This is a genomic window from Nocardioides sp. Z13_37 (assembly GCF_058355585.1).
Genome location: NZ_JBZGDV010000001.1, coordinates 563,994 through 677,319 on the forward strand (window position 1 = coordinate 563,994; position 113,326 = coordinate 677,319).

General features: G+C 72.7%; 104 protein-coding genes and 1 pseudogene (2 of these 105 only partly in view). 56 read left to right on the forward strand and 49 right to left on the reverse strand.

What is annotated here, in order from left to right; all coding sequences use genetic code 11:
* The 3 genes in view from AC4H2S_RS02695 to AC4H2S_RS02705 are tightly spaced (at most 58 nt apart) and all read right to left on the reverse strand, a layout consistent with a single transcriptional unit that may run on beyond the window.
* A protein-coding gene (locus tag AC4H2S_RS02695; protein ID WP_491495418.1) for a hypothetical protein crosses the window boundary here: on the reverse strand, positions 1-943 show its start. Its footprint begins 1,418 nt before the window's first position; the window shows 943 of its 2,361 coding nt (coding positions 1-943); it begins with the start codon at positions 941-943; its stop codon lies off the left edge, out of view.
* Positions 944-980: 37 nt separating this feature from the next.
* Positions 981-1,628: an ATP-binding cassette domain-containing protein gene (locus AC4H2S_RS02700; protein WP_491495419.1), complete on the reverse strand. Its 648-nt coding sequence runs from the start codon at positions 1,626-1,628 to the stop codon at positions 981-983.
* A 58-nt stretch (positions 1,629-1,686) separates the two neighbouring features.
* Complete coding sequence (locus AC4H2S_RS02705) at positions 1,687-2,574, reverse strand: ABC transporter ATP-binding protein (protein WP_491495420.1); 888 nt, start codon at positions 2,572-2,574, stop codon at positions 1,687-1,689.
* Between the two features lie 62 nt (positions 2,575-2,636).
* Here AC4H2S_RS02705 and AC4H2S_RS02710 point away from each other — a divergent pair, with 62 nt between their 5' ends.
* Together AC4H2S_RS02710 and AC4H2S_RS02715 are read left to right on the forward strand one after the other, a co-directional pair.
* Positions 2,637-3,287 carry a response regulator transcription factor gene (locus tag AC4H2S_RS02710; RefSeq protein ID WP_491495421.1) on the forward strand — a complete coding sequence of 217 codons (651 nt, stop codon included), beginning with the start codon at positions 2,637-2,639 and terminating at the stop codon, positions 3,285-3,287.
* A 72-nt stretch (positions 3,288-3,359) separates the two neighbouring features.
* Complete coding sequence (locus AC4H2S_RS02715) at positions 3,360-4,856, forward strand: SDR family NAD(P)-dependent oxidoreductase (RefSeq protein WP_491495422.1); 1,497 nt, start codon at positions 3,360-3,362, stop codon at positions 4,854-4,856.
* 13 nt (positions 4,857-4,869) lie between these two features.
* Here the strand turns inward: AC4H2S_RS02715 and AC4H2S_RS02720 are convergent, their stop codons facing one another.
* Both AC4H2S_RS02720 and AC4H2S_RS02725 read right to left on the reverse strand, forming a co-directional pair.
* A complete protein-coding gene (locus tag AC4H2S_RS02720) occupies positions 4,870-5,511 on the reverse strand; it encodes a response regulator transcription factor (protein WP_491495423.1) in 642 nt (213 codons plus the stop codon).
* Positions 5,463-6,611 (reverse strand): sensor histidine kinase, encoded by a 1,149-nt coding sequence (locus AC4H2S_RS02725; RefSeq protein ID WP_491495424.1) that lies wholly within the window; start codon positions 6,609-6,611, stop codon positions 5,463-5,465. The genes AC4H2S_RS02720 and AC4H2S_RS02725 overlap by 49 nt, the downstream gene beginning before the upstream one ends.
* Positions 6,612-6,771: 160 nt before the next feature.
* Here AC4H2S_RS02725 and AC4H2S_RS02730 point away from each other — a divergent pair, with 160 nt between their 5' ends.
* Together AC4H2S_RS02730 and AC4H2S_RS02735 are read left to right on the forward strand one after the other, a co-directional pair.
* A complete protein-coding gene (locus tag AC4H2S_RS02730; protein WP_491495425.1) occupies positions 6,772-8,922 on the forward strand; it encodes an MMPL family transporter in 2,151 nt (716 codons plus the stop codon).
* Positions 8,923-9,026: 104 nt separating this feature from the next.
* Positions 9,027-9,662: an HIT family protein gene (locus AC4H2S_RS02735; protein WP_491495426.1), complete on the forward strand. Its 636-nt coding sequence runs from the start codon at positions 9,027-9,029 to the stop codon at positions 9,660-9,662.
* Between the two features lie 7 nt (positions 9,663-9,669).
* Here AC4H2S_RS02735 and AC4H2S_RS02740 read toward each other — a convergent pair whose 3' ends face one another.
* Complete coding sequence (locus AC4H2S_RS02740) at positions 9,670-10,275, reverse strand: hypothetical protein (protein WP_491495427.1); 606 nt, start codon at positions 10,273-10,275, stop codon at positions 9,670-9,672.
* A 141-nt stretch (positions 10,276-10,416) separates the two neighbouring features.
* Here AC4H2S_RS02740 and AC4H2S_RS02745 point away from each other — a divergent pair, with 141 nt between their 5' ends.
* Positions 10,417-11,337 (forward strand): methylenetetrahydrofolate reductase, encoded by a 921-nt coding sequence (locus tag AC4H2S_RS02745; protein ID WP_491495428.1) that lies wholly within the window; start codon positions 10,417-10,419, stop codon positions 11,335-11,337.
* Positions 11,338-11,374: 37 nt separating this feature from the next.
* On the opposite strand, the gene AC4H2S_RS02750 is transcribed toward AC4H2S_RS02745, so the two are convergent.
* From AC4H2S_RS02750 to AC4H2S_RS02760, 3 genes are all read right to left on the reverse strand, one after another.
* Positions 11,375-11,815, reverse strand: a complete 441-nt coding sequence (locus AC4H2S_RS02750) for a PRC-barrel domain-containing protein (protein ID WP_491495429.1) — start codon at positions 11,813-11,815, stop codon at positions 11,375-11,377.
* Between the two features lie 239 nt (positions 11,816-12,054).
* The gene (locus AC4H2S_RS02755; RefSeq protein WP_491495430.1) at positions 12,055-12,717 is read right to left on the reverse strand and encodes a CE1759 family FMN reductase; all 663 of its coding nucleotides are present in this window, start codon (positions 12,715-12,717) and stop codon (positions 12,055-12,057) included.
* Positions 12,714-13,913: an LLM class flavin-dependent oxidoreductase gene (locus AC4H2S_RS02760; protein WP_491495431.1), complete on the reverse strand. Its 1,200-nt coding sequence runs from the start codon at positions 13,911-13,913 to the stop codon at positions 12,714-12,716. The genes AC4H2S_RS02755 and AC4H2S_RS02760 overlap by 4 nt, the downstream gene beginning before the upstream one ends.
* A 135-nt stretch (positions 13,914-14,048) precedes the next feature.
* On the opposite strand from AC4H2S_RS02760, the gene AC4H2S_RS02765 reads away from it, so the two are divergent.
* Positions 14,049-14,435, forward strand: a complete 387-nt coding sequence (locus AC4H2S_RS02765; RefSeq protein WP_491495432.1) for a hypothetical protein — start codon at positions 14,049-14,051, stop codon at positions 14,433-14,435.
* A gap of 8 nt (positions 14,436-14,443) precedes the next feature.
* Here AC4H2S_RS02765 and AC4H2S_RS02770 read toward each other — a convergent pair whose 3' ends face one another.
* A complete protein-coding gene (locus AC4H2S_RS02770; protein WP_491495433.1) occupies positions 14,444-15,061 on the reverse strand; it encodes a helix-turn-helix transcriptional regulator in 618 nt (205 codons plus the stop codon).
* Positions 15,062-15,249: 188 nt separating this feature from the next.
* On the opposite strand from AC4H2S_RS02770, the gene AC4H2S_RS02775 reads away from it, so the two are divergent.
* From AC4H2S_RS02775 to AC4H2S_RS02815, 9 genes are all read left to right on the forward strand, one after another.
* Positions 15,250-15,552 (forward strand): metal-sensitive transcriptional regulator, encoded by a 303-nt coding sequence (locus AC4H2S_RS02775; RefSeq protein ID WP_491495434.1) that lies wholly within the window; start codon positions 15,250-15,252, stop codon positions 15,550-15,552.
* A gap of 46 nt (positions 15,553-15,598) precedes the next feature.
* Positions 15,599-15,802, forward strand: a complete 204-nt coding sequence (locus AC4H2S_RS02780) for a heavy-metal-associated domain-containing protein (protein ID WP_491495435.1) — start codon at positions 15,599-15,601, stop codon at positions 15,800-15,802.
* A 45-nt stretch (positions 15,803-15,847) separates the two neighbouring features.
* A complete protein-coding gene (locus tag AC4H2S_RS02785; protein WP_491495436.1) occupies positions 15,848-16,804 on the forward strand; it encodes a DUF8832 domain-containing protein in 957 nt (318 codons plus the stop codon).
* Positions 16,794-19,028 carry a heavy metal translocating P-type ATPase gene (locus AC4H2S_RS02790; protein ID WP_491495437.1) on the forward strand — a complete coding sequence of 745 codons (2,235 nt, stop codon included), beginning with the start codon at positions 16,794-16,796 and terminating at the stop codon, positions 19,026-19,028. The genes AC4H2S_RS02785 and AC4H2S_RS02790 overlap by 11 nt, the downstream gene beginning before the upstream one ends.
* Positions 19,029-19,073: 45 nt before the next feature.
* The gene (locus AC4H2S_RS02795; RefSeq protein WP_491495438.1) at positions 19,074-19,781 is read left to right on the forward strand and encodes an EcsC family protein; all 708 of its coding nucleotides are present in this window, start codon (positions 19,074-19,076) and stop codon (positions 19,779-19,781) included.
* Positions 19,782-19,830: 49 nt separating this feature from the next.
* A complete protein-coding gene (locus tag AC4H2S_RS02800) occupies positions 19,831-20,190 on the forward strand; it encodes a hypothetical protein (RefSeq protein WP_491495439.1) in 360 nt (119 codons plus the stop codon).
* On the forward strand, positions 20,187-20,588 hold the full coding sequence (locus AC4H2S_RS02805) for a hypothetical protein (RefSeq protein ID WP_491495440.1): 402 nt from the start codon (positions 20,187-20,189) through the stop codon (positions 20,586-20,588). The genes AC4H2S_RS02800 and AC4H2S_RS02805 overlap by 4 nt, the downstream gene beginning before the upstream one ends.
* A 54-nt stretch (positions 20,589-20,642) precedes the next feature.
* Positions 20,643-21,665: a GNAT family N-acetyltransferase gene (locus AC4H2S_RS02810; RefSeq protein ID WP_491495441.1), complete on the forward strand. Its 1,023-nt coding sequence runs from the start codon at positions 20,643-20,645 to the stop codon at positions 21,663-21,665.
* Positions 21,666-21,782: 117 nt separating this feature from the next.
* A complete protein-coding gene (locus AC4H2S_RS02815) occupies positions 21,783-22,331 on the forward strand; it encodes a putative glycolipid-binding domain-containing protein (protein WP_491495442.1) in 549 nt (182 codons plus the stop codon).
* Positions 22,332-22,361: 30 nt separating this feature from the next.
* On the opposite strand, the gene AC4H2S_RS02820 is transcribed toward AC4H2S_RS02815, so the two are convergent.
* A complete protein-coding gene (locus AC4H2S_RS02820; RefSeq protein ID WP_491495443.1) occupies positions 22,362-23,552 on the reverse strand; it encodes a RimK family alpha-L-glutamate ligase in 1,191 nt (396 codons plus the stop codon).
* A gap of 51 nt (positions 23,553-23,603) precedes the next feature.
* On the opposite strand from AC4H2S_RS02820, the gene AC4H2S_RS02825 reads away from it, so the two are divergent.
* Genes AC4H2S_RS02825 through AC4H2S_RS02835 form a run of 3 tightly spaced genes read left to right on the forward strand, consistent with a single transcriptional unit; the run spans position 23,604 to position 26,286 of the window.
* Positions 23,604-24,092 (forward strand): ATP-dependent zinc protease family protein, encoded by a 489-nt coding sequence (locus AC4H2S_RS02825; protein WP_491495444.1) that lies wholly within the window; start codon positions 23,604-23,606, stop codon positions 24,090-24,092.
* Positions 24,092-25,039 carry a succinylglutamate desuccinylase/aspartoacylase family protein gene (locus tag AC4H2S_RS02830; protein ID WP_491495445.1) on the forward strand — a complete coding sequence of 316 codons (948 nt, stop codon included), beginning with the start codon at positions 24,092-24,094 and terminating at the stop codon, positions 25,037-25,039. Before AC4H2S_RS02825 ends, AC4H2S_RS02830 begins: the two co-directional genes overlap by 1 nt.
* Before the next feature lie 35 nt (positions 25,040-25,074).
* Positions 25,075-26,286, forward strand: a complete 1,212-nt coding sequence (locus AC4H2S_RS02835; RefSeq protein ID WP_491495446.1) for a cysteine desulfurase-like protein — start codon at positions 25,075-25,077, stop codon at positions 26,284-26,286.
* Positions 26,287-26,314: 28 nt separating this feature from the next.
* Here AC4H2S_RS02835 and AC4H2S_RS02840 read toward each other — a convergent pair whose 3' ends face one another.
* Positions 26,315-26,560 carry a hypothetical protein gene (locus tag AC4H2S_RS02840; RefSeq protein ID WP_491495447.1) on the reverse strand — a complete coding sequence of 82 codons (246 nt, stop codon included), beginning with the start codon at positions 26,558-26,560 and terminating at the stop codon, positions 26,315-26,317.
* A 196-nt stretch (positions 26,561-26,756) separates the two neighbouring features.
* Here AC4H2S_RS02840 and AC4H2S_RS02845 point away from each other — a divergent pair, with 196 nt between their 5' ends.
* The 3 genes from AC4H2S_RS02845 to AC4H2S_RS02855 all read left to right on the forward strand — a co-directional run bounded on the left by AC4H2S_RS02845 (position 26,757) and on the right by AC4H2S_RS02855 (position 32,754).
* Positions 26,757-28,532 (forward strand): thiamine pyrophosphate-requiring protein, encoded by a 1,776-nt coding sequence (locus tag AC4H2S_RS02845; protein ID WP_491495448.1) that lies wholly within the window; start codon positions 26,757-26,759, stop codon positions 28,530-28,532.
* Positions 28,533-28,666: 134 nt separating this feature from the next.
* Complete coding sequence (locus AC4H2S_RS02850) at positions 28,667-31,615, forward strand: M36 family metallopeptidase (protein WP_491495449.1); 2,949 nt, start codon at positions 28,667-28,669, stop codon at positions 31,613-31,615.
* 95 nt (positions 31,616-31,710) lie between these two features.
* Positions 31,711-32,754: a DNA polymerase IV gene (locus AC4H2S_RS02855; protein WP_491495450.1), complete on the forward strand. Its 1,044-nt coding sequence runs from the start codon at positions 31,711-31,713 to the stop codon at positions 32,752-32,754.
* A 33-nt stretch (positions 32,755-32,787) separates the two neighbouring features.
* Here AC4H2S_RS02855 and AC4H2S_RS02860 read toward each other — a convergent pair.
* The 3 genes and pseudogenes from AC4H2S_RS02860 to AC4H2S_RS02870 form a co-directional block, all read right to left on the reverse strand.
* Positions 32,788-34,262 (reverse strand): annotated as a pseudogene (locus tag AC4H2S_RS02860) (peptide MFS transporter).
* Positions 34,263-34,337: 75 nt separating this feature from the next.
* Positions 34,338-36,881, reverse strand: a complete 2,544-nt coding sequence (locus tag AC4H2S_RS02865) for an ABC transporter permease (RefSeq protein WP_491495451.1) — start codon at positions 36,879-36,881, stop codon at positions 34,338-34,340.
* Positions 36,882-36,883: 2 nt separating this feature from the next.
* Positions 36,884-37,660: an ABC transporter ATP-binding protein gene (locus AC4H2S_RS02870; protein WP_491495452.1), complete on the reverse strand. Its 777-nt coding sequence runs from the start codon at positions 37,658-37,660 to the stop codon at positions 36,884-36,886.
* A gap of 122 nt (positions 37,661-37,782) precedes the next feature.
* On the opposite strand from AC4H2S_RS02870, the gene AC4H2S_RS02875 reads away from it, so the two are divergent.
* A complete protein-coding gene (locus tag AC4H2S_RS02875; RefSeq protein WP_491495453.1) occupies positions 37,783-38,385 on the forward strand; it encodes a LysE/ArgO family amino acid transporter in 603 nt (200 codons plus the stop codon).
* Positions 38,386-38,398: 13 nt separating this feature from the next.
* Here AC4H2S_RS02875 and AC4H2S_RS02880 read toward each other — a convergent pair whose 3' ends face one another.
* Complete coding sequence (locus AC4H2S_RS02880) at positions 38,399-38,584, reverse strand: hypothetical protein (RefSeq protein WP_491495454.1); 186 nt, start codon at positions 38,582-38,584, stop codon at positions 38,399-38,401.
* Positions 38,585-38,623: 39 nt separating this feature from the next.
* Between AC4H2S_RS02880 and AC4H2S_RS02885 the strand changes: the two genes are divergently transcribed.
* Entirely contained in the window at positions 38,624-39,256 is a 633-nt protein-coding gene (locus AC4H2S_RS02885; protein ID WP_491495455.1) for a hypothetical protein, read from the forward strand.
* Here AC4H2S_RS02885 and AC4H2S_RS02890 read toward each other — a convergent pair.
* Positions 39,246-40,202, reverse strand: a complete 957-nt coding sequence (locus AC4H2S_RS02890) for a helix-turn-helix transcriptional regulator (RefSeq protein ID WP_491495456.1) — start codon at positions 40,200-40,202, stop codon at positions 39,246-39,248. The genes AC4H2S_RS02885 and AC4H2S_RS02890 overlap by 11 nt on opposite strands.
* A gap of 93 nt (positions 40,203-40,295) precedes the next feature.
* On the opposite strand from AC4H2S_RS02890, the gene AC4H2S_RS02895 reads away from it, so the two are divergent.
* A complete protein-coding gene (locus AC4H2S_RS02895; RefSeq protein WP_491495457.1) occupies positions 40,296-40,991 on the forward strand; it encodes an alpha/beta fold hydrolase in 696 nt (231 codons plus the stop codon).
* Positions 40,992-41,013: 22 nt separating this feature from the next.
* On the opposite strand, the gene AC4H2S_RS02900 is transcribed toward AC4H2S_RS02895, so the two are convergent.
* Entirely contained in the window at positions 41,014-42,000 is a 987-nt protein-coding gene (locus AC4H2S_RS02900) for a protein kinase domain-containing protein (protein ID WP_491495458.1), read from the reverse strand.
* 153 nt (positions 42,001-42,153) lie between these two features.
* On the opposite strand from AC4H2S_RS02900, the gene AC4H2S_RS02905 reads away from it, so the two are divergent.
* Genes AC4H2S_RS02905 through AC4H2S_RS02925 form a run of 5 tightly spaced genes read left to right on the forward strand, consistent with a single transcriptional unit; the run spans position 42,154 to position 47,240 of the window.
* On the forward strand, positions 42,154-42,531 hold the full coding sequence (locus AC4H2S_RS02905; protein WP_491495459.1) for an ArsR/SmtB family transcription factor: 378 nt from the start codon (positions 42,154-42,156) through the stop codon (positions 42,529-42,531).
* 16 nt (positions 42,532-42,547) lie between these two features.
* A complete protein-coding gene (locus AC4H2S_RS02910; RefSeq protein ID WP_491495460.1) occupies positions 42,548-43,036 on the forward strand; it encodes an SRPBCC family protein in 489 nt (162 codons plus the stop codon).
* Positions 43,037-43,090: 54 nt separating this feature from the next.
* Complete coding sequence (locus AC4H2S_RS02915) at positions 43,091-43,654, forward strand: dihydrofolate reductase family protein (RefSeq protein ID WP_491495461.1); 564 nt, start codon at positions 43,091-43,093, stop codon at positions 43,652-43,654.
* Between the two features lie 39 nt (positions 43,655-43,693).
* Positions 43,694-45,532, forward strand: coding sequence for a Na+/H+ antiporter (locus tag AC4H2S_RS02920; RefSeq protein ID WP_491495462.1), 1,839 nt, complete (start codon positions 43,694-43,696; stop codon positions 45,530-45,532).
* 46 nt (positions 45,533-45,578) lie between these two features.
* Positions 45,579-47,240, forward strand: a complete 1,662-nt coding sequence (locus AC4H2S_RS02925) for an NAD(P)/FAD-dependent oxidoreductase (protein ID WP_491495463.1) — start codon at positions 45,579-45,581, stop codon at positions 47,238-47,240.
* 19 nt (positions 47,241-47,259) lie between these two features.
* On the opposite strand, the gene AC4H2S_RS02930 is transcribed toward AC4H2S_RS02925, so the two are convergent.
* Positions 47,260-47,637 (reverse strand): DUF1304 domain-containing protein, encoded by a 378-nt coding sequence (locus AC4H2S_RS02930; protein ID WP_491495464.1) that lies wholly within the window; start codon positions 47,635-47,637, stop codon positions 47,260-47,262.
* Between the two features lie 108 nt (positions 47,638-47,745).
* On the opposite strand from AC4H2S_RS02930, the gene AC4H2S_RS02935 reads away from it, so the two are divergent.
* Positions 47,746-47,955 carry a hypothetical protein gene (locus AC4H2S_RS02935; protein ID WP_491495465.1) on the forward strand — a complete coding sequence of 70 codons (210 nt, stop codon included), beginning with the start codon at positions 47,746-47,748 and terminating at the stop codon, positions 47,953-47,955.
* A gap of 40 nt (positions 47,956-47,995) precedes the next feature.
* On the opposite strand, the gene AC4H2S_RS02940 is transcribed toward AC4H2S_RS02935, so the two are convergent.
* The 5 genes from AC4H2S_RS02940 to AC4H2S_RS02960 all read right to left on the reverse strand — a co-directional run bounded on the left by AC4H2S_RS02940 (position 47,996) and on the right by AC4H2S_RS02960 (position 51,621).
* The gene (locus AC4H2S_RS02940) at positions 47,996-49,057 is read right to left on the reverse strand and encodes a WD40 repeat domain-containing protein (RefSeq protein WP_491495466.1); all 1,062 of its coding nucleotides are present in this window, start codon (positions 49,055-49,057) and stop codon (positions 47,996-47,998) included.
* A complete protein-coding gene (locus AC4H2S_RS02945) occupies positions 49,054-49,584 on the reverse strand; it encodes a DUF4919 domain-containing protein (RefSeq protein WP_491495467.1) in 531 nt (176 codons plus the stop codon). Before AC4H2S_RS02945 ends, AC4H2S_RS02940 begins: the two co-directional genes overlap by 4 nt.
* On the reverse strand, positions 49,581-50,642 hold the full coding sequence (locus AC4H2S_RS02950; RefSeq protein ID WP_491495468.1) for a hypothetical protein: 1,062 nt from the start codon (positions 50,640-50,642) through the stop codon (positions 49,581-49,583). Before AC4H2S_RS02950 ends, AC4H2S_RS02945 begins: the two co-directional genes overlap by 4 nt.
* Complete coding sequence (locus AC4H2S_RS02955; protein WP_491495469.1) at positions 50,642-50,953, reverse strand: hypothetical protein; 312 nt, start codon at positions 50,951-50,953, stop codon at positions 50,642-50,644. The genes AC4H2S_RS02950 and AC4H2S_RS02955 overlap by 1 nt, the downstream gene beginning before the upstream one ends.
* Before the next feature lie 83 nt (positions 50,954-51,036).
* Positions 51,037-51,621: a mycothiol transferase gene (locus AC4H2S_RS02960; protein WP_491495470.1), complete on the reverse strand. Its 585-nt coding sequence runs from the start codon at positions 51,619-51,621 to the stop codon at positions 51,037-51,039.
* Between the two features lie 96 nt (positions 51,622-51,717).
* Here AC4H2S_RS02960 and AC4H2S_RS02965 point away from each other — a divergent pair, with 96 nt between their 5' ends.
* Both AC4H2S_RS02965 and AC4H2S_RS02970 read left to right on the forward strand, forming a co-directional pair.
* The gene (locus AC4H2S_RS02965) at positions 51,718-52,866 is read left to right on the forward strand and encodes an oxidoreductase (RefSeq protein ID WP_491495471.1); all 1,149 of its coding nucleotides are present in this window, start codon (positions 51,718-51,720) and stop codon (positions 52,864-52,866) included.
* A gap of 47 nt (positions 52,867-52,913) precedes the next feature.
* The gene (locus AC4H2S_RS02970; RefSeq protein WP_491495472.1) at positions 52,914-53,234 is read left to right on the forward strand and encodes a hypothetical protein; all 321 of its coding nucleotides are present in this window, start codon (positions 52,914-52,916) and stop codon (positions 53,232-53,234) included.
* A 90-nt stretch (positions 53,235-53,324) separates the two neighbouring features.
* Here AC4H2S_RS02970 and AC4H2S_RS02975 read toward each other — a convergent pair whose 3' ends face one another.
* Positions 53,325-53,561 carry a hypothetical protein gene (locus tag AC4H2S_RS02975; protein ID WP_491495473.1) on the reverse strand — a complete coding sequence of 79 codons (237 nt, stop codon included), beginning with the start codon at positions 53,559-53,561 and terminating at the stop codon, positions 53,325-53,327.
* A gap of 151 nt (positions 53,562-53,712) precedes the next feature.
* Between AC4H2S_RS02975 and AC4H2S_RS02980 the strand changes: the two genes are divergently transcribed.
* Positions 53,713-55,116, forward strand: a complete 1,404-nt coding sequence (locus AC4H2S_RS02980; protein WP_491495474.1) for an MFS transporter — start codon at positions 53,713-53,715, stop codon at positions 55,114-55,116.
* A gap of 45 nt (positions 55,117-55,161) precedes the next feature.
* Here the strand turns inward: AC4H2S_RS02980 and AC4H2S_RS02985 are convergent, their stop codons facing one another.
* The gene (locus tag AC4H2S_RS02985) at positions 55,162-56,031 is read right to left on the reverse strand and encodes a sigma-70 family RNA polymerase sigma factor (RefSeq protein ID WP_491495475.1); all 870 of its coding nucleotides are present in this window, start codon (positions 56,029-56,031) and stop codon (positions 55,162-55,164) included.
* Between the two features lie 100 nt (positions 56,032-56,131).
* Between AC4H2S_RS02985 and AC4H2S_RS02990 the strand changes: the two genes are divergently transcribed.
* Both AC4H2S_RS02990 and AC4H2S_RS02995 read left to right on the forward strand, forming a co-directional pair.
* The gene (locus AC4H2S_RS02990) at positions 56,132-57,277 is read left to right on the forward strand and encodes an alpha/beta hydrolase family protein (protein WP_491495476.1); all 1,146 of its coding nucleotides are present in this window, start codon (positions 56,132-56,134) and stop codon (positions 57,275-57,277) included.
* Between the two features lie 35 nt (positions 57,278-57,312).
* Entirely contained in the window at positions 57,313-57,738 is a 426-nt protein-coding gene (locus AC4H2S_RS02995; protein ID WP_491495477.1) for a hypothetical protein, read from the forward strand.
* Positions 57,739-57,820: 82 nt separating this feature from the next.
* On the opposite strand, the gene AC4H2S_RS03000 is transcribed toward AC4H2S_RS02995, so the two are convergent.
* The 7 genes from AC4H2S_RS03000 to AC4H2S_RS03030 all read right to left on the reverse strand — a co-directional run bounded on the left by AC4H2S_RS03000 (position 57,821) and on the right by AC4H2S_RS03030 (position 67,429).
* The gene (locus AC4H2S_RS03000; RefSeq protein WP_491495478.1) at positions 57,821-60,286 is read right to left on the reverse strand and encodes an immune inhibitor A domain-containing protein; all 2,466 of its coding nucleotides are present in this window, start codon (positions 60,284-60,286) and stop codon (positions 57,821-57,823) included.
* 125 nt (positions 60,287-60,411) lie between these two features.
* Positions 60,412-61,824: an MFS transporter gene (locus AC4H2S_RS03005; protein WP_491495840.1), complete on the reverse strand. Its 1,413-nt coding sequence runs from the start codon at positions 61,822-61,824 to the stop codon at positions 60,412-60,414.
* Between the two features lie 243 nt (positions 61,825-62,067).
* Complete coding sequence (gene katG / locus AC4H2S_RS03010; RefSeq protein ID WP_491495479.1) at positions 62,068-64,347, reverse strand: catalase/peroxidase HPI; 2,280 nt, start codon at positions 64,345-64,347, stop codon at positions 62,068-62,070.
* Between the two features lie 75 nt (positions 64,348-64,422).
* On the reverse strand, positions 64,423-64,857 hold the full coding sequence (locus AC4H2S_RS03015) for a Fur family transcriptional regulator (RefSeq protein ID WP_491495480.1): 435 nt from the start codon (positions 64,855-64,857) through the stop codon (positions 64,423-64,425).
* A 52-nt stretch (positions 64,858-64,909) separates the two neighbouring features.
* Positions 64,910-65,461 carry a GNAT family N-acetyltransferase gene (locus AC4H2S_RS03020; RefSeq protein WP_491495481.1) on the reverse strand — a complete coding sequence of 184 codons (552 nt, stop codon included), beginning with the start codon at positions 65,459-65,461 and terminating at the stop codon, positions 64,910-64,912.
* A gap of 45 nt (positions 65,462-65,506) precedes the next feature.
* The gene (locus tag AC4H2S_RS03025) at positions 65,507-66,376 is read right to left on the reverse strand and encodes an aldo/keto reductase (protein ID WP_491495482.1); all 870 of its coding nucleotides are present in this window, start codon (positions 66,374-66,376) and stop codon (positions 65,507-65,509) included.
* A gap of 120 nt (positions 66,377-66,496) precedes the next feature.
* Entirely contained in the window at positions 66,497-67,429 is a 933-nt protein-coding gene (locus AC4H2S_RS03030) for an NADP-dependent oxidoreductase (RefSeq protein ID WP_491495483.1), read from the reverse strand.
* Between the two features lie 190 nt (positions 67,430-67,619).
* Between AC4H2S_RS03030 and AC4H2S_RS03035 the strand changes: the two genes are divergently transcribed.
* On the forward strand, positions 67,620-69,785 hold the full coding sequence (locus tag AC4H2S_RS03035) for an acyltransferase family protein (RefSeq protein ID WP_491495484.1): 2,166 nt from the start codon (positions 67,620-67,622) through the stop codon (positions 69,783-69,785).
* Between the two features lie 30 nt (positions 69,786-69,815).
* Here the strand turns inward: AC4H2S_RS03035 and AC4H2S_RS03040 are convergent, their stop codons facing one another.
* Together AC4H2S_RS03040 and AC4H2S_RS03045 are read right to left on the reverse strand one after the other, a co-directional pair.
* On the reverse strand, positions 69,816-70,205 hold the full coding sequence (locus AC4H2S_RS03040) for a DUF6069 family protein (RefSeq protein ID WP_491495485.1): 390 nt from the start codon (positions 70,203-70,205) through the stop codon (positions 69,816-69,818).
* Complete coding sequence (locus tag AC4H2S_RS03045; protein ID WP_491495486.1) at positions 70,202-71,203, reverse strand: RNA polymerase subunit sigma-70; 1,002 nt, start codon at positions 71,201-71,203, stop codon at positions 70,202-70,204. Before AC4H2S_RS03045 ends, AC4H2S_RS03040 begins: the two co-directional genes overlap by 4 nt.
* A 200-nt stretch (positions 71,204-71,403) precedes the next feature.
* Between AC4H2S_RS03045 and AC4H2S_RS03050 the strand changes: the two genes are divergently transcribed.
* Positions 71,404-74,400 (forward strand): reprolysin-like metallopeptidase, encoded by a 2,997-nt coding sequence (locus tag AC4H2S_RS03050; RefSeq protein WP_491495487.1) that lies wholly within the window; start codon positions 71,404-71,406, stop codon positions 74,398-74,400.
* Between the two features lie 68 nt (positions 74,401-74,468).
* Here the strand turns inward: AC4H2S_RS03050 and AC4H2S_RS03055 are convergent, their stop codons facing one another.
* The 3 genes from AC4H2S_RS03055 to AC4H2S_RS03065 all read right to left on the reverse strand — a co-directional run bounded on the left by AC4H2S_RS03055 (position 74,469) and on the right by AC4H2S_RS03065 (position 77,582).
* On the reverse strand, positions 74,469-74,834 hold the full coding sequence (locus tag AC4H2S_RS03055; RefSeq protein WP_491495488.1) for a hypothetical protein: 366 nt from the start codon (positions 74,832-74,834) through the stop codon (positions 74,469-74,471).
* Between the two features lie 100 nt (positions 74,835-74,934).
* Entirely contained in the window at positions 74,935-76,176 is a 1,242-nt protein-coding gene (locus AC4H2S_RS03060) for an AMP-binding protein (protein ID WP_491495489.1), read from the reverse strand.
* A 338-nt stretch (positions 76,177-76,514) separates the two neighbouring features.
* Positions 76,515-77,582 (reverse strand): hypothetical protein, encoded by a 1,068-nt coding sequence (locus tag AC4H2S_RS03065; protein WP_491495490.1) that lies wholly within the window; start codon positions 77,580-77,582, stop codon positions 76,515-76,517.
* A 119-nt stretch (positions 77,583-77,701) separates the two neighbouring features.
* On the opposite strand from AC4H2S_RS03065, the gene AC4H2S_RS03070 reads away from it, so the two are divergent.
* Positions 77,702-78,322, forward strand: a complete 621-nt coding sequence (locus AC4H2S_RS03070; protein WP_491495491.1) for a TetR family transcriptional regulator — start codon at positions 77,702-77,704, stop codon at positions 78,320-78,322.
* Between the two features lie 150 nt (positions 78,323-78,472).
* Here AC4H2S_RS03070 and AC4H2S_RS03075 read toward each other — a convergent pair whose 3' ends face one another.
* Positions 78,473-79,498: a helix-turn-helix transcriptional regulator gene (locus AC4H2S_RS03075; protein WP_491495492.1), complete on the reverse strand. Its 1,026-nt coding sequence runs from the start codon at positions 79,496-79,498 to the stop codon at positions 78,473-78,475.
* A 133-nt stretch (positions 79,499-79,631) separates the two neighbouring features.
* On the opposite strand from AC4H2S_RS03075, the gene AC4H2S_RS03080 reads away from it, so the two are divergent.
* From AC4H2S_RS03080 to AC4H2S_RS03095, 4 genes are all read left to right on the forward strand, one after another.
* The gene (locus tag AC4H2S_RS03080; RefSeq protein WP_491495841.1) at positions 79,632-80,027 is read left to right on the forward strand and encodes a RidA family protein; all 396 of its coding nucleotides are present in this window, start codon (positions 79,632-79,634) and stop codon (positions 80,025-80,027) included.
* 568 nt (positions 80,028-80,595) lie between these two features.
* Positions 80,596-81,393: a class II glutamine amidotransferase gene (locus tag AC4H2S_RS03085; protein WP_491495493.1), complete on the forward strand. Its 798-nt coding sequence runs from the start codon at positions 80,596-80,598 to the stop codon at positions 81,391-81,393.
* 79 nt (positions 81,394-81,472) lie between these two features.
* Complete coding sequence (locus tag AC4H2S_RS03090; protein WP_491495494.1) at positions 81,473-82,348, forward strand: HDOD domain-containing protein; 876 nt, start codon at positions 81,473-81,475, stop codon at positions 82,346-82,348.
* Positions 82,349-83,672: 1,324 nt separating this feature from the next.
* On the forward strand, positions 83,673-84,674 hold the full coding sequence (locus tag AC4H2S_RS03095; protein ID WP_491495495.1) for a DUF4268 domain-containing protein: 1,002 nt from the start codon (positions 83,673-83,675) through the stop codon (positions 84,672-84,674).
* A 293-nt stretch (positions 84,675-84,967) separates the two neighbouring features.
* On the opposite strand, the gene AC4H2S_RS03100 is transcribed toward AC4H2S_RS03095, so the two are convergent.
* Entirely contained in the window at positions 84,968-85,249 is a 282-nt protein-coding gene (locus AC4H2S_RS03100; RefSeq protein WP_491495496.1) for a DUF3892 domain-containing protein, read from the reverse strand.
* Positions 85,250-85,399: 150 nt separating this feature from the next.
* Between AC4H2S_RS03100 and AC4H2S_RS03105 the strand changes: the two genes are divergently transcribed.
* Positions 85,400-86,839, forward strand: coding sequence for an IS30 family transposase (locus AC4H2S_RS03105; protein ID WP_491495497.1), 1,440 nt, complete (start codon positions 85,400-85,402; stop codon positions 86,837-86,839).
* A 226-nt stretch (positions 86,840-87,065) separates the two neighbouring features.
* Here the strand turns inward: AC4H2S_RS03105 and dnaB are convergent, their stop codons facing one another.
* Complete coding sequence (dnaB, locus tag AC4H2S_RS03110) at positions 87,066-88,469, reverse strand: replicative DNA helicase (protein WP_491495498.1); 1,404 nt, start codon at positions 88,467-88,469, stop codon at positions 87,066-87,068.
* A gap of 663 nt (positions 88,470-89,132) precedes the next feature.
* Here dnaB and AC4H2S_RS03115 point away from each other — a divergent pair.
* The 3 genes from AC4H2S_RS03115 to AC4H2S_RS03125 all read left to right on the forward strand — a co-directional run bounded on the left by AC4H2S_RS03115 (position 89,133) and on the right by AC4H2S_RS03125 (position 95,921).
* Entirely contained in the window at positions 89,133-90,437 is a 1,305-nt protein-coding gene (locus AC4H2S_RS03115) for an MATE family efflux transporter (RefSeq protein WP_491495842.1), read from the forward strand.
* A gap of 221 nt (positions 90,438-90,658) precedes the next feature.
* Positions 90,659-95,386, forward strand: coding sequence for a S8 family serine peptidase (locus AC4H2S_RS03120; RefSeq protein ID WP_491495499.1), 4,728 nt, complete (start codon positions 90,659-90,661; stop codon positions 95,384-95,386).
* A gap of 106 nt (positions 95,387-95,492) precedes the next feature.
* Entirely contained in the window at positions 95,493-95,921 is a 429-nt protein-coding gene (locus tag AC4H2S_RS03125) for a DUF8738 domain-containing protein (RefSeq protein WP_491495500.1), read from the forward strand.
* 89 nt (positions 95,922-96,010) lie between these two features.
* Here AC4H2S_RS03125 and rplI read toward each other — a convergent pair whose 3' ends face one another.
* From rplI to rpsF, 4 genes are all read right to left on the reverse strand, one after another.
* Complete coding sequence (gene rplI / locus AC4H2S_RS03130; RefSeq protein ID WP_491495501.1) at positions 96,011-96,457, reverse strand: 50S ribosomal protein L9; 447 nt, start codon at positions 96,455-96,457, stop codon at positions 96,011-96,013.
* Between the two features lie 14 nt (positions 96,458-96,471).
* On the reverse strand, positions 96,472-96,708 hold the full coding sequence (gene rpsR, locus AC4H2S_RS03135) for a 30S ribosomal protein S18 (RefSeq protein WP_304799951.1): 237 nt from the start codon (positions 96,706-96,708) through the stop codon (positions 96,472-96,474).
* Between the two features lie 94 nt (positions 96,709-96,802).
* Complete coding sequence (locus AC4H2S_RS03140) at positions 96,803-97,411, reverse strand: single-stranded DNA-binding protein (RefSeq protein ID WP_491495502.1); 609 nt, start codon at positions 97,409-97,411, stop codon at positions 96,803-96,805.
* Positions 97,412-97,535: 124 nt separating this feature from the next.
* A complete protein-coding gene (gene rpsF / locus AC4H2S_RS03145) occupies positions 97,536-97,826 on the reverse strand; it encodes a 30S ribosomal protein S6 (protein WP_186339658.1) in 291 nt (96 codons plus the stop codon).
* Between the two features lie 208 nt (positions 97,827-98,034).
* Here rpsF and AC4H2S_RS03150 point away from each other — a divergent pair, with 208 nt between their 5' ends.
* Positions 98,035-98,994: a serine/threonine-protein kinase gene (locus tag AC4H2S_RS03150; RefSeq protein WP_491495503.1), complete on the forward strand. Its 960-nt coding sequence runs from the start codon at positions 98,035-98,037 to the stop codon at positions 98,992-98,994.
* Positions 98,991-99,797 (forward strand): deoxyribonuclease IV, encoded by an 807-nt coding sequence (locus tag AC4H2S_RS03155; RefSeq protein ID WP_491495504.1) that lies wholly within the window; start codon positions 98,991-98,993, stop codon positions 99,795-99,797. Before AC4H2S_RS03150 ends, AC4H2S_RS03155 begins: the two co-directional genes overlap by 4 nt.
* On the opposite strand, the gene AC4H2S_RS03160 is transcribed toward AC4H2S_RS03155, so the two are convergent.
* A complete protein-coding gene (locus AC4H2S_RS03160; protein WP_491495505.1) occupies positions 99,798-100,430 on the reverse strand; it encodes a class F sortase in 633 nt (210 codons plus the stop codon).
* A gap of 55 nt (positions 100,431-100,485) precedes the next feature.
* Positions 100,486-101,598, reverse strand: a complete 1,113-nt coding sequence (locus tag AC4H2S_RS03165; RefSeq protein ID WP_491495506.1) for a hypothetical protein — start codon at positions 101,596-101,598, stop codon at positions 100,486-100,488.
* 342 nt (positions 101,599-101,940) lie between these two features.
* Here AC4H2S_RS03165 and AC4H2S_RS03170 point away from each other — a divergent pair, with 342 nt between their 5' ends.
* Positions 101,941-103,077, forward strand: a complete 1,137-nt coding sequence (locus AC4H2S_RS03170; RefSeq protein ID WP_491495507.1) for a lipid II:glycine glycyltransferase FemX — start codon at positions 101,941-101,943, stop codon at positions 103,075-103,077.
* Between the two features lie 7 nt (positions 103,078-103,084).
* Positions 103,085-104,164 carry an alanine racemase gene (locus AC4H2S_RS03175; protein WP_491495508.1) on the forward strand — a complete coding sequence of 360 codons (1,080 nt, stop codon included), beginning with the start codon at positions 103,085-103,087 and terminating at the stop codon, positions 104,162-104,164.
* On the opposite strand, the gene AC4H2S_RS03180 is transcribed toward AC4H2S_RS03175, so the two are convergent.
* Entirely contained in the window at positions 104,075-105,391 is a 1,317-nt protein-coding gene (locus tag AC4H2S_RS03180; protein WP_491495509.1) for a hypothetical protein, read from the reverse strand. The two genes, AC4H2S_RS03175 and AC4H2S_RS03180, sit on opposite strands and share 90 nt — an antisense overlap.
* A gap of 8 nt (positions 105,392-105,399) precedes the next feature.
* The gene (locus tag AC4H2S_RS03185; protein ID WP_491495510.1) at positions 105,400-107,745 is read right to left on the reverse strand and encodes a transglycosylase domain-containing protein; all 2,346 of its coding nucleotides are present in this window, start codon (positions 107,743-107,745) and stop codon (positions 105,400-105,402) included.
* Between the two features lie 72 nt (positions 107,746-107,817).
* Between AC4H2S_RS03185 and AC4H2S_RS03190 the strand changes: the two genes are divergently transcribed.
* From AC4H2S_RS03190 to mgtA, 6 genes are all read left to right on the forward strand, one after another.
* Entirely contained in the window at positions 107,818-108,426 is a 609-nt protein-coding gene (locus AC4H2S_RS03190; protein WP_491495511.1) for a PadR family transcriptional regulator, read from the forward strand.
* Positions 108,427-108,542: 116 nt separating this feature from the next.
* The gene (locus tag AC4H2S_RS03195) at positions 108,543-109,625 is read left to right on the forward strand and encodes an inositol-3-phosphate synthase (protein WP_491495512.1); all 1,083 of its coding nucleotides are present in this window, start codon (positions 108,543-108,545) and stop codon (positions 109,623-109,625) included.
* A 178-nt stretch (positions 109,626-109,803) separates the two neighbouring features.
* Positions 109,804-111,177, forward strand: coding sequence for an extracellular solute-binding protein (locus AC4H2S_RS03200; protein ID WP_491495513.1), 1,374 nt, complete (start codon positions 109,804-109,806; stop codon positions 111,175-111,177).
* Positions 111,174-112,124, forward strand: coding sequence for a carbohydrate ABC transporter permease (locus tag AC4H2S_RS03205; protein ID WP_491495514.1), 951 nt, complete (start codon positions 111,174-111,176; stop codon positions 112,122-112,124). The genes AC4H2S_RS03200 and AC4H2S_RS03205 overlap by 4 nt, the downstream gene beginning before the upstream one ends.
* A complete protein-coding gene (locus tag AC4H2S_RS03210) occupies positions 112,121-113,068 on the forward strand; it encodes a carbohydrate ABC transporter permease (RefSeq protein ID WP_491495515.1) in 948 nt (315 codons plus the stop codon). Before AC4H2S_RS03205 ends, AC4H2S_RS03210 begins: the two co-directional genes overlap by 4 nt.
* A gap of 132 nt (positions 113,069-113,200) precedes the next feature.
* Positions 113,201-113,326: the 5' end (the start) of a magnesium-translocating P-type ATPase gene (gene mgtA, locus AC4H2S_RS03215; RefSeq protein WP_491495516.1), read on the forward strand. It continues 2,466 nt past the right edge of the window; the window shows 126 of its 2,592 coding nt (coding positions 1-126); the start codon lies at positions 113,201-113,203; its stop codon lies off the right edge, out of view.

Sequence of the window (113,326 nt, forward strand, 5' to 3'; positions counted from 1 at the left end):
GGTCGGCCTGCTCGGTGAGGTCGACGGCGCCCATCGCGCCCAGCGCGGTGGCGTCGATCGTGCGCTCGCCCGGCACCTCGACCGCCGCCTGCTCGTCGGTCCAGCCGTTGACCGCCACCGCGCCGCTGAGAGCGAGCGCGCCGACCACGCCGGCGGCCACCACCAGCCGGATCGGGGTGACCAGGTCGTCGGCGCGCGCGAGGCGGCGCGCGGCCAGGAACGCACCCAGGCCGCGCTTCTCGGTCGCCGGGGTCAGCACCCGGGCGGCGATCCGCACCACCCACACCGCGACCTGCCCGAGCGCGAGGCCCACCAGCGCCGGGCCGAGCAGGACGACCAGGTCGGGGTCGCCGTCGGCCGAGCGGCTGCGGTAGGCCGCGACACCGGCGCCCACGAGCACGAGCACGCTGAGGAAGATCGCCAGCGTGGTCGCCCGGCGCGGACGCCGCCGGGTCGAGACCTGGACGGCGAGCGGCTCGCGCAGGGCCGAGCCGGCGGACAGCGCGACGATCAGCAGGCCGACGCCGGCGATGGCGGCCGCCGCGAGGAGCGCCGTACGCCCGAGCGCCGGGGCCGCCTCGCCGAGCCAGGTGGTGCTCGCCCAGACGGCGCCGGCCGCACCGACCGCGAGGCCGAGCAGGGTGCCGAGCACGATCGCCAGCAGCGGCTCGACCAGCAGGAAGCGCCACAGCCGCAGGCCGTGGATGCCCCGCAGCCGGGCCAGGCCGACCTCCTCGCGGCGGGCGACGGCGAGCTCCGCGCCGATGCTCGGAACCGCGACGGCGCCGAGGAGCAGCAGCGGGGCGCTCAGCCAGGGCGAGGTGCCGGCCGCCTCGGCGAACTGCAGCACGGTCACGGCACCGCCGACGACCACCAGCGACATCAGCACCAGCGTGGTCAGGGCACCGCGGCGGCTCCAGGCGCCGCGCAGGACTCTGCTCAACGACCCGGCCTCTCCGGTGCCGCGGACGAACGGGAGGTCACCGCAGGACCCGGCCCTCGTCGAGCGCGATGTGCAGGTCGCAGGCCTCCACGACTGCGGGGTCGTGGGTGGCCACCACGACGACGGCGCCCCGGGCGGCCTCCTCGCGCAGCTCGGCGAGGACGACGCCGCGGTTGCCCTCGTCGAGCTCGGACGTCGGCTCGTCGGCGAGCAGCACGTCGGCGCCGACCACGAAGCCACGGGCGCAGGCGACGCGCTGCATCTGGCCGCCGGACAGCTCCTCGACCTGCCGCTCGCCCAGGTCGGCGATGCCGAACCGGGCCAGCGCGGCCTCGGCCGCCTCGTCGGCGTCGGCGGGCGCCACCCCGCGCGCCCGCAGCGCGATGGAGACGTTCTCGCGGGCCGAGAGGATCGGCACCAGTCCGTAGACCTGGAGGACGAACGCGACCTCGGGCAGCGGGTCGCCGCTGCCGGTCCACATCTCGCGGCCGTCGAGCTCGGCGGAGCCCGAGGTGGGCTGGAGCAGGCCGCCGGCGATGGAGAGCAGGGTGGTCTTGCCGGACCCGCTCGGTCCCGACAGCGCGGTGACCTTGCCCGCGGGGAAGGTGACGCTGACGTCGTCGAGGAGGGTGCGACCGTTGACGTAGGTGATGGAGTCGAGCCGCAGCTCGCGGGGCTCGCTCACCGCGGGGACCGCGCGGGGTGGCTCGCGGGGGCGCGGCGGGCCCGGAGGTGGGGTGCGCTCATGCCTGGGATCCTTCACTGCTCGCGCGGGTGACGATGATGCGGCCCTGCTCGTCGTCCTCGAAGCGGACGAGCGTGCCGGGCGGCCACTCGGTGGCGATGTGGCCGGGGAGGTGGAGGACACCGTCCTCGCCCACCACGGCGTACTCCGAGCCGCCGTGGCCCTCCGCGCCGACGCGCCCGCCCTTCATCGTCACCGTGCGCGGGAAGGTGGCGGCCACCTCGGGCTGGTGGGTGACCACGACGATCGTGGTGCCGAAGTCGTCGCCGAGCGAGTGGATCAGGTGGAGCACGTGGTCGCGGTCGGCGTGGCTGAGCTGGCTGGTCGGCTCGTCGGCCAGGAGCAGGCGCGGCGACGTCGACACGGCGCACGCCAGCGCGAGCCGCTGGCGCTGGCCGCCGGACATCGTGGAGACCACCTGGTCGGCCTGGTCGAGGAGCCCCACGCGGTCGAGCAGCTCGGTGTCGGCCAGCGCGTGGTCGCGGTCGCCGCCCGAGAGCGAGAGCCGGGCGAACGCGATGTTCTGCCGGGCGGTGGCGTACGGCAGCAGGTTGCGCGTGGCGCCCTGCAGCATCGTGGAGACCTGCCGCGAGCGGATCCGGGCGAGGTAGCGCTCGCCCATCCGCGAGACCTCCTCGTCGCCGAGGTAGATCTTGCCGGCGCTGGGCTTCTGGATCCCGCCCAGCAGCGCGAGGAGGGTCGACTTGCCCGAGCCGCTCGGGCCGAGGAAGGCGACCCGCTCGCCGGGCCGGATGGTGAGGTCGACGCCGCGCAGGGCGACGACATCGTGCCCACCGAAGGTCTTGTAGAGGTGGACGACCCCCTCGCAACGGACGCCGAGGCCTCCGGTGCGGGTCTCCTCGACCACGGCCGCGCTGTCCCGCACGATGTCCTCGACTCTCTCCCAAGAAGGGGTTCAACATACATAAAGGGCAGTACGTTGAATGCATGGTGATACGAGTCGCGCTGGTCAACGACGACGAGGTGGTCGTCCGGGGGCTCGACGCGATGATGCGCAGCTACGGCCACCGCGTCGACGTGGTCGAGCTCGCTGCGGGCAGGCCCGTGGCCCATCCGGTCGACGTCGCCCTCTACGACACGTTCGGGATGGGCCAGGGCAACGGGCCCGCCGTGCGCCAGCTCGTCGACAGCCCCCAGGTGCGCTCGGTCGCGGTCTACACCTGGAACTTCCAGCCGTGGCTGACCCGCGACACCCTCGGGCAGGGCGTGCGCGGCTACCTCTCCAAGAGCCTGCCGGCCGCGCGGCTGGTCGAGGCGCTCACCTCGATCGCCGGAGGGCAGCTCGTCGTCTCGCCGTCGCGGGGGCGCTCGCCGCTCGTCGGGGGCGACTGGCCCGGACGCGAGGAGGGCCTGACCGCCCGCGAGGCCGAGGTGCTGTCGCTGATCACGATGGGCCTGAGCAACCAGGAGATCGCCGAGCGCACCCTGCTCTCGCTCAACTCGATCAAGTCCTACATCCGCTCGGCCTACCGCAAGATCGACGTCGACTCCCGCTCCCGGGCGGTGCTCTGGGGCGTCGAGCACGGCATGCGGGCCGACCGGGTGCGGATCAACGGCTCCCCGGCGCGCGAGGTCTGAGGCGGTCACACCCACCGCCCAGGGCCGCCCGCGCTTTGGGGTCCGGGCGCGCGCCGCCCGTACCCTGCTCCGGTGAACGAGCAGCACGACGGCATCGACCCGGCCGACCTGGCGACCACCGTCCGCGTCCTCGAGCAGCTGCACCGGGTGCCGGGCGACCACCCCGACCACATCACCGTCAAGCGCGCGGCGTCGCACATGTACAAGGCGATCAAGGCCGAGCGCAGGCTGCAGAAGCGCGCCGAGGAGCTGGCGCACGACCGTGCGGTCACCGAGCTCACCGCCACCGGCTCGCCGGAGCGCATCGACGACGAGACGTCCGGCATCCCGCTCGTCTCCTCCGCGCCCGGCGCGTTCGCGGGCGAGCTGGTCAACCCGCGCGGCTGCTACATCTGCAAGCAGGACTTCACCCTGGTCGACGCGTTCTACCACTGGCTGTGCCCCACCTGCGCGGCGATGAGCCACGCCAAGCGCGACCAGCGCACCGACCTCACCGGCCGGCGCGCGCTGCTCACCGGCGGCCGCGCCAAGATCGGGATGTACATCGCGCTCCGCCTGCTGCGCGACGGTGCCCACACCACGATCACCACCCGGTTCCCCAAGGACGCGGTGCGCCGCTTCAGCTCGCTCCCCGACAGCGACGAGTGGATCCACCGGCTCAAGGTCGTCGGCATCGACCTGCGCGACCCCACCCAGGTCCTCTCCCTCGCCGACGACGTCGCGGCGGCCGGCCCGCTGGACATCCTCATCAACAACGCGTGCCAGACGGTGCGCCGCACGCCGGGCGCCTATGCACCGCTCGTCGAGGCCGAGTCGCTGCCCCTGCCCGACGACTCCGTGCCGGAGCTGGTGACCTTCGACCGGATCTCCGAGGCGCACCCCGCCGCGATCGCGGGCGCGCTGCGCGACACCGCCGTGGCCCACCACGAGGGCGAGTCGGTCGAGCACGCGATGGCCGTGCACAACGCGGCCACCCTGACCGCGCTGGCGCTCAAGGCGGGGCAGGCCTCCCTCGACGCGCACCTGGCCGGCACGGCCGTCGACGCCGGCGGGCTGCTGCCCGACGTGCAGGTCTCCAACTCCTGGACCCAGACCGTCGGCGAGGTCGACCCGCTCGAGCTGCTCGAGGTGCAGCTGTGCAACTCGATCGCGCCGTTCCTGCTGGTCTCCCGGCTGCGCCCGGCCATGGCGAGCGCCGCGGCGGCCGCGACCTCCGGTCGGGCGTACGTCGTCAACGTCTCCGCGATGGAGGGGCAGTTCTCGCGGCGCTACAAGGGCGCCGGGCACCCCCACACCAACATGGCCAAGGCCGCGCTCAACATGCTCACCCGCACCTCGGCGGGCGAGATGTTCGAGACCGACCGGATCCTGATGACGGCCGTCGACACCGGGTGGATCACCGACGAGCGTCCGCACCACGAGAAGCTCCGGATCGCTGCCGAGGGCTGGCACGCCCCGCTCGACCTCGTCGACGGCGCCGCCCGGGTCTACGACCCGATCGTGCTCGGCGAGGCCGGCACCGACCTCTTCGGCTGCTTCGTCAAGGACTACCAGCCCTCCCCCTGGTGAGCCCGGGGCCGGCTCAGGCCTCGAGCCAGGCGAGCACCGCGAGCACCCGGCGGTTGTCGTCGGGAGCGACGGGCAGGTCGAGCTTGGTGAAGATGCTGTTGGCGTGCTTGTCGACGGCCTTGGGCGTGATGAAGAGCCGGGCCGCGATCGCGGCGTTGGAGCGGCCCTCGGCCATCAGCCCCAGCACCTCCCGCTCGCGCTCGGACAGCCGGTCGACCGCGCGTGCCCGTGGTCGCGCCATGATCGTGGAGACCACCTCGGCGTCGAGCACGGTGCCGCCGGCGGCGACCCGGCGCACCGCGTCGACGAACTCGCCGATGTCGCCGACCCGGTCCTTGAGCAGGTAGCCCACGCCACCCCCGCCACTGGCGAGCAGCTCGCGGGCGTAGAGGTGCTCCACCCACTGCGACAGGACCACCACGGGGAACGCCGGGCGGGCCGCGCGGCAGGCGATCGCGGCGCGCAGGCCCTCGTCGGTGAGCGTGGGCGGCAGGCGTACGTCGAGGATCGCCGCCTCGGCGTCGGGGTCGGCGAGCGCCTCGTCGAGAGCCGGCGCGTTGTCGACCGAGTGGAGGATCGTGAAGCCGTGCGCGGAGAGGATCCGGGTCAGCCCGTCGCGGAGGAGGGCGTTGTCCTCGGCGAGGACGACTCGCACGGCACCTCCAGCGTGACCAGGGTGGGACCACCCGCGGGGCTCGAGACTCTCACGCTGCCGTCGAGGGCCGCCAGCCGCCGCGCCACCCCGCGCAGCCCGGTCCCGCCCGACGGGTCGGCGCCGCCCCGCCCGTCGTCGCCCACGACCACGACCAGCACGTCGTCGCGGCGCTCCAGCTCGACCCAGGCGTGCTGCGCATCGGCATGCTTGGCGACGTTGGCCAGGCACTCCAGCACCGCGAAGTAGGCCGCGGTCTCGACGGGGGCCGAGGGTCGCTCGGGCAGGTCGCCGGTCACCGTGACCGGGACGGCGAGGTCGAGGGCGAGGGCCTGCACGGCGCCGGCGAGGCCCCGGTCGGCGAGCACCGGCGGGTGGATGCCGCGTACGACGTCACGGATGTCGCCCAGCGCCGCCCCGGTGGTGGTCGACGCCTCGGCGAGCAGGTGGCGGGCGGCGACCGGGTCGGTGTCCATCAGCTGTCGGGCCAGCCCGAGGCTCATCTGGAGCGCGACCAGGCGGGCCTGGGCGCCGTCGTGGAGGTCGCGCTCGATGCGCCGCAGCTCCGCGGCGGAGTCCTCGACCGTCTCGGCGCGGGTCTCGGTGAGCACCTGGACCCGCTCCTCGAGGAGCTCGTGGCTGCCCCGGCTCAGCAGGCGGGCGTCGAGGACCGAGCGCAGCCGCATCAGGTGCGGGGTCGCGAACCACCACAGCACCAGCGTCACCACGCAGAGCATGAGCGCCACCACGACCAGGGAGATGACGAGCCCCACGCTGGCCGACACGAACGCCCACACCAGCTCGCGCCAGGTCATCGGGTCGCGGCCCCAGGTGAGCAACCGGGCCGGCAGGGCCAGGTCGTCGTCGGGCAGGCGGTCGGCCGGCACGGGGTGGGCGAGCGTGGCGGCCGCCATCGCGCGGTGCCGGTCGGCGATCCAGCGCAGGAGGGGCAGGCCGACCAGCAGGAGCGGGATCCCGACGACCGCGAGCGCGGTGCCGGCCCCGGCGGCGACGAGCGTGGCGGCGACCAGGGTCGGCACGGCCAGCGCCACCTGCGCGAGTGCGTAGCCGGTGAGCCGGAGGGGGCCGGGTCTGTGCGCCATGTCCCCATCCTCACCGATCGCGAGGCCCCGGTCGGTGGGGTTTTCCCCACCTCGCGCCGGGAGGTGCCACCCCTGCCGGACGAGGCGATCGCCGGAAGCGTGGAGCCCGACCGATCCACGGGCCCCACCCGCCCGAACGCACACGGAATGGAGCACGGCGATGGCAGCCGACCTGATCACCCGGATCCCCCAGCGGGCCGCGCGCTGGAGCGCCGAGCACCCGTGGCGCGCGATCCTCACCTGGCTGGCGCTGGTGGCGGCGGCCACCAGCCTCGCCGTCCTCGTGCCGACGCACGAGGCGGAGCCGGCCGACTACCGCATCGGCGAGTCCGGACGCGCGGACGCCATGGCCGAGCGCGCGGGACTGGCCGCACCCGACTCCGAGGTCGTCCTCGTCAGCGGCGACCCCGCGCAGGTGCCCGACGCCGCTCGCGAGCTCGCCCGGGGGATGACCCGTGCCGAGGGGGTCAGCGGCGTCGCTCCACCGGTGTGGAACGACGACCGCTCCGCGATGCTGGTGTCGGTCTCGCTGGCCGAGGGCGTCGACGACGCCGGGCCGCTCGAGGCGGTGACCGACGAGGTGGCCGCCGCCCATCCGGACCTGACGCTGCGCCAGACCGGCGGCCCGAGCCTCGACGCGGGGATCAACGACCAGGTCGCCGACGACCTCGCCTCGGCCGAGGGGATCAGCATCCCGGTGACGCTGGTGCTGATGCTGCTGGCCTTCGGAGCCCTGATCGCGGCCGGCATCCCGGTGCTGCTGGCGCTGGGCAGCGTCGCGGCGACGATGGGCATCTCCGCGGCGGTGTCCCACCTCGTCCCGGCGGAGCCGACCGTCGGCTCGATGATCGTGCTGATCGGCATGGCCGTCGGGGTCGACTACTCGCTGTTCTACCTCAAGCGTGAGCGCGAGGAGCGGGCCCGCGGCCGCAGCACGCTCGACGCGGTCGAGATCGCGGCGCAGACCTCCGGCCACTCCATCCTCGTCTCGGGCTTCGCGGTGGCGGCGTCCATGTCGGGGCTCTTCCTCGTCGGCTTCGTCACCTTCACCTCGCTCGCGCTCGGCGCGATCATCGTCGTCGCCGTCGCCGTGGTCGGCTCGATCACCGTGCTGCCGGCGCTGCTGGTGAAGCTCGGACGCTGGGTCGACCGCCCCCGCGTGCCGCTGCTGTGGCGCCTCAACCGCCGCATCGGCGCCGGTGGGATCAGCCGCCGCATCCTGGCCCCGGTCCTGCGCCGTCCCGCGCTGGCGCTCGTCGGATCGCTCGCGGCGTGCACCGCACTCGCCGTACCGGCGCTCGGCATGACGATGCACGCCGCCACCCTGGAGACGCTGCCGAGCGAGATCCCGGCGGTGCAGACCATGCGCGACGTGGCAGCGGCGTTCCCCGGCGAGGGCACCACCGTGAGGGTGCTGGCCGAGGGTCCGGGGTCGGCGGCGGCGCTGGGCGACCTGGCGTCGCGGGCGACCGGAGCCGGCGCGTTCACCGAGGTGCCCGACGGGCTCGCCACCTCCGACGACGGCGGCGCCTCCTCCCTCACGCTGGCGCTGCCGTGGCCCGACTCCGACGAGCGGACCACGGAGGCCATCACCGACCTGCGCGAGGAGATCGCGCCGGCGGCCCTCGACACCGACGGCCTGGAGTGGGCGGTGGGCGGGGACGCCGCGTCCAACCTGGACTTCGACGAGCACCTCACGACGTGGATGCCCGTGGTGATCGGGTTCGTCCTGCTGCTGACCCTGGTGATGATGGGGGTCGCCTTCCGCAGCGTGCCGCTGGCGCTGGTCTCGACCGGGCTCAACCTCATCTCGGTCGGCGTGGCCTTCGGCGTGCTGACCCTCGTGTTCCAGCACGGCTGGCTCGAGGGGCTGCTCGGCTTCACCAGCCCGGGCTTCGTGATCGACTGGATCCCGCTCTTCGTGCTCGTCGTGCTGGTGGGGCTCTCGATGGACTACCACGTGTTCGTCACCGGGAGGATCCGCGAGCTGGTGGGACGCGGGCTGCCCACCCGGCTGGCCGTCGAGCGGGGCATCCGCGACAGCGCGTCCGTCGTCACCAGCGCGGCGGCGGTCATGGTCTCGGTGTTCGCCATCTTCGCGACGCTGAGCATGCTCGAGATGAAGATGATGGGCGTCGCGCTGGCCGTGGCGATCCTGCTCGACGCGACGCTGATCCGGCTGGTGATGCTGCCCGCCGCGCTGGTGCTGCTGGGCGAGCGCGTCTGGTGGCCCCGGCGCCCGGCCCGGCCCGCCGGTGACCTGGTCGAGGCGGGACCCGAGTCCGAGCCGGAGCTCACCCCCGCCGCCTGACGGTGCACCACCACCCCGGCGCGCCGGGTCGGCAGCCGGTTGCTGCCGACCCGGCGCGTTTCGGGGCCTGCCGTCCGGACGGCCCGGCTGGTTGACTTCGCGGCATGAGCCTGGAGACCGCCGAGCAGTTCCACGCCCGCGTCGCCGCGGCCACCGACGCCGAGGGGAGGCTCCCGGTCGCCATCGAGGCGATGCCGGGATGGGACGTCTTCCCCTTCGAGCTCGACGGGCTGCGGATCAAGCCCCTCGAGGCGCTCCAGGACGCCGAGCCGCCGCGGGAGGGCGAGGACCCCGCCGACTGCTTCTGCCGCCAGCCGTTGCCGCCCGAGCGCGCGGCGCGGGTGGCGTGGCGCAACGAGCGCTGGCTGCTCGTCACCCTCGACATGCGGCTGCCGGTCTCCTTCATCCTGCGGCCGGTGGAGCACCACGACCTGGCCGACCTGCCCGACGAGCTGGCCGCGGAGATGGGCGTGCTGATGGCACGGATCTGCGCCGCGGTCGAGGAGCTGCCGAGCGTCGGCCGCTGCCACATCGGCCGCTACGGCGACGGCGGCGCCCACGCCCACCCCTTCTTCTTCGGCCGCCCGGCCCGGATGGCGCAGCTGCGCGGGTCGTGCCTGCTGGACTGGGAGGAGAACCTCCCGGAGCTCCCCGACGACGTACGCCTGGCCAACGCCGGTCACGTCGGGCGGCGGCTGGTCGAGCGCCTGGGCGGCGACGGACCGGCGTGGAAGCGGTGAGGAGCGCTCAGCCGGAGCGCGCCCGGGCGGCGTCCCAGCGCCTCCGGCACTCGCGGACGTCCTCGCCGTAGACCCCGACCAGCTCGGGGGGCACGCCGCGCGGGTGGGCCGCCAGGAAGTCCTCGAGCGCGGCGTAGGACTCGAGGAACGCCGCGGTGTCGGGGTCGGCGACGTCGGTCGCCGCCTCCGGGGCGAGCGAGGCGAGCGGGTCGGTGAGGGCGCGGGTCCACTCCTCGCGGATCGCCTCGTGCCGCTCGCGCGAGACCGCGAGCAGCCCGGCCAGCGACGGGTCGCGGGTGGCCCCGTCGCGCTCGCTGTCGCCGTACGACGACGCGAGCCGGCCGACGTCGCGGCGAGCCCGCTCGCGCAGCAGCCACAGCGCGCCGAAGCCCAGCGCGTCGAGCGCCAGCAGGGCTGGCACGGCGACCGCGGTCATGTCGAGCTGCCAGAAGAGCGGGACGAGGAACACCGCCTGCAGCACCAGCAGCACGAGCGCGACACCGGTGACCGGGTAGTCGGCGCGGACCCGCAGCCGGTCGGCGCGCACGGTGCCGGCGTGGACGCGCGGCGCCACCGGCTCGGCGCGCCACGGGACGAGGTCGGTCTCCGGCACGGCGGCTCCCTGGGTGGTGGGACGGGTGCGAACACCCTAGGAGCACGGTCCCGGCGCGGCCGACTCGCGCGCGGGCCGACCCGAGCGCGACCGCGAGCCGGGCTCTCGGAGGTGCGGTGGCGCCCCCGCTACCGTGGCGGCGTGGAGATCACCACCCGCATCGGATCCGGCCACGGTGACTTCGTCCTCTTCGCGATCACCCCGCCGCGGCAGTCGACGCCCGCGGAGCGGCTCCCCGAGATCGCGCGCGCCACCATCGAGCGGCTGGACCACCTCGACCTCGACGGACTGGTCCTCTACGACATCGACGACGAGACGTCGCGCAACCCGGAGCAGCGCCCGTTCCCCTTCAGCCCGACCGTCGACCCGTCCGACTACCGCTCCGAGCACCTCCGGGCCTGGCGGACGCCGACGATCGTCTACCGCGCGGTCGGCAAGTACCAGCGCGACGAGCTGCGGACGTGGCTCAGCGAGCAGGATCCCCGGCGGACGCTGACCGTGCTGGTCGGCGCCGCCTCCAGCGGCCTGGCCGCGCCCGTGTCGCTCGCCGATGCGCAGGCCCTGCGCGGCGAGCTCAACCCGGACCTGCTGTGCGGAGGAGTGGCGATCCCCGAGCGGCACAGCCGGCGCGACAACGAGCACCTGCGCCTGATCGCCAAGCAGGAGGCCGGCTGCCGGTTCTTCGTGTCCCAGGTCGTCTACGACCTCAACGCCGCCAAGAACCTCGTGTCCGACTACCGCTACGAGTGCGAGGCCCGCGGCCTGGCCCCGGTCCCGATCGTGTTCACGTTCTCCGTGTGCGGCTCGATGAAGACCCTCGAGTTCCTCCGCTGGCTCGGCGTCGACGTCCCCCGGTGGATCGAGAACGACCTCCGGCACTCGACGGACCCGCTGGCGGCGTCCCTCGACCAGGCGCAGGCGACGGCTTTCGAGCTCATCGACTTCTGCCGCCGGCTCGGGGTGCCCATCGGCGTCAACGTGGAGAGCGTCTCCATCCGTCGCGAGGAGATCGCGGCCTCCGTGGACCTCGCGGCGCGGCTGGCGGCCCACCTGCGGGCGTAACCGCCCTCCGGCGAGGGCGGCCAGGTGGGCGCCACGCTCACCGCGGTGCGACCGGGCCCGTGCCCTCCCCGGTCGACCCGGCGTCGCCGGAGTCACCGGAGCCGCCGGACTCACCGGGGACGTCCTCGCGGTTCTCGTGGCCGGTGCGCTGGGTGTAGTAGTCCGCGTGGCGGCCCCGTGCCTGCTCGTCCCAGGTGTCGTCGTCGTAGTCGGGCGCGTCCTTGACCTGCTCCTTGCTGACATTGACGATGATCCGCCTGCCGTCGTGGTCGATGCCCACGACGGTGCCGGCGGGGATCAGGCGCTGCTTGCCGAAGATCCAGAAGCCCGTGTCGACGACGAGCCAGGACCCGTCGGTCTCGGCGGTGGCCCGGTCGACCTTGCCGAGCGGGCCGTCCTCGCCCTCGACGTCGTAGCCGACGAGGTCGCGGTCGTGCGCCCACTCGCTGTCGCGGTAGCTCCAGACGGTGTCGCTCATGTGTCCTCCCGAGGGTCTGGTCGGTGGTGCGGGCTCGTCACACGCGTACGCCCCCGGAGCCGGATCCGGCGTCCCGGCGCGATCGTGGAAGATCCACGTCACCCAGTGGCTCGGATCCTCCCCGATCCCGTCGAAGTCCCCGCTCAGGCGGGGACTCCGACACAGGCGGTCCGCACTCACCGACACAACCACCGCCCGGCGGTGGGCGAGCACACCCGTGGGGCGGTGTCCCGGGGCCCTCAGTCGGTGCCGGTGTGGCCCCGCAGCAGGTCGCCGAACGGGGTGACGTCGGTCTCGAGCCGGGTGCCGGACGTACGCCGCGGGCGCGCGGCGAGGTCGGGAGCGAACCCGCCGACGGCGTAGCCGCCCTGGCCCAGCACCAGCGCGGCCAGCTCGGCGGCCGCGCGGGTGATGCGGTCGGAGAGCCCGTGGCTGCCGAAGTCCTCGGTGGCGGCGAAGACGCCGGTGGGGACGACCACCGCGCGCAGGTAGGCGAAGAGCGGGCGCAGCGCGTGGTCGAGCACCAGCGAGTGCCGCGAGCTGCCGGCGGCCGCGGCGATCAGCACCGGCGTACCGACCAGCGCGTCCTTGTCGAGCGCGTCGAAGAACATCTTGAACAGCCCGCTGTAGCTCCCGTTGAAGACCGGTGTCACCACGACGAGGCCGTCGGCGGACGCCACCAGCTCGCGCAGCTCGGTCAGCCGCGGGGTCGGGATGCCGCCGGTGACCATGAAGGTCGCCAGCTCGCCGGCGACCTCACGCAGCTCGACGAACTCGGTCTCGGCGGCCTCCCCCCGCGCGGTCACCTGCGCGACCGTGGCCTCGGCGAGCTGGTCGGCCAGCAGCCGGGTCGACGACGGCACCGTCAGCCCCGCCGTGACCACGACGATGCGTCGGCTCATGCGTCGACCTGCGCGGCCTGCTGCGCCTCGACGTGGGCCCGCGCGGGCTCGACGAGGTGGTGCGGCGCCTCGGGGCCGGCCGCCACCAGCGTGGCGTGGGTGGGCGGGTCGCTGGGCACGTGGGCGGGGCGGCGCCGCTCGAACTCGGTGCGCAGCACCGGCACGACCTCGGTGCCGAGCATCTCGATCTGCTCGAGCACCAGCGAGGTGGGCAGGCCGGCGTGGTCCATCAGGAAGAGCTGGCGCTGGTAGTCGCCGGCGTAGTCGGCGAAGCCGAGCGTGCGCTCGATGACCTGCTCGGGGGTGCCGACCGTCAGCGGGGTCATCTCGGAGAAGTCCTCCAGCGACGGGCCGTGGCCGTAGACCGGGGCGTTGTCGAAGTAGGGCCGGAAGACCCGCTTGGCCTCGGCCTCGGTCGAGGCCATGAACGCCTGCCCACCGAGTCCGACGTAGGCCTGGTCGGCGGAGCCGTGGCCGTAGTGCTCGAAGCGGCGGCGGTAGAGCCTCACCATCTGCTCGGTGTGCTCCTTGTTCCAGAAGATGTGGTTGTGGAAGAAGCCGTCACCGTAGTAGGCCGCCTGCTCGGCGATCTCGGTGCTCCGGATCGAGCCGTGCCACACGAACGGCGGCGTGCCGTCGAGCGGCGCGGGGGTGGAGGTGTAGCCCTGGAGCGGCGTGCGGAACTGGCCCTGCCAGTTCACCACGGGCTCGCGCCAGAGCGTGCGGAGCAGGTGGTAGTTCTCGACCGCGAGCTTGATGCCGTCGCGGATGTCCTTGCCGAACCACGGGTAGACCGGACCGGTGTTGCCGCGACCCATCATCAGGTCGATGCGCCCCCCGGAGAGGTGCTGGAGGAAGGCGTAGTCCTCGGCGATCTTCACCGGGTCGTTGGTGGTGATGAGCGTGGTGCTCGTCGAGAGCAGCAGCCGCTCGGTCTGCGCCGCGATGAAGCCGAGGTGCGTCGTCGGCGACGACACGACGAACGGCGGGTTGTGGTGCTCTCCGGTCGCGAAGACGTCGAGGCCGACCTCCTCGGCCTTGAGGGCGTACTGCGTCATCGCTGCGATGCGCTCGGCCTCGGACGGAGTGCGTCCGGTGGTCGGGTCCGTGGTGACGTCGCCGACGCTGAAGATGCCGAACTGCATGGTGTCCTCCGGGTTGGTTGAAGATTGTACGACCTTCAACGGGGTGGGCACCCCCAGTATTCCGTGCGTTCGGCGCACCCCCTCCTCGCCGTCCGACGCGCCCGGCGGAATGCCTGCCGCGCTCGGCGCGTTGGGAGGAGCACCATCGAAGGCACCGGGCCGACGGCAGTCGCGAGAGGAGCGACGATGACCGACTTCACCCCGTTCGAGGACCTGCTCCGCGGGCACGCTGGCCTGCTCGAGGACAGCACCCACGACCGCTGGCTGCGCGCCCAGGCGCTCTTCGAGGAGCGTGCCTACCGCGAGGCGGCCGTCCTGCTGGCCGAGCTGCTCGACGACCCCGGCGACGTGCGGCACGAGCTGACCGACGTACGCCTGCTGCTGGCCCGCGCCCTGTTCCACTCCGCGCAGCTGGACGGCACGATCCGGGTCGCGACCGATCTGCTCGAGCACGACCCCAACGAGCCCTACGCCCACCTGCTGCTCGGGCGCGCCCTGCAGCGCCAGGGACGGCGCGAGGAGGCGCAGCCGCACCTGCGGCTGGCCGAGCTGCTGGGCGGCTACCGGAGCTGAGACCGGGCTCAGACCCGGTCGAACGCCTCCGCGGCCAGGCCGTGCGAGACCGCCCAGAGCACGGCCTGGCTCCGGCTCTGCACGCCCGTCTTGCGATAGGCGCTGCGGATGTAGGACTTCACCGAGTTGAGCGAGATCTGCATCTGTCGCGCGATCTCGTCGTTGCTCTTGCCGGTGGCGATGTGCGAGAGCGTCTCGCGCTCGCGGGCGGTCAGCAGGTCGGCCTGCGTGCTCGAGCGCAGGTCCTTGGTCGGCAGCACCGGCAGGAGCGGCGCGACCACCGTCTCGCCGAGGTGGATCGCGCGCAACGCGCGCCCGAGCTGCGGGGCGTTGAGGCTCTTGGCGAGGTAGCCGGTGACGCCCTGGCCGAGCGGCTCGTGCGCGAGCCCGGGCTGGTGGTTCCACGTGTAGACCGCCACCCGGCGGATGTGGGGATCGGCGACCGCGCGCTGCAGGGTCGTGTCGCCGCGGGGCGTCCCGAAGGTCTCCACGAGCGCGATGTCGATGGGCTGGCGGGAGCGGTCCTTGATGGTGCCGAGCTCGAAGCCGCCGAGCGTCTTGAGCATGCTGTCGAGGCCTCGCTTGACGAGCTCGTCGCTGCCGAGAAGTGCGACTCGGATGTCCATGGTGGTCCTGATGGTGTCGTCCGGAGGGGGATGGACGCTCCACCCCCGACGACCCCCCGACCGTCACCGCGACAGTAGCCCGAGGAGGTCCCGAGCACCGGCTCATGGTGGTGCCAGCACGAACGTTTTCACCCCTACGGGCGAACCTCGTGGTGACTTTGATACCCCCTGGGGGTATGGTGGGATCCATGAGCGAGCAGCACGGACACCTCGAGGGCAACGACGCGGCCGTCCAGGCCCACCTCAAGCGCCTGCGCCGGATCGAGGGGCAGGTCCGCGGCATCCAGCGGATGGTCGAGGAGGAGAAGTACTGCATCGACATCCTCACCCAGGTCTCCGCGGCCACCAAGGCGCTCCAGTCGCTCGCCCTCTCGCTCCTCGACGACCACATGGCGCACTGCCTCGTCGACGCGGCGCGGCAGGGCGGGGCCGAGCAGGAGCAGAAGCTCCAGGAGGCGTCCGAGGCCATCGCGCGCCTCGTGCGCTCCTGAGCCGCCAGCACAGCCACCCACCCCGGACCCACCCAGAGGAGCACCCATGAGCACCCAGACCTTCACCGTCACCGGCATGACCTGCGGCCACTGCGCCGCGTCGGTCACCGAGGAGATCTCCGAGATCGCGGGCGTCGAGGGCGTCGACGTGGTCGTCGAGACCGGAGCCGTCACCGTCACCAGCGCCACCCCCCTCGACGAGTCGGCCGTGCGTGCCGCCGTCGAGGAGGCCGGCTACGCGCTCGCCTGAGCGCGCCCGCACCCCACCACACCTCACCTCACTGAGGAGCCGAGCATGAGCACCCCCCTGCGCGTCGTCGCGTTCGTCGCCTCCCTCGCCGCCGCCTTCGCGCTGGCCTGGGCCGGAGGCCGCTACGTCGGCCCGCTCGACACCGAGCCGGCCGCCCACGACGGTGCCGCGACCCACGCGGACGACGCGGGGCACGGTGCCGGTGACGGTGCCGGGGAGGCTGCTGGGCACGGGGAGCACGCGTCCGGGGTCGCCGACGTCGCCGGGCTCACCTCCCGCGCCGACGGCTTCTCGCTCGCCCTCGCCGACCGCACGCTGCCCGCCGGGCGCACCCGTCTCGACTTCCAGGTGCTGACCTCCAGCGGGCGGCCCCTGCTCGACTACACCCGCGAGCACGAGAAGGACCTGCACCTCATCGTCGTACGCCGCGACCTGACCGGCTTCCAGCACGTGCACCCGCGCCTCGACCGCGCGAGCGGCTCCTGGTCGGTGGACGTGGACCTGACCCCCGGGGTGTGGCGGGTGGTCGCCGACCTGGTGCCCGAGGGCTGGGAGGGCATCACGCTGGCCGACGACGTGTCCGTGGCCGGCGACTTCTCACCGCGCCCGCTGCCGGACGACGACCGCACCGACCGGATCCGCACGGACGCCGGCACCTACACCGTGGCGCTCGAGGGCGACACCGCCCCGGGAGCCTCGACCGTGCTCACCACGCGCGTCGAGCTCGACGGCGAGCCCGTCACCGACCTCGAGCCCTACCTCGGCGCCCACGGCCACCTCGTCGCGATGCGCGCGGGCGACCTGGGCTACCTCCACGTGCACCCCGAGGACGGCGCCGCCGGCCCGGGCATCGACTTCGCGACCGCGTTCCCCGAGCCGGGGACCTACCGGCTCTTCCTGGACTTCAAGCACCGCGGCACCGTGCACACCGCCGCGTTCACCGTCGAGTCGGGCGGGGCACCGTCCGGCGACCACGCCGAGGGGGGCGACCATGAGCACTGAGACCACGACGAGCCCACGGGCCGACGTCGAGCTGGCCATCACCGGCATGACCTGCGCGTCGTGCGCCAACCGCATCGAGCGCAAGCTCAACAAGCTCGACGGGGTGACGGCCACGGTCAACTACGCGACCGAGAAGGCCAAGGTCACCTTCCCCGACACGGTCAGCACCGACGACCTGCTGCGCACCGTGGAGGCCGCCGGCTACTCCGCCGCGCTGCCGACGCCCCCCGGTGCGGCGGGGTCCGACGACGAGGTCCCCGAACGCGACCCGCTCCTGCAGCGCCTGCTGGTCAGCACGGCGCTCACCGTGCCGGTGATCGCGATGGCGATGGTGCCGGCGTGGCAGTTCACCTACTGGCAGTGGGCCTCCCTCGCCCTCGCCGCCCCCGTGGTGGTCTGGGGCGCACTGCCCTTCCACCGCGCCGCGTGGACCAACCTGCGCCACGGCGCGACGACGATGGACACCCTCGTCTCGGTGGGGGTGCTGGCCGCGTTCGCCTGGTCGCTGTGGGCGCTGTTCCTCGGCACGGCCGGCGAGCCGGGCATGACCCACCCGTTCCGCATCTCGATCGACCGCACCGACGGTGCGGGCAACATCTACCTCGAGGGCGCCGCCGGCGTGACGACGTTCCTGCTCACCGGGCGGTGGCTGGAGCACCGGTCGAAGCGGCGCGCGGGCGCGGCGCTGCGGGCGCTGCTCGAGCTCGGTGTGCGAGACGTGGCCGTCCTGCGCGACGGCGCCGAGGTGCGGATCCCGGTCGAGCAGCTCGCGGTCGGCGAACTGTTCGTGGCGCGCCCCGGCGAGAAGGTCGCCACCGACGGCGAGGTCGTCGAGGGCACCTCCGCGGTCGACGCCTCCATGCTCACCGGCGAGTCCGTGCCGGTGGAGGTGGGCCCGGGCGACGCCGTCGTCGGTGCCACCGTCAACGCGGGCGGGCGGCTCGTCGTGCGCGCCACCCGCGTGGGCGCCTACACCCAGCTCGCGCAGATGGCGCGCCTGGTGGAGGACGCCCAGAACGGCAAGGCCGAGGTGCAGCGCCTCGCCGACCGCGTCTCGGGCGTCTTCGTGCCGGTCGTCATCGCCCTGTCCGTGGCCACGCTGGGCTTCTGGCTGGGCGCGGGCGGCGGCGCCACCGCCGCGTTCACCGCCGCCGTCTCGGTGCTGATCATCGCCTGCCCGTGCGCCCTCGGCCTGGCGACGCCGACCGCCCTCATGGTCGGCACCGGCCGCGGCGCGCAGCTCGGCATCCTGATCAAGGGTCCGGAGGTGCTGGAGTCCACCCGCCGCGTCGACACGATCGTGCTCGACAAGACCGGCACCGTGACCACCGGCGAGATGACCGTCCACGAGGTGGTGGCTGCCGAGGGCGAGTCGCCCGACGACGTACGCCGCCTCGCGGCAGCGCTCGAGTCGGCGTCCGAGCACCCGATCGGCCGGGCGATCGCCGCCGTGGAGGGTCCGCTGCCCCCCGTGACGGAGTTCGCCAACCGGGAGGGCCTCGGCGTGCAGGGTGTCGTCGACGGGCACGCCGTCGTGGTCGGGCGGCCGAGCCTGCTGGCCGACTGGGCCCAGCACCTGCCGCCGTCGCTGGAGGCCGCCGTGGAGCGGGCCCAGTCGGAGGGCCGCACCGCCGTGGCGGTCGGCTGGGACGGCCGCGCCCGCGGCGTGGTCGTGGTCGGCGACACCGTCAAGCCGACGTCCGCACGGGCCGTCGCCGCGCTGCGCGAGCTGGGCCTGACCCCGGTCCTGCTCACCGGCGACAACGAGGCCGCCGCCCGCCACGTCGCCGCCCAGGTCGGCATCGACACCGTCATCGCCGACGTGCTCCCCGCCGACAAGGTCGCCGAGGTGCAGCGGCTCCAGGCCGCCGGCAAGGTCGTGGCGATGGTCGGCGACGGCGTCAACGACGCCGCGGCGCTCGCCCAGGCCGACCTCGGCCTGGCGATGGGCACCGGCACCGACGTGGCGATCGAGGCGGGCGACCTGACCCTGGTGCGCGGCGACCTGCTGGTCGCCGTCGACGCGATCAGGCTCTCGCGCCGCACCCTCGCCATCATCAAGGGCAACCTGTTCTGGGCGTTCGCCTACAACGTCGCCGCCCTGCCACTGGCCGCCGCCGGCCTGCTCAACCCGATGCTCGCCGGCGCCGCGATGGCGTTCTCCAGCGTCTTCGTGGTGACCAACAGCCTGCGCCTGCGCGGCTTCCGCTCCGCGATCTCCTGAGCGGGACCGGGCTCGGGTGCCCGACCGCTTCGTAGGGTGGCCAGCATGGGACTCAAGGACCTGGTGCGCCGTGGCGGCTCCGAGACGTCGAGGACGTCGGCACTCGACGCCGCCGGTGACCCACGACCCGACCCGGGGGCGGTCGACCGGATGGTCGAGCTGCTCCTCGACGTCGGCCTCGACGGCCGGGGGCCGCTCAGCCCGGTCCGCTCGGTCGCCGGCGAGGCGCTGCGCAAGGCCGGCGGCGACCGGGAGAAGGCGATCGCGGCGCTGGCCCGCCGCAGCACCCTCACCGGTGGCGTCGGCGGCTTCGTCACCGGGATCGGCGGCTTCGTGACGATGCCGGTGTCGCTGCCGGTCAACGTCGCGGAGTTCTACCTCCAGGCCGTGCGGATGGTCGGCGGCATCGCCGTGCTGCGCGGCCACGACATCGACGACCCGCAGGTGCGTACGGCGATCCTGCTCACGCTGGTCGGCTCCGACGCCGACGAGGTGCTCCGCAGGACCGGCATGTCGACCGCCGGCAGCCGGGTGACGAGCTATGCCCTCAAGGGACTGCCGCCCGCGGCGCTGATGATGGTCAACAAGGCCGTCGGCTTCCGGCTGGTGCGCGGGGTGAGCGAGAAGGCGCTGGCCCGCCTCGGCCGAGGGGTCCCGGTCGCCGGCGGCCTGGTCGGCGGCGGCATCGACGGGTGGATGATGAAGAAGATCGCCGACCACGCCATGCGCGAGCTCCCCCCGGTCGAGGGCTGACCCGGTCCTCCGGCGGGACGTGCGGGCCACTCTGGGACAATCGACCCTCGTGGACGGACCCCTGCCCCTCGTGCTGATCGCCGCCTCGCTGCTGTTCGCGCTGGTGGTGCTGGTCTACGTCGCGCTCGACCGCACGCCCGACTGGGGCCTGCTCGGCTTCGCCGCCGTCATCGAGGCCGCGACCCTGGTGCTGATCGTCGTCGCCGCGTTCCAGGTCGGCGGCGCCGACCTCAGCGGCCCCTCGGCGATCACGGTGTTCGGCTACCTCGTCGCCGGGCTCGTGCTGCTCCCGATCGGGTTCGCCTGGTCGCTCGCCGAGCGCAGTCGCGGCGCCACGGCCGTGCTGATGATCGCCGGGCTGGCGCAGGCGTTCGTCGTCGTCCGCGCGGTGGCGGTGTGGACCGCATGAGCCGCGTCGCCTCGACGTCGTCGGGCCTGGGCCGCACGCTCGTCGCCGTCTACGGCGTCTTCGCGCTCGCCGCGACCGCCCGCTCGCTCGTCCAGCTGGCCACCAAGGCCGACGAGGCGCCCCTCGCGTACGCCCTCTCGGCCGTGGCCGCGCTCGTCTACGTCGCCGCCACCCTCGGCCTCGCCGAGGTCGGCCCCAGCCCCCGCCGGCTGGCCTGGGCGGCGGTCGGGTTCGAGCTGGTCGGCGTGCTCACCGTCGGCACCCTGACCGTGCTCGACCCCGAGCTGTTCCCCGACGCGACCGTGTGGTCGGACTACGGCGCGGGCTACGGGTGGCTCCCGCTCGTGCTGCCGTTCGTGGGCATCGCCTGGCTCTGGCACACGCGGGCGCGGGACTGACGGCGGGTGCAAACCCCGTTGCCCGGTCGCGGTGGCGGACGGGAGCCTGTGCGGATGAGCCCGTCGCCCTACCCGATGCGCACCGAGCGGCTGACGCTGCGCTTCCCCCGCGCCGAGGACGTGCCGGCCCTGACGGCCTACCGCAACGACCCCGAGGTGGCCGCGCTGCAGGTCTGGGAGCTGCCGTGGAGCGAGGAGCGGGCGCTCGAGCTCGTCGCCCGGCACGCCGGCCTCACCGACCTCGCCGACGGCGGCCGCCACCAGGTCCTGATCGAGCAGGACGGCCGGGTCGTCGGCGACCTCTTCGTCGGCCTGCACGAGCACGGCGGGGTGGCCCACCTCGGGTTCACCCTGTCGCGGGCGGCGCAGGGGCAGGGGATCGCCACCGAGGCGGCGAGCGCCGTCGTCGCCGACCTCGTCGAACGCCTCGGCGTGCACCGGGTCGTCGCCGAGCTGTCGCCGCGCAATCTCGCGTCGGCGCGGCTGCTCGAGCGGCTGGGGATGACGTTCGAGGTGGAGACCCAGCGCTCGTTCTGGTGGCGCGGCGGGTGGGACGACAACCTCGTCTACGCGATGAGCTCGGTGCAGTGGCGCGCCTGGCGTGACCGGCCGCGGACGCCGCCGACCGACGTGCGGCTCGTGGAGATCACCGACGACACCTTCCGGAGGTGGACGCGGGTCGGTGTCCACCGCACGCAGCAGCGCTTCGTCGCGACGGTGGAGCAGTCGTTCGTCGACGCGCTCTTCCCCGGCTCCCGCGACGGCGTGCCGCTCGTCCCCTTCTGTCGCGGCATCGAGGCCGACGGCGATCCCGCCGGCTTCCTCATGTGGTCCGAGTCGCCGCCACGGCCCTACCTCTGGCGCCTTCTCGTCGACCGGCGCCACCAGGGCCGCGGCATCGGGCGCCGCGCGCTCGACGTGTGGGCGCGGGCGATGGGCGAGCGCGGGCACGCCGAGGTGGAGACGAGCTGGGTGCAGGCGCCGGGCGGTCCGGAGGCGTTCTACCTCGCGTCGGGGTTCGTGCCCACCGGCGAGCACGACGAGGGCGAGGCGCTCGCGCGGCTGCGCCTCGGGTGAGCGTCCTGGCGGCTCGGGCGAGGGGCAGAGCGAGCTGGACTGGTGACACCCGCGCCTGTGGCGTGTCAGTCTCGACTCTCCCGGCCCTTCGCGATCTCGCACGGAACGACTGGACGCATGCCGCAGCTACCCGGATTCGCCGCCTGGCGGTTCGCCGACGCCGTCGCCGGGTTCGAGGTCGTCTACGCCAGTGACGGCGAGCTTCGTGGTCACACCAGCGCCGTGGAGCGTGGCATGCCCTATGCCGTGGACTATCGCATCGAGTTCTCTCGCGGGTGGCGCACCACATCGGCCGTCGTCAGCAGTGACACGCTCGACGGTCGACGCACCGTCGCCCTGTCCGTGACCGGCGACGGCCGTTGGACGGTCGACGACGTGCCTCGACCGGACCTCGACGGGCTCGTGGACGTGGACCTCGAGGCGTCTGCCTGCACCAACACCTTCCCCGTGCATCGCCTGGACCTGCCTGTCGGCGAGACCGTGACGGCCTCGGCGGTCTACGTCCAGGCGCTCGACCTGGAGGTCAGGCGGCTCGACCAGACCTACCGGCGCATCGACGGCAAGCGGTTCCACTACACGTCCGAGGGCGGCTTCGAGGCCGAGCTGCACTTCGACGACCACCTGCTCGTGCTCGACTATCCCGGCATCGCCGTGCGGTTCTCCTGAGCGACTCCGCGCCGCCCCGACCCCGGACTCCTACAGGCTCTCCGGCGGCAGGTGCTTCTTCATCAGCCGCCGCACGCGCTTCTGCTTGCGGTCGGGGATCATCGAGCGCATCTCCTCGAGCTTGCCGAAGCAGAGCAGCCGGTCCTCGCCCTCGAGCACCGTCTTGTTGCGCGGGTTGGGGATGACATTGGGGCCGCGGTGCAGCGTCAGGACGGTGATGTCGCGGTCGTCGAGGCCGGAGTCGCCGAGCTTCTTGCCGACCATGTCGGAGCCGTGGTGGACGACGATCTCGGCCACGCCGTAGCCGGTGGAGACGGTCAGCCGCTGGCGCACGTCGATGTCGGGGAACGCGACCTGGTTGGCCATGTAGTCGACGATCGCGCCCGCCACGTCGAGCTTGGTCGCGGTCTCGATGCCCTCGAGGCCGGGTGAGGAGTTGACCTCCATCACCTGCGGTCCCTTGCGGCCCTCCAGCATGTCGACGCCCGCGACCCGCAGGCCCATGATCTGGGCCGACCGCACGGCCACCCGCTCGAACTCCTCGTCGAGCTCGACCGCCTCGACGGTGCCGCCGCGGTGGACGTTGGAGCGGAACTCGTCGCCCTGCGCGACGCGGCGCATCGCCGCGACCACCCGGTCGCCGACGACGAGGGCGCGGATGTCGCGGCCCTTGCTCTCCTTGACGAAGCGCTGGATCAGCACGTTCTGCCGGGTGCTCTGGAGGGTCTCGATGATCGCCTCGGCCACCTTGATCGTGGGCGCCAGGATCACGCCGATGCCCTGGGTGCCCTCGAGCAGCTTGATCACGACCGGCGCGCCGCCGACGCGCTCGATCGCCGGGATCACGTCGGCGCGGTCGCGCACGAAGGTCGTCGCCGGCATCGGGATCTTGTGGCGCGAGAGGATCTGCGTCGCGCGCAGCTTGTCGCGGCTGTTGGCGATGCCGTAGCTGGTGTTGGGGGTGTAGACGTCCATCTGCTCGAACTGGCGCACGACGGCGGTGCCGAAGTAGGTGATCGAGTTGCCGATGCGCGGCATCACGGCGTCGTACGTCGAGAGCTGCTTGCCGCGGAAGAGCAGGTCGGGCTCCTCGCCGGAGAGGTCGATGCCGAAGCGCAGGGTGTTGAGCACCTTCACGTCGTGACCGCGGTCCACGGCGGCCGTGCGCAGCCGCTGCGTGCTGTAGGACCGCGGGGCCCGGGAGAGGATGGCGAGCTTCACGGGCCTCATCCAACCACCCGCCCCACGCCGGCCACCTGCCAAGATGGCCCGGTGTCCACAGCCCCCCAGCCACCCGCGCTCGACAAGGTCGTGCTGGGCTGGCGCGAGTGGGTGGCGCTGCCCCAGGCAGGCGTGCCGTGGGTCAAGGCCAAGATCGACACGGGCGCCCGCTCGTCGTCGATCCACGCCTTCGACCTCGAGGCCCACGAGCGCGACGGGCAGGAGCGGGTGCGCTTCTCGATCCACCCGTGGCAGCGCTCCGACGACGACCACGTCGAGCTCGACCTGCCCGTCCTCGACCGCCGCGAGGTCCGCTCGAGCAACGGGCAGGCCGAGCAGCGCTACGCGGTCGCGCTCGACGTCACGCTCGCCGGGCGCACCATCACGACCGAGGTGACGCTCAGCAACCGCGACGAGATGGGCTTCCGGATGCTGATCGGCCGCGAGGCGCTGGTGCGCGGCTTCCTCGTCGACGCGTCGTTGTCCTACGCCGGCGGCCGGCCGCGCCGTGCCGTGCGCCGCAAGAACTGGGGCAGGTAGTGGCGCGTGAGTCCTTCGCCATCGGCGGCGTCCGGATCCGCGCCGGCTCGGTGCGCGCGCTCGAGCTGCCGATCACCCGGCTGGTCACCGGCGCCGAGGTCACGCTGCCGGTGCGGGTGGTGCACGGGCGCGAGGACGGTCCGAGGATCTGGATCGACGCCGCCATCCACGGCGACGAGGTGGCGGGCGTGGAGGTCGTGCGCCAGGTGATGGCCGGCCTCGACCCCAAGGCGTTCCGCGGCACGCTCGTCGCGGTGCCGATCGTCAACGTGCTGGGCTTCATGACCGGCGACCGCTACCTGCCCGACCGCCGCGACCTCAACCGCTCGTTCCCCGGCTCGCCCCGCGGCTCGCTGGCCAGCCGGATCGCCCACCTGTTCATGCGGGAGATCGTCGCCGGCTGCGAGGTCGGCATCGACCTGCACACCGGCTCCGACCAGCGCAGCAACCTGCCCCAGGTGCGGGCCGACCTCGACGACCCCCGCACCCGCGAGCTGGCGGCCGCCTTCGGCGCCCCGGTGATGCTCCACGCCCGGATCCGCGACGGCTCGCTGCGCCACGCCGCCGGCGAGCACGGGGCGCGGGTGCTGCTCTACGAGGCCGGGGAGAACCTGCGCTTCGACGACTACGCCGTCGAGGCCGGCGTGGTCGGCGTGCGCCGCGTGCTGGCCGCGCTGGGGATGACCGAGGCGGTCGAGGAGCCACCCGTCGAGCCGAGCCTGGAGTGCCGCTCCAGCGGCTGGGTGCGGGCGCGGCGCTCGGGCATCCTGCACCTCGACGCCCACCTCGGCCAGAAGGTCAGCGACGGTGAGCGGCTCGGCACCCTCTTCGACTCCTTCGGCAGGACGCTCCGCGCGGTCTACGCCAACCGCGACGGCATCGTGATCGGCCGCACCGAGGCCCCGCTGGTCAACTCCGGGGACGCGGTGGTGCACATCGCCGGGTGAGCGCCCGGTCGAGGGCGTCTGGTTGAGTGCTGGGCATGCCTGCCGACCTGCCCGTCCTCGACGTCGCCGCCTTCCGTGCCGAGTTCCCCTCGCTCGAGTCGGGCATCGCCCACTTCGACAACCCGGGCGGGACGCAGACGCCCCGCGTCGTCGGCGACGCCATCGCGCGCACGCTCACCGGACCCCTCTCGCAGCGCGGCTCCGCGCTGGTCAGCCAGCGCAACGCCGAGGACGCCGTGGCCGGCTTCCGCGCCGCCGTCGCCGACCTCGTCGCCGGCCACCCGGGCGGGGTGGTCCACGGCCGCAGCGCCACCGCGCTGACGTACGACGTCTCGCGCACCCTGGCCCGCACCTGGTCGCCCGGCGACGAGATCGTGGTCAGCGAGCTCGACCACGACTCCAACGTGCGCCCGTGGCTCCAGGCCGCCGAGCGGGCCGGCGTCACCGTGCGCTGGCTGCGCCTCGACCCCGCGACCGGTGAGCTCGACCTCGCCTCGCTCGAGGAGATCACCGAGCGGACCCGGCTCGTCGCGCTGACCGCCGCCTCCAACCTGCTCGGCACGCGGCCGCCGGTCGCCACCGTCGCCGCGCGCGCCCACGAGGTCGGCGCGCTGGTCCACGTCGACGCGGTGCACCACACGGCCCACGCCGCGCCCGACATCACCGCGATGGGCGCGGACTTCCTGGTGTGCTCGGCCTACAAGTTCTTCGGCCCCCACTGCGGCGCCCTGGTCGCCGACCCGGCCCTGCTGGAGACGCTGCGGCCGGACAAGCTGCTCCCCTCGACCGACGTGGTCCCCGAGCGCTTCGAGCTCGGCACGCTGCCCTACGAGCTGCTCGCCGGCGTCACCGCCGCCGTCGACCTGATCGCCTCGCTGGGCACCGGCGAGACCCGCCGTGCGCGGCTGGTCGACGCGGCCGGCCGCATCGCCGCCCACGAGCTGCGCCTGCGCGAGCGGATCGAGGACGGCCTCGCTGACCTCGGCGACCGGCTGACCCTGCACTCGCGGGCGGCCTCGCGCACCTCGACGCTGTTCCTCACCCTGCGCGACCACGCGCCCGGGGAGGTCTTCGAGCGGCTCGCCCACCGCGACGTGCTGGTGCCGGCCGGGACGTTCTACGCCCACGAGACCTTCCGCGCCCTCGGGCTTCCGGTCGACTCGGGGCTGCGGATCGGCCTCGCCGCCTACAACGACGACCGCGACGTCGACCGTCTGCTCGAGGGGCTGGCCGACGTCCTCGGCTGACGACTGGTCGACGCCGCGAGCCCGCGGCTCAGTCGCTGAGGTGGCCGCCGTCGGCCTGGTCGGCGACCTCCGCGGCGCCGGGACCGCGCTCGTGCGCCTCGGAGTCGACGTCGTCGGTGTCGACCGTGTCGCCGACCGTCGCGTTGCCGCGCGGCTCGGCGTCGAGCGCGCGCTGGCGGTCGGCGTCGCTGACCCGCTCGCCCGCTCCGGGGAAGACCGACTCCTCCGGGTGCTCGGCGTAGGGGTCCCGGCCGGTCTGCTCGTCGCTCGTCATGACCTCGACCGTACGCCGAGCGGGTGCACCCGGCGATCCTCCCGAGGGGTGGCGCCCCACATGGCCGGCCCGCCGCGGGGCACTGGGGGTGCCACCTACCCGAAGGAGAGATCGGCGATGCGAGCATCGGTGTGGCAGACCGTCGACGGCCGCGAGGGCGCTCCCCCCGCGACGGTCCTCGACCCGGAGTCGTGAGATGGGCGAGCGGCTCGTGGCCGACCTGGTCGTCGAGCGCCTCCGCGCGTGGGGCGTGCAGCGCGTCTTCGGCTATTCCGGTGACGGCATCAACCCCTTCATGGGGGCGTTGCGCCGCGCCGGTGGCGACCCCGAGTTCGTGCAGGCGCGGCACGAGGAGAACGCCGCACTGATGGCTGTGGGCCACGTGAAGTACACCGGCGGAGTCGGCGTCGTGACGAGCACCCAGGGGCCCGGCGCGGTCCACCTGCTCAACGGGCTGTACGACGCCAAGCTCGACCACCAGCCGGTCGTCGCGATCGTGGGTCAGCAGCCGACCACGGCCCTCGGCGCGGAGTACCAGCAGGAGATCGACCTCTCCAGCCTCTTCAAGGACGTCGCCGCGCAGTACGTCCAGCCGGTGCTCGCCCCCGAGCAGGCGGCCATGGTCGTCGACCGGGCCTTCCGCACCGCGCTGGCCACCCGGTCGCCGTGCGTGGTGATCCTGCCGCACGACCTCCAGGTGGCCGAGGCGCCGGACGAGCTGCCGCACGCGCACGGGGTGGTGCCCACCACGCCGCAGTGGCGCGCACCTCGCGTGCTGCCCCACGACGACGACCTGGCCGCCGCGGCGGAGGTGCTCGACGCCGGGGAGCGGGTCGCGCTGCTGGTCGGCCAGGGCGCCCGCGGTGCGGGCGACCAGGTGCGGACGGTCGCCGAGCGGCTCGGCGCCGGCGTGACCACCAGCCTGCTCGGCAAGCCGTTCTGGGACGAGACGCTGCCCACCAGCTGCGGGGTGATGGGCCACCTCGGCACCACCGCCTCCGGCTGGCTGCTCGACCAGTGCGACACCCTCCTGATCGTCGGCAGCAACGACCCGTGGACGGAGTTCTACCCCGCGCCCGGTCAGGCCCGCGCCGTGCAGGTCGACCTCGACGGCCGGCACCTGGGCAACCGCTACCCGGTCGAGGTCGGCGTCGTCGGCGACGCCGCCCTGACCCTCGACGCCCTGCTCCCCCGGCTGCGCGAGCGCTCCGGGTGGCGCAGCGACGTCGAGCAGCAGGTGCGGGACTGGCGGGACCTCGCGGCCGAGCGGGCCGACGGGCCGGCCGAGCCGCTCAACCCCGAGCGCGTCGTACGAGCCCTGTCATCCCGGTTGCCGAAGGACGCGCAGGTCTCGGTCGACGTCGGGTCGATCACCTACTGGTACGCCCGGCACCTCGTCCTCCCGCCCGGCGTGCCCGCGCACCTCTCCTCCACCCTGGCCTCGATGGGCTCCGGGCTGCCCTACGGCCTCGCGGCCAAGCTGCACGCGCCGGACCGGCCGGTCGTCGCCCTCGTCGGCGACGGCGCGATGCAGATGAACGGCATCAACGAGCTCATCACCGTCGCCCACCGCTGGCGCGACTGGGCCGATCCCCGCTTCGTCGTGCTCGTGCTGCACAACCAGGACCTCGCCGAGGTGACCTGGGAGCAGCGCGAGACCGAGGGCGACCCCCGCTACGACGCCAGCCAGACGCTGCCCGCCTTCCCCTACGCGGCGTACGCCGACCTGCTGGGTCTCACCGGCGTCCGCGTCGACCGGCCCGGCGACGTCGACGACGCCTGGGACCGGGCACTGGCAGCGGACCGACCGGTGGTGGTCGAGGCCGTCGTCGACCCCGACGTGCCCCTGCTCCCCCCGTTCCCGGCAGGGCGGGAGAAGCTCGACAGCTTCCGTCGGGCACTGGACCAGGAGCACGGCGGAGCCCACGCGCGAGCGCTGCTCGACGAGCAGGCACGTCAGGAGGAGACCTGACCCGAGGTCCCGCCCGGGGGCGGGTGCGGAGCGGGTCCTGAAGTGCTCTTCCCACGGCGTCGCGCGCGGGGTACAACGAGATCCCCACGTCTTCTCGGAACGCGGCGGCCACGGTCGCCGGAAGGGATCCCACGATGCACCTCAGTTCTCGGGTCGGAGGAGTCGGCGTCGCCCTCGTGACGCTCTCCCTCGCAGCTGCTCTCTCACCGTTCGCCCCGTCGGCCTCCTCGGCCGGCTCCCCACCAGCGGGTCCACCCGGCGCAGGCGCCGGGTTCCAGGGCGAGGACTCCGCCTCCCGCGACAAGGACGTCCGCGACGGCCGCGCCGCGCCGACGTCGAAGCAGCGCTCCGCCGCCGCCGACCTCGATGCCACGGCTCGGTGGAACGAGCTCGGCACGCCGGCGACGCTGATGGCCACCGACGCACCCCTCGCCACGGGGCTGCCCGCCGACCCCGAGGCCGCCGCGCTCGCGTTCCTGTCCGGGTCCCGCGACGTCCTGGGCCTCACCGCCCGCGGCGCCGACTCCGTCGAGGTGCTCACCACCCGCCCGCTGGGCGAGGACGCCGCCGTGGTGGTCGTGCGCCAGCAGTTCGGCGACCTCCCCGCGGGCGTCGACGGCATCGCCGCCGTCGGCGTGCGCAAGGGCTCGGTGCTCTACGTCAGCTCGTCGCTGGCGCGCGACGCTGCGCCGCCGGCGCCGGCCACCCTGACGGCGGCCCACGCCGAGGGCCTCGCCGCCCGTGACGCCGGCATCGCCACGCCCGTCGTGCTCGAGACGACCGAGGTCGCCGTGCCCGTGCCGGGCGCCGCGGCCCGCGCCGCCTTCCAGGTGGTGCTCCGCTCCGAGGACGACGAGGCCGCCGGCTTCGCCAGCTATGTCGACGCCCGCTCCGGCGAGGTGCTGGTCCGCGAGGACCTCGTCGACCACGACGCCGACAACCCCGAGTGGGAGGTGTTCCCGAGCAGCCCGCCGGTGGACTACTCCTCCCGCGACAGCCGGGTGACGTGGTGCTGGACGCCGCTGACCGGGTGTGAGGAGGCCGTCGGCACCAGCGCCTCACTGCCCTGGGACGTCGACCCGGCGACCAACCAGCCGACGTTCACCACGCTGGGCAACAACGCCATCGCGGTCGAGAACCGCAACAGCAACAACTCCCGCACCGTCGGCACCGAGACGGCGACGCCGTCGCCGACCCGCGAGTACGCCTACCCGTGGACCAACCAGTGGTACGAGGAGGGGTGCAACCCCGCGACGTTCGACTCCCCGGAGAACGTCGACCTCGACGCCGCCCGCGCCAACCTCTTCGCCATGCACAACCGCATGCACGACTGGTCGTACCACCTCGGCTTCGTCGAGAGCACCTGGAACATGCAGAAGGACAACCTCGGCAGGGGTGGCCTCGGCAACGACTACGAGCAGGGCAACGCCCAGGCCGGCGCGATCTCGGGCGGTCCGCCGACCTTCGCCGCGCGCAACAACGCCAACCAGTTCACCCCGCCCGACGGCCAGGCGCCCATCACCAACATGTACATGTGGCAGCCGATCGCCGGCTCCTTCTACGCCCCGTGCGTCGACGGCGACTACGACATGAGCGTCATCGGCCACGAGTACGGCCACGCGATCAGCAACCGGATGATCGCCGGCCCCAGCAACGGCGTCAGCTCGCCGCAGGGCATGAGCGAGAGCTGGAGCGACCAGCTGGCCATGGAGTACCTCCACGAGCACGGCTACGCGCCGTCGGGTCTCCAGGCCTTCACGATCGGCCAGTACACGACCGGCGACCCGGTCGCGGGCATCCGCAACTACAACATGAGCCGCAGCCCGCTCAACTACAGCGACATCGGCTACGACGTCACCGGCCCGCAGGTGCACGCCGACGGCGAGATCTGGACCGCGACCAACTTCGACATCCGACAGGCCTTTCTCGCCCGGTACGGCGCCGGCGACGCGGCCCTCAACAAGTCGTGCGCCAACGGGCAGACGCCGGTCAGCGGGTGCCCGGGCAACCGGCGCTGGATGCAGCTGGTGTTCGACTCGTTCCTGCTGATGGCCAACAGCCAGGTCAGCCAGGTCGACTCCCGCAACGCGATGCTGGCCGCGGACCTGCTCCGCTTCAACGGCGCCAACCAGGACATCCTCTGGAACGCCTTCGCCCGCCGCGGCCTCGGTGAGGGGGCCACCAGCGCCGGCAACGCCGACGCCGACCCGGTGCCGAGCTTCCGCTCGGCCTACGCCAACGAGTCGACGATCACCTTCGCGCCGCGCGACGAGCAGGGTCGCCTGGTGCGGGGCGCCCAGCTCTACGTCGGTCACTACCAGGCACGGGCCGTGCCGGTGGCCGACACCGACCCGACCACGGCGTTGCCCAACCGGGTGGAGATGGTGCCCGGCAACTACGAGTTCGTGGCCCGCGCCCCGGGCCACGGCCACGCCCGCATCCCGCTGACGGCGCTGACCGCCGGCCGGGCGAAGAAGCTCGCGCCGCGGATGGACACCAACCTGGCGTCCGCCGCCAACGGCGCGGCGGTCGAGGGCACGGGCACCGACCTGGTCAACCTCATCGACGACGAGGAGGGCACCCAGTGGGCGGCCCTCGGCGCCCCGGTCGCGCAGCAGCACGTCGTCGTCGACCTGGCCGGCACCAAGCGCCAGGACGTGCGGCGGGTGCAGGTCAGCACCCACCTGCGACCGGCACGCACCAACCCCGACGGGACCCCGGCCGAGCCGAGCCAGAGCCGCTACTCGGCGCTGCGGCAGTTCGAGGTCTGGTCGTGCTCCATCGCGCGCGGGGTCGACTGCGACGAGCAGGACGAGTTCACCCGGGTGTTCGTCAGCCCGGAGGACGCGTTCCCGGCCACGGCCCCCCGGCCGCGGGCGCCGGACCTGATCATCCGCTCGTTCGACATCCGGCGCACCAAGGCGACCCACCTGTGGCTCCAGGTCGTCACCAACCAGTGCACCGGCGGGCCCGACTACGCCGGTGAGCAGGACCAGGACCCGCGCGCCGTGAGCGACTGCTCGGCGGGCAGCGACCAGGACCTCAACGTGCGGGCGACGGAGTTCCAGGCCTTCGGCCGCTGATCCACACCGCCCGGGGCCCCGGCACGTCCGCGTGCCGGGGCCTCGGCGCGTCGCCGCTCCGCGACGACGTCGCACCCCTCGGCCACAATGGCGGGGTGCCACAGCACTGGGTGCTCCACGTCGACATGGACCAGTTCCTCGTCGCCGTCGAGCTGCTCCGGCGCCCCGAGCTGGTCGGGCTGCCCGTGGTGGTCGGCGGCCGCGGTGACCCGACCGAGCGCGCCGTCGTCTCCACCGCGTCCTACGAGGCCCGCGCGCACGGCGTCCGCAGCGGGCTGGCGCTCAAGCTGGCCAAGCGGCGCTCGCCCGACGCGGTCTTCCTGCCGGTCGACTTCCCCGTCTACGAGGAGGCGTCGGCGCGGGTGATGGAGACCCTGCGCGCGACGCCCGGCGCGGTCGTGGAGGTGCTGGGCTGGGACGAGGCGTTCGTCGGGGTCGAGACCGACGACCCGGTCGCGACGGCGCGGGCCGTGCAGGCCGCGGTGCTCGCGACCACCGGGCTGCACTGCTCGGTGGGCATCGGCGACACCCTGGTGCGGGCCAAGATCGCGACCGACTTCGGCAAGCCGCAGGGCACGTTCGTGCTGACCCGCGACAACTGGATGGAGGTCATGGGCGAGCGCCCGACCACCGCCCTGTGGGGCGTGGGCAACCGGATCGGCGCGCGGCTCGAGGCCATCGGGATCCGCACCGTCGCCGACCTCGCCGGCGCCGACGACGAGTCCCTGGTCGCGGCGTTCGGGCCCACCAACGGTCCCCACCTCGGCCGGCTCGGACGCGGGGGCGGGCGCTCGCGGCCCGACGACACCCCGTGGGTGGCCCGCGCCCACGGCCGCGAGACGACCTACCAGTCCGACCTCGCGACGCCCGAGGAGGTGCGGGCCGCCCTCCGCGAGCTCGCCGAGCGGGTCGTCGACGATGTCCGCAAGGAGGACCGGGCGGTGATGCGGGTGCACCTCAAGGTGCGCTTCGCGCCGTTCTTCACCGTCACCCGGATCCGCAAGCTGGCCGAGCCGACCTACGACGTCGAGGTGGTCGCGCGGACGGCCAACGAGCTCTACCTCGCGCTCGACGACGCCCGCCCGGTGCGGCTGCTGGGCGTGCGCGGGGAGATGGTCGCCCCCGAGGGCGGCTACTGAGTCGCCAGCCCCCGGCCGACCGCCTCGAGCACGTCAGTCGACGCCCGCCATCAGCCGGTGGATCGGCTTCGACGCGAGCATCACCACGACCCCGGTGACCACCGAGGCGAGGCCCACCCAGATGAAGAACGGCGCCTCGTCGGTCTCGTCGTAGAAGCCGGCGAGCGTGCCGGCGAGAGCCGTGCCGAGGGCGATGGACAGGAAGTAGAGGGCGATCATCTGCGTCGCGAACTTGCGGGGCGCGAGCTTGGTCGTGGCGCTGAGCCCCACCGGCGAGATCAGCAGCTCGGCGAGGGTGAAGACGAGCAGGATGCCCGCGAGGCCGAGCAGCGGCGCGGTGTTCTGGCCGCTCGGCATCAGCAGGAAGCCGAAGAACGCCACGCCCATCAGCGCCGTCCCCGCCCCGAACTTGACCGGGGTCGACGGCTGCCGCGTGCCCAACCGGGTCCACAGCGCCGCGAACACCCCCGCCAGCACGATGATGAAGACCGGGTTGATGCTGTTGACCCACGAGACCGGCATCTCCCAGCCGAAGATGTCGCGGTCGAGACGCTTGTCGGCGTAGATCGTCACCACGGTGAACTGCTGCTGGTAGAGCGACCAGAACACCACGTTGCACACGAACAGCGGCATGAAGGCGAAGATCCGGCTGCGCTCGGCGCCCTGCACCTCGCGGTCGGCGAGGATCACCGCGAAGTAGGCGATCGCGGCCACCAGGCTGATGCCGATGACGATGTTCGACAGGCGGGCGGCGGTGATCACGTCGAGCCACACCAGGACGCCGACGAGGGCGAGGGTGAGCACCGCGACCGCGACGTAGCGCGGCCACCGACCGGGGGGCAGCGGGTTGGCGACGCGGTGGGTCTTCTCGGGCAGCTTGCTGCGGGTGGCGGCGTACTGCGCCAGGCCGAGCGCCATGCCGACCGCCGCCGCGCCGAAGCCCCAGTGGAAGCCGGCCTCCTTCTGCAGCAGGCCGGTGAGCAGCGGACCGATCAGCGCGCCGATGTTGATGCCATGTAGAACAGCGAGAAGCCGGCGTCGCGGCGGGTGTCGTGCTCGTCGTAGAGCGAGCCGACCAAGGAGGTCGCCGTGGCCTTGACGCCGCCGGAGCCGAGGGCGATCAGCACCAGCCCCACGCCGACGCCGAGCAGTCCGGGCACCAGGGCGAGGGCGATGTGGCCGGCCATCACGCAGGCCGCGGAGTAGAACAGCGTCCGCTCCGGCCCGATCACCCGATCGGCGAGCCACGCCCCGAGGATCGTCGAGAGGTAGACCCCGCCGCCGTAGGCGCCGACGATGCCGGTCGCGACGCCCTCGTCGATGCCCAGGCCGCCCCGGGAGGCGGAGTAGTAGAGGTAGATCAGCAGGATGCCCTGCATGCCGTAGAAGCTGAACCGCTCCCACAGCTCCACCCCGAACAGGTTGGCCAGCACCCCCGGCTGGCCGAAGAAGCGGGTGTCGGACCGGTCCGCGAGACCGGTCCCCTGCGCGTCGCGTGAGTCGCTCACCTCTCCACGGTGCCACCGACCCCCGGGTGTGTCAGCACCCGGGGGCCGGTGGGAGCGGCGCAACCACCCGTGCGGCTACTCCGTGGCGATGGCGTCGAGCACCTTCATCCGCGAGGCGCGCACCGCGGGCACGATGGCGGCCAGCACGCCGAACACCACGGCGATCACCAGGAAGACCACGAGCGAGCCGAGCGGCAGCGACAGCACGGTCAGGTCGTCGGAGAGCGACTGGCGCAGGGCCACGCCGATGAGGATCCCGACCACGAGCCCGAGGACCGCGCCGAGCACGGCGATGGTGATGGACTCGAGCGTGATCATCAGCCGCAGGCGCCGTCTCGACAGGCCGACGGCGCGGAGCAGGCCCACCTCGCGGGTGCGCTCGATGACGCTGAGGCCGAGGGTGTTGACGATGCCGATGACCGCGATGACGACGGCCAGCGCGAGCAGGCCGTAGATCATGAACAGCAGCTGGTTGACCTGCTGCTTGATCAGCTCGGAGAAGCCCTCCTTGTCCTGCACCGTGACGATCGGCAGGTCCTCGACGACCTCGTCGAGGGCGTCGTGCACCGCGTCGACGTCGGCGCCGTCGCTCACGTTGACACTCAGCATGCTGTCGTTGCGCCGCAGCCCGGCGTCCTCGAGGACGCTGATGGGCAGCGTCACCCCGTTGGTGATCGGGGTGTCCTCGAAGATCCCGACCACCTCGAGCCCGACCGTCTGCCCGCCGGGGAAGGACACCGGGATCGTGCTGCCCACCTCGGCGCCGAGGTCGCTCGCGGTCGACGCGCTGAGGATGGTCTGGTCGCCGCTCATGTCCTGGGTGCCGGCGCGCACGTCGAGGTCGTAGATGTCGCCGAACGCGTCGTCGACGCCCGCCACGAAGCTCTGGTCCTGGTCGACCAGGGCCACCGATCCCTGCATCCGCGAGACCGTGCGGACGCCGTCGACCTCGGCCATCTCGTCGCCCACCTGGGTGGGGAAGCCCTGGAAGCTCGGCGACTGCACGAGGAAGTCGCTGCGGAACTCGCGATCGACCAGCTCGTCGTTGGTCGCGCTCAGCGACGACGCCAGCACGCCCACGGCCGAGACGACGGCGAGGCCGATCATCAGCGCCGAGGCGGTCGCCCCGGTGCGCCGGGGATTGCGCAGCGCGTTCTCGCCGGCGAGCTTGCCGGTGGTGCCGAAGAGCTTGTCGAACAGGGTGCGGCAGGCCAGGAGCACCGGGTGACCGAGGACCGGCGCCATGACCGCGACGGTGATCACCCAGATCACCGCGCCCGCGCCGATCCAGCCCGGATCGGCGCCCGGTGCGCCGACCAGGCCCGCGACCATGAGCGCGCCGCCGACGACGAGCGCGACAGTGCCCAGCACCAGGCGTCGGCGACCCAGCGCCTTCTCCTGGACGGTGAGGTCGTCGCGGAGGGCCGCCACCGGCGGCACCTTCGCGGCGCGGCGGGCCGGCACGAAGGCCGCGACCATCGTCACCACGATGCCGACGGCGTAGGCGGCGATCACCGTCGACGGGGTCAGCACCAGCACCTCGGACGCGATGTCGAGGCCCTGGGAGCGGAAGATCGCGGCGAGTCCGCGGGAGAGCCCGAGCCCGATCAGCAGGCCCAGGGTGGATCCCAGCACGCCCATGAGGAACGCCTCGATGAGGACCGACCGCGTCACCTGCCGCCGGCTGGCACCGAGCGCGCGCAGCAGCGCCGACTCGCGCACCCGCTGCGAGACCAGGATCGAGAAGGTGTTGAAGATGATGAACGCGCCCACGACGATCGCGATCACCGCGAAGGCCACCAGGAAGTAGCCGATGACGTCGAGGAACTGCCCGATCTGCTCGTCGGACTCGTCGATCACCTCCTGCCCGGTGACGGCGGTGAAGCCGTCGGGCAGGACGGTCTTCGCGGCGTCGGCGAGCTCGGTCTGGCTGACCCCGTCGGCGGCCGTGAGGGCCACCGTGGTGAAGGCGTCCTCGCCGTCGAGGAAGACGTCCTGGGCCTCGCTCGTCTCGAGCAGCGCGAGCGTGGCGCCCGCCGTGCCGCCGCCGTTGAAGTTGGACGTGCCGACGAGCTCGAACTCCTTGCGCACCTGGCCGGTGGGCAGCAGGAGGGTGACCTGGTCGCCCAGCTCGTAGCCGCCGCGCTCGGTCGACGACTCGTCGAGGTTGATCTCGCCGGGCGCGTCGGGCCACTCGCCCGACTCCAGGATCAGGATCGGCTCGCCCGCGGTGTTGACGCCGTCGTTGTGGTTGAAGACGAGGGTGGGCGCGCCGGTGCCACCGACGAGCTTGCCGTCCGCGCCGAGCAGGTAGGCACCCACCCCGTCGACCGAGGCGTCGGCCGCGGCCACCTCGGGCAGCGCGGCCAGCCGGTCGACGACCTGCGGCTTGACCAGCTTGGTGGTGCCGGCGCCCGAGGCCTGGAAGGACACCTCGCCCTCGGTGCGGACGACGGCGTCGGAGGTGGAGCCCTCGATGATGTTGTCGAACGTCGCGCCGAGGCCGTGGCTGAAGGTGAGGACGCCGGCGAGGAAGCCGATGCCCAGCACGATCGCCAGGGTGCTCATCACCAGGCGGACCTTGCGGGCCACCAGGTTGCGCCAGGTGAGGCGGAGCATGCTCAGCCCGCCTTGCGTGCCGCGGCGTCGCTGAGGCGGCCCATGCGCTCGAGGATGGCGTCACGGTCGGGGTCGCGCAGCTCGTCGACGAGCTTGCCGTCGGCGAGGAACAGGACCCGGTCGGCGTAGGACGCCGCGACCGGGTCGTGGGTGACCATGACCACCGTCTGGCCGAACTCGTCGACGCTGCGTCGCAGGAAGCCGAGCACCTCGGCGGAGCTGGTGGAGTCGAGGTTGCCCGTCGGCTCGTCGGCGAAGACGATCGAGGGCCGGCTCACCAGCGCGCGGGCGCAGGCGACGCGCTGCTGCTGCCCGCCCGACATCTCGCTGGGCCGGTGGCCGAGGCGCGGGCGCAGGCCGACGGCGTCGATGACGGCGTCGAACCACTCCTTGTCGGCCTTCTTCCCGGCCAGGTCGAGCGGGAGGACGATGTTCTCCCGCGCGGTCAGGGTCGGCACGAGGTTGAACGCCTGGAAGACGAAGCCGATGCGGTCGCGGCGCAGCGTGGTCAGCGCCTTGTCCTTCAGCGCTCCCAGCGACGTGCCGTCGACGACGGCCTCGCCCGAGGTGGGGTTGTCGAGCGCCGCCAGGCAGTGCATCAACGTGGACTTGCCGGACCCCGAGGGGCCCATGATGGCGGTGAACTCCCCCTTCATCAGGTCGACGGTCACGCCGTCGAGGGCCCGCACCTGGGCCTCCTCCGAGCCGTAGACCTTCACCAGGTCCCGTGCACTTGCCGCGACGCCCTGCGGCGCCCCTGCCGTGGGCTGCTCACTCATGTCAGGAAGTCTGACAGGGGGTTGCGACGTGCGGCCATGGGATAACACCCGCAGCCGACCCTGACATCTGTCAGGGACGGGCCGGGGTCGGTCAGGGGGTGCGGCCACCTAGGTTGGCCCGCGTGGGAGACGTCGTCGCGGGGCTGCTGACCGGTCTGGCGCTGATCGTGGCGATCGGCGCGCAGAACGCGTTCGTCCTGCGCCAAGGGCTGCGCCGCAGCCACGTCGGGCTCGTCGTGAGCGTGTGCGCGCTGTCCGACGTGGTGCTCATCGTGGCCGGCGTCGCCGGGATCGGGGTCGTCGTCGACCGGGCGCCGTGGGCGGTCGAGGTGGTGCGCTGGCTCGGCGTCGCGTTCCTCACGGTCTACGGCGCGGTGTCGCTGCTGCGTGCCCGGCGACCGCAGGCGCTCGACGCGGCGGGCGGCACGGTCGAGGCCCGGCGCGGCGTGGTGGCCCGGGCCGTCGCGCTGACCTGGCTCAACCCCCACGTCTACCTCGACACGGTGCTCCTGCTCGGCTCGATCGCCGGCACCCACGGGGCGGCCGGTCGCTGGTGGTTCGCGCTCGGTGCGTGCGCCGCGAGCCTGGTGTGGTTCGCCGGTCTCGGGTACGGCGCGCGGCTGCTCGCCCCGCGCCTGGCGAGCCCGCGCGCATGGCAGGTGCTCGACGTGCTCGTGGGGCTGGTCATGGTGGCGATCGCCGTCCGCCTCGCCCTCGGCGCCTGAGCGGCGCGCCGCCTCACGCGTCGGTCGTGCCCGATCGGTCCGCCTGCCGGGCGAGCGCCTCGTCGTGGCGTGCGTGCAGTCGCTCGCGGATCTCGTCGGGCTCGTAGTGCCGACGCGCCCGCTCGTCACGCGCGACGGCGGCGCCCGTGGCGACGCCGGCCAGGATCCCCGCCAGGCCGAGCCACTTCCACGCGCGCATGCGGCGAGCCTAGCGGCGTTCCTGCGGCAGACTGCGCGCATGGCATCGGCCCTGACCCTCGACCAGGCGGTCGACCTCACCCGCAGCGGCGACATCTGGCTGTTCCGGGGCCGGCGGGCGCCCGACCGCGCCATCCGTGCCGTCACCAACGCCCCGGTCAACCACGTCGGGATGGCGGTCGTCCTCGACGACCTGCCGCCCCTGATCTTCCACGCCGAGCTGGGCCGGGCGCAGCTCGACGTGTGGGCCGGCGCCCACCACCGCGGCGTGCAGCTGCACGACCTGCGCGAGGCGGTCGGGCGGTGGCACACCGACTACGACCAGGACGCCTGGGTGCGCCAGCTCGCCCCCGAGGTCGGTGCCGAGGAGGAGGACGGCATGCTGCGCGCCATCGCCCGGCTCGACGGCGTCTCCTTCCCGAGCATGGCGCGGCTCGGGGCGCGCTGGCTGCGCGGCCGTGACGCGTACGTCCCGCGCCGCAAGCGCGGTCGGCGGGTCACGCCGGAGGCGGCGTTCTGCGCCGAGGTGGTGGCGACCTGCTACATGGAGATGGGCATCCTGCGCGACGACCGGCGCGCCACCTGGTACGACCCGGGCACGTTCTGGAGCGGCGACCACCTGCCCGTCTCGCCCGGCTGGACGCTCGGCACGGAGGTCGCGGTCAGTCGCTGACCGACCGCGCGAGCCGCTCGGCCACCACCGCCACCGCGGCGCGGAGCTCGGCCCCGCCGGTCACGGTGAACGCGAAGGGCACGCCGGCCAGCCACTCCCCGGCGTAGGCCTCGGGGTTGCTGGTGCTGCCGAGCAGCTCGCAGCGTCCGTCCGGCAGCGCGCGCAGCTCGCCGAGGGTGGGCCGGATCCACGGGCGCACCTCCTCGAGCGGAGCGTCGAAGACGACGTGGGTGTCGTGCTCCCACCCCTTGGCGAGGTTGGCCTCCAGCGCCGCGGCCGGGTCGAGGTCGGCCGGCACGTCGAACGTGCCCTCGAGCAGCTCCACCCCGGTGATCCGGTCGACGCGGAAGGTCCGCAGCGCGTCGGCATGGTGGGAGTGGCACAGCAGGTACCACCGGCCGTGGCGGACCACGACCGACCAGGGGTCGACGTCGAACGTGCGCTCGCTGCCGGTCGCCGTGCGGTAGTCGACCCGGACCTGCTGCTGGGCGGCCACCGCCGCGACCAGCTCGGTCGTGACCTCGGGGTCGGGGCGCACCGGGGCGCGCTCGGGGACGGCTCGCGCCGTCTCCCGCACCGCGACGGCCTGCCGGGCGACGTTGGTCGGCAGCACCCGCAGGATCTTGCCCAGCGCCGCGCCGACCGGGTCGCCGGCGTCGGCGACCGCGTGGTGGGAGTCGAGGGCGGCCATCACGAGGCCGAGCGCCTCGGTGGCGGAGAAGACCAGCGGCGGCAGTCGCAGCCCGCGCCCGAGGGTGTAGCCGCCGTAGGGGCCACGGGTGGACTCGACCGGGATGTCGGCCTCGCGCAGGATCGCGACGTAGCGCCGCGCGGCGCGCTCGGTGACACCGAGTCGGGCGGCCAGGTCGGCCGCGGTCGTGCCGGGACGCGCCTGCAGGATGTCGAGCGCCCGCAGGGCGCGGGCGGTGGGGCTGATGTCGCTCACCCCGACATCGTCGCACCGGTTCCGGACGGAGAACGTCCGGAACCGGTCCTAGCGTGGTGCCGAGGGGTCGACACCCACCACCAAGGAGGACCCATGGACATCGTGCTCATCGCCGGACTCTGGCTCGACGGCTCGGCCTGGGACGACGTGCTGCCCGAGCTCGAGGCGCTCGGCCACCGAGGCGTCCCGGTGACGCTGCCCGGGCAGGGCGACGGCGCCACCACCGCGACGTACGACGAGCAGGCCGACGCGGTGCTCGCCGCCGTCGACGCCGCCGAGGGCGCACCGCTCGTGGTGGGCCACTCCGCCGCGTCCACGCTGGCGTGGGTCGCGGCCGACCGCCGCCCCGACGCCGTCACCGGCGTCGTGCTGATCGGCGGCTTCCCGACCACCGGCGGCGACAGCTACGCCGACTTCTTCGAGACCGACGGCGACGCCGTGGCGTTCCCGGGCTGGGAGCCGTTCGCCGGGCCCGACTCCGACGACATGTCGCCCGAGCTCAAGGCCGAGGTCGCCGCGGGCGCCCACCCCGTCCCGGTCGGAGTGACCAAGGGCGTCGTGCGCTGGACCGACGAGCGGCGCCACGGCGTGCCGCTGACCCTGGTGTGCCCGGAGTTCAGCCCCGCCCAGGCGCAGGAGTGGATCGACGGCGGCGACGTCCCCGAGCTCGCCGACGCGACGGCCCTCGAGCTGGTCGACATCGACTCCGGCCACTGGCCGATGTTCACGCAGCCGGCGGCCCTGGCCGCCCTCTTCGACGCCGCGGCCCAGCGCTCGCGCGTCGGCTGAGCGGCGCCGCGGCCGGCGGGACTCAGCGCAGCAGCTCGTCGGGCCCGGCCGCCACCGTCGGGATCTCGGCGGGCGCCCGGCCGGCGGGCCGCAGCGGCTCGAGCGGGGTCGCCGGGGTGAGCGGCGTGACCGGCAGGACGACGTAGCCGCTGTGCACGCCGGAGGCGAGGTCGACGCCGACCTCGGCGAGCTCGGCCGGGGCCATGCCCAGCATGACTGCGACCGCGACCGCGCTGTCGGGGCGGTCGGCGGGATCCTTCTGCAGCAGCGACGCGACGACGGCGCGCAGGTCCTCGGGCACCTCCTCGCCCAGCGGCGGCGGCGGCTCGTTGACGTGGCACAGCGCCGTCGCGATCGGGGTGCCGCGGTCGAAGGGGCGCTGGCCCGTGAGCATCTCGTGGGCCACCACACCGAGGGCGTAGAGGTCGCTGGCGCCGGTGGCCTGCTCCCCGACCGCCTGCTCGGGGCTGATGTAGTTGGGGGTGCCGAGCATCTCGCCGACGCGGGTGTGGCCGATGGTGTCGATCGCGCGGGCGATGCCGAAGTCGGTCAGCTTCACCAGGCCGTCCTCGCGGACGAGGATGTTGGCCGGCTTGACGTCGCGGTGGACCACGCCGGCCTCGTGGGCGGTGCCGAGCGCGAGCGCGGCCTGGCCCAGGATCGAGCGCACCGCCTCGGGCTGCATCGCCCCGTGCTCGCGGATGATCGCCGAGAGCGGCAGGCCCGGCACGAGCTCCATCACGAGGTAGGTGAGGTGGTCGTCCTGGCCGTAGTCGAAGACGGTGGTGATGTTGGTGTGGAGGAGGGCCGCGGAGTGGCGCGCCTCGTCGCGGAACCGCTCGGCGAAGATCTCCTCGTTGTCGGGGTCGGCGCGCATCACCTTGACGGCGACCTCGCGCTGCAGCACGTCGTCGAGACCGCGCCACACGTCCGCCATCCCACCGGAGGCGATGCGCTCCTGCAGGACGTACCGGTCGCCGAGGCGAAGTCCTTCCACGAGCCTGTGCACGGGCCTGTCCCACTTCCCTCGAAGGGAGGCGCGCGACAGCGCCCCGACTTCGGATGCTACTCCGCACGGAGCCCCGTTCCTGCGCCGATGGCCGCACTCCCACCCCCACGGGTGCCTTGACAACCTACAACCAGTTAGTTGTAGCTTTGGGTCATGGACGACGACGAGGACCGGGCGGACGCGTGGTTCCACGCGCTCTCCGACCGCACGCGGCGCGACATCCTGCGGCGCGTGCTGGCCGGCGAGCACTCCGTCTCCGCCCTCGCCCGCAGCTACGACATGAGCTTCGCCGCCGTGCAGAAGCACGTCGCCGTCCTCGAGCGCGCCGGACTGCTGACCAAGCGCCGTCAGGGCCGCGAGGCCCTGGCCAGCGGCGACGTCGAGGCGGTGCGGTCGGTGGGCGCCATGCTCACCGAGCTCGAGGACCTCTGGCGCGGCCGCATCGCCCGCATGGACGAGCTCCTCGCCGAGCCCGCTCCCTCCCAGCCCACCCAGCCCACCGAGCGCAACCGACCCGACCGACCCACCTGAAGAAAGGACCCGACCCATGCCCGTCACCGACGTCACCCACGACCTCGACGCCCTCACGCTGACCATCACCGCCGACTTCGCCGCTCCGCCCGAGCGCGTGTGGCAGGTCTACGCCGACCCGCGCCAGCTCGAGCGCGTGTGGGGACCTCCCGGCTACCCCGCCACGTTCGTCGACCACGACCTGGTCCCGGGCGGGCGGATGACCTACTACATGACCAGCCCGGAGGGGGAGAAGTACTACTCCTACTGGGAGGTCACCGAGGTCGAGGAGCCGCGCCGCTTCGACTTCAAGGACGGCTTCGCCGTCGACGACTCCTTCGCGCCCGACCCCCAGATGCCGGTCGCGTTCAACACCTACAACTTCTCCGCGACCGCCACCGGCACCCGCGCGACGTTCATCGGGGCCTACGCCGACGCCGCGACGCTGCAGAAGGTGCTCGCCATGGGCGTCGTCGAGGGCTCCACGCAGGCGATCAACCAGATCGACGGCCTGCTCGCGTCCTGACGACCAGCCGGCCAGCCCAGTCCGACCAACCAGCCCACGAGCGCAGGAGCCACCATGAGACCCATCGTCGTCACCGAGTTCATCACCCTCGACGGCATCGTCGACTCCCCCGGCGGCGGGGAGCACCCGCACGCCGGCTGGACCTTCTCCGACGTCGACTTCGTCGAGGAGGCCTACGACATCAAGGGCAGGGAGACGGTGGACGCCACCGCCCTGCTGTTCGGGCGGCAGTCCTACGACGAGTTCGCCCCGGTGTGGCCCTCGATGGAGGAGTTCGCCGACTACAACGCGATGCCCAAGTACGTCGTGTCCACCACCCTGCCCGGCGACACCGCCCCCTGGGGAGAGGGCACGGTCGAGGTGCTGCGCTCCCTGGACGACGTGGCCGCGCTGAAGGAGACCGACGGCGGCGAGATCCACGTGCACGGCAGCGCCCGGCTCGCCCAGGGCCTCGCCCGCGCCGGCCTCGTCGACCGTTACCACCTGCTCGTCTTCCCGGTGCTGCTCGGGAGCGGCAAGCGGCTGTTCGGCGAGAGCGACAAGACCAAGCTCGAGCTCGTCGAGCACGCCGCCTACGACAACGGCATCGTGCTGCAGCGCTACGACGTCGTGCGCTGACCCCCTGGCGCGACGCCACTGGTCTGCGAGACTCGATCGGTGGAGCTCGCCCTGCTGCTCGTCTCGATGGCGGCCGTCGTCCTCGCGGCGACCGCCGTCAGCGAGCGGCTGCACGTGCCGGCGCCGCTCCTGCTCGTCGTCGTCGGCGCGGCCGCAGCGTACGTGCCGGGTGTTCCCACCATCCACCTCGAGTCCGAGGTGGTCCTCCTCGGCCTGCTGCCGCCCCTGCTCTACGCCGCCGCGATCCAGACCTCGCTGGTCGACTTCAACGCCAACCGGGGCACCATCCTGCGGCTGTCGGTGCTGCTCGTGGTGGTCACCGCGCTGGCCGTCGCCGTGGTCGTGGACCGGCTGGTGCCGGGCCTGGGCTGGGCGGCGGCGATCGCGATCGGTGCCGTGGTGGCGCCGCCCGACGCGGTCGCCGCCACCGCCGTCGCACGACGCATCGGGCTCCCCCGCCGCGTGGTCACGATCCTCGAGGGCGAGTCGCTGTTCAACGACGCCACCGCCCTCGTGGTCCTCCGCACGGCCGTCGCGGCGCTGTCCGGCGGGGTGGCGATCGCCGCGGTGGCCGGCGACTTCGCGCTGGCGGCAGGTGGTGGCGTGCTCATCGGCGGCGCCGCCTTCCTGCTCGTCGCGGCGCTGCGCACGCGGCTCCGCGACCCGCTGATGGACACGGCCGTCTCGTTCCTGACCCCCTTCGCGGCCTTCGTGGCGGCCGAGGAGATCCACGCCTCCGGCGTCCTCGCGGTCGTCGTCGCCGGACTGCTGCTGGGCCACAAGGCCCCGCTGATCCAGACCGCACAGTCCCGGATCACCGAGCGGATCACCTGGCGCACCGTCGCGTTCGTGCTGGAGAGCACCGTCTTCCTCCTCATCGGCCTCCAGCTCGACTGGATCCTCGCGGGCGCCCGCGACTCCAGCCTGCCCGGATGGCGCATCGCGCTCGTGTGCGGCGCGACCCTGCTGACCGTCGTGGTCGTCCGGCTCGTCTACATGCAGGCCACCGGGTTCCTCCGCCGCCGCGACCCCATCCCCGCCTCGTGGAGCTTCCTCATCGGCTGGGCCGGCATGCGTGGCGTGGTCACCCTCGCCGCCGCGTTCGTCATCCCCGAGGACGCCCCGCACCGCGAGGTGCTGCTCCTCATCGCCTTCACCGTCGTGGCGGGCACCCTGCTCGTGCAGGGACTCACGCTGCCCCTCGTGACCCGGCTGCTCGACGTGCCCTCCCCCGACCCCGCCGAGGACGCCCTCGCCCGGGCCTCGCTGCTCCAGCAGGCCGCCGACGCGGGCTTCGCCCGGCTCGACGAGCTGGAGTACGACGACCAGCACGGCGTCGCCGCCCAGGTCCGCGCGCGCGTCGACCAGCGCACCTTCGCGGCGTGGGAGCAGCTGTCCACCGCGGCCGAGGAGGAGACGCCGTCCGAGCTCTACGCCCGCATCCGCGGCGAGATGATCGAGGCGGAGCGGGCCAAGGTGCTGCGGGTGCGGGGCAAGGGCCACGTGCCCTCCGAGGTCGTGAGCCAGGTGCTCGGCATGCTCGACATCGAGGAGTCGATGCTCGACGCCGCCGCCTCGGCACGCGCCGACGTACGCCGCAGCAGCCTCGCCCCCACCGGCGGCCGCTCCTGCGGCGACCTCGAGGAGCACCCGGTCACGCAGACCGGGACCGAGCCGGCCTGCGCGGAGTGCCTCGTCGAGGGCACCCGGTGGGTGTCGCTGCGCCAGTGCCTGAGCTGCGGGCACGTGGGCTGCTGCGACTCCTCGGTCGGCAGGCACGCCACGGGCCACTTCCACCAGAGCCTGCACCCGGTCGTGCAGTCGGCCGAGCCCGGTGAGTCGTGGCGCTGGTGCTACGTGCACGACATCACCGGCTGAGAAATCACCCCTCCGCCACGGCCCCCGGCGCCACTACGCTCGGAGCATGGGAGCGCCCGCGATCGTCATCGCCTCCACCCACCACGCGCCCGAGCTGGGTGAGGCGTTCGCCCGCTACGAGCGGGAGTACGACGTGCGCCACGTCAGCGACGAGGTGACGGCCAAGGCCACCGCCAAGGAGCTGATCCACTCCGGGCACCAGGTCGCCCTCTTCGTCGTCGACAGCGACCACGACCGCGACAAGCTGTTCGGGCTGATCAGCGGCACCCGTCAGGCGGTGCCCACCTCACGCCGGCTGATCGTCACCCACGTCAGCCGCTTCCGGGAGGACAACCAGACCTTCCGCCACGCCGTCGCCGCCGGCAAGGTCGACGCGCTGCTGCTGATGCCGCAGGGTCCCCGCGACGAGGAGTTCCACCTCGCCGTCGGCGAGCTGCTCAACGAGTGGAACGCGACGGTGGCGGCGCCGGTCGTCGAGAACGTCCGCATCATCACCCCGGAGAAGGACGCGCTCGCCCGCGACCTCCTCGACTACCTCGCCCGGGTCGGGATGCCGGCCGGGGTGCACCACCCCGACAGCGAGGTCGGCCGCCGGGTGATGGCGACCTGCCCGGACGAGGTCGGGCACTGGCCGGTCGTGTCCTCGCTGGCCGGCTGGTCGGGCCACTGCCCCGACGTTCGCTCGCTCGCCGTCCGGCTCTACGGCCGCCCCGACGAGATCGACGTCGACGAGGTGGTCGACCTCGTGGTCGTCGGTGCCGGGCCGGCCGGCCTCGCCGCGAGCGTCTACGCCTCCAGCGAGGGCCTGTCGACCGTCTGCCTGGAGGCCGAGGCCATCGGCGGGCAGGCCGGCACCAGCTCGATGATCCGCAACTACCTCGGCTTCCCGCGCGGGATCTCCGGCATGCGGCTGGCCCAGCGCGCCCGCGGCCAGGCGCTGCGGTTCGGCACCCGCTTCTTCACCGGCTGGCCCGCGACCGGCATCTCCCCGTGCGCCCACGGCGACCACCACGTCGTGCACACCGACGGCGGCGACGTGCACGCCCGCACCGTCCTCGTCTCGACCGGGGTCGACTACCGCCGCCTCGGCGTGGAGTCGCTGGAGGAGCTCGTCGGGCGCGGGGTCTACTACGGCGCGGCGATGGCCGCGGCACGCGAGCTCGCCGGCGACCACGTGGTGGTCGTCGGCGGCGGCAACTCCGCCGGCCAGGCGGCGATCCACGCCGCCCGCTTCGCCTCGGCAGTGACGATCGTCGTCCGCCGCCCCGACCTGCGGGCCACCATGTCCTCCTACCTCATCGACGAGATCGAGTGGAACCCCCGCGTCACCGTGCGCGCGTGCACCCGCGTCGTTGACGGCGGCCCCGACGACGTCGGGCAGCTCGCCTGGCTCGACATGGAGGACGTCGACAGCGGCGCGCGGGAGCGGGTCGAGGCGCGTGGGCTGTTCCTGCTGCTGGGCGCGTCTCCGGAGTGCGGCTGGCTGCCCCCGACCGTGCTGCGCGACGACCGGGGGTTCGTCCTCACCGGCCGCGACGTCCCGACGGAGCGCTGGGTCGACGGCGTGCCTCCCGCCGACCTGGCCACCACGCTCCCGGGCGTCTTCGCCGGCGGGGACATCCGCGCGGGCTCGATGAAGCGGGTGGCGTCGGCGACCGGCGAGGGCGCCTCGGTGGTGGCCTCGGTCCACGCCTGGCTCGGCCGCTGACCCGGCCGCTGGTCCCGCCTCAGAGCGTCAGCAGCAGGAAGACCACCGCGAGCGCGGGCAGCGTGCCCTGGATGAGCGCGGCGCGGACCATCGCGCGGTCGTGGGTGACCAGCACGAGGGCCGCCGCCAGCATCGAGCCGGTCCCGGCGAGCGCGAGCGCCCGGCCGACGTCCTCGTTGCGGGCGAGCAGGGCGACGCCGACGCCCGTGGTGATCGCCAGGAAGAGGTTGTAGAAGCCCTGGTTGTAGGCCATCGACTCGAGCAGTGGCGCGTCGGCCTCCGCCACCCCGAACGCGCGCCGCGTCGCCGGCTCCGTCCACCGGAACGACTCCAGGACCCAGATGTAGACGTGCAGGAGCGCGGCGCCGACCGCGAAGACCGCGGCGAGGATGGTCATGCAACTCACACTAGGCTCGGCTACCCCTTCGTGGGTGGCACGCGGCGACCACGACGCGCAGACTTCCCCACCACGCGGCGACCCTGCCGTGACGACGAGGAGGTTTCCATGGGACGACTGATCGGCATCCTGCTCGTGATCTGGCTCGCGATCGGCGCGTTCGCCGCGTACCAGCGCGGCTACTTCGAGGACACGAAGACCAACTGCTCCGAGGCAAGCGACATCGCGCTCAACATCGTCTCCGGTCCGCTCAACTACACCGGCCTCAACCCCAAGGTGGGCTGCCCCGACGTCGACACCCCAGAGCCGAGCAAGTAGTCCGCACCCCCGTGGTCTGTCGGGCGCCGGGCCCGCCAGGTCACTCCTGCGGCTCCTCGAACGGGGTCGCGGCGGCGTCCGACACCCGCCAGGCGAGGACGCCGTCACGCGGGCTGACCGCGTAGACCCGCGAGCCGTCGGGCGCCACGAGCACGGCGCGCGGGGTGTCGTCGGCGCCGGCGAGAGCCTGCAGGGCGTCATCGCGCCAGTCCCAGAGCTGCACGTCGGGATCGTCCTTGACGCTCGCCACGACGGTGTCGGCGTCGAGCCAGGCCAGGTGGTCCCCGGCGGCGGGAAGCGCCGCCTGCTCCAGGCCGGTGGCGCTGTCCCAGACCGTCACTGCGGCCCGGTCGTCCAGGGCGAACGACGAGGTCGCGAGGGTGGTGCCGTCCTGGGCCCAGGCCACGTGGCCCTGCGGCGGTGCGTCCAGCTCGCCCACCTGCTTGCCGGTCGCGGTGTCGTGGAGGGTCACCGGAGCATCCGAGGCGGCCACCGCGAGCGTCGGGGCGCGGGGGGACCACGCGACCGCGACGGCGTCGCCCTCGACGTCGAGCCCGGGCTCGACCGCGGCCACCTCCGCCGGGTCGCCGACCGACCAGAGGCGTACGACGCCGTCCGCCCCGGCCCCGGCGAGCGTCTCGCCGTCCGGTGAGAACTCGAGGTCGCGCAGGCCGCCGCCCGCGGCGTCCTGGACCACATCGGCGTCGTAGGCCTCGACCGCGCCGACCTCCTCACCGGTCGTGCCGTCGAGGAGGACCACCGACACGGTCCCGCCCTCGACCCGGTCGGTCGCGACCAGGCCGGCGGCGCTCCACGCGACCACGCCTCCCCCGGTCCACCGCTCGCCGAGGGTCCCGTCGCCGGTGGACCACACGCACAGCTCGCCGTCGCACGGCACCGCGAGCCGCCCACCGTCGGGGCTCAGCGCCGCGGAGTCGCCGGTGACCGCCACGCCGGGCACCTGCACGACGTCACCCGACCCCGCGTCACCGCCGTCACCGCCCCCGCTGCCCTCTCCCTCGGGCCCGTCGTCGGAGGAGCAGCCGGCGAGCGCCAGGGCCGCCGCCGCCAGCACCGCCGCCAGGGGCAGGGCCCGGCTCATGCACCCACCAGGTGGGTCACGTCGAACCAGGCCTCGCCGCCGTCGTCGCACTCGTGGCGGTCGAGCGAGCGGCCGGCGAAGGTGAGGACGGTCTGCTGCCGCGAGGTCCGCCGGGCCGCGCGCAGCACGTCGTACTCGTCGCCGACGCGCAGCACGCTCCACGGGTGCTCGCGGGTGCCGTCGCCGGTGCTCCGGATCGACTCGAGCGCCAACGCCTGGAGGGTGCGCTCGGCGCGAGCGCGGGCGTCGTCGCCGAGCCCGGCGTGCGCGGCGGCGAGCGCCGCGTGCGCCGACGGGGAGAAGAACGCGCCCGGCATCACGCCCTGGACGCGCGAGACCACCTCGGCGTGGTCACCGCGAGCCAGGGCGGGCGCCACGAGGGCGACCACGTCGAGGCCCGGGTCGAACCCGGGCGAACGGCGGACGACCTCGCGCAGCGCCGCGAGGTCGGCGGCCGACCGGGTGCGGGCCCAGCCGAGCGCGAGGTCGGACAGCGCCGGCCCGCCGGACTGGCTGTGCGCGCTCATCGCGCCTCCTCCCTGATCCGGTCGAGGTCGTCCTTGTCGAGGTCGTCGAGGTAGTCGCCGCCGGTCTCACGGGCGTCCTTCTCGACAGGCTGGTCACGATAGGCGTCGAAGCCGTCATCGTCCGAGGTCTTGTAGTCGTCGAAGTTGTCCCGCCACTCCTCGACCTCCTCCTGGCTGACGCCGGGCGGTCCGTCGTAGTCCTCCCACCACCACCAAGGCAGGTCGTCGACCGCCTTGTGCTGCTGGGCGTGGCGGACCTCGTGGGCGACCGTGCCGAGGATGGTGGGGTCGTCGAGGTTGCCCTCGTCGATGCGCAGCACCCGGTCGCCCTCGCTCCAGCTGCCGCGCGAGTCGGTCGACGGGTCGTCGTCCTTGCCGTCGCCGTCCTGGTCCTCGAGGTCCTCGATGCGCACCTCGAAGTCGTCGACTCCGGCGTCGCGGGCCTGCTGCTCCGCGATGTGCTCCAGCACCCGGCGGCGCTCGGCGTCGGACATCGACGACCAGTCGCGCTCGACCTCCGGGTCGACGACGTACTCAGGGCCGTCGTCGCTGAAGGAACCCTGCGGCCGCGCGGCCACGAGCGCCGAGTCGACGGCGTAGGCGTCGTCGAGGACGTCGCCGACCCGCGTCGCCAGGGCGGACACCGCGCTCTGCCGGATCGCCTGGTGCTCGCGCGCCTCGAACTGGTTGTCGAAGGTGCGGCGCGGCGCGACGTCGCTCACGGTGCCGGCGGAGTCGACGGCCAGGTCCTGCGCCGCCGCGTCGCTGAGGATGTCCTGGACGGCCTGCTCGATCCGGGTGACCGGGCCGATCTGGGCGTAGACCTGGCGTTCGAAGCGGGCCAGGCCCTCGATGTGGCTCGTCATCTGGGCCACCAGGCCCGCCTGCCGGATCACCGCGGCCCACCGCGCGATGCCGGACCACCCGGCGGGGACCGCGTCGGCCTCCACCGCGTCGCGGGCCTTCTCCAGCGCCAGGATGTCGACGCGGAGCTCGTCACTCGCCGCCTTCACGCCCTCGGCGCGCCAGGACCTGAGATCACCGAAGGTGATGCTCACTACTTCACCCCCAGGAACTTCCGCAGCCACGCCTGGAACGCCTGGGCCCGGGCGTCGGCGGCCTCCGCGTCGGTGGCGGCCGCCTGGAGGCCGTCGGCGAACCCGTCGACCGACGACGCCCACACGTCGATCCCGTCGTCCCACGCGGTCGCGAACTGGGGCATCACGCTCGCGGTGCTGCTGCCCGGCAGCGCGCCCCCGAGCATCCCGATCGCGTCCGACGCGTCCGCGGCCCGCGCGGCCCTGGCCGCCGAACGCAGGTCGCTCGCTGCGGCCCGCAGCTCGTCCGGCTCCACCTGATAGGTCGACATGGAGGGTCGATGCCCCGCAGCGCGCCTCGCGAAACCGACGCGACGGCGCCTGGGGATGACGGCGAACGGTCAGGTCGGCGGGGCTACGCGAGCCAGGAGGGGGTCCAGCCCTCCGGCGGGTCCTCCCCCACGCGTCCGTCGACGGCCTCGCGGAGCAGGTCGGCGTGGCCGGTGTGCCGGGCGTACTCCTCCAGCAGGTCGAGGAGCAGCCGGCGCAGGCGCGGGTGGTGGCCGTTGCCGTCGTCGACGTGGGCACGGAGGTCCAGGCCGCCCTCGGCCAGGGCCTCCTCGATCCGGGCGGTGTTGCGCACGACCGCGTCGTCGTAGACGGCGTACGTCTCCGCGGCGCCCAGGCGCTCGGTGACGAACTCCCACTCATCGGTCCCGTCGTGGCCGAGCGAGCGCCACGGCTCGTCCAGCACCTCGCCGCGGAGCTTGGTCGTCAGGTAGTAGTCCTCGGCCAGCGCGAGGTGGAGCAGCAGGCCGCCGAGGGACAGCGCGGACGACGGCAGCCGGTGGCGCAGGCCCGCCTCGTCGAGGCCGTCGGCCTTCCACCGCAGCGTCGCGCGCTGGCGGGCCAGGGCGCCGAGCACGTGCTCGGCCTCGGTGCCGTCGATCGGCGGCTCCCACGGCGGGGGGACCCAGGTGTCGTGGTCGTCGGTGCTCATGCCAGCGACCGTAGACCCGGTTGCGGACGACCGGCGACCGGTTCACCGGGCACGAGGGGGTGGACACCGATCCTCGCCTCGCGCCATCGTGTGCGGATGCGACGACTCGGCGTCACCCTCACCCCCGTCCTCAACTCCCTCCTCACCTCGGCCGTCGCCTCGGCCGTGGCCCTGACCCTCGCCGTCCCGGCGACCGCGGCGCCGCCCGACGCGACATCCGGTGCCAAGCCCGGTGCCAAGGCCGACGCCAAGCCCGGCGGTCCCGACCCGTTCCGCGACGGCTGGGCCCAGACCGTGGTCGACGCCGACCAGAACCTCCGCGGCCTGAGCGCCGTGAGCCCCAGGGAGGCGTGGGTGACGGGCGAGAGCCTGACCGACGGTGGACCCGCCCGGGTCTTCCGCACCACCGACCGCGGCCGCACCTGGACCGACGTGAGCCCCGAGCTGACCGAGGGCCTGTCGTTCCGCGACGTCGAGGTCGACGGCCGCGTCGCCCACGTCCTGGCGATCGGTCCGGGCGAGGCCTCGCGGATCTACCGCTCCACCGACGGCGGTGCCAGCTGGACCGAGGCGTTCCGCAACACCGACGAGGACGCGTTCTACGACTGCATGGCCTTCTACGGCGGCGGCAAGCGCGGCCTGGCCGTCAGCGACCCGGTCGACGGCAAGCTCCGCATCCTGTCCACCGCCGACCGCGGCCGCAGCTGGTCGGTGCTGCCCAGCAAGGGCATGCCGGCCTCGGACGGCGAGTTCGGCTTCGCCGCGAGCGGCGACTGCCTGGTCACCGCCGGCAGGTCGGCGTTCCTGATCACCGGCGGCAAGCGCTCGCGCGTGCTGCGCTCCGACGACCGGGGACTCACCTGGCGCGCCACCGCCTCCGGCATCCCGGCCGGTGAGTCCGCCGGCGGGTTCGCGGGCGACTTCGCCTCGCCCCGCCACGGCATCGCCGTCGGTGGCGACTTCGCCGACGCCGACGACACCGAGGACACGACGTCCTACACCCGCGACGGTCGCACGTGGACCGTCGGCGCCGACCTGACCCACGTCGGCGAGGACGTGTCGTTCCTCCGCGGCACCCGCTACGCCGTCGCCACCGGCGACTACGGCGGCTCGGCCGGCTCGAGCATCACCTCCGACGGCGGGGCCACGTGGAAGCGGGTCAGCAAGCTCGGCTACCACGCGATCGAGTGCGTCGGGGCGGTGTGCTGGGCGGCGGGGTCGAAGGGCCGCGTCGGGCGCGGCTGACCCCGCGCGCCGGCCGGCGGCGTACGCCGTCTCGCTAGGGTCGACGGATGGCCGACCTCTCCCGCGTCCCGACCGCCCCCCTGCTCGCCGCCGGCCTCGTCGGCGGCTTCACCCTCGCCCAGCGGACCGGCGTACGACCCCTCGGCGGGGCCGCGATGCTCGGCGCCAACGCGCTCGCCGCGCGCCAGTGGTACGCCGTCGGCGGCGTGCCGCTGGCGGCCGGGCTGAGCGCGGCCTACTGGACCGCCATGGGCGCCTCGCACCCGCTCGCGAAGAAGGTCGGCACCTGGCCGTCCGTCCTCGGGGTCACCGCGGCGGCGTCCGGCGCGGCCTGGCTGCTCGCCGACCGGCGCCGCGCCCGCCCGTGACGGTTCATCAAGGTATGTAGGCCAACCTGCACTTCCCACGGTCAGCTCGCCATGGGAAGTGCAGGTCCAGCGACATACCTTGATGAACCGTCAGTCGTCGGGGAGTGCGGCGAAGGCGGCCTGCATCTCGCGGTACCAGCCGAGCGAACGCTTGGGGTGGCGCCAGCGGCCCTTCATCTCCTTGCGTGCCGGCAGGTGTGCCTCGTCGCCCGCCTTCTCGGCCTCCTTGAGGTGCGCGTCCTGCGCGACGATCACGTCGTCGTGGGTCTCGCCGCGGTGGGCGAGGTCGCAGGGGCCGCCGAGCTGGCGGCAGGTCATGGTCTTCATGCTGTCCTCCTCCTTCGTCTGCTGGGGTGACTCTGCCCGGTCGACGAGCGGGACGCCACAGACGTGACACGCGGCGTCGGGGCGGGCCCTCGCGTGCCCTGCGCATGTCCGACCACGCCGGTAGAGTCGACGCCTCGGGCAGGGGGCGCACATGGCGAGGTCACGCAGCGTCGCGGGCGGGTGGCTGGTCGTCGTCTGCTGCCTGTCGCAGTTCCTGCACACCGTCTACGGCAGCGTCGCCAACATCGCCCTGCCCGACATCTCGCGCGACCTCGGCGCCGGACTGGGCTCCCTGCAGTGGGTGGTGAGCGCCTACGTGCTGAGCCTGGCGAGCCTGTTGGTCTTCGCGGGCAACCTCGCCGACCGCATCGGCCGACGACGCGTGCTCGTGCTGGGCAACGTGGTGATGGTCGTCGGCTCGATCGTCTGCGCCCTCAGCACCTCGGTGCCACCGCTCGTCGTCGGGCGGGTCGTCCAGGGTGTCGGCAGCGCCCTGATCGCGCCGGCCGGCCTGTCCCTGCTGGCGGCGGCGTTCCCCGAGACCGCGCGGCGCGCCGTCGCGGTGATGTGGTGGACGACGATCGGCACCGCGTCGCTCGCCGCGGGGCCGATCCTCGGCGGTCTGCTCGTCAAGGACCTCGGCTGGACATCGGTCTTCTGGGCCGGGGTGCCGCTGGGGGTGGTCGCGTCGGTCCTCGCGGTCGCGCTCCTGCAGGAGTCGCGTTCCGAGCACCCGACCCCGTTCGACGGTGTCGGGCAGGTGCTGCTGACCCTCCTCCTCGCCGCGATCGCGTTCACCCTCATCGAGGGCTCGCACCTCGGGTGGACGTCCGCGCCGGTGCTCGCTGCCGCCCTCGTCGCCGTCGCCTCACTGGGCGCCCTCGCGCCCTACGAGCTGCGCCGCTCGGACCCGCTGCTGCCGCTGCACCTGCTGGGCGACCGGCCGTTCGTCACCGCGCTGTCCATGGCGGTGGCGGGCTACCTGGCGCTCGCGGGCCTGCTGTTCGTCAACACGTTCTACCTGCAGTCCGAGCGCGGGCTGGACGCCACGCAGGCCGGTCTCATGACGATCCCGCTGGCCGCCGGCGCCACCGCCTCGGCCCTCCTGGCGGCGCGCCTCGTGGCCGGCGGCCACTCCCGTGCGGCACTGGTCGCCAGCGGCGTGCTCATCGCCCTCGGCGCCGGAGGTCTGTGGACGACCGAGTCGGCGGCGCTGTGGACGGTCGTCGTCCCCTACTACGTCTTCGGTCTCGGGTTCGGCCTCATCGCCGATCCCGTCAGCGTCACCGCGCTCTCGGAGCTGCCGACCGCCGAGGCGGGGCTGGCGTCCAGCCTCATCTCCACCTCCAAGCAGACCGGCCAGCTGATCGGCATCGCCGGCGCCGGCTCGATCCTCGCCGTGCCGCAGACGTCGTCGGACGCGCTGGCGTTCGACCACATGGGCGGGTGGGTGTGGGCGGTGCTGCTGGTCGCCGGGGTGCTCATCGCGGGGCTCGCGCTCAGCACGCCGCGCGGGCGGATCGCCGTGCCCCGCAAGCCGCCCGTCGACCGCTGACCCGCCCGCACCGGGCCGTCCGCGGCCAGGGCGCGCGTCACGACCTCACCGCGGCGCCGGCCCCTCGCGCCGTACGACCTGCTCCAGCACGGCCGGATCGGCGCGGAAGGTGATCGCCCGGACCCGGCCGTCGGCCACCTCGAAGTCGAAGACGACGGCGGGCGCGCCGCGGTGGAACCACGCCGAGCCGGGACGGTCGCCGACGAAGACGGCCAGGGCCGCGTGGGCGCTGCCGTTGAAGAAGGTGGCCACCTCGTCGCTGCCCTCCATGGACGCGGGCGTGCCCATCAGGACGGCTGCCTCGTCGGCACCGACCACCGCGTCGGGGGCGAGCAGCCGCAGGAGCCGCTCGAAGTCACCGCCCCGGGCAGCGGCCATGAACGCGTCCACCACCTCCCAGTCGGCCAGCGCGTCCTCGGGCGCGGGCTGGGCCACCTTGGCGCGGGCGCGCGAGGCGAGCTTGCGGGCCGAGACCGCGGTGGTGTCGAGGACTGCGCCGATGGTCGCGAAGTCGAAGCCGAAGCTGTCGTGCAGGACGAAGGCGACCCGCTCGCGCGGCGACAGCCGGTCGATGACCGCCTGGAGGGCGATCCCGACGGTGTCGGCGAGCGCGACGTCGTCCGCCGGGTCGGGTGTGGGCTCGGCCCAGAGCTCGGTCGTCGCGTCGTCGCCCACGGGGTCCTCCACGGGGACGGGCGTACGCGCGCGGAGCCGGTCGAGGCAGAGCCTGGTGGTGACGGTGGTGAGCCAGGCCGCCAGGTTGTCGATGTCGGTGCCGTCGCGGGTGCCGGCGCGCTCGAGCCGCAGCCAGGCCTGCTGCACCACGTCCTCGGCCTCGGCGTGGTCGCCGAGCACCCGCGCCGCGAGGACGAGCAGCCGCGGCCGCTCCGCCTCGAAGGCCTCCGTCCGGTCCATGGGTCCACCTTTCCGCGTGCGCGTCGTCTCGACCAGTCGACGCACCAGCGGCCGCGGACGTGACACGCGGCGCGACCGGCCGTCTTGCACACTGGTGGACATGCAGGCTCTCCGGCTCCGGGCCGCAGCCCCGGTCACGACCGTCGTCGCGGTCCTGGCACTGCTCGCCGGCTGCACCAGCGGCGGCGGCGCGGGGGCCGACCGGCCCGACGCGGCGCCCAGCTCGAGCGAAACGTCGTCTGCGGAGCCCACCGAGGAGCCCACGGAGCCCACCGAGGAGCCCACCGAGGAGCCCACCGAGGCGCCCACCCAGGAGCCCACCGCCGACCCGACCGAGGAGCTCGAGCCGGCCCATCCCATCTCGATGGCCGCCCTGTCCCGGGCCGACCTGACCGGCGGCGGGCTGCGGCTCGGCGCCGTGGGCGAGCAGACGGCCGACTACACGTCGTACGACGTCACCTTCGCCTCGACGACGGCGGGCGAGGGCACCCGCCGGTTGCGGATCAGCGGGGTGCTCAACGTGCCGACCGGGCGCGGTCCCTTCCCGGCCGTGGTGCTGGCCCACGGCTACATCGACCCCGCCTACTACGTGCGCGGCCAGGGCATGACCCGCGAGCGCGGCTTCCTGGCCCAGCGCGGCTACGTCGCGCTGCACGTCGACTACCGCAACCACGCCGAGTCGAGCGATGACCCCCGCATCGAGACCGCCGTACGCCTCGGCTACGCCGCCGACGCGATCGCCGCCCTTCACGCGCTGCGCGAGTCGCGCGACGTGCGCGTCGACCCCGACCGGATCGCGCTGTTCGGCCGCTCGATGGGCGGCGGCGTGATGATGCGTGCGCTCGCCGCCGAGCCGGGCATGTTCGCCGCCGGCGTCGGCTGGGCCTCGGTCTCCAGCCTGGAGACCGACAACTTCGCGCAGTTCCAGCGCCCGGACGCCCCGCTCGCGCAGCTCGAGGCCGGCTTCCGCGGACGGCACGGGCTGCCGGCCGACGACCCGGAGTTCTGGCGCGGCGTCTCGCCGCGACCCCTCTTCGGCGACATCACCGAGCCGGTGCTCATGGTGCACGGACGCCTCGACGACACCTGCCCGCCGGCGTGGGCGCGAGCCACCCAGCGCGCCATGACGCGGGCCGGGGTCGACGCGACGCTCGAGTGGTACGGCGACGGGCACGCGTTCGGCCCGGCGTTCGTCGCTGCGATGGACCGCACCGTCCGCTTCGTCGACGCCCGGATGCCGGCCTGACGGAGCCGTCGGGCGCCTCCCGCCGTCCCACCACCATGCGCCCTCGGACCGTCGCCCTCCTCGCCCTCCTGCTCGCGGTGTCCGTCTCGGGGTGCGGGGACCGCGAGCCGAGCGGGTCCGACCCGGCCATCGAGCCGAGCGCCACGGAGCCGAGCGCCACCGAGCCGACGACCCAGCCCACCACGCAGCCCACCACGGAGCCGACCGAGGAGCCCACCACCGGCACCACCACCCCGCCGAGCGAGGCCCTGCAGAAGGTGCGGGTGGTCGGCGAGGTCGTCATGATCGGCGACTGCCTCGCGGTGCGCGACGACAACGCGATCACGTGGACGATCACCGGTGGGCCGGCCGCCGACCTGGTGCCCGGCGACCGGGTCGTCGTGACGGGTGCGCCCGACCTGGCGGCGACCGGGTGCGCCGGCCCGGTGGTCCGCGCGAGGGGCGTCCGGGTCCTGGGGTGACGCACTGAGGGCCGGGAGCCATGCGGCTCCCGGCCCTCGGTGCGACCTGGTCGTCAGGCCGACGGCGTCGGCCCGACGGGGATCAGCGCACGCGGATCCGCATGCTGGTGCCGCTCTGCGAGAGCACCTGGATCTTCACACCCACTCCGGCCACCTTCACGCCGACCCGGGGCAGGCCCGCGGCGGCGTACGGCGCGAAGTAGCGGTTCGGGTCGCTGTCGTCGAAGAGCGGGTTGGCCGCTCGTCCACGGATGTAGCTGCGCCGACCGTCGGCCGTCAGGTAGAAGGAGTCGGACGTCTGCAGGCTGAACGGCGCGTCGTAGGTCTGGATGCGTCCGCGCCACGCGGCCCCCTGGAGGTTGTAGTGCGGCTCCGGGTTGGCGTCGACGGGCAGCACCAGGCCGCCGCCGGGGTGCTGGCTGGTGTTGTTGTCGGTGTAGGACGAGTCCCAGTAGTTCACCAGCAGGCCGTCCTGGTAGGGGAACTTCTCCACGAAGTCGGGCCGGTCGGCGAAGCTGAAGTTGTAGGGACCGGTCTGGAGGTACTTGTCGTAGGAGACGTACTGGCGGTTGCTGGCCAGGTAGAACTGGTCGTAGGCGGTGTTGTAGCTCGCCGCGATCGACCGGAACCCGTCGAGGGTCCACCCGTTGGGCGAGGTCTCGGCGCCGTCGGCGAGGACGGTCGTGGTGCCGTTGGTCACCTTGATGTCGTCCACGAGGAGACCGGACCAGCCCAGGGCGGGGTCCTGTCCCTCGACGGCACCGTCGGTGGCGTAGCGTGCGCGGAACCCGATCGTCGTGCCGGCGTAGGCCGACAGGTCGAAGCTCGCCGTGACGTAGCCGTTGCTGACGCCGTCGATGCCGGGCTCCTTGACCGGGTCGTTGTTCGGATCCGCGTCAGCGTCGGTGTCGGGGTCGATCGACGAGGTGTCGAGCGCCGTCCAGGTGCCGCTGCCGACGGGGGACTCGACCTCGAACCAGGCGTAGTCGTAGTCCTCCTCGATGTTCCACGCGGCCTTCAGCGACAGGGACGTGGTGCCGGCCGGGACGGCCAGGTCGGCGCGCGACATGGACGAGCGGTAGTTGTTGCCGCGACCGCTGTACCACTGCTTGGTGTCCTCGGGCGGGGTGAGCAGCGTGGTCGGGATCTGCTTGTCCGGCAGCACGACCGCGACGCCCTGGGCCTTCGCCGAGTTGTACTCGTGGGGGCCGAGGTCGATCGTGCGGTCCTGGCCCGCGACCACGGTCTCGTAGTCGAGCCAGCCCAGCTGCAGCTTGTCCCAGACGCCGAGGTCGGCGGCCCGGGTGCCGATGCCCTGGTCGCCCGGGGCCGAGACGCGGCTCTGGGCCATCAGGGTCCACCAGTTGACGGGGTTGTCGCCCGAGGCGGCCGTGTCGTAGTGGTCGGGCAGCCCGAGGTCGTGGCCGTACTCGTGCGCCACGACGGACAGGCCGCCGTTCTCCGGCTGGACGGTGTAGTCGGCCACCCAGATGCCGGTGTTGCCGATCTGCGCGCCACCGTCGGGGTTGGGGACGCCGCCGGGGGCCGGGCCCTGGCCGGTGTTCTGGAAGGCCTTCCAGCGGTGGCTCCAGATCGCGTCCTCGCCGTAGAGCGGGTCGCCGTCGGCCTGGTCGCCGCCGGCGTGGATGATCTGGAAGCGGTCGATGTAGCCGTCGGGCTCGTCGAAGTTGCCGTCGCCGTCGAAGTCGTAGCGGTCGCGGATGTCGTACTGGGCCACCGTGCGCCTGATCTGGGCGTCGGTCCTGCCGGCTGCCTTCTGGTCGGCGACCCAGGCGTTCATGCCGTCGGAGACGAGGTTCCAGACGTTGGTGCAGTTGGTGCCGCCGCACGGGTAGCCGTTGCTGCGGCCGTAGCGCGCCTGGTTGTAGGGCACCGTCGTGACGTCGGTGACCATGCCCTCGACGCTGTAGCGGCCCGAGGACTGACGCTCGTAGTAGGTCTTGAGCGACTCGACGCCGTCACCCTCACCGAAGTAGAGGTCGCGGTAGTAGCGCTTGTTGAAGTTGGGGCGCCACTGGGTGGAGTTGTCGTTCGCACCCGGCTTGGGGATCTCGTTGAACCCCGGGCCGTCGAAGCGCACGGGGCCCGCGGTCAGCGGGTCGGTGTCACGGTCGGGGAAGTTGGGGTGGCGCTGGGTGCCGTAGTCGACGAGGAACACGAACACCTTGTCGGTGCGCTCGTTGCTCAGCTCGACGTACTGGTCCTGGGTGGCGGCCGCGGCCCGGGCGTTGCGGCCACGGGCGTTGGTGGAGCGCGCGGCGGCGGGCTCCGTGCCGACCTTGAGCACGCTGTTGCCGTTGATGGTCTGCGGCGCTGCCTCGCCGCTCAGCACGTCGGCCCAGGCCTGCTGCCGGAGCGCTTCCTGCTTCTCGGCGGCGGGGTTGGGCAGGACGTGCTCGGCGGTGGCCGAACGCCCCTCCTCGACGCTGCGCTGGTTGTCCGCCGGGGCGGCGGACGAGGGAGCGAGGCTCAGTGCCCCGGCCCCGGTGATCAGGGCCAGGGACAGCCCAAGGGTCGTGGATCTCACGAGACTTCCTTTCCGAGAGGCAGGAAGGCGGGCTGGATCGGCCACGACAACTCCCTGCCCTGCGGACACTAAGCCGGGAGGCGGGGGCTTGAACAGGGCAAACCTTGGGGAAACCGACCGATCGGTCAGTGCGCGGGCGGCGCCTCGAGCTCCTGGGGCGGAGCAGAGGCGTACGCGGCGGAGAGGCGCCGGTAGGGCGCAGAGGCCAGCGCGACGAGCACGGTGACGAACATGATCGCCCCCGCGATGAGGAACACCAGCGCGATGCCGCGCGCGTCCCCGTCGCCGAGCAGCCACCGCCACGTGTCACGGCCCTCCGGCGACTCCATGTAGGGGATGAGCGCGAACTCGGCGACCGGACCGATGAGGAACGCCGAGATCGGGCTGGCGGCGAGCTCGACGCTCTGCGCGAACCCGAACACCCGGCCCTGGGTGCGGAACGGGACGACCCGCTGCAGGATCGTCTGCTCGGCTGACTCCGCAGCCGGGATGATGCACATGAACACGAAGAGGCCCACGACGTAGAGCCACGCCCACTCGCGCAGCGTGAACGTCATGCCGAGGACGGCGACGGCGACGTTGACCAGCAGCAGGGTGCGCACCGGGTTGGCGCCGAGGCCGAAGCGGGCGACCAGGCCACCGCCGACCACGAAGCCGATGCCGGTCACGCCGAGCACGACGCCCCAGGCCTCGACGCTGAACAGCGTGAGGCCGTAGGGGTCCATCAGCGCGATGTAGACGCCGTTGACGAGGTTGTTGAAGGTCGAGAACAGGATCAGCGCGACCAGCCCGGGCACGGCCCGGATGGCGGCGACCGCTCCGCGCACGTCGAAGCGCGAGGCGCCCGCCTCGGGCACCGGGTCGAGCTCGGGGATCGGGATCGGCAGCAGGTGGAACAGGGACGCCCCGGTGAGCGCGATCGCGACCGCGAGCGTCCAGCCCATGCCGAGCAGGCCGACGCTGAGCCCGCTGAAGACGCTGGTGATCATGAAGGCGATGCCCTGGACGGTGCCGACCAGGCCGTTGGCCTTGTCGCGGCCGTCCTCGGGGACGAGGAGCGTCACGGTGGTGGACAGGGCGATGTTGCGCAGGCTCTCCACCACGCCGCCGACCAGGATGACGGCGGCGAACAGCCAGAACCACGCGCTGCCCCAGTCGGCCAGCCGCTCCTCGCCCAGCAGCACCCACAGCCCGCCCGACGCGGCGTAGGTGACGAGGGTGACCGTCGAGGAGGCGACCATCACCTGCTTCTTGCGGTGGTGGTCGACGAGGGTGCCGAAGTAGGTGCCGAACACCGCCGTGAAGAGCATGTAGCCGCCGCCGATGATCGCGGTGGCCATCACCGACCGCGTCTCGAGGTAGGCCCAGAAGGTCAGGGCGAACCAGAGGTAGCTCGAGGTGACGTTGGCGACGAGCGTGTTGGCGAGCACGTGGCGGAACGTGCGCAGCGTCTCCTCGCCGCGGGTCACCCCGGGTGGCAGGTGTGCCTCGGCGAGCGGGGCCGCGGGGTCCGCCGGCACGGGGTCGAGGTCGTCCATGGACACCCCGCGACCCTAGGTGCCACCACCGACAGCGCGCCCCCGAATATCCGCCCGACTGCGCCGGATTCGTGCCGGATCTGCGCCGGATGTGCGCAGGCGAACAGCGACGAGTCGGCGAAGGTGATGACCGAGCCGACGTCATGGGATGTCCCGGTCCGCACCGGGCATTCTCATGACGTCCTGACCTGGACGCAGCGACGGCCCGGACCCCGTCGAGGGGTCCGGGCCGTCGCAGGCGGGTCAGCGCAGGTCGAAGCGGTCCAGCTCCATGACCTTCGCCCAGGCCGCGGCGAAGTCCGCCACGAACTTCTCGCGGGCGTCCTCGCTGGCGTAGACCTCGGCCAGCGCCCGCAGCTGCGAGTTGGAGCCGAAGATCAGGTCGACCGCGGTGGCGGTCCACTTCAGCTCACCGGTCGCGGCGTCGCGGATGTCGTAGACGCCCTCCTCGGACTCCGAGGCCTTCCACTGCGCGCCAGGGGCGAGCAGGTTGGCGAAGAAGTCGTTGGTGAGCACGCCCGGGCGGTCGGTGAGGACGCCGTGCTGGACGCCGCCGACGTTGTTGCCCAGGGCCCGCAGACCGCCGACGAGCACGGTCATCTCGGGCGCGGTGAGGTCGAGCATGTACGCACGGTCGACCAGCAGCGTCTCGGGCCGCAGCTTGGCGCCGGGGCGCACGTAGTTGCGGAACCCGTCGGCGCGCGGCTCGAGCACCCGGAAGGAGTCGACGTCGGTCTGCTCCTGGGTCGCGTCGGTGCGACCGGCGTGGAACGGCACCGTGACCTCGACGCCCGCGTCGCGGGCGGCCTTCTCGACCGCGGCGTTGCCCGCGAGCACGATCAGGTCGGCGAGCGAGACCTGCGCCCCGCCCTTGGCGTTGAAGTCGGAGCGGATGGACTCGAGCGTGTCGAGCACGCGGGAGAGCTGCTCGGGCTGGTTGATCTCCCAGGTGCGCTGCGGCTCGAGGCGGATGCGGGCGCCGTTGGCGCCGCCGCGCTTGTCGGTGGAGCGGAAGCTCGCGGCCGAGGCCCACGCGGTCGAGACCAGCTCGGAGACCGAGAGGCCGGAGTCGAGCACGGCGGCCTTGAGGGTCTCGATGTCGGCGTCACCGACGAGCTCGCCCTCGACCGGCGGGACCGGGTCCTGCCAGAGCTGCGCCTCGGGCACCCAGGGGCCGAGGAAGCGGCTGACCGGGCCCATGTCGCGGTGGAGCAGCTTGTACCAGGCCTTGGCGAAGGCCAGGCGGAACTCCTCGGGGTTGTCCTTGAAGCGACGCGAGATCTTGTCGTACTCCGGGTCCATGCGCAGCGCCAGGTCGGAGGTGAGCATGCGGGGCTCGCGACGCGGGTCGCCCTCGTGGGCACCCGGCACCATGTCGGCTCCGGCGCCGTTCTTCGGGCGCCACTGGTGGGCGCCCGACGGGGACTCCATCAGCTCCCAGTCGTAGGCGTAGAGGATGTGGAAGAACTCGTTGTCCCACCGGGTCGGGTGGTAGGTCCAGGTGACCTCGAGGCCGGAGGTGATGGTGTCGCCGGCCTTGCCGCTGCCGAACTCGCTCTTCCAGCCCAGGCCCTGCTGCTCCAGCGGCGCACCCTCGGGCTCGGGGCCCACCAGGGAGGCGTCACCGGCGCCGTGGGTCTTGCCGAACGTGTGGCCGCCGGCGATGAGCGCGACGGTCTCCTCGTCGTTCATCGCCATCCGCGCGAACGTCGTACGGATGTCGCGCGCCGACGCGATCGGGTCGGGGTTGCCGTTGGGGCCCTCGGGGTTGACGTAGATCAGGCCCATCTGGACCGCGCCGAGGACCTCGTCGAGCTCGCGCTCGCCGGAGTAGCGCTCGTCGCCGAGCCAGGTGTCCTCGGGGCCCCAGAAGATCTCCTCCGGCTCCCAGACGTCCTCGCGGCCGAAGGCGAAGCCGAAGTTCTCGAAGCCCATGTCCTCCATGGCGACCGTGCCGGCCAGGACGATCAGGTCGGCCCAGGAGATCTTCTGGCCGTACTTCTGCTTGACCGGCCACAGCAGGCGCCGGGCCTTGTCGAGGTTGGCGTTGTCGGGCCAGGAGTTGAGCGGGGCGAAGCGCTGGCCGCCGTCGCCCGCGCCCCCGCGGCCGTCGTAGATGCGGTAGGTGCCGGCGGCGTGCCAGCTCATCCGCACGAACAGGCCGCCGTAGTGGCCGAAGTCGGCGGGCCACCAGTCCTGCGAGGAGTGCATCAGCTCGACCAGGTCGGCCTTGAGCGCCTCGACGTCGAGCTTCTCGAACTCGCTCTTGTAGTCGAAGTCGGCGCCGAGGGGGTTGCCCTTCGGCGAGTGGGCGTGCAGGACCGAGAGGTCGAGCATGTCGGGCCACCAGTCCTGGAGGCTGTGGGGACGGCCGCCGGTCTTGGGCTGCGGCGAGTCGATCGCCGGGTTCTCGCTCTCGCTGCCCTGGGCGGCGGCGGAGTCGTGCATGACCGGGCAGCCGGCCTCGGCCTTCCGGTCGACCCCCTGGGGGCTCTCGGGGGTGGTGTCCTGGCTGTCGGTCATGGTGAAACCTTTCGAGAGGGGATCGGTGCGAGGGAGGTAGGTGGGACGCGGGTGGTGCAGGGTGTGAGGGGGTCGTCAGGTGGCGACGACGCGGTCGGCGGAGCAGTCGGCGCACAGGCCCCAGTAGGTGACCTCGGCCTCGTCGATGACGAAGCCGCCGGTGCCGGAGGCGTCGAGGCAGGGGCGTGCGCCGACCGCGCAGTCGACGTCGGCGACGACGCCGCACGAGCGGCACACGGCGTGGTGGTGGTTGTCGCCGACGCGCAGCTCGTAGCGCGCGGACGAGCCGGCCGGCTGGATGCGGCGCACCAGCCCAGAGTCGGAGAGCGCGCCGAGGACGTCGTAGACCGCCTGGTGGGAGACGGTCGGCTCCTCGGTGCGCACCGCGGCGAGCAGGCTGCCGGTGTCGGCGTGCGGGTGACGGCGTACGGCGCGGAGCACGGCCAGGCGCGGCCGGGTGACCCGGAGGTCAGCGCTGCGCAGCAGGTGCTCGAAGTCGACGTCGTCCATCGCCACCACCCTGCCCCGTTTTCTTGAACGAGTCAAGTTTTGTCGCGGCGCGTCAGTCGCGCGCCGCCGGGCCGGCCCACTCCCGGGCCAGGAGCGACCAGACCTCGAGGTCCTGTCGCTCCTCGCGCACGGGGAACACCTCGCGCAGGGTGCCCTCGTGGGTGAAGCCGAGCCGCTGTGCCACCCGCCGGCTGGCCTCGTTGCCCGGGGCGCAGCGCCACTCCACGCGGTGCATCCCCCGCTCGGCGAATGCCCAGTCCAGCATCGCGGCGACCGCACGGGTGACGATGCCGCGGCCCCGCGCGGGCGCGGCGAGGAAGACGCCCGCCTCGGCCGTGCGGGAGCGGGGGTTGATGCTGGGGAACAGCGTCCCGCCGACGAGGTCGTCCCCGACCCAGATGCCGAGCAGGCGCCGGGTGCCCTCGCCGCGGGCCTTGGCGAAGCCCTCGATGAACCCGCGGGCGGCGTCGACGTCCTCGAAGCCCTCCCACGGCAGCCACTCGTAGAAGTCGGCGCCGTGCGCGCGGAACAGGCCGGCGAGCTGCTCGGCGTGCCAGGGCTCGAGGTCGGACAGGCGGGCGTCGTCGATCTGCAGGCTCAGCACCCGCGACACCCTAGGGGGCGACGACCCCCGCCCGGAGACGTCGGGTCAGCTCGCGTCGAGGCGCGCGAGCTCCTCGTCGGTGAGCTCGATGTCGGCCGCGGCGGCGGAGTCGACGATCGAGGAGGGCCGCTTGGCGCCGGGGATGGGGATCACGACCGGAGACTGGGCGAGCTCCCACGCCAGGGCGACCTGCTGCGCGCTGATGCCGCGCTCGCGGGCGACCTCGGCGAAGGCGGGGTGCTTGTCGGCGAGCTCCTTGGCGTCGGACAGCCCGCCCAGCGGGCTCCACGGGAGGAAGGCCAGGCCGAGCTCGTCGCAGACGTCGATCTCGGGACGGCTCGAGCGGAACTTGGGGCTGAACTGGTTCTGCACGCTCACCAGCGCGTCGCCCAGCACGGCGTGTGCCGCGCGGATCTGCTGCGGGTCGGCGTTGGAGAGGCCGACGTGGGCGACCTTGCCGCTGTCGGCGATCTCCTTGAGCGTGCCGATGACGTCGTCGTAGGGGACCTTCGGGTCGGGGCGGTGGTGCTGCCACAGCGCGATCTGCTCGACGCCGAGCCGCTGGAGGCTGGCGTCGACGGCCTCGCGGAGGTGGGCCGCGGAGCTGTCGGTGTCCCAGCCGCCGCCGTCGGTGCGGACGTGGCCGCCCTTGGTGGCGAGGAGGACGCGGTCACGCACGCCGAGCTCGTCGAGGATCGAGGCGATGAGGCGCTCGTTCTCGCCCTGGGCGTCCGCGCCCAGCTCGTCGCCGGGCCCGTAGGCGTCGGCGCTGTCGAAGAGGGTGACGCCGGCGTCGAGGGCCGCCGAGACGGTGTCGAGCAGCTGCTGGCGCGGCTGCGTGCCGGTCTGGTCGAAGGTCATCAGGCCGAGGCCGATGGCGCCGACCTGCTGGTTGCCGAGAGTGCGCGTCTTCATGCGCCCGACCCTACGGCCGGCCGCCTGAGCGGCGGGAGGTGTCCGAGCCGGTGTGGGTCACCGCCGGGGTCGGCGCACCCGACCCCGAGGGGCCGGGCGCCCGCGGCGGTCGTGAGTACGTCAGATGGTGATGGCGATCTTGCCGCCGGGGCTGCCCTCCTCGGAGAGCCGGTGCGCGTCGGCGATGTCGTCGAGGCCGAACGTGCGCGCGACCGTGACCCGGAGCCGACCCTGCTCGACCAGGGCCGCCAGCGCGTCGAGGCCGTCGCGGTCGGGCCGGACGAAGACGTAGCGGCCGCCCAGCGAGGCGACCGTGCCGGGATCGATGACCGAGGCGATCCGCGCGGGGTCCTTCACCTGCGCGGCGGCGTCGGCGAGGGCCTCGCCCCCGACGAGGTCGAGGACCGCGTCGACGGGGCCGCCGTGGCCGGCCAGCTGCTCGCTGATGGCTCCCGCGTGGTGGTCGAGCACGACCGAGGCGCCGAGGCCGCGGACCAGGTCGTGGTGGGCGGGAGACGCGGTGCCGATGACCTCGGCGCCCCGCGCCGCGGCGACCTGCACCGCGAGCTGGCCCACGCCGCCCGACGCCGCGTGCACGAGCACCCGGTCGCCGGGGCCGACCTCGAGCACCTCGGTGAGGGCCTGCCAGGCGGTGAGGCCGGCGAGCGGGACCGAGGCGGCCTCCTCGAACGACAGCCCGGCCGGCTTGAGGGCGACCGTGCGCTCGGGCGCCGGGACCAGCTCGGCCGCGGTGCCGTGCGCGACGTCGTCGCGCCGGACGTAGCCCCAGACCTCGTCGCCGACCTGCAGGCCGGTGCGGACCGACGGCCCGACCGCCACCACCACCCCGGCGACGTCCCAGCCCGGGATGATCGGCAGATGGTGCGGGTAGGCGCGCTGGAGGTGGCCCTGGCGGATCTTCCAGTCGACCGGGTTGACGCTCGTGGCGCGGGCCCGGACGAGGACGGTGTCGGGACCGACCGGCGGGTCCGGACGCTCGCCGACGGTCAGGACCTCGGGTCCGCCGAACGTGTCGTAGCTGGCTGCGCGCATGCTCGCTCCTCGTGCGTCGGGAGCCCGCCGGGTCCGGCGGACCCCTGCTCCAACCGGCCGGCGGACCGGGGTGTTCCGCCGACCCGCCCATCCGGGTGCGGTGCGCCGCATCTGGGGTCCGGACCCCATCCAGCAGCCCGGCTCGCGCGGCTAGCGTGGCCGGGACCTGCTCTCGTCCGTGAGGATCCTCGTGACCCCCGCACACCCCCACCGGGCCGTGAGCGCGAACACCGGGCGCCGTGGCTTCCGTGACGACATCCAGGGCATGCGTGCGCTGGCGGTCCTCGGCATCCTCGTCTTCCACACCGGGCTCGCCCCCTATCCAGGCGGGTTCGTCACCCTCGACGTCTTCTTCGTGCTCTCCGGCTTCCTCATCACCACCCTCCTGCTCCGCGAGGTGGCCAGGACCGGAACGATCGACCTCGTCGGCTTCTACGTCAGGCGGGCGCGGCGGATCCTCCCGGCCGCCACGGTCGCCATCGTGGGCACCGTCGTGGCGTCCTGGCTGTGGCTCAACCCTCTCGACGCGCGCGACGCCTCGGTCGACGGCGTGTGGGCGGCGCTCTTCGGGGCCAACGTGCGCTTCGCGATCGAGAAGACCGACTACTTCACCGCGACCGATCCGCCGTCGCCGCTCCAGCACTTCTGGTCGCTGTCGGTGGAGGAGCAGTTCTACCTCGTGATGCCGCTGGCCCTGCTCGTCTCGGTCGTGGCGGCCGTGCGGGTGCTGCGGCGCGCCGACGCGCGGGCGCAGCGGGCCGGCATCGTCACGGTCCTGGCCCTGGCGACCGCGGCGAGCCTGGCGTGGTCGGTGCACGCGTCCACCGCCTCGCCCGAGAGCGCCTACTTCTCGACCTTCACCCGGGTGTGGGAGTTCGCCGCGGGCGGCCTGCTCGCCGTCGCGGCGCCCCGGCTGGCGGCGGGGCTGACGCCGCTGCTGCGCAACGTGGTCGCGCTCGGCGGCCTGGGCCTGATCGGCGTCGCGATGTTCGTCGTGACCGAGGCGTCGCCCTTCCCCGGCTGGCTCGCGCTGATGCCGGTGCTCGGCACCAGCGCGGTCATCCTCGCCGGCACCGGTCTCGACGACGAGCGTCCGCCGATGGCGCAGCGCGCCCTGGGGGTGCGGCCGATGCGCGTGGTGGGCGACGCGTCCTACTCCCTCTACCTGTGGCACTGGCCGGTGCTGGTCATCGCCGAGCAGCACGCCGGCCGCGACCTGCGCCCCGCCGAGCTGGCGGTGGCGCTGGCGGTGACCGTGGTGATGACGTGGGCGTCCTACCGCTTCGTGGAGACCCCCTTCCGCACCGGGCGTACGACGCGACGCCGCCGCGGCATGCTGCTCTACCCCGGCGCCGTCTCGCTCGCGGTGGCCTGCTGCCTGGTCGCCACCGCCGTCATCGACCGCCAGCTCGTCGGGCAGGACGCGGCCATCTCGATCGACGACTACGAGCGGGCCGTCGACGGCTCGCGGCTCTCCGACGACCCGTGGGTCGGCCTCGTGCAGGCCTCGGTGCGCGCGGGGGTCGAGGAGCGGCCGATCCCCCGGGAGCTGCGTCCGGAGCTCCGCGACCTCAAGGACGACCGCGCCGACCTCGGCGACTGCGAGTACATCGGCCCCCCGGTCGGGCTGTGCCCCGAGGGCGACCCGGACGGCGAGAAGACCCTGGTGGTGCTGGGCAACTCCCACGGCCGGCACTGGATCCCGGCCCTCGACCGCATCGCCAAGCAGGCCGGGTGGAAGGCCTACTATCTCGTCAAGTCGCAGTGCACGCCCGCGCGCGTGCAGATGGTGCGCGGCGGCGGCCGGGTCAAGCCGTGGCAGGGCTGCCTCGACTTCAACGCCTGGGCCGAGGACCGGATCCGCGACCTCGACCCCGACCTGGTCGTCGTCTCCACGTCCGGTGCCCCCAACGTCGAGGTGGACGGCGAGGTGGTGCGCGACACCGACGGCGTGGTGGCCGAGCTCGCCGACGGCTTCGACCGGCTCTTCGCCGACCTGCTGCCCCTCACCCGGCGCCTGGTGCTGCTCGAGGACGTGCCACGGCGCACGATCTCGCCCGAGCGGTGCCTCGCCGAGCGGGACGCCCACCTGGGCACCTGCCTCAGCGGCACCTCCGGACGGGCCGAGCGGGTCACCCGAGCGAGCATCGAGGCGGCCGAGGAGGCCGGCGTGGAGGTCGTGGCCACACGGCAGTGGTTCTGCGACGACGGCAAGTGTCCCGCGGTCGTCGCCGACATGGTGCCGCAGCGCGACGAGGGGCACGTGACGACCGTCTACGCCCGCTCCCTCGCCACGCCGCTCGGCCGGGCCCTCGGCCTGCTCCCCGAGGCGAGAGGCCGACGCCAGGGTGGCTGAGGCCGCTCAGGCCGGGGCGGCTGAGGCCGCTCAGGCCGGGGCGCGCAAGGTCCGCGCGACCACGGGCACGACGACGGCCGCCGCGAGGAGGTGCAGCACGACGAGCGTCACCGCGGTGGCGGCGTCGGCGGCGGCCACGAACGGCGGCACCAGCGACAGCACGATCAGCGCGGCCGTCGTACCCAGCCACCACGACACCGGGCTGCTGCTCCACCGTGACACGGCTGCGGCGATCGGCACCCCGGCCGCGCTGAGGACCAGGGTGACGACCGCGATGCCCGAGACCGGGATCGCCTCGCCCCCGTCGACCTCGAGGCTGACGCCCACGCCCCGGGCGGCGGCGGCGATGGCGGCGTTCAGTGCCGCTGCCGCGACGGCCGCCCCGAGTCCGGCCAGGGTGGTCCGGGCGAGCCGGCTCACCGCTGCGCCCCCTCGGCGGGGAGTCGGTCGGGCAGTCCGAGGGAGGCGAACCGGTCGGCGTCGAAGATGGTGACCTCGGTGACCGCCCCGCCGGAGATGCGGAGCACGTCGAGGGTCAGCGGGAGGTGGGCCGCCTGCTGCTCGTTCCACAGGTAGTAGGCGACGGCCGGCTGCCGGTTGACCGCGGTCGGCACCGCGCGGAAGCCGCTCATCTGCGGGTAGCCCTGGTCGACCCAGTCCGACAGGACCGCCTCGCGACCCACCAGCAACCCCTGCGAGGGCGGCATCGCGAACCGCACGTCGTCGCGCAGCATGGTGGCGAGCGCGTCGATGTCGGTGGCGATGCTGGCCTCGGTGAAGCGTCGTACGAGGTCGCGCGTCGCGGTGTCGTCCTCCTCGCCGGTCCAGTCCTGGCGCTCGGCCGGGAGGTGCCGCCGCATGCCCGCGCGGGCACGCTGGAGAGCGCTGTTGACGGAGTTGACCGAGTCGCCGAGCAGCTCGGCGACCTCCTTGGCGGGCCAGCCCAGCACGTCGCGGAGGATCAGCACGGCCCGCGGGCGCGGGGCGAGGTGCTGCACCGCGACGAGGTAGGCGAGCTCGATGGTCTCCCGGGCCACGGCCAGCGCCTCGGGCTCGTCGGCGTCGTCGGCGCTCAACTCGTCGAGCAGCCGGTCGGGGTAGGGCTGCAGCCACGGCACCTCGCCGCCGGAGGCCGGCTCGGGACGCCGCCGGGCGAGCAGGTCGAGGCACACGTTCGTCGCGATCCGGTAGACCCAGGCCCGCACCGGGGAGCGCCCCTCGTAGGTCGCCCGGGCCCGCCAGGCCCGGAGGTAGGCCTCCTGCACGGCGTCCTCGGCGTCCTGGAACGACCCGAGCATCCGGTAGCAGTGGACGTGCAGCTCGCGCCGGTGCCGCTCGGCCAGCGCCGCGAACTCCGCCTCGTCCACGGCCTGCCACGCGCTCATGTCGACCTCCTGGGTGATCGTGTCGATCGTCATCGTCCAGCCTCTCGTCCGTCGTTGCTGTCACCCGTATGACCGACCCGGCCGCTGGAAGTCATCACCGGGCGCGCGGCCCGGATTTCCGGGGGTGTCCTACATCACCCGCCGGGGGGTGAGACAGCCCCCGAGGGGTGCGCCGACGGCCCGTTCGCTGCCCTACGGTTCGAGCCCCCGTCCCACGCGAGATCAGAGGTCGCATGTCCCGTCCAATCCGCTATCTGTCCCTACTCGTCTCCGTCTTCATCGCACTCACCGGGCTCCAGGCCCTCACCCTGTCCGGCACCGCCGCCGCACCCGACGACAACGGCTACTGGACCGCCACCGAGCAGCGTCCCGGCGGTGACCGCGGCGCCGCCGCGCGCCGCGTGGAGCCCACGCGCTTTGCCGCCTTCACCCTCGACCGCGACGGCATCAGCGCCGTCCTCGACCGCGCCCCCGCCGAGGACGCGGCCCGCGCCGACGACGCCGGCACCGTGGTGAGCGTTCCCGCTCCCAACGGCGAGCTGGTCGACTTCCGCGTGCAGGAGGTCGCCGTCATGGAGGCCGAGCTCGCCGCTCGCCACCCCGAGATCGCGACCTACGCCGGCCGCGCCGTCAACGACCCGACCGCGACCATCCGGCTCGACCTCACCCCGATGGGCTTCCACGCCTCGGTGCGAGGCTCCGGTGACCGCGCCGCCTGGTACGTCGACCCCGCCTGGAACGGCGACGACAGCCTCTACCTCTCCTACCGCCACGGCGACCTGCCCGCCAAGGACCGCGGACTCGTCGAGCCCGAGCTCGACGACCACGTCGTCAAGAGCCTCGGCAAGGCCGCGGGCGAGGCCCCCGGCACCGAGGTGTCCCTGCGGACCTTCCGCCTCGCGCTGGTGACCGACCCGTCCTACGCGACCTACTTCGGCACCGAGAACGTGCTCGCGGAGAAGGTCACCCTGATGAACCGGGTCAACCAGATCTACAACGACGACCTCGCCGTGCGGATGCTGCTGATCAACGACACCGACAAGCTCAACCTCGACACGGCCGCCAAGGCCACCGAGCCCAACGGTCCCTGCGGCTCGGCGCCGTGCTTCACCGTGCAGCAGCTCACCAGCTGCGGCAGCGCCTCGCTCAGCCGCAACCGCATCGTGCTCGGCCAGCTCGTCGGCGCGTCGGCCTACGACGTGGGTCACCTCGCTCTCGGCGTGAACGGCGGCGGCGTCGCCGGCCTGGGCGTCATCGGCGGCGACGGCAAGGCCCGCGGCTGCACCGGCCTCCCCGCCCCCGAGGGCGACTACTTCGCGGTCGACTACGTCGCCCACGAGATCGGCCACCAGTTCGGCGGCCCGCACACCTTCAACGGCACCGAGCTCAACTGCTCCGGCAACCGCGGCGGATCGCCGTACGAGCCGGGCTCGGGCAGCTCGATCATGGCCTACGCCGGCATCTGCCAGCAGGACAACCTCCAGTCGCACAGCGACCCGTACTTCTCGCAGCGCAGCATCACGGACATGACGAACACCATGACCGCCAACCGCGCGCCGATCAACGAGGTCCAGACGGTGTCCCTGCGCGGCTTCGACACCGACGGCGAGTCGTTCACGCTGAGCTTCGACGGAGCGCAGACCGCCCCGATCGTCCGCGGCACCAACTACGACCTGAACTCCCTCGACGCGGCCATCGAGGCCGTGACCGGAGCCGACACCGTGGCCGTGCGTGGCTTCGGCAGCACCGCCACCATCGACGACACCGGCTTCCAGGTGACGTTCAGCGGCGCGCCCCTCTCCGCCACCGACGTCGCCGCGCTCGGCTTCGCGCCGGCCTCGGGTGACGTCACGGGCTTCGTGGGCGAGACCGCCCAGGGCGGCGCGCAGCTCAACGGCGGCTCCACCGTCACCGCGACCGGCAACCACGCTCCCGTGGTGAACGCCCCGGTGACGAAGACCATCCCGATCCAGACGCCGTTCGCGCTGACCGGCGAGGCCAGCGACCCCGACGGCGACCCGCTGGTGCACATCTGGGAGCAGAACGACCGCGGTGGCTCCGCCGGCACCACGCTGGGCAGCCAGACCAAGGTCGACGGGCCGCTGTTCCGGATCTTCGGGGTGCACGCCCCGGTGACCCCGGCCGGCGCGCTGCAGATCCACTCCCCCGGCCTGAACACCGCCACGTCCAGCCCCACGCGGGTGTTCCCGGACATGGCGCAGATCCTGGCCAACAACACCAACGCGATCGACGGCACCTGCCCGGCCATGCCGACCAAGCCGGCAGCGGGCAGCCCGACCCCCGTCCCGCTCCCGACGGTCCCCGTCACGGAGTGCTTCGCCGAGTGGCTGCCGACGGCCGCCTACGTGGGATCCGCCGCGCAGGCCAGCGTCGGGTGGGACGGCAACACCGAGCCGTCGCTCAACTTCCGCTTCACCGCGCGTGACCTCGCCCCGGAGGGCGGCGGCTACGCCTACGGCGACGTCAAGCTGCTCATCGACAAGACCGTCGGTCCGTTCCGGGTGACGTCGAAGTCCGCCACCACGGCCGCCGCCGTGGGCGGGCGTACCGAGACGATCTACTGGAGCTCCGGTCCCGCCGTCGGCGGCGTCCCCGCCAGCACCAGCCACCTGTCGGAGAACGTGAGGATCACCCTGTCGCTCGACGGCGGCAAGACCTTCCCGACGGTGCTCGCCGAGAGCACGCCCAACGACGGCAACGCCCAGGTGACGTGGCCCGACGTGCCCACCACCACGGCACGGATCAAGGTCGAGGCGGTGGAGAACTACTTCTTCGACGTCAACGACGCGGACATCACCATCCTGTCCGACAACGTGCCGAGCAACGGTGGCACCACCACCCCTGCCCCGACCCCGACGCCCACCCCGACGCCGACCCCGACGCCGGCCACGGCTGACAAGGTCGCGGCGCGGATCGCGACCAAGATGGTCAAGCCCGTCGAGGTCGGCAGCCGGGCCCGGCTGCGGGTGCTGCTCCAGGCCACGGGCGTCGTGCCCTCCGGCAAGGTCAAGGTCACGCTCCGCGGAGCCGGCACGTCGCGCTCCTGGACCAAGACGGTCGGCGCGAACGGCCGGACCAGCGTGCTGCTGCCGCGCTTCGCGCGCACCGGCAAGGTCAAGGTCGTCGTGCGCTACCGCGGCGACGAGGCCGTCAAGGCCAGCAAGAAGAAGGTGACGTTCTCGGTCGTCGACCGAGGACGCGGCCGCTGAACGCGGTCACGCTGAGCGAGGGGCCGTCGGTGGCGACACCGGCGGCCCCTCGTGCGTCTGGGGACGACTCAGATCTCGAGCTGGCCGGCGAGCGAGGCCAGCTTGTGGCGCGCCATCGCGAGGTTGGCGCGGCTCTTGTCGAGCACCACGTAGATGAACAGGCCCGGGTGGCCCTTGGGCAGGTTGATCAGGTGGTAGGCCTTGCCGAGGGTGATCAGGATGTCCTCGATCTGGTCGTCGAGGCCGAGGCTCTCCATCGTGCGCATCTTGGCCCGCACCACGTCGGTGTTGCCGGCGGCGGCGAGGTCGAGGTTGAGCACGGAGGCGTCGCCGGCCTGGCCGAGCGCCATGCCCGACTGGTAGTCGACGAGCAGTGCGGCGACCGCACCCTCGATGCCGACGGCTTCCTTGAGGATCACGTCAACGTTGGTCATGTGAGTGCCTTTCGTGTGGTTCCCGCCGCGGGAGCGGCCGGGAGCAGGTGGTGCGTGGCGGCTGGTGCCGCCGCGCGGGCCCGGTGGGCTCGCCGGGTCCTCAGTCACGGGCCTCCCGGGCGCGCGAGAGAAGCAGCTTGTCGAGGAACGACTCACCCGACATCAGCGGGAGCGACGGCAGGAACGCCGACGCGTCCGGCTCGGGGGCGATCCGGAGGTCGAAGTCGTCACCGGGCGCCCGCCGCGCACGACGCGGCAGGTCCGCGCCGTCGCCGATGATGACCGGCGGCGGCTCGGGCAGGTCGGCGGCGCGGAGGTCGGCGACCTCGACGACCTCGAGCGTGCCGCCCAGCTCGGCGACGCGCGCGCGGACGTCCTCGCGGTGCGTCGGTGTCACCACCAGCAGGCCGTGCGCCGGGGACGTCGCGGAGCCGTGGGTGCGGCCGGGGCCGGCGAGCCAGGTGCGCGACCGGCGGGCCTTGGGCACGGCCGGGGCGAGGGAGGCCAGGACCGACGGCAGGGCGTCGGCGTGCCGCTCGGGCACGACGAGGACCGAGGGGTGCGCCGTGCTCGCGACCTCCGGCAGGCGGGCGGGGTCCTCGACCACGCACAGCGTGAAGCCGAGGTCGAGGTGGGCGTTTCGCACGACCTGCAGCAGGGGGTCGGCGGCATCGCCCGAGACGAGTGCGGTCGCCCGGGGGTCCAGCACGCCGGCACGCAGCCGGTCGAGGGGCGCGCGGCCCAGCGGCGCCCGGTCCGACAGCAGCCGCGGGTCGGCACCGTCGGGGTCGACGATGCTGGACGTCCGCTCGGCGAGCGCCGGGTCCATCACGAGGCGCTCGGCGCCGAGCTCGAGCAGCCGGGTCCACCCGCGGCCGCCGTCGACCGAGAACAGCTCCGCCCGCGGGAGGGAGATCCCGTCGAGGCGCGAGAGGTCCGCGGAGTCCACGGCCACCACGAGGCGTACGTCCGCGTCACCGAGCTCGCGGGCGAGGTCGCCCGCCGTGACGCCGGGGGCGACGTGCACCACGACGGCGCCGATGACCCGCAGCGCGAGGTCGAGCTCGGGGTGGGCGTGGTCGGCCGGCAGCAGGGACACCACGACCTGGTCCACCCGCAGCCCGCTGCGGACGAGCCCCGCGGCGGCGCGCTCGACCGTCTGCGACACCTCGGCCCACGTGCGCTCGGTGGCACCGCCGTCGGGCGAGGTCAGCAGGAACGCGACGTCGTCGGGCCGCTCGGTGGCCAGCTGCGAGAGCGAGCGCCACGCGGACGCACGGACAGGAGCCGCCGCCGCGTGACCCGGCAGTGCCTGGGCGCGTGCGACCGGGATCTTTCCCATCGAGCTCCCCCACGGCAATCCGGTTGATGAGTGCACAACCCTCGCCGCGGGCTGGCCGTCCCGCGCGTGGTTTTACCCTCGTGTGGGCTGTCTGTGCATGACCCGTGGCACACGTCCGGCTCGGCGTCCACGGGTGTGGACACTCCCCCGCGCCGCGTCGGCGAGGTGAGGCCCGGTCGTACGTCGGCCCGGTCAGAACTGCGCGAGCACGACCTCGTAGCCGTCCGGGTCCAGCCCGGAGAACACCGTCGCCGAGGCCCGGGTCCTCGATGTCCGGGTCGTCGGCCCTCGATCCGACCGCCAGCGCCCGGCACCCGCGACGACGGCACTCACCCTGGTCAGGTGGCGTCGGGCGCCTGGCGCGCGGTGCCGTACGCGTGGAGGGCGAGGCCGGCGATCACCCAGGCGCCGAGGGTGAGAGCGGCGGTCAGCCCGCCCGCGCCGCCGAAGTAGGCGGCGGAGCGCACGAGGGTGCCCGCGGCGCCGGGCGGGAGGACCTGGCCGATGGTGCCCAGGCCCGCGGGCAGCCAGGCGCCTGTGGTGGCGATGCCGGCGAGCGGGTTGCCGACGAACATCATGGTCATCGCGCCGATGGTGAAGCCCTTGCCGCCGAAGGCCTGCTGGAGCCCGCTGAGCAGGAACGCCAGCGCTGCGATGCCCAGCGCCATCGCACCGGCGACCGGCCAGAACGCGGCCTCGATGCTGCCGAACCAGAAGCGCAGGACACCCGAGACGATCAGGCCGCCGGCGACGGAGAAGCCGAGGACGCCGGCGAGTCGCCACGTGGGGCGGCGGGGGAAGATCGTGCGGAAGGCGACCGCCGGCACGATGCCGCCGAAGACCAGCGGGAACGCGAGCCCGCCGATGCCGATGCCCGTGGGGTCGGACGCGGGCAGCGCGACGACGTCGCTGGTGCTGACCTCGGCGCCGAGGGCCTGACCGAGGGTCTGCGCCGTGGCGGAGACGGCCGAGGAGATCGCGGCCGAGCCCGCGCTCGCGACGACGGCGTGGACCTCGTCGCCGTCGACGACGAAGCCACCGGCCACCTCCCGGTCCCGGACCGCGTCGGCCAGTGCGCGCTCGGAGTCGAAGGGCTCGAGGAGGTATGCCTCGGGCGCGGTGGTGGACAGGTCCTGCTCCACCTGGGCGATCGTCGCGGCGGAGCCCACCACGCCCACCGGGAGATCGTGCGCCCCGCTCTTGAGGGAGGGCAGGATGAAGAGGGCGAGGAGCACCACGAGGATGGCGCCGAGTCCGGCCGTCATGCCCAGGGCGGCCACCAGCGGCGGCGGGGTGCGGCGCGTCGACATGGTCGGGTCGGCGCCGTCGTCCGGGTGGGTGGTCGGGTCGGTGTCCGGGTCGGTGGTCGGCGCGGGTGCCGCGGCGGTCGAGGGGGCGGGGGTCACGGGATGCCTCTGCGGAATAGGGAGCCGGAGGCTTTCCCTCCACTTATGTGGAGGATGATCCTCCGTTTATGCTGGCCGGGTCAAATCACCGCCGACCACGGCAGCACAGGGAGCCAGCCATGCGAGCGGACGCAGCGGAGCGGCGTACGAGGATCATCCGAGCGGCCAGGCGGCTCTTCGCCGCGGAGGGCAGCGACGTCGCCCTCGACGCAGTCGCCGACGCGGCCGGGGTCGGGATCGCCACGCTCTACCGCAACTTCGCGTCCAGGTCGGCGCTCGCCGACGAGGTCGCCCTCGCGATCCTGGCCGACATGCGCGCTGCCGCAGCCGAGGCCATGGCGGGCATCGAGACCGGCCCCGCGCAGACCTGGTCGCGCTATGTCGGCAGGCTCGTCGACCTCGACCTCGGCGCGCTCTCCGCCGCCCTCACCGAGTACGTCACCCACGAGCTCGCCGCGCCCGTGCGCGAGGCCCAGGACGAGACGCTCGCCGGGGTCGAGGAGGTGCTCGTGGGCGTACGCCGGGCCGGCCTGGTCCGCGACGACGTGGGCGCCCTGGAGCTGGTGCTCGCCCTGGGACTGGTCACCCGCCCATTGCCGGAGGCCATCCGGGACGCGGCGCCCGACCTCGTCCCCCGACTGGTCGCCACCATCCTCGCGGGGATGACGCCCGGACCGCGGCCTGCGTGGCTGGAGTCGTGGGACAACGCGCCGTTGGGGGCGGTGCCGCCGGGCAGGTGAAGCAGGCCGCCCGACCCGGCTGACCGGACCGGCCACCTACCCGGGCGACGTGCGGACCTCGGCGAGCAACTCCGCGACCGTGCGACGGCTCGCGGACAGGCAGTTGGCCGCGACGAGCCACGCGAGGCCCGGGCTGTTCGCCGTCGCGTCTCAGCGGGCCGCGTCGTCGCCCTGCTGGAGCGGTGGAAGCTGCCCGTCGACCTCTTCCGGATCGTCGCGATGACGATCGGCGATCGCCTGAGCGCGGTCGTGCAGAGCGGCGCGCAGCGAAGGGGGGCCTAGGGCTTCGGCGTCGGTGCCGAGCTGCCACAGCGCCCATTCCGCGTGCCAGAGGTCCTGGAACGTCACCTCGAGGACCAGCCGGCCGTCCGCTCCGGGCTCCTCGGTCCGGACGGATTCGGCCATGTCCACCAGGTCGTCCCGCCGTGACGGGTCCACGCACACCAGGACGGCGAGGTGGCCCTCGGACAGGAACTGTGCGCTGCGCGCTGCCCAGACCTTCGCAAGGTCCACCTCATCGGGACGCTGAGCGGGCTCGTCGAGCTCCTCGGCGGTGAGGACGCGCGACATGCGGTAGGTGCGGTCCGTGCCGGCGTCGGTCGCGAGCAGGTAGCCGCGGTCGCGCACGGTGACCAGACCGATCGGGTCGATCGTCTGCCAGCGCGGCGCCTGGCCCCGGGATGCGTAGTGGATGCGCAGCTTGTGTCCAGCGAGCACCGCGTGGCGCACGGCGAGCATGGTGGCGTCGGGGACGTCGTCGACGACCACGCGACGAGACAACAGGTCTGTCTCGGGGTCGACGAGGATGCGCTGGGACGCGCTGGACGCGGCGACCAGGTGGCTCTCGGGAAGCGCGTCGAGGACCTTTCGCACAGCAGAGGCGAGAGCCGTCCCCAGTCCGAGGATCTGGCCTGCGCGTCCCGACCCGGCGGTGAGCATCGCGAGCGCTTCGTCGTGACTCAGCCCGGTGAGCTCGGTCCGGAAGCCGGGCAGCAGCGAGAACCCTCCGTGACGCCCTCGTTCGGCGTAGACGGGCACGCCCGCCGCCGACAGTGCCTCGATGTCACGCAGCACCGTGCGGGTGGAGACCTCCAGCTCGCGCGCCAGCGCATCCGCGGTCAGGCGGCCGCGCTGGCGCAGGAGCAGCACCAGTGACACCAACCGGTCGGCACGCACGGAACGACGCTACCGAATACCTGACACAGGGTGGCGTGATTCGTCGCAAGACTCCGTGACGACGATCGCCGACCGCGGCCATCGTGCGAGAACGCGGGCACCCCGCGATGAACCGAATGGAGCTGACGTGACGATCGAACGAACCGCTGTGAACCCGGTGACCTGGTCGGTGGCGATGGGGTTCAACCAGGGCGAGCTCGTCATCGGGCAATCCCGCACCCTGTACTGCTCGGGGCAGACCGCGATGAGCGCCGACGGCGCGCCACAACACGAGGGAGACATGGCAGCACAGGTCGGCCTGAGCCTTGACAACCTGGAGGCCGTGCTCCGCGAGGCCGGCATGTCGCTGTCCCACCTCGTCCGGCTCAATGTCTACACCACCGACGTCGACCTGCTCCTCGAGCACTACGGCGTCCTGGCCTCACGGTTGGGAGCCGCCCAGGTGTCGCCGACGACCACCATGCTCGGGGTCACCCGGTTGGCGATCCCCGGCCAGATGGTGGAGCTGGAGGCGACAGCCGTCGCATAGGCGACCGGGTCGCCGCCAGCTGCCTGGAGGTATGGGTCGGCATCGCCGACAGCTCCGGTCGCGGTGTCGGCACCCGGATCGCCGACCGAAACCCCCTGTTCCTCTCGGCGACTGGGTTGACCCAGATCAGGGGTCCACTCCGCGCCGGGGCGACGATCGGCACCGGCCACGCCGCCGGCCGGGTCCAGCCATCGTCGCGCGGGTGCACGTCGTCCGGTCGCCGAGAGCAGCGGACCACCACTCTGCGAGTGTCGATGGTCGACCGAGTCAAGCGCGAGGCCTTTGAATCAGGCCGGCACCGGTCGATCGTGGCACAAGAGAGCCATCGAGCCGTGCCGTGGAAGCCGACGACGACCGGACCCACGAGGAGAAGCGGCAGGCCAGGGCGCGGACGTGGGTGGTCTCACCGAGACCGGTCGGACCGCACTCGACCGCCGGCGACGCCTCCGGTCCGCATGCGCAGGAGCACGGGCACCACGCCTCTGGGCAGCGCTGCCGCATCGACCTATCGTGCGGAAGAGGGAGAGGAGCAGGCATGTGTCGCTGGCTGGCGTACTCAGGTTCTCCGTTGCTGCTGGAGGACCTGCTCTTCAAACCCACCAACTCGCTCGTCGTGCAGAGCAAGCGATCCGAGATGGGCGCCGAAGTCGTCAACGGCGACGGGTTCGGCGTCGGCTGGTACGGCACGGCGGGCACACCCGGTCGGTACCGCAGCATCGAGCCGGCCTGGAACGACCTCAACCTGCGCGAGATCGCCGCAGAGGTCGAGTCGACCCGGTTCTTCGCGCACGTCCGGGCGACCTCGGGCACCCCGGTGCAGCAGACCAACTGCCACCCCTTCCGCCACGGCCGCTGGTTGTGGATGCACAACGGAGGCATCGCCTCCTTCTCCCAGGTCAAGCGTGACCTGACGCTCGCGGTCGACCCCGACCTCTTCCCGCTGATCGCCGGGTCGAGCGACACCGAGATCTTCTTCTACCTCGCCCTGACCTTCGGCCTCGAGGACGACCCCCCGGCAGCGGTCGCCCGCGCCGTCGCACTCATCGAGCAGACGGGGCGTCGGCACGGCGTCGCGCACCCGCTCCAGATGACGGTGGCCACCACGGACGGCGAGACCACGTGGGCGTTCCGCTACTCGAGTGACGGGCACGCCCGGTCGCTGTTCCACAGCACCGACCTCGAGACGATCAAGCAGCAGCATCCCGACCACCCCGTGCTCCACCACCTCTCCGCGGACTCCCGGATCGTGGCCTCCGAGCCGCTCGGCAAGCTGGTCGGGATGTGGCGCGAGATCCCGGAGTCGGCGCTGCTCATCATGCGCGCCGGTGTGGAGGAAGTCCACCCGTTCCGCCCGATCGCACCCTGAGCCGGCCCGCCACGTCGGAGGCGGCTTTTCGGCTGTCCCGATTCCTCAGGTCGCGCGCCGGCGTGCCGATCGGGACGACGTGACCACCGCACCGCTCGTGGACCCGGCGGACCTGTTGGCCGCCGCCGAGTCCGTCGAACCCCTTCCCCACACCATCGCCCGACTGGCCACGCTGGTCGCGGACCCGGACTCCGACATCCGCGAGATCAGCGACACGGTGTCCCTCGACGTCTCGCTGACCGCGGACGTGCTGCGCCGGGCCAACTCGGTGGCGCTCGGCCACCGCGCCAACATCACGACGGTGCGTGACGCCGTGGTGCGGCTCGGCTCGAGCACGCTGCTGTCACTGACCCTGGCCTCGCGCGTCGGCGGCAGGATGCTGCCGGCGCTGCCGGCGTACGGCCTCAAGCCGGGCGCGCTCTGGGAGCGCTCGGTGGCCGCGTCGATCGCGGCCGAGGTGATCCGCTCCCGCGCCCGGGTCCCGGTCCCGGCGGAGGCGGGGACCGCCGCGATGCTGCACGACTTCGGCATGGTCGTCCTGTCCCGGCACTTCGGCAAGCAGATCCTGGACTCACTGGCCCTGGCCGCCGCCACCGACGGCCAGGACCTGATCGAGACCGAGCGGGTGGTCTTCGGACTCACCCACGCCGACATCGGCGCCGCGGTCGCCGAGGCGTGGGGACTCCCGCTGACGATCGTCGACGGCATCCGCGACCACCACGAGGCGCACGAGGACCTGTCCGCCGTCAGTGCCGCCGTGGCCCTGGCGTGCGCGATGTCGTTCGAGATCACCACCCGGGACACGGACCAGGACGAGCTCGAGAGCCGGCTGGCCCCGCGCCACGATGTCGCGCCCCTGCTGGAGATCCTGAGGCTCGACGACCGCGGCTACCAGGAGATCGTGGCGACCTCGAGCGCGCGCTTCGACGAGGTGGCCGACCGCTACAGCTGCTGAGCCCGCTGACGCCGTCGCAGCACCCGTGAGACGTCCGGTGCAGAGTGACATGTCATTCAGCTCGGGTGGGTCGTCAACGCCGCCGCGCTTGTGACCTTTACTCCGGATTGTGGGTTTGGGTCGCTGGGATGGGCTTGTGAGCGGTTCGGGGTGGCGCACGGCTCCAGCCGGGCTTGGCCGATCGTGGGACTAGACGCCGGCGTCATTCCTACCCTCGCGCCAACGCAGATCACGGCGCGGGGCCATTGGCACGCACACGGGGGGACTTCAAGTGACGACCAGTCACCGCCGCCGGAACTGGGGTCCGACGGCTCGCAGCACGGCACAGGACTCCCGTGCAGGAAAGGCAAGCGAGTGAACGCCGGACCCTGCTGCCCGCCACACTTACAAGTGTTGCCGCGCGGCAAGCGGGGGAGCGACTTTTCGAAGTTGCTCCCCGGGGCCTAGCCAAACGTTCGAGCATCTGTGGATGGGTGGGGGCGCCCGCCAGCCAGTTTCACTACCGTGCTCGTCATGTCGGATGACTGAATCACGGCCCGCGAGGGCAGTGCCGAATCCTCAACGTTCACATCTCCGCCATCCCGACGATGCTCCGCCGCGGCGATCTGGACAAGCGTCAGCAGCGGCCCACTCTGAACCGTGCGGAGATCATCGCCTACCGGGACGCCCGACATGCCGCTGGAGTCAGCAGGCGAGATCACCCCGCGGGGGCCGCTACCACCCGACGGCGACCACGCCTGGCTCTCCTCAACAGAGGCCGCAGCCGTCATGGGGTTGACTCGCACGGGGGCAAACGCGCGGGCGCCCGGGACGCCTCCCTAGCGAGACGGCGAATGGTCGTCGCTGGTACCGGCTCGACCACCTCAAACTCCTCCAGCGCGCCTACCAAGCGAAGCGACGTCGAAGCCTTTGAGGGAGGGCCGCGCGGGCGCAAGTCCGTGTCACGATGTCCCGTCGGATCTCGGCCAGCACCCCGCGGGCAGTACGGCCACCCTCCGGCTGGCTTTGCAAGCACGCGCCGGCGCCGATAATCAACCCATGACGAGCACGCACGACAGTGCCCTTCCCATCACAACGTTGCTGCCAGAAAGCGCCGCGGACCCCGTTGTGCTGTTCGACCAGCACGCCGCTCTGCGGTTCGCGATGGCAAAACCTCACTGGCCACGCTGCGCGCCCGCTACGCCGACGCAAGAGCCGACGCAACCCCGTAATCTTCGCCCACTCAGCCGCCCATGGGCCATGATTCCAACACGACGCCCGAGAGATCGGGCGAATCCGGCGACCACCTGCAAACAGCATGCCAACGCACGATCAAGGACGAGCCATGAACCACATCGTGACCGCCCCCAACCTGGGGCGCCTGACCACAGTGGCCGCCCGAAACGTGTGGCCGCACGAAGCGCACGACTTCACTCCCTGGCTCCTCGCGAACGTGGACGTCCTCAGCGATCTGCTCGGCATGGACCTCGTCCTCGAAGTCGCCGAGCACCCGGTCGGTGGGTTCAGCCTCGACCTTAAGGGCTACGACGAAGCCACTGGCGAGACTGTGATTGTCGAGAACCAACTCGAAGTCTCCGACCACACCCACCTCGGACAGATCATCACCTACGCCGCAGGCACCGATCCCACCACCATCGTGTGGGTCACGACCGGCTTCCGTCCCGAACACCGCGCTGCCATCGACTGGCTGAACCAACGCACCGACGAGAACACCCGCGTCTTCGGTGTCGTCATCCACGTCGTCCGCATCGGCGACTCCGAGCCAGCCCCCAACTTCGAACTCGTTGCCCAACCCAACGACTGGGAGAAGCACGTCAAGAAGGCCACCTCCTCACCCGGCGCCAAGGCCAGCGCCAAGGGCGCCCTCTATTACGACTTCTGGGACCAAGTACTCACCGCGGTGCGGGCCAAGCACCCCAACTGGACACGCGGCAAGACCACCAGCGCCTCCTACTGCGACACCACATTCGGGCTTCCCGGCGTTACCGGCTCCATGGGATGGACCAAGGAGGGACTCATCTCCCAGATCTACTTCCAGGCAGCCGACCCAGGACTGGCGACTGCCCGGTTCAACGCCCTGTACGCGGCCAAGGAACAGTTCGAGGGTGCCCTCGGGGCAACCGCCACCTGGGACCCGATGGAGGGCCGCAAAGCCTCACGCGTCTACCTCGTCTCGGGGTTCACCGAACTGGACGACCACACGCAGTGGACCGCCATGACCAATTGGCTCATCGACGCACAAGAACGCTTGCGCGCCGCCTTCGCAGCCATTGGCGGCTTGAAGGACGTCACCGCGCACGGCACCACCGAGGACCACGAAGACTGACCGCGGTGCCACCCGGCGTTCGTCACCGACTCGCTAGGGCACAGCACAGCGACGCCGGAGCCCGTGGAGGGCGACAGGGGAGGCCGAAGTCAGCCGGGACTGCTTCACGACCACCGGACCGGACCCCTGCGGATTGCACCCACATCCTCGCAGCGTCGCTGACCCATCGCGTCGGCTCTAGCACCTCATTGCCGCACAGCGCTTGAGCCAAATCCCCTACCGGTCCCACCTCTGTTGACCCACCGGTGGTGGGCCAGCAATCACCCACCGACCCCACCAGTCTGATGACAGTCCTACTTGTGCGGCAAGGCCAACAGATTGTTGTTCCACTGGCCATCGGCATACGTCCGCAGGTACTTGGCACCGACCTTGGGGTCTACAACCCCGACCGTCGCCATTTGATTCGCCACCTGCTCGACGTAGGCATGACCCTTGTCTACTTCGATCCACCGAACAATCTCCGCTCGGCTGTGGTCACCGCGCTCGCCGGTGCCAGGGTTGGTCCACCAGAGACGAACGATGTGCTCGTGGCTTGTCCCTCCGGAGAGCCTGATGTTGGTGATGCGTATAGCCATGACAGCCCCTCCTCTTCATCTTGTTGATGGATAAGTGAGGCCGTAGGCTCGCGACGCATTACCGGTTGCCTAGCAGCCTCAATCGGAACGGGCGTTCCAGGGCGGATTCAACCGGTCGTCGCAACACCTTGACTTCGGAGGTGTTCGAGGATGGCGACGAGCGACTGGAGCAAGAAGACCAGCGATGCGCCCGAGGAGCTTCGTCGGCAGTGGCGTGCTGATCGGGCGCTGAGGCCGGCGATGCGCTCGCCCGGGCGACCGGATCCCTCGCGGGTGGTGCAGCGGCAGTTCTGGCGAGAGATCGCCACGGGTGTCACGACGGTGGAGGCGTCGATGACCGTGGGTGTGTCGTGGCCGGTCGGTGCTCGCTGGTTTCGTCACGCTGGCGGCATGCCGCCGATCTCGCTGGCCGAGCCCACTGGCCGCTTTCTGACCTTCGAGGAACGCGAGGAGATCGCGATCCTGCGCGCCAAAGACAAGGGCGTGCGCGAGATCGCCCGTGCGATCGGGCGTGACCCTGGGACCGTTTCACGCGAACTACGCCGCAATGCCGCGACTCGTGGCGGCAAGCAGGAGTACCGCGCTGGCGTGGCGCAGTGGAAGGCCCAGCAGGCGGCGAAGCGTCCCAAGACCGCGAAGCTCGTGACCAACGAACGGTTGGGTGAGTACGTGCAGGATCGGCTCGCCGGCAACGTCCGCCGCCCGGACGGCACGATCGTGGCGGGTCCGACACCGCCGCCGTGGAAGGGGCTGAACAAGCCGCATCGCCAAGACAGAAGGTGGTCGACGGCGTGGAGCCCGGAGCAGATCGCCCAGCGCCTGAAGGTCGAGTTCCCCGATGATGAGTCCATGCGCATCAGCCACGAGGCGATCTACCAGTCGCTGTACATCGAGGGCCGTGGTGCGCTCAAACGCGAGTTGGTCGCGTGTCTGCGCACGGGGCGCGCGTTGCGTGAGCCGAGGTCCCGGACGCGGAACAAGGCGCAAGGGCACGTAAGCGCTGACGTGGTCCTCAGCGAGCGCCCCGCCGAGGCCGAGGACCGCGCCGTACCCGGCCACTGGGAAGGCGACCTGATCATCGGCACGGGCCGCTCAGCGATCGGCACGCTCGTGGAGCGCAGCAGCCGCTCGACGCTCCTGGTGCACCTGCCACGACTGGAGGGCTGGGGCGAGAAGCCGTACGTGAAGAACGGGCCATCGCTGGGCGGCTACGGGGCCGTCGCGATGAACGCAGCGCTGACGGCGTCGATGACGAAGTTGCCCGAACAACTACGCAAGACGCTGACGTGGGATCGCGGGAAGGAGCTCTCGGGTCATGCGCTGTTCGCGTTGGCGACAGGCACCCCGGTGTTCTTCGCCGACCCCCATTCCCCATGGCAGCGGCCGACCAACGAGAACACCAACGGCTTGCTGCGCCAGTACTTCCCCAAGGGCACCGACCTGTCCCGCTGGTCCGCCGAGGACCTCGAGGCCGTCGCTCACGCGCTCAACAACCGGCCCCGCAAGATCCTCGATTGGAAGACGCCAGCTGAGGTCTTCGAGGAGCAACTACGCTCCCTTCAACAACCCGGTGTTGCATCCACCGGTTGAACTCGCCCAGCGCCCGTCCCGACACTTTTCTGCGATCCACTTCAGACGAGCGGTCATCCGGGGGACGCGAGCACCGTACTCAGCGCTGCCGACACCTCCACGTGGCGCACCGCCTTTCGTAAGAGTCATTGAGACATCTATGGCTTACGCGGGTGTCGCAACCTGGTCGGGACCGCTTCGAACCTGACATGACACGCGAATTGTCACTTCGTCCCGGCCGTCCCACTCAGCCCTGGGCCATGTCAACGAAGCGGGAGTAGTGGCCCTGGAACGCGACGGTGAGGTCGCGGGTGGGACCGTTGCGGTGCTTGGCCACGATGAGGTCGGCCTCGCCGGGGCGGGTCGACTCCTTCTCGTAGACGTCGTCGCGGTGGAGCAGGATGACCATGTCGGCGTCCTGCTCCAGCGAGCCGGACTCACGCAGGTCGCTCATCATCGGGCGCTTGTCACCACGCTGCTCGGGACCACGATTGAGCTGGGACAGCGCGATGATCGGCAGCTCGAGCTCCTTGGCGAGGAGCTTGATGTTGCGGGAGAACTCCGAGACCTCGAGCTGGCGGGACTCGACCTTCTTGCCCGAGCTCATCAGCTGCATGTAGTCGATCACGATGAGCTTGAGGTCGTGGCGCTGCTTGAGCCGCCGGGCCTTGGCCCGGATCTCCATCATCGTCATGTTGGGGCTGTCGTCGATGAACATCGGCGCACCGGAGACCTGGCCCATCTTGCGGGCGAGCTTCTCCCAGTCGTCGTCGCGCATCGTGCCGTTGCGGATGTGGTTGAGCGGCACCTTCGCCTCCGCGGAGAGCAGGCGCATCATGATCTCCGAGCGCGTCATCTCGAGGCTGAAGAAGCAGCTGGTCAGGTTGTTGTGGATCGACGCCGCGCGGCAGAAGTCGAGCGCCAGCGTCGACTTGCCCATGGCAGGTCGGGCCGCGACGATGATCATCTGGCCGGAGTGCAGGCCGTTGGTCAGGTCGTCGAGGTCGGCGAAGCCGGTGGGCACGCCGTAGAGGCCAGCCTCGCGATTGCCGATGGCCTCGATCTCGTCGAGGACGCCGCTCATGATGTCGCTCAGCGGGGCGTAGTCGACGCTCGCCCGGCGGTCGGTGACCTTGTAGACCTCCGCCTGCGCGTGGTCGACGACGTCGTCGATCTCGCCCTCGCCGGCATAGCCCAGGGCGGCGATGCGGGTGCCGGCCTCGACCAGGCGGCGCAGGATCGCCTTGTCGCGCACGATCTCGGCGTAGTAGCCGGCGTTGGCCGCGATCGGCACGTTGGCCGACAGGGTGTGGAGGTAGGGGGCGCCGCCGATGCGCTGCAGCTCGCCGCGCTTGACCAGCTCGGCCGCCACCGTGATCGGGTCGGCCGGCTCGCCGCGACCGTAGAGGTCGATGATCGCGTCGTGGATCACCTCGTGGGCCGGGCGGTAGTAGTCGACGCCCTTGATCACGTCGACGACGTCGGCGATGGCGTCCTTGGACAGCAGCATCGAGCCGAGCACGCTCTGCTCCGCAGCGTTGTCCTGCGGGGGCGTCCGGTCGCCCGGCGAGCGGGGAGAGGCACCGGGCTCGTAGGCCGCCGGGCCGTCGCCCCAGGCCTCGTCGGTGTCCCCCTCGAAGGTGACGCTCACCGGTGCTCCCTCCTTCTCGCTCGGGTCCGTCGACCATGACGGTAGGGACGACCTCCGACATCGACGACCTCGTCGCTGACGGCGCGCTCGCACCCGGGTCCACCAGTCGTTCACTCACTGGCCCGCGCAGGACCGTACGTCCTCGCGGGGTCCCGAGGGAAGCCGACGACGCCGAGTTATCCACAGGGCCTGTGGAGAAGCTGGGCAACGGGGTGGACGACACGCGGGGCCACGCGTGGACGCCGTGGAGCAGGCTGTGGAGACAGGTGGACAATCACCCCCGTTCAGCGCCCTGACCTGCACAAACGCGTCGCACACCCTGTGGAGGGAAAATTTGTTGCCCCCGGGACCGTTCATCTGTCCGACATCTGGAAGATGCCCGCCGCTCGACCGTCCCCCTACCCCGACGACCGCCTCCACGCCGTCATCCACACGGCCATGCACAGGTAGTCCCAATGAACTATGGACGACGGCACAGCACCGTGCCCGGGGCCCCGGCCGACGCCCGGGCCGCGGGGTTCCTAGGCTGGGTCCGTGACGGCCCCCCACCCGGAGTCAACCCCTGAGCCAGGCCCGGAGCGTGGTCGCGGGACAGGCCCGGACGCGGCCCAGGAGACAGCCGGGGAGACGGCCCGGGAGACGGCCCGCAGGACCGACCGGGAGATCCTGCGGCTGGCGGTCCCCGCCTTCCTCGCGCTCGTGGCCGAGCCGCTCTTCCTGCTCTCCGACGCCGCCATCGTGGGCCACCTCGGCACCCCCGAGCTCGCCGGCCTCGGGGTCGCCGCGGTGGTGCTGCAGACGGTGGTCGGGCTGTGCGTGTTCCTCGCCTACGGCACGACGGCGAGCGTCGCGCGCCACCTCGGCGCCGGTGACCTCCGGGCCGCGCTCGCCCAGGGGATCGACGGGATCTGGCTCGCGGTGCTCATCGGCGTCCTCGCCACCGTCGGGGGCGTCGCGCTCACCCCGGCCCTCGTGGGCGCCTTCGACACCGGCGCCGAGGTCGCCGGGCACGCCGAGACCTACCTGCGCATCGCCTTCCTCGGCACCACGCCGCTGCTGGTGATGCTGGCCGCGACGGGTGTGCTCCGCGGCCTGCAGGACACGCGTACGCCGCTGCTGGTCGCCGTGGTCGGCAACGGGCTCAACATCGTCCTCAACATCGTCCTCGTCTACGGCCTCGACCTCGGGATCGCCGGGTCGGCGATCGGCTCCGTGCTCGCCCAGGTGATCAGCGCGGTGTGGTTCCTGGTCGTCGTGGTCCGCGCCGCGCGTGAGCACGAGGCGCCGCTGACCCCCGACCGCGCCGGCATCCTCGCGGCCGCGCACGCCGCCGTTGCGCTCGTCATCCGCACCGTCGCGCTGCGGGCCTGCCTGCTCGTCGGCACCTACGCGGTCACCCGGGTCGGCACGGGGCCGAGCGACGTCAACGTCGCCACCCACCAGATCGCCATCACGCTGTGGACCTTCCTCGCCTTCGGCCTCGACGCCATCGCGATCGCGGCCCAGGCCCTCACCGGGCGGGCGCTCGGCAGTGGCGACGTCGAGAGCACCCGCCGACTCACCCGGCGCATGGTGCGGTGGGGCTGGGGCAGCGGCGTCGTCGCGGGACTGGCGCTCGCGGCGGTGGCCCCCTTCGTCGGCGTGCTCTTCACCCCGGACCCGGCGGTGCGCGACCTGCTGGTGCCCGTGCTGCTCGTGGCCGCGCTCGGCCAGCCCGTGGCGGGCCTGGTCTTCGTCCTCGACGGTGTGCTCATCGGCGCCGGCGACGGCGCCTATCTCGCGTGGGCCGGCATGGTGGTGCTGGCGGCGTACGCCCCCGCCGCGCTGTGGGCGGCCACCCTCCCCCACGGCCTGGTCGCCGTCTGGGCGGCGATGACGGTCGTCTTCATGGGAGCGCGCGGGGTGCTGCTCGCCTGGCGGGCCCGCGGCGACCGCTGGATGATCACCGGAGCGGCCGCGACCCGCTGACCCGGCGCCGGGCCGTGATCGCCCGGTCCCACGGGCTCCGGACACCTTCCCGAGTTACGTCTGAGTTACGGGACGCCCTTCAGCGGATGTCGCCGTTGACACGTGATACGCGTGTGGCCTCAGATACTCCTGTTACCCCCCCACCCGCCCGTCCGTCCGCGCACCGTCTCGGGGCGTCTCGTCGCGCGGACCGGGCCATGTCATCGAACGGGAGATCCCGCGTGATCCGTCGCACCATCGCGGCCGCCGCTGCCACCAGCGTCGCTGCCGCCCTGCTCGTGCCCTGGGGGACGGCTGCCACGGCAGCCGACACCGCCCCCGGCGACCTCCGGCCGGAGAAGGCCACTCCGGCCGGCTCCCTCGAGAAGGGGACGGTGCTCGAGCTGGGCACCGGCACCAGGCCCGAGACGTACATCGTCCAGCTCGACAGCCCGGCCGTGCCGACCCGCGAGGTCGCGGAGGCCCGCGGCGACACCACCGCCCGGTCGGAGGCCGCCTACCGGCGCGAGCTGAAGGCGGAGCAGGCCGAGCTGGTCTCCTCGATCTCCCGGATCGCCGGCGGCAGCACCGAGGTGCTCTACCGCTACACCGAGGCCATCAACGGCATCGCGGTCAAGCTGACCCGCGCCGAGGCGTCGAAGGTGGCCCGCATCGACGGCGTCGCGGCCGTCCAGGTCGACTTCGAGCGCGAGCTCACCACCGACAAGGGCCCGGAGTGGATCGGCGCCCCGAGCATCTGGGACGGCACCGAGGTCCCCGAGGCCTACCAGGGCAACAAGGGCGAGGGCGTGATCGTCGGCATCCTCGACTCCGGCCTCAACCCGGCCAACCCGTCCTTCGCCGACGTGGTGCCCCCCGAGGACGGCGGTGACGGCTACGACCACACCAACCCGCTCGGCGCCGGCAACTACCTCGGCATGTGCGACCCGGCCAACACCCAGCAGTACGTCGAGGACTGGGGGTGCAACGACAAGCTGATCGGCTACTACAACTTCGAGAACCCGGGCGCCGGCGGCAACCCGAAGGACGACCCCTACGACGACGACGGCCACGGCAGCCACACCGGCAGCACCACCGCCGGCAACCAGGTCGAGGCGACGGCCTACTCGGCGAAGGGCACCGAGCACGAGTTCTCGGTGACCTCCACCATCAAGGGCGTCGCGCCCCACGCCACCATCATCGGCTACGACGTCTGCGACGGCGGCTGCCAGGGCTACTCGATCCTCGCCTCCATCGAGCAGGCGATCATCGACGAGGTCGACGTGATCAACTACTCGATCGGCTCGAGCGCCCCTTCCGCCGCGTGGACCGACCCCGACGCCATCGCGTTCCTCAACGCGCGTGCCGCCGGCATCCACGTCGCCACCTCCGCCGGCAACGACGGCCCCGGCGCCTCCACCCTCGGCAGCCCCGGCGACGTGCCGTGGATGACGACGGTCGGCGCGACCACCCACGACCGCACGTACGTCTCCTCGGTCGTCGACATCACCGCCCCCGACGAGGCGACCCTGCCGGACATCGCCGGCGCGGGACTCTCCGGCGCCACCGACGGCTCGTTCCCCGTCGTCCTCGCCGCGGCGGCGCCCTACGGCAACGCCAGGTGCGGAGCCCCGAGCGACGAGGCGCCCGGCACCGGCACCACCTTCCCTCCGGGCACCGACCTCACGGGCAAGATCGTCGTCTGCGACCGCGGCGGCAACGGCCGCGTGGAGAAGGGCGACAACGTCGCCGCGCTCGGTGCCGAGGGCATGATCCTCGTCAACGACGCCGCCAGCGGCGCCTCGCTCAACGGTGACGCCCACGCGCTGCCCACCGCGCACATCACCCACGCCGACGGGCAGGCGCTCAAGGCGTTCCTGGCCGCCCACCCCGGCACCGAGGCAGCGCTCTCCGGCGCCACCGCGGACGTCGACGACACCAACGGCGACGTCATGGCCGCCTTCTCCAGCCGCGGGCCCAACCGGGCGATGTCCTCGATCAGCCCGTCCGTCTCGGCGCCCGGTGTGGACATCCTCGCCGCGGCCGGCGCGCGCAACGAGGTCGTCTGGGAGTTCATCTCCGGCACGTCCATGGCCAGCCCGCACACGGCCGGCGCGCTCGCGCTGCTCGTGGGCATGCAGCTCGACCTCGACGCGGAGGACCGGTGGACCCCGGCCGAGGCGCAGTCGGCGCTGATGACCACCGCCGAGCGCGACATCACCGACTCCGACGGCACCGACGCCGACTGGCTCGACATGGGCTCCGGCCGCATCGAGCTGCGCCGCGCCGCCAAGGCCGGCCTGGTCCTCGACGAGACCCTCGCCGGCTACGAGGCCGCCAACCCCGCCACGGGCGGCGACGTCCGCACGCTCAACACTGCGAGCATGGCGGACGACGAGTGCCTCCAGACGTGCGGGTGGACCCGCACCTTCACCGGCACCTCGACCGGCGTCGGCACGTGGGACGTCTCGGTAGAGAACCTCTCCGAGGGCGTGACCCTCTCCACCGACGTCGACTCCATCGCGCTGACCGACGGCGGCACCGCCGACGTGACCGTCACCGCGACCGTCGACCCCGGCACCCGCACCGACACGTGGCTCTTCGGCACCCTGGTGCTGACGCCGCCCGCCGGTTCGGAGGCCCCGGTGGCCCACCTCCCCGTGGGCGTCCTGCCCTCGGCAGGCGTGCTGCCCACCTCGATCGACGTCACGACCCGTCGTGACGCCGGATCGCAGGTGGCGAAGGGCATCGAGGCCATCGCCGTCACGGACCTGCAGGTCGACGCGAGCGGCCTGGTGCCCGAGGACCGCGTGGAGCTCTCCATCGTCGAGGACACCACCAACACCGACGCGTTCGACGGCAACGGCACGCACGTCGAGATGCTCGAGGTGCCTGCGGGCGCCACGAGCCTCATCGCCGCCCTCGAGGACCCGACCGCGCCCGACTTCGACCTCTTCGTCGGCACCGGCGAGGTGGCCGAGGCCAACGTCGTCGACATGAGCGCGAGCGCGGGCTCCAGCGAGCGCATCGAGCTCGCCAACCCCGCGCCGGGCACCTACTGGGTCCTGGTGCAGAACTGGGAGGCCTCCACCGCCGGTGCCAGCGACACCACCGACCTGGTGACCGCCGTGGTCGCCGGCGACCAGGGCAACCTGCGCGCCGAGGGCCCCACGGGCGCGGTGCCCGCCGCCACCCCGTTCTCGATCCGCACCTTCTGGGACGAGAGCGAGATGGACGCCGGGGAGACCTGGCACGGCACGCTCAGCCTCGGCACCTCGCCGGCCAGCCGCGGTGACATCGGTGTCGTGCCGGTGACCACCGAGCGCGTCGCCGACGACGTGAGCGTCACCGCGGACGTCGCCACCGCGGCACCGGGCGACACCATCACCTACACCGTCGAGGCCGCGCCCAACGTCACCCGCGAGGACCTCGCCTACTCCGTCACCGCCACGGTCCCGAAGGGGACGACGTACGTCGAGGGCTCCGCCACCGGCGGCGCCACCGTCGCCGACGGCACGGTCTCGTGGGAAGGCACCCTCGCCTCGACCTACGGCGACGAGGGCAGCTACACGTTCACCACGAGCGCCGACGACCCCCAGGCGTGCGAGCCGGGCTACCTCGACCTCGCCTCCCTCGACATCGAGCCACTCGACACCGTTGTCGGCGACAGCAAGACGTTCTCCGCCTTCTCGGGCGGGACGTTCGGGTTCTCCGGCAACTCCTACCGCGGCCTGAGGTTCTCCGATGACGGGTTCCTCGTCTACGGCGACGGCTACGGCGGCACGCCGTGGGTCCCGCAGGCCGTTCCCTCCGCGGCCAAGCCCAACAACCTGGCCGCGCTGCTCTGGCAGGACATGGAGCTGCGTTACGACGCCGCGTCGGGCGCCGGGGTCACGCTGGCCAGCACGGCGGGCGCCGACGGGGTGTTCGAGCCCGGCGACATCGCCATCGTGGAGTACGACGGCATGCGCCTCTACGACGACGAGGAGGGCGCGGCCGGCTCGCTCGACATGCAGGTCATCGCCACGGCCGGCAGCAACGACCTGGTGTTCGTCTACGACAACATCGAGGCGGGCGAGATCCTCGACGGCGTGACCATCGGCACCGAGAACGCCGACGGCACGGCCGGCGCCGCGCTCGTCAACCTGGACGACGCGTCGACCGTGCTCGAGGACGACCTCGCGGTGTGCGCCACCTACTCGGCCCCCGACGCCGACGGCGCGAGCTTCACCTACCAGGTCACCGTGGACGGCGACGTCCACGAGCGCCGGCAGCTGGTGAACGAGGCCGTGCACACGACGGACGACCCGGGCGCCAAGCCCGCGTCGGCCGGCACCACGGTCGTGGTCGAGGGCGCCGCGGAGCGCAGCGAGATCGCGTTGTCGCTCAGCCCCGACCGCGTCGAGACCGGCCAGACGACGGCGGCCACGGCCACGGTCTTCAGCGCCGGCGAGACGGCCGCCACCGGCAGCGTCGAGTTCTGGGCCGGCGAGCGCCTGGCCGGCACCGGCACCGTCGGCGCCGACGGCAAGGCCAGCGCCACGCTGACCGGCTTCGCGACGGCCGGCACCATCGCGGTCACCGCGAAGTACCTCGGCGACACGGCCAACCGGCCCAGCACCTCGCACCCGGTCAACCTGGTGGTCTCCGCCCCGGGCGCCCCGACGCCGAAGGTGTCGTCGCGCCTCGACGTGGACGCACCGAAGGTGATCCGGAAGGGCAAGCGGGCCACGCTCAAGCTGAGCCTGGCCGCCCCGCAGGTGACGCCGACCGGCACGGTGCAGGTCACCGTCCGGGGTGCGCTGAAGAAGAGGACCTGGACCCTGACGCTCGACGAGTACGGCAAGGCCCGACTCACGCTGCCGAAGGCGAAGAAGGTCGGCGCCATCACGGTGAGGATCGCCTACCTCGGCGACGCCGCTGTGCTCGGCGACACGGAGAGGACCAGGATCAAGGTGCGCCGGAAGTGATCGGCTGATCCTCACCTCTCGACACGACGAGGGGCCGGCGGTGGTGACACCGCCGGCCCCTTCGTCGTTGCCGGAACGGCCCGTCCGGGTCGCCCGTCACACCGCCATGACGACCGCCAGCCGACGCCTCACCCTGCTCGTGGCCGCCTGGGCCCTCGCCGCGTGCGGGACGCCCGGTGGAACGCCCGATCGCGAGGAGCCAGCCGTGGACCCCAGCCCGTCCTCCAGTCCCTGGACCAGCCCCTCGACCAGCCCGTCGTCGGGCCCGTCCCGCCCACCGGCCGGATCGGACGTCGACCACGCGGTCGCGGACCTCGCCGACTCCCTCGGGGTCGATCCCGACACGGTCGAGGTGGTCGCCGTCGAGGAGGTGACCTGGCGAGACGGCAGCCGCGGCTGCGCCGAGCCCGGGATGTCCTACACGCAGGCGCTCGTCGACGGCTCGCGCATCACCCTGCGGTCGGGAACCCGGACCTACGAGTACCACGCGGGTGGAGGCGGACGCCCCGCGCGCTGCGACGAGCCGACGCAGTGACCCAGCGCCAGTAGCGACTCGGCCCGGACGCACCACGGGCCCGCCACCCCCGGAGGGGCGGCGGGCCGTGGTCTGTGTCGTACGTCGGGTCAGGCGGGGACGACGTTGAGGGCCACCGCGGCGGACACCTCGTCGTGCAGCTTGACCGACACCTCGTGGGCGCCGAGCGACTTGATCGGGTTGACCACCACGATGGTGCGGCGGTCGACCTTCTCGCCGGAGACGGCGGTGATCGCGTCGGCGATCTCGGTGGTGGTGACGGCGCCGAACAGGCGACCGCCCTCACCGGCACGGACCTTCACGTTGACCGCGTTGGCCTCGAGCTTGGCCTTGACGTCCTTGGCGTGGTCCTCGTCGCGCACCGCGCGGGCGGTGCGGGCGGCCTTGATCGACTCGATGGTCTTCTCGCCGCCGCGGCTCCAGCGGATGCCGAGGCCACGCGGGACGAGGTAGTTGCGGCCGTAGCCGTCCTTGACCTCGACCACGTCGCCGGGAGCGCCGAGTCCGTCGACCTCCTGGGTCAGGATGAGCTTCATGATCCGTGCTCCTCTCAGCGACCGGTGGACGTGTAGGGCAGCAGGGCGAGCTCGCGCGCGTTCTTGACGGCGATGGCCACGTCGCGCTGGTGCTGGACGCAGTTGCCGGTCACGCGACGAGCGCGGATCTTGCCGCGGTCGGAGATGAACTTGCGGAGCAGCGTGGTGTCCTTGTAGTCGACACCGCTCGCCTTCTCCTTGCAGAACTGGCAGACCTTCTTCTTGGGCTTGCGCAGAATTGCCTTGGCCATTGTGGTGCTCCCTTTCAGTGAGCCCGGCCCTGAAGGCAATCAGGGACGGAATGGAATGTGAATGTGGTGCAGGTGGTCCGGATCAGGGACCGGTTCAGAACGGGGGCTCGTCGTTGCCGCCGCTGACCCCGGGCGTGGCCCACGGGTCCTTGGGCGGAGTGGACTGACCGCCACCCTGGGGCTGGGCGCCCTGGGACTGGCCGCCCCAGCCGCCGCCACCCTGGGCGGGTGCCGGGCTGGCCCACGGGTCGTCGGCCGGCGCGGACTGCTGCCCGCCACCGCCCGAGTAGCCGCCGCCACCGCCGCCACCACCGGAGTAGCCGCCACCGCCGCCCTGTCGCGTCGTCTTGGTGACCTTGGCCGATGCACTGCGCAGCGACGGGCCGACCTCCTCGACGTCGATCTCGAAGACGGTGCGCTTCTCACCCTCGCGGGTCTCGTACTGGCGGGACTTGAGTCGACCCTGGACGATCACACGCATGCCCCGCTGGAGGGACTCGGCGACGTTCTCCGCGGCCTGACGCCACACCGCGCAGGAGAGGAACAGCGTGTCGCCGTCCTTCCACTCGTTGGTCTGGCGGTCGAAGGTGCGCGGCGTCGACGCGATCCGGAAGTTGGCCACGGGGGCCCCCGAGGGGGTGAACCGCAGCTCCGGGTCGTCGACGAGGTTGCCGATCACGGTGATGGTGGTCTCGCCTGCCATGTCAGGTCTCCTCAGAAAGTCCTGCTGCTGTGCCGGTTGATCCGGGTGCTCCCGGTGGTGCGCCCATCAAACAGGCACTCACCGACAGCGGGAAGGGTCTATCCACAGACGCCCGTCAGGGCGATCAGTGGGCGTCGGGACGCATGACCTTCGTGCGCAGGATCGACTCGTTCAGCGTGAGCTGGCGGTCGAACTCCTTGACCGTCGCGGGCTCGGCCGTCAGCGTGATGACGGCGTAGATGCCCTCGGCGTTCTTCTTGATCTCGTACGCCATCCGGCGACGACCCCACACGTCGAGCGACTCGATCGAGCCACCGTCCTTGCGGATCACGTTGAGGTACTTGTCGAGCGACGGCTCGATGGTGCGCTCGTCGAGACTCGGGTCGAGGATGACCATCACTTCATAGGCACGCATAGCGGTCTCCACCTCCTCTGGGCTAGAGCGGCCACGGGCTCTCCGTGGCAGGAGGACTGTGCGTTCGTGGCTGGCGACATCGGTCGCACGCCACGGTCGCCCGAAGGCAACCGGAGCAGATTACCAGCGACGGTCCCGGCGGCTGGAATCGTCGCACCGGGCTGTGGAGGACGCCCCGCGCACCGTCCGCCCGGGCTAGCGTCGACGGGTGGCCGCGACCCCCTCGCCGACCCCGGCCCCGACCCGTTCACGCACTCCCGCCGTGGTGGCCGGGCGCTACGAGCTGCTCGACCAGGTCGGCGCCGGGGGGATGGGCTCGGTCTGGCGGGCCCGCGACCTGCGCACCGGCCACGACGTGGCGCTCAAGGTGCTGGGGCGCCACAGCTCCGCGCTGCTGGCGCGCTTCGTGCGCGAGCAGGCGGTGCGGGTGCGGCACCCGCACGTCGTCGCGCCGCACGGGTGGGCGGCGGAGGACGACCTGGTCGTGCTCGCGATGGAGCTGGTGGCCGGCGGCTCGGTGGCCGAGCTGCTGCGCGAGCACGGCCCGCTCGACGCGGGGACGGCGGCGCTGCTGGTCGGCCAGCTGCTGAGAGGGCTGGGCGCCGTCCACGCCGCGGGACTGGTGCACCGCGACGTCAAGCCGGCCAACCTGCTCCTCGAGGCCACCGGCACCGGGCCGCCCCACCTGCGCCTCGCCGACTTCGGGGTCGCGGCCCCCGTCGCGGACCGTCGCTTCACCACGGTGCCGGGCGCGGTCGGCACCGATGGCTACATGGCCCCCGAGCAGGCGCGCGGCGCGCTGCCGGAGCCGACCCAGGACCTCTACTCCGTCGGGCGGGTCGCGCTCGAGCTGGTCACCGGACTGCCGCCCTCCGGTCAGGTCGCGATCCCGTCGCACCCGCTCCGCCCGCTGCTCGAGCGGCTCCTGGTCGCGGATCCCGCGCAGCGCATCGCCACCGCCGATGCAGCGCTGCGGCTGCTCCGGCGGCTCCCGGTGCCGCCGCCCGAGTGCCCGCCGGTGCCGGACCGTCTCGGGCCCGCGCCCCGCCCGCGACGTACGCCCTCCGCGCCGCCCGGCGAGGTGGACTGGCCCGCCTGGCTGGCGGTGGCCGCGCTGCTCGGCGTGGTCGCCGGGTGTCTGTGCGTCCTCCTAGGCTGGGCCGCATGAGCTCCGCCAGCACCCTCCCGATCGGCGCCCACGTCGAGCAGGCCGACCCCGTCGCCGAGGCCGTCGCACGCGGCACCGGCCTCGTGCAGTTCTTCCTCGGCGACCCCCAGGGCTACAAGGGCCCCGAGGTGCGCTTCGAGGGCGGACCGGCGGCCCTGCGTGCGGCGGCGGAGGACGCCGGCGTCGACCTCTACGTCCACGCCCCCTACATCGTCAACGTCGCCACGACCAACAACCGCATCCGGATCCCGAGCCGCAAGCTGCTCCAGCAGCACATGGACGCCGCCGCCGAGATCGGCGCGAAGGGGCTGATCGTCCACGGCGGCCACGTCAACAAGAGCGACGACCCGGCGGTCGGCTTCGACAACTGGCGCAAGGCGATCGAGGCCACCGACATCAAGATCCCGCTCCTCATCGAGAACACCGCGGGCGGCGACAACGCGATGGCGCGCCACCTCGACCGCATCGCCGGCGTGTGGGACGCGATCTCGGCGGCCGACGGCGCGGAGCAGGTCGGGTTCTGCCTCGACACCTGTCACGCGTGGGCCGGCGGGATCGACCTCGGCGACGCTGTCGAGCGGGTCCGCGCCATCACGGGCCGCATCGACCTCGTGCACGCCAACGACTCGCGCGACGCGTTCGGGTCGGGCGCCGACCGGCACGCCAACTTCGGTGCGGGCCACCTCCCGCCCGACGAGTTCGCCGGGGTCGTGCGCGAGGCGGGCGCCCCGGTCATCTGCGAGACGCCGGGCGGCGCGAGCGAGCACCTGGCCGACTTCGCCTGGCTCCGCGAGCACCTCTGATCAGGCGCCGGGCAGCGCCGTGACCACCACGTTGCTGCGGTAGGCCGAGCCGTCCCAGTCCTCGCAGGTGACCAGGACGAGGCGGGGCGCACCCGAGCGCGCGAACAGCTCGGCACTGCGCCGGCCCAGCTCGTCGCGGCTCAGCACCTCGACCGTGTCGACGGCGTAGGACACCTCGCCGGTCCCCGACCGCACCACCACCCGGTCGCCCGGGGACAGCGTCTCGAGGTCGTCGAAGGCACCGCCGCCGCTGTGCACGGTGTGCCCGGTCACGACGGCCGCCCCCTCGGCGGCACCGGGTCGGGCCCCACCCGACCACCAGCCGACGCGCTGAGGGTCGGCCGGCGGGGTCAGCGCGCCGCCCTCGGTCCGGATCGGTGTGGTCGGCGCCCGCACGTCGAGCGCGGGCACGACGACCACCTCGGGCAGCAGCCCACCCGCCGGCACCCCGCCGGGCGACCGGGCAGGCGCGGCCGCCTGCCCGGTCGCCTGCTCGGTCGCCTGTGCCGGTCGCGCCGCCGGTCGCTGCAGCACCGGCACGGACGGTGCGGCCACGGGGGTCGCGGTCGCCGGCTCCAGGGCCGGGTCGTCGTAGGCACTGCGGAAGAGGAACAGCCCCCCCGCGATCAGCACGGATGCGGCCGTTCCCAGCAGCCGCGACCTCAGGCGCGAGCGTCGGTGGCGCGGCTCACGCACGGGCGCGGCGCCACCCGAGTCGGGCCACCGCCCCGCCGAGGAGCAGGGTCATCAGGCCCACGAGCACCTGTACCGCGTCGGGACCGACCGGAGCAGCGCTCGCGCGGAGACCCGCGTTGACCGCCGTCGGCAGCGGCTGCTGCTGCGCCTCGGCGCCCAGGACCTCCGGGCCGGTGCCGCCGTCCCTGGAGCCGGCGTCGTCGGACCCGACACTCGAGTCGTCGTCCCCACCGGAGGCCTGCTCGCCGAGCACCTCGGGCGCGTCGGTCTCGTCGCTCGCCTGCGCCGGCAGCACCTCGGGGTCCTGCGTGGGCAGGGGCGTCGCCGGGGTGGTGGGCTGCTCGGTCGGCTGCTCGGTGGGCTGATCGGTCGGCTGCTCGGTCGGGGGGTCCGTCGGGTCAGTCGTGGGCGGGTCCGTCGGGTCCGGGGTCGGGGGATCCGTCGGGTCAGGCGTGGGCGGGTCCGTCGGGTCCGGGGTGGGCGGGTCCGTCGGGTCAGGCGTCGGGGGATCCGTCGGGTCAGGCGTGGGCGGGTCCGTCGGGTCCGGCGTCGGGGGGTCCGTCGGGTCAGGCGTCGGCGGGTCCGTCGGGTCAGTCGTGGGCGGGGTCGGCTCGCAGCCCTTGACCCAGAACACCTTGCTCTTGGTGTTGTTGCCCTTGGACCGGGGCGTGCTGATGGTGAGCTTGAGGTGGTAGCCCTGCTGCGGGTGCGGGGGCCCGGTGAAGGAGAGGGTGTAGGTCGCCTTCGCGTCGAGGCCCGTCGGCGTGCCGGCGCCGGTGGCGGGGTCGCCGCCCACGAAGACCCGGGCGGGGCCGTCGACGCTCAGGCCGACGCCCGTGGTGGGCGCCTGCTCGGCGAACGAGACCGTCGAGAAGAGGTCGGGGCCCTCGTCGAAGCCGTACCACTCCACGTCGAAGGTGCAGCCGACGTGAGGGGCGTTGTTGGGGATCTTGTCGAAGTCGCCGATCTGGGCGATCTTCACGGTGCCGTTGTTGCCCGGCGGGTCGGCGACGGCCGCCAGTGGTGCGGTGGCCACGGCGCCGAGGCAGACGAGGGCGGCGAGGCCCAGTCGCGGAACAAGGCGGTAACGGTGGGTCGAGCTCATGCTGGGTGTGTCCCCCAAAGGGTCGTTGCGGCGCCGGGTGCGCCGTCGTGGCCGGGGAGGCGGAGGACCTGTACGTCCCCACGGGTCGCTCCACTCCCCTGCTCGGGCAGCGTCGCGCGGGCGCCGATTGGTACGGGCTCGAAGCACTCTGGCCCCAACCTCGGGGATGCCTTGAGGAAGTCCGGGTTTTCTCCGGTGATCCCTCCGGTTCCCACCCGGTCGGGGGGGCCGAAGGTAAAGAAACCGGAGGCCTGCAACCGATCCGGTGTGTCGTGCGTCTCTACCTGCGAAGGGACCAGACACGTACGGGGGTCGTGTCTGGTCCCTTGTAGCCTGTCCGGGGTGACGACCCCCCTGACGCTGCGCCCGATCTCCGCGCTGCAGCACCGAGACCTGATCGCCAGCCGGTCGTCCGCGAGCTTCCTGCAGACCCCGGCGTGGGCCAGCGTGAAGGCCGAGTGGCGCGCCGAGTCGATCGGCTGGTTCCGCGCGAACGAGCTCGTCGGCGCCGGCCTGGTGCTCTACCGCCAGCTGCCGAAGGTCCGCCGCTACCTCGCCTACCTGCCCGAGGGCCCGGTGATCGACTGGTCGGGCGACGACCTCGACGACTGGTTGACGCCGATGGTCGCGCACCTCAAGCACCAGGGCGCCTTCGCGGTGCGGATGGGACCACCAGTGGTCACCCGCCGCTGGTCGGCCGAGCAGGTGAAGGCCGGCATCGCCGACCCGGCGGTGCACCGCCTCGGCGACGTGCCCCCGCTCGAGCGCACGCAGCAGGGCGCCCGGGTGATCGCCCAGCTCCACGAGCTCGGGTGGCAGCAGCAGTCGGCGGAGGGCGGCTTCTCCGCTGGGCAGCCGCAGTTCAACTTCCAGGTCCCGCTCGTCGACGACGACGGCCGTCAGCGCACCGAGGCCGACGTCCTCGCGGGGATGAACCAGCTGTGGCGGCGCAACATCAAGAAGGCCGACAAGGCCGGGGTCGAGGTGAGCCTCGGCCAGCGCACCGACCTCAAGGCGTTCCACGACCTCTACGTCCACACCGCCGAGCGCGACCACTTCACCCCGCGCCCCCTGTCCTACTTCGAGACGATGTACGACGCCCTGGCCGCCGAGGACCCCGGCCGGATCCAGGTCTGGCTGGCGCGCCACGAGCACGACCTGGTCGCGGCGACGATCGGGATCCGGGTCGGCACCCACGCCTGGTACTCCTACGGCGCCTCGTCGACGGAGAAGCGCGAGGTGCGCGGCTCCAACGCCGTGCAGTGGGCGATGATGCGCGACGCGCTCGCCGCGGGCGCCCACGTCTACGACCTGCGCGGCATCACCGAGACCCTGGACGCCGACGACCCGCACGTCGGGCTGATCCAGTTCAAGGTCGGCACCGGTGGGCAGGCGGTCGAGCACGCGGGCGAGTGGGACCTGCCCCTCAACCGGGCCATCTACAAGGCGTTCCAGCTCTACCTGGCGCGCAGGGGGTGAGGCGCGGATGAGCCTGACACTCACGGTGGACGGCGAGCGGTGGCGCTCGCACCTGCTCCGCACGGTCCGCGACCACCCGGGCATCGTCCCGGTCGCCAAGGGCAACGGCTACGGCCTCTCGCTCCCCCGCCTCGCCCGGCGCGCGCAGTGGCTGGTCGACCACGCCAGCGAGACCGGTGCTCCGCTCGACACCCTCGCCGTCGGCACCTACGACGAGGTCGAGGAGGCGGCGAGCCGCTACTCCGGCGACCTCCTGGTGCTCACCCCGTGGCGTCCGTTCGGCGCGGCCCTCGACCTCGACGCCCGCACCGCCTCCCGGGTCGTGCACACCGTCAGCCGCCCCGACGACCTCGTGGCGCTGCGCGAGCGCGACCCCGACGCCCGGTTCGTGCTGGAGCAGCTCACCTCGATGCTGCGCCACGGGATGACCCGTCGCGACCTGGCGACGGCGGCCGCGACCCTCGGCACGGCGCGCAGCGGGCTGCGCGGCGTGGCGATGCACCTGCCGCTCAACACCACCTCCCACCTCGGCGAGGTCAACCGGCTGATCAACGAGATCGTCGCCTCCGGGCTGCCGACCCGCACGGTCTTCGTCTCCCACCTCACCCGCGACGAGCTGGCCACCCTGGCCACCACCTACCCCGACTTCACGGTGCGCCCGCGCATCGGCACCGACCTCTGGCTCGGCGACCGTGGCGCCCTCTCGGTCACCGCGACGGTCCTCGATGTGCACGAGGTCGAGCGCGGCGACACCTTCGGCTACCGCGGCCGCAGCGCGCCCAAGCACGGCCACATCGTCGTCGTCAGCGGTGGCACCGCGCACGGCATCGGCCTCGAGGCCCCCACCGGCGACCAGTCGCTGAAGGCGCGGGCAGCGACGCTGGCCCGCGGCGGCCTCGACGCCGTCGGCTTCGTCCGCTCGCCGTTCTCCATCGACGGCAAGCAGCGGCTCTTCGCCGAGCCGCCCCACATGCAGGCCTCGATGCTGTTCGTCCCGTCAGGGGCGCGTGTCCCCAGCGTCGGTGAGGACATCGAGGTGCGGGTGCGCTTCACCGCGACCGACTTCGACCGCGTCGTCGTCGACTGACCCGGGCGGCCACCAGCGGGCATCGTGGTCGGGCCCGTCGACGGGCCCGGACGCGGTGTCGCGCAGCACGGCGCCGATGAGCCAGAGCAGGCCGAGCACCCGCAGCAGCACCGCGAGCCAGTAGGCACGGCCGTCGTCGGCGACCGTGGGCTCCAGGGCCTGCCCGACGTACCAGCCGGTGATGACCCAGCTGACCAGGTGCAGTCCCTGCCACACCAGCAGGTCGCGCCAGCGGCGTACGGCCAGCGCGGCCAGGGGGAGCAGCAACAGCGCCGACTCGGGTGGGGCCGACGGCGCCACCACCAGGCCGGCGGCCAGCAGCACCAGACCGGCGCGCGCGGTCGTCATCGCGGTGGGCCGGCCGGCCCGGCGGACGAGCCACCACACCGCCCCGGCCGCGAGGGCGAGGACGACGACCTGGCTCAGGGTGCGGACCGTGGTCGACGCGCCGATGCCCGTCTGGTCGAGCAGGAGCCAGATGGAGCCGATGTCGAGATCGGGTCCCGTCGCCCGGCCCGGCAGGGTGAGCACGACGTAGGCCGCAGCGGCCGCGAGCAGCGCGTCGACGCGCTCGCGCAGCCGTCCGCCGACGGCGAGCACGCCCACGAACGCCAGCGCGACGGGCAGGGCGAACGCGGCGCCCACGCCGGCGCCGACCCCGGCCAGCCACGGACGCCCGGACGTCCAGCCCCACAGCAGGACGGCGACCCCCACGGCCGCGACGAGCTCCCACGAGAGCCAGTGGACCAGCAGCACCGGCCCGAGCGCCCAGCCCGCCGCGGCCCACGGGCGGCGGCGGTCGACGCGCACGAGGAGGGCCGTCGCCAGCAGGGCGAGGGCAGCCAGGAGCACGGCCAGGCCCGCGGTGGTCGCGACGGTGCCCGAACCCGGGAGCATCCCGGTGACGCGCTCGACCCCGTCGGTGAGCCAGGCGGCGACCCGCGGTGGCGACCCGGCGTCGACCGACCTGCCGGCCAGGCCGGTCCAGCACAGCTCGGAGAAGGGCTGGTGCTCGTTGCCCCAGGCCGTCGGCACGCAGGCCGTCTTGGCCACCATCCCGGCGGCGAGGGTGACCGCGGTGGCCCCGGCGAGCACCCGCGCGGCCGACCACCAGCGGTGGCCGGCGGCGTGGTCTCCCAGCGGGCCGCCCGCGACCTCCGACATGGCCGCGGCGACCGGGTCGACGCGCGTCGGCGCCTCGACGGACTCGGTCTGGGCGCGGTCCACGGCCGGGCTCAGGGTCGGACGTCGGCCGACGGTGAGCGCGGCTGGAGCCGCCCGCTCGGCGGCGAGACGCCCGGCGTGGGCGGCGTCTCCGGAGGCAGGGTGGGAATCTCGGTCGGCAGCGTCGGGATCTCCGTCGGCAGCGGCGTCTCCGTGGGCGTCTCGGTGGGCGTCTCGGTGGGCGTCTCGGTCGGCGTCTCCGTGGGGGTCTCGCTCGGCTCGCTCGGCTCGAGGGTCTGCGACGGCGTGTTGGACGGCTGCGGCGTCGAGGAGGACGGCGGCGGCGGGGGCGGCGTGTACTCGTGGCCCTCGTCGGGCGCGTCGCCGTCGACGAAGACCGGCTCGGGGAAGTCCTCGACCTCCTTGTCCTCCATCACCCGCTGCATGATGTCGGTCCACGTCTTGGCGGGGTAGTTGCCACCGAAGTAGCCCGAGCGGCCGTCGGAGCTGGTCGGCAGCCACAGGTCGGCCCCGTCGGGTCGCGGGACGTCGAGGCCCTCGCGGCCCCGGCCCCGGACGTACATGACGGCGGTGGAGACCTGCGGGGTCATCCCGACGAACCACGAGGAGGAGACCTCGTCCTTGTCGTTGGTGGCGGTGCCGGTCTTGCCGGCGGCCGGGCGGCCCAGGGCGAGCGCCTCGGTGCCCGACCCGGACTCGACGACCTTCTGCAGCGCGTACGTCACGTCGGCCGCGATGTCGGGGTCGACGGTCTCCTTGCTGCGCTTGCTGGCCTCGTAGAGCACCTCGCCGCTCCGGTCGACGACCTTCTGCACGACGTGGACCTCGTTGCGGACCCCGCCGTTGGCCAGGGTGGCGTAGGCGTTGGCCATGTTGATCGGGCTCACCTGCGCCGTGCCGAGGGTGACGCCGATGTTGTCCTGGAAGTCGATCGAGCTGCGCGGGATGCCCCAGCGCTGCGGCTCGTTGCCCGGGATGCCGAGGTCCTCGGCCGCCTGGATGACCTTCTGGGGGCCGCCGTCCATCGAGTCGACCATGTCGACGTAGGCGGTGTTGATCGAGTTCTCGGTGGCGGTGAGCATCGAGACGGCGGAGCCGTAGTCGGTGTCGCCCTGGTTGCCGAACTCGGTGCCGGCGATGTCGATGGGGCTGTTGCCCTCGAAGGTGTCGTTGAGGGAGAAGCCGTCGCGGATGGCAGCGACGTTGGTGGCGGCCTTCATCGTCGAGCCCGCCATGCCGCCGGCGACGGCCCAGTTGATCTGCGACTCGAGGTAGTCCTGGCCGCCGTAGAAGCCGAGCAGCTCGCCGGTGGCGGTGTCGACGGTGGCCGCGCCGACGTGGAGGTCCTTGTCGCCCGCGGGGCCGGGCATCCCGGCGTCCGGGCGCTGCGCGGTCACGGCCTCCTCGACGTCGCTCATCACCTGGGGGTCGAACGTCGTGGTGATCCGCAGGCCACCGCCGTCGATCTCGTCCTCGCTGGCGATGTTGCGGGCCAGGAGCTCCTGCTTGACCAGCGCGAGCATGTGGCCGCGCTGGCCGCCGTACTGGCTCTGGGCGGCGATCTTGGGGAACTTGGGCAGGCGCTTGACCGCCTTGTCGCGCTGCTCGGCGTCGATGGTGCCCATCTCGGCCATGCTGTTGAGCACGTAGGCGTAGCGGCCCTTCAGGTCCTCCCTCGCCTCCTTGCCGTTGGCGGGGTCGTACTTCGAGGGGTTGTTGAGCACCGTGGCCAGCACCGCGGACTGGCGCAGGTTGAGCTCGCTGGCCGGGCGGTCGAAGTAGGCCTCCGACGCGGCCTCGACCCCGTAGGCGCCGCGACCGAAGTAGATGGTGTTGAGGTAGCCCTCGAGCACCTCCTCCTTGCTCAGCTGCTGCTGGATCTTGAGCGAGACGACGGCCTCGCGGATCTTGCGCTTGTAGCTCTGCTCGCTGGTCAGGTAGAGGATCTTGACGTACTGCTGGGTGATCGTGGACGCACCCTGGCGGGCGTTGCCCCGGGCGTTGGAGAAGAGCGCGCGCAGGATGCCCTTGGGGTCCAGGCCCTTGTCGGTCCAGAAGCTCTGGTTCTCCGCGGCGACGACGGCGTCCTGCAACGTCTCGGGCATCTGCGACAGCGGGATGGAGACCCGGTTCTGCTCCTCGTAGTAGGTGCCGAGCTCCTGCTCACCGCCGCGGTAGTAGACGAAGGTGGTCTGCGACTCGAAGTCCTCGTTGGGCTCGGGGATGCTGATCGCCTGGTAGAGCACGACCACGGCGCCGCCGAGGACGAGGGCTCCCACCACGCCGAGGACACCGAGGATCTTGGCGATCCGGGCCGCTCGCTGCTTTCCCGTACGCCGCGGCTGGGGCCGCCGGGTCTGGGCCTTGCCGTCGGCCCTCCGCTTCTTCGCACTCACCGGGCAAGGGTAAGGGGAACGCTCAGGGCATCCCGATTCGTCGCCAGCGGATATATCGGTACGATAGGTCACATGGCACGCCGTGGAGACACCATCGAGCTCGCAGTCCTCGGACTGCTGCACGAGGGACCCATGCACGGCTACGAGCTGCGCAAGCGGCTCAACCTCATGCTCGGCTGGGGGCGCGTGCTGTCCTACGGCTCGCTCTACCCCGCGCTCAAGAAGATGCTGCGCGCCAACCTCATCACCGAGGTGAAGACCACCACCACCTCGACGAGCCGTCGTCCGCGCATCGTCTACGAGGTCACCCCGGCCGGCAACGAGCAGTTCCAGCGCCTGATGTCGGAGGTCGGCCCCACAGCGTGGGAGGACGACAACTTCGACATCCGCTTCGCCTTCTTCTCCTCCACCGACATGGAGATCCGCCTCCGGGTCCTCGAGGGACGTCGCTCCCGCCTGCAGGAGCGCCTCGCCCGGGTCCAGGACGAGCTCGCCCGCACCCAGGCCGAGGTCGACCGCTACGCCGGCGAGCTCCAGCGCCACGGCGTGGAGTCGGTGGAGCGCGAGGTCCGCTGGCTCTCCGACCTGATCCGCGCCGAGCGCGGCGACGAGGCCGGCGGCTCCGTGTCCGCCCAGCCGATCAACCAGCCGGCGCGGCCCACCACCGAGCCCCAGCACTGAGCACCTACCCCCACACCTGCACCGAGCACCTGCACCAGGCACCAAGCACGGCACAGCAGCACCGACCAGCAGCACCGACCAGCAGCCGGGAACACCAGAAAGAGAAGGAGACCCCCATGGGTTCTGTACGAGTAGGGATCGTGGGAGTCGGCAACTGCGCCACGTCCCTCATCCAGGGCGTGGAGTACTACAAGGACGCTGACCCCAGCGGGACCGTGCCGGGGCTCATGCACGTCGTCTTCGGTGACTACCACGTCAAGGACGTCGAGTTCGTCCTCGCCTTCGACGTCGACGACAAGAAGGTCGGCAAGGACCTCTCCGAGGCCATCGACGCCTCCGAGAACAACACCATCAAGATCTGCGACGTCCCGACGCTGGGCGTCGAGGTCAAGCGCGGCCCGACGATGGACGGTCTCGGCAAGTACTACCGCCAGACCATCGAGGAGTCGGCCGCCGAGCCGGTCGACGTCGTCCAGGCGCTCAAGGACGCCGAGGTCGACGTCCTGGTGTCCTACCTCCCGGTGGGCTCCGAGCAGGCCGACAAGTTCTACGCCCAGTGCGCGATCGACGCCGGCGTGGCCTTCGTCAACGCGCTGCCGGTCTTCATCGCCTCCGACCCCGAGTGGGCCAAGAAGTTCGAGGACGCGGGCCTCCCGATCGTCGGCGACGACATCAAGAGCCAGGTCGGCGCCACCATCACCCACCGGGTGATGGCCAAGCTGTTCGAGGACCGCGGCGTCGCGCTGGACCGCACCTACCAGCTCAACGTCGGCGGCAACATGGACTTCAAGAACATGCTCGAGCGCGAGCGCCTGGAGTCCAAGAAGGTCTCCAAGACCCAGGCCGTGACGTCCAACCTCAAGGGCGAGCTCGCCGACAAGATCAGCGACCGCAACGTCCACATCGGCCCGTCCGACTACGTCGCCTGGCTCGACGACCGCAAGTGGGCCTACGTCCGCCTCGAGGGCCGTGCCTTCGGTGACGCCCCGCTCAACCTCGAGTACAAGCTCGAGGTGTGGGACTCCCCCAACTCGGCCGGCATCATCATCGACGCCGTGCGCGCGGCGAAGATCGCCAAGGACCGCGGCATCGGCGGCCCGATCCTGCCGGCCTCGGCCTACCTGATGAAGTCCCCGCCGGTGCAGATGGCCGACGACCTCGGTCGCGCCGAGCTCGAGAAGTTCATCAAGGGCGAGTGACCCCGGCGTCCTCGACGCCCGCACGACCCAGCACGACCCAGCGGCCCCGCAGATCCGACCGGACCTGCGGGGCCGCTGGCGTGCGTACACCCGTAGGGGTGGGGAGGGCTGGGATAGAAGCGCTTCTCGCCGGGTACCGCCCCAGGGGCCGGAATCCGCCGGCGGTGAGGAGGGAACGATGCCACTCGTGCGAACGACGGGGCTGCTGGCCGCGGCCTGCCTGCTGGCGGGGTGCGCCCAGGGGACCGCTGACTCCGAGGGGTCCTCGGACGCCTCCTTCGACCCGGATGCCGACCTCTCCGGCACCGTGCAGGTGATGGGCTTCGGCGCCGGCGACGAGATCGCCACCGTCCGCCTCGACCGTGCCGAGGAGGCGCTGGGCGAGGCCGAGGTCAAGCTCATCGAGGGCGACCTCGACATCCAGCAGTTCCTCTCCTCGGTCGCCTCGGGTGAGCCGCCGTCCCTGGTCTATGCCGAGCGCTCGCAGATCGGCACCTTCGCCTCGCGCGGCGCTGTCGTGCCCCTCACCGACTGCATCGAGGGCGAGGGCATCGACACCTCCGTGTTCCGCGACACGGCCCTCGACGAGGTGACGTTCGCCGACGAGGTCTACGGCATCCCGGAGTTCAACGTCATCCAGCTCACCCAGGCCAACGCCGACCTGCTCGAGCGGTCCGGGCACACGGTCGAGGACGTCAACGGCTCCGACTGGGACGCCGTGCTCGCCGCCAGCGAGGACCTGATGGAGATGCAGGGCGGCAACCTCGCCACGATCGGCTACGACAGCAAGCTGCCCGAGTTCCTGCCCCTGTGGGCCAAGGCCAACGGCGCGGACCTCATCTCCGAGGACGGCCGGACCGCGCAGCTCGACGACCCGGCGGTCGTCGAGGCGCTCGAGTTCGCGGTCGCCGTCTACGACGCCCAGGGCGGGTTCGGCGAGGTGAAGGCGCTGCGCGACTCGGCCGACTTCTTCGGCGACGGCAACCAGTTCGCCAGCGGAACGCTCGGGGCGATGCCGATGGAGCAGTGGTACGTCAACGTCCTCAACGACGTCTCACCCGACGCCCCGATGGCCTTCGACACCGTGCGGGACCTGCAGGGCGAGCCCATCGCCTGGGCGTCGGGGTCCGCGTGGGCGATCCCCAAGGGCAGCCCGGACCCCGAGGCCGCGTGCCGGATGGCGCGGGTGATGACCGAGACCGACTCGTGGATGGCCGCGGCCGAGGAGCGCGCCGCCCTGCGCGAGAAGGAGGGCGGGCTGTTCACCGGCATCCTGACCGCCAACGAGGAGGCCGACGTGGCGATCCGCGAGATGGCGCCCACCGACGGCGACTCGGCCTGGTCGCAGGCGGTCGCCGCGATGTACGAGGCCAACGACAACACCTTCTCGATGCCGGCCAACCCGGCCGGCGACGAGTTCGAGCAGGCCTGGCAGGACGAGGTCAACAAGGTGCTGACCGGTGACAAGGAGCCGGCCGACGCCCTCGCCGACGCGCAGGAGTCCGCGCAGGAGGCGCTCGACGAGGCCTGGGCCACCTGGGACGAGAAGTGACCGTCGCGGCTCCGGCCGCCGCCCGCGCGCCCGGCCTCCGCCCTCCCCGGGGCCGGGGCCGGCGCGAGGGCCGCATCGCGCTGCTGTTCATCAGCCCGTGGATCGTCGGGTTCGTGGTGTTCATGGCCTATCCGGTCCTCTACACCGCCTACCTCTCCCTGACCGACTACGACGTGATCAACGACCCGTCGTTCGTCGGCCTGGACAACTACCGCGAGCTGGTGGGCGACGAGAAGGTCACGCTGGCGCTGCGCAACACGTTCGTCTACACCGCGATGTCGGTGCCGGCCCAGCTGCTGGTCTCCCTCGGCCTCGCCCTGCTGCTGCAGCGGGCCGGGCGGGCGGCCGGCTTCTTCCGCACGGCGTTCTTCCTGCCCAAGATGACTCCGCCGGTCGCCATCGGCGTGCTGCTGCTCCTGCTGCTCAACGGGCAGAGCGGCCTGCTCAACGAGTTCCTCGGCTGGTTCGGCATCAACGGGCCCAACTGGACCACCGACCCGGCCTGGGTGAAGCCGGGCCTGGTGATCATGTCGCTGTGGACCGTCGGCGCCTCGGTGATCATCCTGCTCGCCGCGCTGCAGCAGGTGCCCGAGGAGCTGCTCGACGCCGCCCGGGTCGACGGCGCCGGATGGTGGCGCCGCCTGTGGCACGTCACGCTGCCGATCATCAGCCCGGCGATCTACTTCATCGTCGTCGTCGACACGATCGCGTCCCTGCAGTCGTTCACCGAGGCCTACACGGCGTTCTTCGGCGCAGGCAACACGACCTACAGCAACGACGCCGCGCTGTTCTACGCGATCTACCTCTTCCAGCAGGCCTTCGAGTTCCTGCACATGGGATACGCCTCCGCCCTGGCGATGCTGCTCTTCGTCATCGTCATGCTGGTCACGGCCGTGCAGGTCTGGCTGAGCCGGCGCTACGTCCACTACACCGGAGGCGCGCGATGAGCACGCTCGGCCGGACCGCGGCACCCTCCGACGTCCCGGGCGCCGCCCCCGGCCGGCTGGTGCTGGAGGACGACGACACGGCGACGCCGCCGCACCGCCACGACCCCTCGCGGCCGCGGGGGCTCGCCGCCCGCGTCGTCGTCGGCGCCCTGCTGGTCGCGATGACGATCGCGTTCGTCTACCCGTTCGTGTGGCTGGTCAGCGCCTCGCTCAAGCCGCGCAGCGACGTCTTCGACAACCGGTTGATCCCCGAGACGCTGACCTTCGACAACTACATCGAGGTGTGGAACGCCGCTCCGATGGCGGCGTGGCTGCTCAACACGGCGTTCGTGACCGTGATGGCGACGATCACCGTGACGATCTCCAGCTCGCTGGTGGCGTGGGGGTTCGCCCGCTACCAGTTCCGTGGCCGCAACCTCCTGTTCGGCCTGGTGCTCGCCTCGATGATGGTCCCCGGCGCGGCGACGATGATCCCCACCTACCTCATCTGGGACTCGCTCGGCATGGTCGGCACGCTCACACCGCTGTGGGCCGGCAACCTGTTCGGCACCGCCTTCTACATCTTCCTGCTGCGCCAGTTCTTCCTCGGCCTGCCCACCGAGCTCTTCGACGCCGCCCAGATCGACGGTGCGGGGCACTGGCGCGTCTTCTGGCACATCGCGCTCCCGCTGACCCGACCGGCACTCGTGGTCGTCGCGTTGTTCGAGTTCCAGGCGGCCTGGACCGACCTGATGCGCGGGCTGATCTACCTGCGCGACCGCGAGGACTTCACGGTCCCGAGAGGGCTGAAGTCGATGCTGGACCAGTTCGGCTTCGGCGGGGAGTGGCACTGGGAGCTCGTGGTCACCGCGAGCGTGATCACGACCGTGCCGATGATCATCGTGTTCTTCCTCGGCCAGAGGCACATCATCCAGGGCGTCGCGACGACCGGCACCAAGGGCTGAGCCACGTGGCGGGGCGACCAGCAGGGTCGCCCCGCGCAGCACGTCCCCCCACGCGCCCCTCGGCGTACGGTGAGCAGGCACCGCACGGCACGGCACCGCACGGCACGCGACTGCACGGTGAGGGGCTTGGGCATGGGTGAGGACGACGGAGCGGCCACCCCGGTGCCGCAGGCGTGGTGGGCGCTGCAGGCCGGCGACCTGCTCGACACGCTGGGCAGCACCGAGGCGGGCCTGGCCGCCGACGAGGCCGCGCGGCGG

Excerpts from the sequence above, each read along its gene's own strand:
- AC4H2S_RS02730 (WP_491495425.1), top strand. The coding sequence starts at position 6,772 with ATGGCAGCCGACCTGATCACCCGGATCCCCCAGCGGGCCGCGCGCTGG.
- AC4H2S_RS02995 (WP_491495477.1), top strand. The coding sequence starts at position 57,313 with ATGCGCCCTCGGACCGTCGCCCTCCTCGCCCTCCTGCTCGCGGTGTCC.
- rpsF (WP_186339658.1), bottom strand. The coding sequence starts at position 97,826 with ATGCGTGCCTATGAAGTGATGGTCATCCTCGACCCGAGTCTCGACGAG.
- AC4H2S_RS02735 (WP_491495426.1), top strand. The coding sequence starts at position 9,027 with ATGAGCCTGGAGACCGCCGAGCAGTTCCACGCCCGCGTCGCCGCGGCC.
- AC4H2S_RS02865 (WP_491495451.1), bottom strand. The coding sequence starts at position 36,881 with ATGCTCCGCCTCACCTGGCGCAACCTGGTGGCCCGCAAGGTCCGCCTG.
- AC4H2S_RS02965 (WP_491495471.1), top strand. The coding sequence starts at position 51,718 with ATGCGACGACTCGGCGTCACCCTCACCCCCGTCCTCAACTCCCTCCTC.
- AC4H2S_RS02725 (WP_491495424.1), bottom strand. The coding sequence starts at position 6,611 with ATGGCGCACAGACCCGGCCCCCTCCGGCTCACCGGCTACGCACTCGCG.
- AC4H2S_RS02885 (WP_491495455.1), top strand. The coding sequence starts at position 38,624 with ATGGCATCGGCCCTGACCCTCGACCAGGCGGTCGACCTCACCCGCAGC.
- AC4H2S_RS02905 (WP_491495459.1), top strand. The coding sequence starts at position 42,154 with ATGGACGACGACGAGGACCGGGCGGACGCGTGGTTCCACGCGCTCTCC.
- AC4H2S_RS02985 (WP_491495475.1), bottom strand. The coding sequence starts at position 56,031 with ATGGACCGGACGGAGGCCTTCGAGGCGGAGCGGCCGCGGCTGCTCGTC.
- AC4H2S_RS02970 (WP_491495472.1), top strand. The coding sequence starts at position 52,914 with ATGGCCGACCTCTCCCGCGTCCCGACCGCCCCCCTGCTCGCCGCCGGC.
- rpsR (WP_304799951.1), bottom strand. The coding sequence starts at position 96,708 with ATGGCCAAGGCAATTCTGCGCAAGCCCAAGAAGAAGGTCTGCCAGTTC.
- AC4H2S_RS02940 (WP_491495466.1), bottom strand. The coding sequence starts at position 49,057 with ATGAGCCGGGCCCTGCCCCTGGCGGCGGTGCTGGCGGCGGCGGCCCTG.
- AC4H2S_RS03195 (WP_491495512.1), top strand. The coding sequence starts at position 108,543 with ATGGGTTCTGTACGAGTAGGGATCGTGGGAGTCGGCAACTGCGCCACG.
- AC4H2S_RS03060 (WP_491495489.1), bottom strand. The coding sequence starts at position 76,176 with ATGGGAAAGATCCCGGTCGCACGCGCCCAGGCACTGCCGGGTCACGCG.
- AC4H2S_RS02945 (WP_491495467.1), bottom strand. The coding sequence starts at position 49,584 with ATGAGCGCGCACAGCCAGTCCGGCGGGCCGGCGCTGTCCGACCTCGCG.
- AC4H2S_RS02910 (WP_491495460.1), top strand. The coding sequence starts at position 42,548 with ATGCCCGTCACCGACGTCACCCACGACCTCGACGCCCTCACGCTGACC.
- AC4H2S_RS02990 (WP_491495476.1), top strand. The coding sequence starts at position 56,132 with ATGCAGGCTCTCCGGCTCCGGGCCGCAGCCCCGGTCACGACCGTCGTC.
- AC4H2S_RS02835 (WP_491495446.1), top strand. The coding sequence starts at position 25,075 with ATGCCTGCCGACCTGCCCGTCCTCGACGTCGCCGCCTTCCGTGCCGAG.
- AC4H2S_RS03005 (WP_491495840.1), bottom strand. The coding sequence starts at position 61,824 with ATGGACGACCTCGACCCCGTGCCGGCGGACCCCGCGGCCCCGCTCGCC.
- AC4H2S_RS03165 (WP_491495506.1), bottom strand. The coding sequence starts at position 101,598 with ATGAGCTCGACCCACCGTTACCGCCTTGTTCCGCGACTGGGCCTCGCC.
- AC4H2S_RS02980 (WP_491495474.1), top strand. The coding sequence starts at position 53,713 with ATGGCGAGGTCACGCAGCGTCGCGGGCGGGTGGCTGGTCGTCGTCTGC.
- AC4H2S_RS03100 (WP_491495496.1), bottom strand. The coding sequence starts at position 85,249 with ATGGCTATACGCATCACCAACATCAGGCTCTCCGGAGGGACAAGCCAC.
- AC4H2S_RS03030 (WP_491495483.1), bottom strand. The coding sequence starts at position 67,429 with ATGCGCGCAGCCAGCTACGACACGTTCGGCGGACCCGAGGTCCTGACC.
- AC4H2S_RS03055 (WP_491495488.1), bottom strand. The coding sequence starts at position 74,834 with ATGACCAACGTTGACGTGATCCTCAAGGAAGCCGTCGGCATCGAGGGT.
- AC4H2S_RS02975 (WP_491495473.1), bottom strand. The coding sequence starts at position 53,561 with ATGAAGACCATGACCTGCCGCCAGCTCGGCGGCCCCTGCGACCTCGCC.
- AC4H2S_RS03140 (WP_491495502.1), bottom strand. The coding sequence starts at position 97,411 with ATGGCAGGCGAGACCACCATCACCGTGATCGGCAACCTCGTCGACGAC.
- AC4H2S_RS02765 (WP_491495432.1), top strand. The coding sequence starts at position 14,049 with ATGACCGACTTCACCCCGTTCGAGGACCTGCTCCGCGGGCACGCTGGC.
- AC4H2S_RS03155 (WP_491495504.1), top strand. The coding sequence starts at position 98,991 with ATGAGCTCCGCCAGCACCCTCCCGATCGGCGCCCACGTCGAGCAGGCC.
- AC4H2S_RS02805 (WP_491495440.1), top strand. The coding sequence starts at position 20,187 with ATGAGCCGCGTCGCCTCGACGTCGTCGGGCCTGGGCCGCACGCTCGTC.
- AC4H2S_RS03095 (WP_491495495.1), top strand. The coding sequence starts at position 83,673 with ATGAACCACATCGTGACCGCCCCCAACCTGGGGCGCCTGACCACAGTG.
- AC4H2S_RS03050 (WP_491495487.1), top strand. The coding sequence starts at position 71,404 with ATGTCCCGTCCAATCCGCTATCTGTCCCTACTCGTCTCCGTCTTCATC.
- AC4H2S_RS02955 (WP_491495469.1), bottom strand. The coding sequence starts at position 50,953 with ATGTCGACCTATCAGGTGGAGCCGGACGAGCTGCGGGCCGCAGCGAGC.
- AC4H2S_RS02810 (WP_491495441.1), top strand. The coding sequence starts at position 20,643 with ATGAGCCCGTCGCCCTACCCGATGCGCACCGAGCGGCTGACGCTGCGC.
- AC4H2S_RS02790 (WP_491495437.1), top strand. The coding sequence starts at position 16,794 with ATGAGCACTGAGACCACGACGAGCCCACGGGCCGACGTCGAGCTGGCC.
- AC4H2S_RS03125 (WP_491495500.1), top strand. The coding sequence starts at position 95,493 with ATGACGACCGCCAGCCGACGCCTCACCCTGCTCGTGGCCGCCTGGGCC.
- AC4H2S_RS02870 (WP_491495452.1), bottom strand. The coding sequence starts at position 37,660 with ATGAGTGAGCAGCCCACGGCAGGGGCGCCGCAGGGCGTCGCGGCAAGT.
- AC4H2S_RS02930 (WP_491495464.1), bottom strand. The coding sequence starts at position 47,637 with ATGACCATCCTCGCCGCGGTCTTCGCGGTCGGCGCCGCGCTCCTGCAC.
- AC4H2S_RS02795 (WP_491495438.1), top strand. The coding sequence starts at position 19,074 with ATGGGACTCAAGGACCTGGTGCGCCGTGGCGGCTCCGAGACGTCGAGG.
- AC4H2S_RS03015 (WP_491495480.1), bottom strand. The coding sequence starts at position 64,857 with ATGGACGACGTCGACTTCGAGCACCTGCTGCGCAGCGCTGACCTCCGG.
- AC4H2S_RS03210 (WP_491495515.1), top strand. The coding sequence starts at position 112,121 with ATGAGCACGCTCGGCCGGACCGCGGCACCCTCCGACGTCCCGGGCGCC.
- katG (WP_491495479.1), bottom strand. The coding sequence starts at position 64,347 with ATGACCGACAGCCAGGACACCACCCCCGAGAGCCCCCAGGGGGTCGAC.
- AC4H2S_RS02915 (WP_491495461.1), top strand. The coding sequence starts at position 43,091 with ATGAGACCCATCGTCGTCACCGAGTTCATCACCCTCGACGGCATCGTC.
- AC4H2S_RS02770 (WP_491495433.1), bottom strand. The coding sequence starts at position 15,061 with ATGGACATCCGAGTCGCACTTCTCGGCAGCGACGAGCTCGTCAAGCGA.
- AC4H2S_RS03105 (WP_491495497.1), top strand. The coding sequence starts at position 85,400 with ATGGCGACGAGCGACTGGAGCAAGAAGACCAGCGATGCGCCCGAGGAG.
- AC4H2S_RS02750 (WP_491495429.1), bottom strand. The coding sequence starts at position 11,815 with ATGAGCGACACCGTCTGGAGCTACCGCGACAGCGAGTGGGCGCACGAC.
- AC4H2S_RS02845 (WP_491495448.1), top strand. The coding sequence starts at position 26,757 with ATGGGCGAGCGGCTCGTGGCCGACCTGGTCGTCGAGCGCCTCCGCGCG.
- AC4H2S_RS02880 (WP_491495454.1), bottom strand. The coding sequence starts at position 38,584 with ATGCGCGCGTGGAAGTGGCTCGGCCTGGCGGGGATCCTGGCCGGCGTC.
- AC4H2S_RS03045 (WP_491495486.1), bottom strand. The coding sequence starts at position 71,203 with ATGACGATCGACACGATCACCCAGGAGGTCGACATGAGCGCGTGGCAG.
- AC4H2S_RS03025 (WP_491495482.1), bottom strand. The coding sequence starts at position 66,376 with ATGAAGACGCGCACTCTCGGCAACCAGCAGGTCGGCGCCATCGGCCTC.
- AC4H2S_RS02935 (WP_491495465.1), top strand. The coding sequence starts at position 47,746 with ATGGGACGACTGATCGGCATCCTGCTCGTGATCTGGCTCGCGATCGGC.
- AC4H2S_RS03070 (WP_491495491.1), top strand. The coding sequence starts at position 77,702 with ATGCGAGCGGACGCAGCGGAGCGGCGTACGAGGATCATCCGAGCGGCC.
- AC4H2S_RS02840 (WP_491495447.1), bottom strand. The coding sequence starts at position 26,560 with ATGACGAGCGACGAGCAGACCGGCCGGGACCCCTACGCCGAGCACCCG.
- AC4H2S_RS02785 (WP_491495436.1), top strand. The coding sequence starts at position 15,848 with ATGAGCACCCCCCTGCGCGTCGTCGCGTTCGTCGCCTCCCTCGCCGCC.
- AC4H2S_RS03175 (WP_491495508.1), top strand. The coding sequence starts at position 103,085 with ATGAGCCTGACACTCACGGTGGACGGCGAGCGGTGGCGCTCGCACCTG.
- AC4H2S_RS02960 (WP_491495470.1), bottom strand. The coding sequence starts at position 51,621 with ATGAGCACCGACGACCACGACACCTGGGTCCCCCCGCCGTGGGAGCCG.
- AC4H2S_RS02850 (WP_491495449.1), top strand. The coding sequence starts at position 28,667 with ATGCACCTCAGTTCTCGGGTCGGAGGAGTCGGCGTCGCCCTCGTGACG.
- AC4H2S_RS02755 (WP_491495430.1), bottom strand. The coding sequence starts at position 12,717 with ATGAGCCGACGCATCGTCGTGGTCACGGCGGGGCTGACGGTGCCGTCG.
- AC4H2S_RS02775 (WP_491495434.1), top strand. The coding sequence starts at position 15,250 with ATGAGCGAGCAGCACGGACACCTCGAGGGCAACGACGCGGCCGTCCAG.
- AC4H2S_RS02925 (WP_491495463.1), top strand. The coding sequence starts at position 45,579 with ATGGGAGCGCCCGCGATCGTCATCGCCTCCACCCACCACGCGCCCGAG.
- AC4H2S_RS02780 (WP_491495435.1), top strand. The coding sequence starts at position 15,599 with ATGAGCACCCAGACCTTCACCGTCACCGGCATGACCTGCGGCCACTGC.
- AC4H2S_RS02710 (WP_491495421.1), top strand. The coding sequence starts at position 2,637 with ATGGTGATACGAGTCGCGCTGGTCAACGACGACGAGGTGGTCGTCCGG.
- AC4H2S_RS03200 (WP_491495513.1), top strand. The coding sequence starts at position 109,804 with ATGCCACTCGTGCGAACGACGGGGCTGCTGGCCGCGGCCTGCCTGCTG.
- AC4H2S_RS02815 (WP_491495442.1), top strand. The coding sequence starts at position 21,783 with ATGCCGCAGCTACCCGGATTCGCCGCCTGGCGGTTCGCCGACGCCGTC.
- AC4H2S_RS02895 (WP_491495457.1), top strand. The coding sequence starts at position 40,296 with ATGGACATCGTGCTCATCGCCGGACTCTGGCTCGACGGCTCGGCCTGG.
- AC4H2S_RS03190 (WP_491495511.1), top strand. The coding sequence starts at position 107,818 with ATGGCACGCCGTGGAGACACCATCGAGCTCGCAGTCCTCGGACTGCTG.
- rplI (WP_491495501.1), bottom strand. The coding sequence starts at position 96,457 with ATGAAGCTCATCCTGACCCAGGAGGTCGACGGACTCGGCGCTCCCGGC.